This window comes from Allobosea sp. Root670, assembly GCF_001429415.1.
Classification (GTDB): domain Bacteria; phylum Pseudomonadota; class Alphaproteobacteria; order Rhizobiales; family Beijerinckiaceae; genus Allobosea; species Allobosea robiniae.
The window spans coordinates 57,672-172,243 of the sequence record NZ_LMJU01000020.1 but is presented as its reverse complement, the minus strand read 5'-3'; the positions used below and the strand labels follow the sequence as shown (position 1 = coordinate 172,243).

At 67.6% G+C, this 114,572-nt stretch carries 98 protein-coding genes and 2 tRNA genes (2 of these 100 cut by a window edge); 52 read left to right on the top strand and 48 right to left on the bottom strand.

The features are described 5' to 3' along the window. Positions 1-172, bottom strand: partial view of an acetyl-CoA acetyltransferase gene (locus tag ASE61_RS24485; protein ID WP_061971415.1) — the beginning only. It extends 998 nt beyond the left edge of the window; 172 of the gene's 1,170 nt are visible here — the first part of the coding sequence; its start codon is at positions 170-172; its stop codon lies beyond the left edge, outside the window. A gap of 138 nt (positions 173-310) precedes the next feature. After that, positions 311-1,216 (bottom strand): EamA family transporter, encoded by a 906-nt coding sequence (locus ASE61_RS24480; RefSeq protein WP_061971413.1) that lies wholly within the window; start codon positions 1,214-1,216, stop codon positions 311-313. A 215-nt stretch (positions 1,217-1,431) separates the two neighbouring features. Here ASE61_RS24480 and ASE61_RS24475 point away from each other — a divergent pair, with 215 nt between their 5' ends. From ASE61_RS24475 to ASE61_RS24460, 4 genes are all read left to right on the top strand, one after another. After that, complete coding sequence (locus tag ASE61_RS24475) at positions 1,432-2,994, top strand: D-alanyl-D-alanine carboxypeptidase family protein (protein ID WP_061971412.1); 1,563 nt, start codon at positions 1,432-1,434, stop codon at positions 2,992-2,994. Between the two features lie 7 nt (positions 2,995-3,001). Next, a complete protein-coding gene (locus ASE61_RS24470; protein ID WP_274532902.1) occupies positions 3,002-3,913 on the top strand; it encodes a DMT family transporter in 912 nt (303 codons plus the stop codon). Between the two features lie 14 nt (positions 3,914-3,927). Then, positions 3,928-5,025, top strand: a complete 1,098-nt coding sequence (locus tag ASE61_RS24465) for a CobW family GTP-binding protein (RefSeq protein WP_061971409.1) — start codon at positions 3,928-3,930, stop codon at positions 5,023-5,025. A gap of 110 nt (positions 5,026-5,135) precedes the next feature. Next, the gene (locus tag ASE61_RS24460; RefSeq protein ID WP_061971407.1) at positions 5,136-6,287 is read left to right on the top strand and encodes a GNAT family N-acetyltransferase; all 1,152 of its coding nucleotides are present in this window, start codon (positions 5,136-5,138) and stop codon (positions 6,285-6,287) included. On the opposite strand, the gene ASE61_RS24455 is transcribed toward ASE61_RS24460, so the two are convergent. The 3 genes from ASE61_RS24455 to ASE61_RS24445 all read right to left on the bottom strand — a co-directional run bounded on the left by ASE61_RS24455 (position 6,256) and on the right by ASE61_RS24445 (position 10,387). Further along, positions 6,256-7,872: an AMP-binding protein gene (locus ASE61_RS24455; RefSeq protein ID WP_061971577.1), complete on the bottom strand. Its 1,617-nt coding sequence runs from the start codon at positions 7,870-7,872 to the stop codon at positions 6,256-6,258. The two genes, ASE61_RS24460 and ASE61_RS24455, sit on opposite strands and share 32 nt — an antisense overlap. 96 nt (positions 7,873-7,968) lie before the next feature. Beyond that, positions 7,969-9,030, bottom strand: coding sequence for an ABC transporter substrate-binding protein (locus ASE61_RS24450; protein ID WP_082617711.1), 1,062 nt, complete (start codon positions 9,028-9,030; stop codon positions 7,969-7,971). A gap of 256 nt (positions 9,031-9,286) precedes the next feature. After that, on the bottom strand, positions 9,287-10,387 hold the full coding sequence (locus tag ASE61_RS24445) for an NADH:flavin oxidoreductase/NADH oxidase (RefSeq protein WP_061971405.1): 1,101 nt from the start codon (positions 10,385-10,387) through the stop codon (positions 9,287-9,289). A 93-nt stretch (positions 10,388-10,480) separates the two neighbouring features. On the opposite strand from ASE61_RS24445, the gene ASE61_RS24440 reads away from it, so the two are divergent. Both ASE61_RS24440 and ASE61_RS24435 read left to right on the top strand, forming a co-directional pair. Continuing rightward, the gene (locus tag ASE61_RS24440; protein ID WP_061971404.1) at positions 10,481-10,786 is read left to right on the top strand and encodes an ArsR/SmtB family transcription factor; all 306 of its coding nucleotides are present in this window, start codon (positions 10,481-10,483) and stop codon (positions 10,784-10,786) included. Positions 10,787-10,832: 46 nt separating this feature from the next. Continuing rightward, positions 10,833-11,333 (top strand): RNA pyrophosphohydrolase, encoded by a 501-nt coding sequence (locus ASE61_RS24435; RefSeq protein WP_061971402.1) that lies wholly within the window; start codon positions 10,833-10,835, stop codon positions 11,331-11,333. Between the two features lie 142 nt (positions 11,334-11,475). On the opposite strand, the gene ASE61_RS24430 is transcribed toward ASE61_RS24435, so the two are convergent. From ASE61_RS24430 to ASE61_RS24405, 6 genes are all read right to left on the bottom strand, one after another. Further along, positions 11,476-11,889 carry a F0F1 ATP synthase subunit epsilon gene (locus ASE61_RS24430; RefSeq protein WP_061971400.1) on the bottom strand — a complete coding sequence of 138 codons (414 nt, stop codon included), beginning with the start codon at positions 11,887-11,889 and terminating at the stop codon, positions 11,476-11,478. Positions 11,890-12,007: 118 nt separating this feature from the next. Continuing rightward, positions 12,008-13,495 carry a F0F1 ATP synthase subunit beta gene (atpD, locus tag ASE61_RS24425; RefSeq protein ID WP_061971399.1) on the bottom strand — a complete coding sequence of 496 codons (1,488 nt, stop codon included), beginning with the start codon at positions 13,493-13,495 and terminating at the stop codon, positions 12,008-12,010. A gap of 75 nt (positions 13,496-13,570) precedes the next feature. Further along, entirely contained in the window at positions 13,571-14,440 is an 870-nt protein-coding gene (locus ASE61_RS24420) for a F0F1 ATP synthase subunit gamma (protein WP_061971397.1), read from the bottom strand. A gap of 164 nt (positions 14,441-14,604) precedes the next feature. After that, entirely contained in the window at positions 14,605-16,137 is a 1,533-nt protein-coding gene (gene atpA / locus ASE61_RS24415; protein ID WP_061971395.1) for a F0F1 ATP synthase subunit alpha, read from the bottom strand. Continuing rightward, entirely contained in the window at positions 16,137-16,706 is a 570-nt protein-coding gene (locus ASE61_RS24410) for a F0F1 ATP synthase subunit delta (protein WP_061971394.1), read from the bottom strand. Before ASE61_RS24410 ends, atpA begins: the two co-directional genes overlap by 1 nt. Positions 16,707-16,914: 208 nt before the next feature. Continuing rightward, a complete protein-coding gene (locus tag ASE61_RS24405) occupies positions 16,915-19,098 on the bottom strand; it encodes a primosomal protein N' (RefSeq protein WP_244493005.1) in 2,184 nt (727 codons plus the stop codon). A 59-nt stretch (positions 19,099-19,157) separates the two neighbouring features. On the opposite strand from ASE61_RS24405, the gene ASE61_RS24400 reads away from it, so the two are divergent. Next, positions 19,158-20,084: a tyrosine recombinase XerC gene (locus ASE61_RS24400; protein ID WP_061971392.1), complete on the top strand. Its 927-nt coding sequence runs from the start codon at positions 19,158-19,160 to the stop codon at positions 20,082-20,084. A 64-nt stretch (positions 20,085-20,148) separates the two neighbouring features. Further along, a complete protein-coding gene (locus tag ASE61_RS24395) occupies positions 20,149-20,709 on the top strand; it encodes a DUF4337 domain-containing protein (RefSeq protein WP_061971391.1) in 561 nt (186 codons plus the stop codon). A 5-nt stretch (positions 20,710-20,714) separates the two neighbouring features. Here ASE61_RS24395 and ASE61_RS24390 read toward each other — a convergent pair whose 3' ends face one another. From ASE61_RS24390 to ASE61_RS24380, 3 genes are read right to left on the bottom strand one after another with little or no spacing between them, the layout of a single operon-like run. Continuing rightward, the gene (locus ASE61_RS24390; protein WP_061971389.1) at positions 20,715-21,575 is read right to left on the bottom strand and encodes an ABC transporter permease; all 861 of its coding nucleotides are present in this window, start codon (positions 21,573-21,575) and stop codon (positions 20,715-20,717) included. After that, positions 21,572-22,516: an ABC transporter permease gene (locus ASE61_RS24385; RefSeq protein ID WP_061971387.1), complete on the bottom strand. Its 945-nt coding sequence runs from the start codon at positions 22,514-22,516 to the stop codon at positions 21,572-21,574. The genes ASE61_RS24390 and ASE61_RS24385 overlap by 4 nt, the downstream gene beginning before the upstream one ends. 25 nt (positions 22,517-22,541) lie before the next feature. After that, complete coding sequence (locus ASE61_RS24380; RefSeq protein ID WP_082617735.1) at positions 22,542-24,032, bottom strand: ABC transporter substrate-binding protein; 1,491 nt, start codon at positions 24,030-24,032, stop codon at positions 22,542-22,544. 177 nt (positions 24,033-24,209) lie between these two features. Here ASE61_RS24380 and uxaC point away from each other — a divergent pair, with 177 nt between their 5' ends. From uxaC to ASE61_RS24365, 3 genes are all read left to right on the top strand, one after another. Continuing rightward, positions 24,210-25,613 carry a glucuronate isomerase gene (gene uxaC, locus ASE61_RS24375; RefSeq protein ID WP_061971384.1) on the top strand — a complete coding sequence of 468 codons (1,404 nt, stop codon included), beginning with the start codon at positions 24,210-24,212 and terminating at the stop codon, positions 25,611-25,613. After that, positions 25,610-27,079 (top strand): mannitol dehydrogenase family protein, encoded by a 1,470-nt coding sequence (locus ASE61_RS24370; RefSeq protein ID WP_061971382.1) that lies wholly within the window; start codon positions 25,610-25,612, stop codon positions 27,077-27,079. The genes uxaC and ASE61_RS24370 overlap by 4 nt, the downstream gene beginning before the upstream one ends. 162 nt (positions 27,080-27,241) lie before the next feature. Then, a complete protein-coding gene (locus tag ASE61_RS24365; RefSeq protein WP_244493004.1) occupies positions 27,242-28,069 on the top strand; it encodes a transporter substrate-binding domain-containing protein in 828 nt (275 codons plus the stop codon). Between the two features lie 3 nt (positions 28,070-28,072). Here the strand turns inward: ASE61_RS24365 and ASE61_RS24360 are convergent, their stop codons facing one another. Beyond that, positions 28,073-29,224 (bottom strand): amidohydrolase, encoded by a 1,152-nt coding sequence (locus ASE61_RS24360; protein ID WP_061971381.1) that lies wholly within the window; start codon positions 29,222-29,224, stop codon positions 28,073-28,075. Positions 29,225-29,566: 342 nt separating this feature from the next. Here ASE61_RS24360 and ASE61_RS24355 point away from each other — a divergent pair, with 342 nt between their 5' ends. Both ASE61_RS24355 and ASE61_RS24350 read left to right on the top strand, forming a co-directional pair. After that, the gene (locus tag ASE61_RS24355; protein ID WP_061971379.1) at positions 29,567-31,273 is read left to right on the top strand and encodes a lysine--tRNA ligase; all 1,707 of its coding nucleotides are present in this window, start codon (positions 29,567-29,569) and stop codon (positions 31,271-31,273) included. Positions 31,274-31,279: 6 nt separating this feature from the next. After that, positions 31,280-31,960: a nitroreductase gene (locus ASE61_RS24350; RefSeq protein WP_061971377.1), complete on the top strand. Its 681-nt coding sequence runs from the start codon at positions 31,280-31,282 to the stop codon at positions 31,958-31,960. Between the two features lie 6 nt (positions 31,961-31,966). On the opposite strand, the gene ASE61_RS24345 is transcribed toward ASE61_RS24350, so the two are convergent. Continuing rightward, entirely contained in the window at positions 31,967-33,022 is a 1,056-nt protein-coding gene (locus ASE61_RS24345; RefSeq protein WP_061971376.1) for a DUF808 domain-containing protein, read from the bottom strand. A gap of 76 nt (positions 33,023-33,098) precedes the next feature. Further along, positions 33,099-35,171 carry a 3-hydroxyacyl-CoA dehydrogenase NAD-binding domain-containing protein gene (locus ASE61_RS24340; protein WP_061971374.1) on the bottom strand — a complete coding sequence of 691 codons (2,073 nt, stop codon included), beginning with the start codon at positions 35,169-35,171 and terminating at the stop codon, positions 33,099-33,101. A 186-nt stretch (positions 35,172-35,357) separates the two neighbouring features. Here ASE61_RS24340 and ASE61_RS24335 point away from each other — a divergent pair, with 186 nt between their 5' ends. Further along, complete coding sequence (locus ASE61_RS24335; RefSeq protein WP_156407216.1) at positions 35,358-36,104, top strand: enoyl-CoA hydratase-related protein; 747 nt, start codon at positions 35,358-35,360, stop codon at positions 36,102-36,104. 13 nt (positions 36,105-36,117) lie between these two features. Here the strand turns inward: ASE61_RS24335 and ASE61_RS24330 are convergent, their stop codons facing one another. The 4 genes from ASE61_RS24330 to ASE61_RS24315 form a co-directional block, all read right to left on the bottom strand. Beyond that, positions 36,118-37,623, bottom strand: a complete 1,506-nt coding sequence (locus ASE61_RS24330; protein WP_061971373.1) for a tripartite tricarboxylate transporter permease — start codon at positions 37,621-37,623, stop codon at positions 36,118-36,120. 13 nt (positions 37,624-37,636) lie between these two features. After that, positions 37,637-38,128 carry a tripartite tricarboxylate transporter TctB family protein gene (locus ASE61_RS24325; RefSeq protein WP_061971371.1) on the bottom strand — a complete coding sequence of 164 codons (492 nt, stop codon included), beginning with the start codon at positions 38,126-38,128 and terminating at the stop codon, positions 37,637-37,639. An 83-nt stretch (positions 38,129-38,211) separates the two neighbouring features. Further along, entirely contained in the window at positions 38,212-39,207 is a 996-nt protein-coding gene (locus ASE61_RS24320) for a tripartite tricarboxylate transporter substrate binding protein (protein ID WP_061971369.1), read from the bottom strand. A 129-nt stretch (positions 39,208-39,336) separates the two neighbouring features. After that, positions 39,337-40,770 carry a serine protease gene (locus ASE61_RS24315; protein WP_156407215.1) on the bottom strand — a complete coding sequence of 478 codons (1,434 nt, stop codon included), beginning with the start codon at positions 40,768-40,770 and terminating at the stop codon, positions 39,337-39,339. Between the two features lie 232 nt (positions 40,771-41,002). Here ASE61_RS24315 and ASE61_RS24310 point away from each other — a divergent pair, with 232 nt between their 5' ends. After that, entirely contained in the window at positions 41,003-46,261 is a 5,259-nt protein-coding gene (locus tag ASE61_RS24310; protein ID WP_061971366.1) for an alpha-2-macroglobulin family protein, read from the top strand. Between the two features lie 97 nt (positions 46,262-46,358). After that, a complete protein-coding gene (pbpC, locus tag ASE61_RS24305) occupies positions 46,359-48,452 on the top strand; it encodes a penicillin-binding protein 1C (protein ID WP_061971566.1) in 2,094 nt (697 codons plus the stop codon). A 147-nt stretch (positions 48,453-48,599) separates the two neighbouring features. Here the strand turns inward: pbpC and ASE61_RS24300 are convergent, their stop codons facing one another. Together ASE61_RS24300 and ASE61_RS24295 are read right to left on the bottom strand one after the other, a co-directional pair. Then, positions 48,600-51,686: an efflux RND transporter permease subunit gene (locus ASE61_RS24300; protein ID WP_061971364.1), complete on the bottom strand. Its 3,087-nt coding sequence runs from the start codon at positions 51,684-51,686 to the stop codon at positions 48,600-48,602. A 125-nt stretch (positions 51,687-51,811) separates the two neighbouring features. Then, positions 51,812-52,891, bottom strand: a complete 1,080-nt coding sequence (locus tag ASE61_RS24295) for an efflux RND transporter periplasmic adaptor subunit (protein WP_162260147.1) — start codon at positions 52,889-52,891, stop codon at positions 51,812-51,814. Between the two features lie 424 nt (positions 52,892-53,315). On the opposite strand from ASE61_RS24295, the gene phnC reads away from it, so the two are divergent. The 4 genes from phnC (at position 53,316) to phnE (ASE61_RS24275) (ending at position 57,017) form a co-directional block, all read left to right on the top strand. Continuing rightward, positions 53,316-54,134 (top strand): phosphonate ABC transporter ATP-binding protein, encoded by an 819-nt coding sequence (gene phnC / locus ASE61_RS24290; RefSeq protein WP_061971361.1) that lies wholly within the window; start codon positions 53,316-53,318, stop codon positions 54,132-54,134. A 77-nt stretch (positions 54,135-54,211) separates the two neighbouring features. Beyond that, the gene (gene phnD, locus ASE61_RS24285; RefSeq protein ID WP_061971360.1) at positions 54,212-55,126 is read left to right on the top strand and encodes a phosphonate ABC transporter substrate-binding protein; all 915 of its coding nucleotides are present in this window, start codon (positions 54,212-54,214) and stop codon (positions 55,124-55,126) included. A gap of 158 nt (positions 55,127-55,284) precedes the next feature. Further along, entirely contained in the window at positions 55,285-56,166 is an 882-nt protein-coding gene (gene phnE, locus ASE61_RS24280) for a phosphonate ABC transporter, permease protein PhnE (protein WP_061971358.1), read from the top strand. Next, positions 56,163-57,017, top strand: coding sequence for a phosphonate ABC transporter, permease protein PhnE (gene phnE, locus ASE61_RS24275; RefSeq protein ID WP_061971356.1), 855 nt, complete (start codon positions 56,163-56,165; stop codon positions 57,015-57,017). Before phnE (ASE61_RS24280) ends, phnE (ASE61_RS24275) begins: the two co-directional genes overlap by 4 nt. Positions 57,018-57,135: 118 nt before the next feature. Here phnE (ASE61_RS24275) and phnF read toward each other — a convergent pair whose 3' ends face one another. After that, positions 57,136-57,879, bottom strand: a complete 744-nt coding sequence (gene phnF / locus ASE61_RS24270; RefSeq protein ID WP_061971354.1) for a phosphonate metabolism transcriptional regulator PhnF — start codon at positions 57,877-57,879, stop codon at positions 57,136-57,138. An 88-nt stretch (positions 57,880-57,967) separates the two neighbouring features. Between phnF and phnG the strand changes: the two genes are divergently transcribed. Genes phnG through ASE61_RS24230 form a run of 8 tightly spaced genes read left to right on the top strand, consistent with a single transcriptional unit; the run spans position 57,968 to position 64,411 of the window. After that, positions 57,968-58,399, top strand: coding sequence for a phosphonate C-P lyase system protein PhnG (gene phnG, locus ASE61_RS24265; RefSeq protein WP_061971353.1), 432 nt, complete (start codon positions 57,968-57,970; stop codon positions 58,397-58,399). Further along, the gene (phnH, locus tag ASE61_RS24260; RefSeq protein ID WP_061971351.1) at positions 58,399-59,001 is read left to right on the top strand and encodes a phosphonate C-P lyase system protein PhnH; all 603 of its coding nucleotides are present in this window, start codon (positions 58,399-58,401) and stop codon (positions 58,999-59,001) included. The genes phnG and phnH overlap by 1 nt, the downstream gene beginning before the upstream one ends. Then, positions 59,001-60,113: a carbon-phosphorus lyase complex subunit PhnI gene (locus ASE61_RS24255; protein ID WP_061971350.1), complete on the top strand. Its 1,113-nt coding sequence runs from the start codon at positions 59,001-59,003 to the stop codon at positions 60,111-60,113. Before phnH ends, ASE61_RS24255 begins: the two co-directional genes overlap by 1 nt. Further along, a complete protein-coding gene (locus ASE61_RS24250) occupies positions 60,110-61,033 on the top strand; it encodes an alpha-D-ribose 1-methylphosphonate 5-phosphate C-P-lyase PhnJ (RefSeq protein WP_082617710.1) in 924 nt (307 codons plus the stop codon). The genes ASE61_RS24255 and ASE61_RS24250 overlap by 4 nt, the downstream gene beginning before the upstream one ends. Then, positions 61,030-61,836 carry a phosphonate C-P lyase system protein PhnK gene (gene phnK, locus ASE61_RS24245; protein ID WP_061971348.1) on the top strand — a complete coding sequence of 269 codons (807 nt, stop codon included), beginning with the start codon at positions 61,030-61,032 and terminating at the stop codon, positions 61,834-61,836. The genes ASE61_RS24250 and phnK overlap by 4 nt, the downstream gene beginning before the upstream one ends. A gap of 45 nt (positions 61,837-61,881) precedes the next feature. Beyond that, complete coding sequence (phnL, locus tag ASE61_RS24240; RefSeq protein WP_061971347.1) at positions 61,882-62,577, top strand: phosphonate C-P lyase system protein PhnL; 696 nt, start codon at positions 61,882-61,884, stop codon at positions 62,575-62,577. A 2-nt stretch (positions 62,578-62,579) separates the two neighbouring features. Then, a complete protein-coding gene (locus tag ASE61_RS24235; RefSeq protein ID WP_061971345.1) occupies positions 62,580-63,719 on the top strand; it encodes an alpha-D-ribose 1-methylphosphonate 5-triphosphate diphosphatase in 1,140 nt (379 codons plus the stop codon). Beyond that, positions 63,716-64,411 (top strand): DUF1045 domain-containing protein, encoded by a 696-nt coding sequence (locus ASE61_RS24230; protein WP_244493002.1) that lies wholly within the window; start codon positions 63,716-63,718, stop codon positions 64,409-64,411. The genes ASE61_RS24235 and ASE61_RS24230 overlap by 4 nt, the downstream gene beginning before the upstream one ends. Here the strand turns inward: ASE61_RS24230 and phnN are convergent. Further along, positions 64,408-65,007, bottom strand: coding sequence for a phosphonate metabolism protein/1,5-bisphosphokinase (PRPP-forming) PhnN (phnN, locus tag ASE61_RS24225; RefSeq protein WP_061971342.1), 600 nt, complete (start codon positions 65,005-65,007; stop codon positions 64,408-64,410). The genes ASE61_RS24230 and phnN overlap by 4 nt on opposite strands. On the opposite strand from phnN, the gene ASE61_RS24220 reads away from it, so the two are divergent. Beyond that, on the top strand, positions 65,006-65,629 hold the full coding sequence (locus ASE61_RS24220) for a chloramphenicol acetyltransferase (protein WP_061971340.1): 624 nt from the start codon (positions 65,006-65,008) through the stop codon (positions 65,627-65,629). The two genes, phnN and ASE61_RS24220, sit on opposite strands and share 2 nt — an antisense overlap. Positions 65,630-65,824: 195 nt before the next feature. Further along, a complete protein-coding gene (locus tag ASE61_RS24215; protein WP_162260146.1) occupies positions 65,825-67,342 on the top strand; it encodes a globin-coupled sensor protein in 1,518 nt (505 codons plus the stop codon). 21 nt (positions 67,343-67,363) lie between these two features. On the opposite strand, the gene ASE61_RS24210 is transcribed toward ASE61_RS24215, so the two are convergent. The 6 genes from ASE61_RS24210 to ASE61_RS24185 all read right to left on the bottom strand — a co-directional run bounded on the left by ASE61_RS24210 (position 67,364) and on the right by ASE61_RS24185 (position 72,793). After that, complete coding sequence (locus ASE61_RS24210) at positions 67,364-68,023, bottom strand: class I SAM-dependent methyltransferase (RefSeq protein WP_061971337.1); 660 nt, start codon at positions 68,021-68,023, stop codon at positions 67,364-67,366. Continuing rightward, positions 68,020-69,174 carry a glycosyltransferase gene (locus ASE61_RS24205; protein ID WP_061971335.1) on the bottom strand — a complete coding sequence of 385 codons (1,155 nt, stop codon included), beginning with the start codon at positions 69,172-69,174 and terminating at the stop codon, positions 68,020-68,022. The genes ASE61_RS24210 and ASE61_RS24205 overlap by 4 nt, the downstream gene beginning before the upstream one ends. A 47-nt stretch (positions 69,175-69,221) precedes the next feature. Beyond that, positions 69,222-70,709 (bottom strand): S8 family serine peptidase, encoded by a 1,488-nt coding sequence (locus ASE61_RS24200; RefSeq protein WP_162260145.1) that lies wholly within the window; start codon positions 70,707-70,709, stop codon positions 69,222-69,224. Positions 70,710-70,770: 61 nt separating this feature from the next. Beyond that, positions 70,771-71,463: a hypothetical protein gene (locus tag ASE61_RS24195; protein ID WP_061971332.1), complete on the bottom strand. Its 693-nt coding sequence runs from the start codon at positions 71,461-71,463 to the stop codon at positions 70,771-70,773. Positions 71,464-71,574: 111 nt separating this feature from the next. After that, positions 71,575-72,135, bottom strand: a complete 561-nt coding sequence (locus ASE61_RS24190) for a sigma-70 family RNA polymerase sigma factor (protein WP_061971331.1) — start codon at positions 72,133-72,135, stop codon at positions 71,575-71,577. A gap of 283 nt (positions 72,136-72,418) precedes the next feature. Next, positions 72,419-72,793 carry a DUF6481 family protein gene (locus tag ASE61_RS24185; protein ID WP_061971329.1) on the bottom strand — a complete coding sequence of 125 codons (375 nt, stop codon included), beginning with the start codon at positions 72,791-72,793 and terminating at the stop codon, positions 72,419-72,421. 280 nt (positions 72,794-73,073) lie between these two features. On the opposite strand from ASE61_RS24185, the gene proB reads away from it, so the two are divergent. The 9 genes from proB to ASE61_RS24140 all read left to right on the top strand — a co-directional run bounded on the left by proB (position 73,074) and on the right by ASE61_RS24140 (position 81,783). Continuing rightward, positions 73,074-74,264: a glutamate 5-kinase gene (gene proB / locus ASE61_RS24180; RefSeq protein ID WP_082617707.1), complete on the top strand. Its 1,191-nt coding sequence runs from the start codon at positions 73,074-73,076 to the stop codon at positions 74,262-74,264. Between the two features lie 48 nt (positions 74,265-74,312). Continuing rightward, positions 74,313-75,617 carry a glutamate-5-semialdehyde dehydrogenase gene (locus tag ASE61_RS24175; RefSeq protein ID WP_061971327.1) on the top strand — a complete coding sequence of 435 codons (1,305 nt, stop codon included), beginning with the start codon at positions 74,313-74,315 and terminating at the stop codon, positions 75,615-75,617. Positions 75,618-75,632: 15 nt separating this feature from the next. Beyond that, the gene (locus ASE61_RS24170) at positions 75,633-76,256 is read left to right on the top strand and encodes a nicotinate-nucleotide adenylyltransferase (protein ID WP_061971326.1); all 624 of its coding nucleotides are present in this window, start codon (positions 75,633-75,635) and stop codon (positions 76,254-76,256) included. Between the two features lie 70 nt (positions 76,257-76,326). Next, on the top strand, positions 76,327-76,737 hold the full coding sequence (gene rsfS / locus ASE61_RS24165; RefSeq protein ID WP_413813553.1) for a ribosome silencing factor: 411 nt from the start codon (positions 76,327-76,329) through the stop codon (positions 76,735-76,737). A 12-nt stretch (positions 76,738-76,749) separates the two neighbouring features. Then, positions 76,750-77,244, top strand: coding sequence for a 23S rRNA (pseudouridine(1915)-N(3))-methyltransferase RlmH (rlmH, locus tag ASE61_RS24160; protein WP_061971323.1), 495 nt, complete (start codon positions 76,750-76,752; stop codon positions 77,242-77,244). Beyond that, complete coding sequence (locus ASE61_RS24155; protein WP_061971321.1) at positions 77,241-78,596, top strand: murein hydrolase activator EnvC family protein; 1,356 nt, start codon at positions 77,241-77,243, stop codon at positions 78,594-78,596. The genes rlmH and ASE61_RS24155 overlap by 4 nt, the downstream gene beginning before the upstream one ends. Beyond that, positions 78,596-79,957, top strand: a complete 1,362-nt coding sequence (locus ASE61_RS24150) for a S41 family peptidase (RefSeq protein WP_061971560.1) — start codon at positions 78,596-78,598, stop codon at positions 79,955-79,957. Before ASE61_RS24155 ends, ASE61_RS24150 begins: the two co-directional genes overlap by 1 nt. A gap of 183 nt (positions 79,958-80,140) precedes the next feature. Continuing rightward, entirely contained in the window at positions 80,141-81,271 is a 1,131-nt protein-coding gene (locus ASE61_RS24145; protein ID WP_082617705.1) for a divergent polysaccharide deacetylase family protein, read from the top strand. Then, a complete protein-coding gene (locus ASE61_RS24140; RefSeq protein WP_061971320.1) occupies positions 81,268-81,783 on the top strand; it encodes an RNA pyrophosphohydrolase in 516 nt (171 codons plus the stop codon). The genes ASE61_RS24145 and ASE61_RS24140 overlap by 4 nt, the downstream gene beginning before the upstream one ends. A 117-nt stretch (positions 81,784-81,900) precedes the next feature. Here ASE61_RS24140 and ASE61_RS24135 read toward each other — a convergent pair whose 3' ends face one another. Beyond that, entirely contained in the window at positions 81,901-82,488 is a 588-nt protein-coding gene (locus ASE61_RS24135) for a hypothetical protein (protein ID WP_061971318.1), read from the bottom strand. A gap of 124 nt (positions 82,489-82,612) precedes the next feature. Continuing rightward, a tRNA-Arg gene (locus ASE61_RS24130) sits at positions 82,613-82,689 on the bottom strand. Positions 82,690-82,950: 261 nt separating this feature from the next. On the opposite strand from ASE61_RS24130, the gene ASE61_RS24125 reads away from it, so the two are divergent. From ASE61_RS24125 to ASE61_RS24115, 3 genes are all read left to right on the top strand, one after another. After that, positions 82,951-83,628, top strand: a complete 678-nt coding sequence (locus tag ASE61_RS24125; protein ID WP_156407214.1) for a hypothetical protein — start codon at positions 82,951-82,953, stop codon at positions 83,626-83,628. Between the two features lie 4 nt (positions 83,629-83,632). Continuing rightward, positions 83,633-85,117: a M48 family metalloprotease gene (locus tag ASE61_RS24120; protein ID WP_082617704.1), complete on the top strand. Its 1,485-nt coding sequence runs from the start codon at positions 83,633-83,635 to the stop codon at positions 85,115-85,117. Between the two features lie 100 nt (positions 85,118-85,217). Further along, complete coding sequence (locus tag ASE61_RS24115) at positions 85,218-86,087, top strand: dienelactone hydrolase family protein (protein WP_061971315.1); 870 nt, start codon at positions 85,218-85,220, stop codon at positions 86,085-86,087. 76 nt (positions 86,088-86,163) lie between these two features. Here the strand turns inward: ASE61_RS24115 and ASE61_RS24110 are convergent, their stop codons facing one another. From ASE61_RS24110 to ASE61_RS24085, 6 genes are all read right to left on the bottom strand, one after another. After that, positions 86,164-86,760 carry a CarD family transcriptional regulator gene (locus ASE61_RS24110; RefSeq protein WP_061971313.1) on the bottom strand — a complete coding sequence of 199 codons (597 nt, stop codon included), beginning with the start codon at positions 86,758-86,760 and terminating at the stop codon, positions 86,164-86,166. A 377-nt stretch (positions 86,761-87,137) separates the two neighbouring features. Beyond that, positions 87,138-87,473, bottom strand: coding sequence for a ferredoxin FdxA (gene fdxA / locus ASE61_RS24105; RefSeq protein ID WP_061971311.1), 336 nt, complete (start codon positions 87,471-87,473; stop codon positions 87,138-87,140). 170 nt (positions 87,474-87,643) lie between these two features. Then, the gene (locus ASE61_RS24100; protein WP_061971310.1) at positions 87,644-87,952 is read right to left on the bottom strand and encodes an RNA-binding S4 domain-containing protein; all 309 of its coding nucleotides are present in this window, start codon (positions 87,950-87,952) and stop codon (positions 87,644-87,646) included. Positions 87,953-87,973: 21 nt separating this feature from the next. Further along, the gene (locus ASE61_RS24095) at positions 87,974-91,315 is read right to left on the bottom strand and encodes a helicase-related protein (protein ID WP_061971557.1); all 3,342 of its coding nucleotides are present in this window, start codon (positions 91,313-91,315) and stop codon (positions 87,974-87,976) included. A gap of 306 nt (positions 91,316-91,621) precedes the next feature. Further along, positions 91,622-92,041 carry a MerR family transcriptional regulator gene (locus tag ASE61_RS24090; protein ID WP_091860771.1) on the bottom strand — a complete coding sequence of 140 codons (420 nt, stop codon included), beginning with the start codon at positions 92,039-92,041 and terminating at the stop codon, positions 91,622-91,624. 96 nt (positions 92,042-92,137) lie between these two features. After that, positions 92,138-93,112, bottom strand: coding sequence for a KpsF/GutQ family sugar-phosphate isomerase (locus ASE61_RS24085; RefSeq protein WP_061971309.1), 975 nt, complete (start codon positions 93,110-93,112; stop codon positions 92,138-92,140). 150 nt (positions 93,113-93,262) lie between these two features. On the opposite strand from ASE61_RS24085, the gene ASE61_RS24080 reads away from it, so the two are divergent. Next, positions 93,263-94,798: an outer membrane beta-barrel protein gene (locus tag ASE61_RS24080; protein WP_061971307.1), complete on the top strand. Its 1,536-nt coding sequence runs from the start codon at positions 93,263-93,265 to the stop codon at positions 94,796-94,798. A gap of 99 nt (positions 94,799-94,897) precedes the next feature. On the opposite strand, the gene ASE61_RS24075 is transcribed toward ASE61_RS24080, so the two are convergent. Then, positions 94,898-96,739, bottom strand: a complete 1,842-nt coding sequence (locus ASE61_RS24075) for a M3 family oligoendopeptidase (RefSeq protein WP_061971306.1) — start codon at positions 96,737-96,739, stop codon at positions 94,898-94,900. Positions 96,740-96,944: 205 nt separating this feature from the next. On the opposite strand from ASE61_RS24075, the gene ASE61_RS24070 reads away from it, so the two are divergent. The 3 genes from ASE61_RS24070 (at position 96,945) to ASE61_RS24060 (ending at position 102,416) form a co-directional block, all read left to right on the top strand. Further along, positions 96,945-98,438 (top strand): sigma-54-dependent transcriptional regulator, encoded by a 1,494-nt coding sequence (locus ASE61_RS24070; RefSeq protein ID WP_061971304.1) that lies wholly within the window; start codon positions 96,945-96,947, stop codon positions 98,436-98,438. A gap of 105 nt (positions 98,439-98,543) precedes the next feature. Then, positions 98,544-100,451: a L,D-transpeptidase family protein gene (locus ASE61_RS24065; protein ID WP_061971303.1), complete on the top strand. Its 1,908-nt coding sequence runs from the start codon at positions 98,544-98,546 to the stop codon at positions 100,449-100,451. 258 nt (positions 100,452-100,709) lie between these two features. Next, complete coding sequence (locus tag ASE61_RS24060; RefSeq protein WP_061971301.1) at positions 100,710-102,416, top strand: DUF882 domain-containing protein; 1,707 nt, start codon at positions 100,710-100,712, stop codon at positions 102,414-102,416. 3 nt (positions 102,417-102,419) lie between these two features. Here the strand turns inward: ASE61_RS24060 and ASE61_RS24055 are convergent, their stop codons facing one another. After that, entirely contained in the window at positions 102,420-103,028 is a 609-nt protein-coding gene (locus tag ASE61_RS24055; RefSeq protein WP_061971300.1) for a glutathione S-transferase family protein, read from the bottom strand. 78 nt (positions 103,029-103,106) lie between these two features. After that, entirely contained in the window at positions 103,107-104,099 is a 993-nt protein-coding gene (locus ASE61_RS24050) for a LysR family transcriptional regulator (RefSeq protein WP_082617701.1), read from the bottom strand. A 185-nt stretch (positions 104,100-104,284) separates the two neighbouring features. Here ASE61_RS24050 and ASE61_RS24045 point away from each other — a divergent pair, with 185 nt between their 5' ends. Continuing rightward, entirely contained in the window at positions 104,285-104,872 is a 588-nt protein-coding gene (locus ASE61_RS24045) for a nitroreductase family protein (protein WP_061971298.1), read from the top strand. A gap of 263 nt (positions 104,873-105,135) precedes the next feature. On the opposite strand, the gene ASE61_RS24040 is transcribed toward ASE61_RS24045, so the two are convergent. After that, a complete protein-coding gene (locus ASE61_RS24040; RefSeq protein WP_061971296.1) occupies positions 105,136-105,378 on the bottom strand; it encodes a DUF2312 domain-containing protein in 243 nt (80 codons plus the stop codon). Between the two features lie 293 nt (positions 105,379-105,671). Here ASE61_RS24040 and ASE61_RS24035 point away from each other — a divergent pair, with 293 nt between their 5' ends. The 3 genes from ASE61_RS24035 (at position 105,672) to pyk (ending at position 109,002) form a co-directional block, all read left to right on the top strand. Then, positions 105,672-106,946, top strand: a complete 1,275-nt coding sequence (locus tag ASE61_RS24035) for a glycerate kinase (RefSeq protein WP_061971553.1) — start codon at positions 105,672-105,674, stop codon at positions 106,944-106,946. A 2-nt stretch (positions 106,947-106,948) separates the two neighbouring features. Beyond that, positions 106,949-107,389, top strand: coding sequence for a DUF1036 domain-containing protein (locus ASE61_RS24030; RefSeq protein ID WP_061971295.1), 441 nt, complete (start codon positions 106,949-106,951; stop codon positions 107,387-107,389). 173 nt (positions 107,390-107,562) lie between these two features. Beyond that, complete coding sequence (gene pyk / locus ASE61_RS24025; protein WP_061971293.1) at positions 107,563-109,002, top strand: pyruvate kinase; 1,440 nt, start codon at positions 107,563-107,565, stop codon at positions 109,000-109,002. A 138-nt stretch (positions 109,003-109,140) separates the two neighbouring features. Here pyk and ASE61_RS24020 read toward each other — a convergent pair whose 3' ends face one another. Further along, the gene (locus tag ASE61_RS24020) at positions 109,141-109,794 is read right to left on the bottom strand and encodes a tetratricopeptide repeat protein (RefSeq protein ID WP_061971292.1); all 654 of its coding nucleotides are present in this window, start codon (positions 109,792-109,794) and stop codon (positions 109,141-109,143) included. Between the two features lie 140 nt (positions 109,795-109,934). Then, a complete protein-coding gene (ykgO, locus tag ASE61_RS24015) occupies positions 109,935-110,060 on the bottom strand; it encodes a type B 50S ribosomal protein L36 (protein WP_038363015.1) in 126 nt (41 codons plus the stop codon). Positions 110,061-110,304: 244 nt separating this feature from the next. Here ykgO and ASE61_RS24010 point away from each other — a divergent pair, with 244 nt between their 5' ends. Next, positions 110,305-110,514: a hypothetical protein gene (locus ASE61_RS24010; protein ID WP_061971290.1), complete on the top strand. Its 210-nt coding sequence runs from the start codon at positions 110,305-110,307 to the stop codon at positions 110,512-110,514. A 260-nt stretch (positions 110,515-110,774) separates the two neighbouring features. Continuing rightward, positions 110,775-110,851, top strand: a tRNA-Arg gene (locus tag ASE61_RS24005). Here the strand turns inward: ASE61_RS24005 and ASE61_RS26180 are convergent. The 3 genes in view from ASE61_RS26180 to mobF are tightly spaced (at most 37 nt apart) and all read right to left on the bottom strand, a layout consistent with a single transcriptional unit that may run on beyond the window. Further along, entirely contained in the window at positions 110,822-112,495 is a 1,674-nt protein-coding gene (locus ASE61_RS26180; protein WP_082617700.1) for a recombinase family protein, read from the bottom strand. The genes ASE61_RS24005 and ASE61_RS26180 overlap by 30 nt on opposite strands. Positions 112,496-112,532: 37 nt before the next feature. Continuing rightward, positions 112,533-112,778, bottom strand: coding sequence for a hypothetical protein (locus tag ASE61_RS23990; RefSeq protein WP_061971285.1), 246 nt, complete (start codon positions 112,776-112,778; stop codon positions 112,533-112,535). Continuing rightward, positions 112,775-114,572: the 3' portion of a MobF family relaxase gene (gene mobF, locus ASE61_RS23985; protein ID WP_061971284.1), read on the bottom strand. 854 nt of this gene lie beyond the right edge of the window; 1,798 of the gene's 2,652 nt are visible here — the last part of the coding sequence; its start codon lies beyond the right edge, outside the window; its stop codon occupies positions 112,775-112,777. The genes ASE61_RS23990 and mobF overlap by 4 nt, the downstream gene beginning before the upstream one ends.

The following is a 114,572-nucleotide window of genomic DNA, read 5'->3' as shown; positions in this document are numbered from 1 at the left end:
GGGCCGAGAAGCCGGCGTTGTAATGGCCGAGCACGATCTCGTCGACCTCGTCGGCCGTGATGCCGGCATCGACCAAAGCCTCGGTCGCCACCCGCACGATCAGGCTCTCGACGGTCTCGGCATCCTGCTTGCCGAACGGTGTATGGGCCCAGCCGACGATTGCAGCGCTCATGGCGAAATCTCCCTTACTGTGCAGCTACACGTTATCTTGGCAGCCCTGTGCCATCGGGCAAGCCGGTATCCGCGCATGGTGGCCGTGCACGGATCGGCTGGCAGGGCATCTGCCTCCAGCACTAGCGGCCCCGTCCGTTCATCGCAACGCCAGAGACAGCAGCAGCCCGACCCCGCCGACAATCATCGCCATGCCCAGGATTTCGCGCCGGCTCGTCCCCTCCGCGAACAGTTTGCGCGAGGCGATCTGCGCCAGCGGCACCTCGATCAAAGCCAGTGTCCGGACATTGGCCGCCGTCGTCAGCGAAAAGCCGATGAACCAGAACTGTGAGGCGGCCGCGCCGAGGAAGCCGGCCGAAAGCGAGCGGCGCCAGCTCTTCAGGCTGAGGATCAACGCCTGCCGGTCGGCGACCAGCATATAGGCGACCAGCAGCAGGGTCTGGAGCCCGAGGCCGAGCACGAGGATGGTCGAGGCCCGAATCAGGAACTCGCCCTCGGGCAGCGCCTGGATGCCGCCGCGGAAGCCGATCGCCGAGAGCGCGAAGAAGGCCCCGGAGACGATGCCGAGCACCGCCGGCCGCAGGCCTGCGCGCGTCAGTTTCTCGCCGGGCTTCCACGACACCACGATCACGCCGGCCGTCGCGATCGCGATCGCCAGGAACTTCATCGGTGTCAGCGCATCGCCGAGCAGCGCCGCACCGAACAGCGCGACCTGCACCGGCTCGGTCTTGGTATAGGCCGTCGTCACCGCGAAGGAGCGCTCGCGCATCGCTGCCAGCATCAGCGCGGTGGCGGCGATCTGCGTCAGCGCCCCCCAGAGCGTATAGCCGAACGAGGCCATGCCGATCTCCGGGGGCAATCGCTGCAGACCGAGGCAGGCGAGCGCCAGGAACAGCATCGCGAAGGGCAGGCCGAACAGGAAGCGGACCTGCGTCGCCCCGACGACGCCGATGGTTTCGGTGAGCGAGCGCTGCGCCAGGTTGCGCGCGGTCTGCAAGAGCGAGGCGATGATGGTCGCCGGTATCCAGAGAAGGCCGAAAGCCACGCGACAAGCCCTAGAAAAGCGAAGGAGGCGTCGCTTGTGGACCGCCCGCCGCAGCTAGGCAAATCGCTGCGCAAGGGGTAGGTATGCATTCACGGGCGGGCGATTGTGGCGGCTGTCTCGAAATTGCCGCATGCATCGCGTTGAACCGTGCGCCGTCGTCACTGGCCAAGCTATCCGCAAGACCGCTCCGAGCAAGACAGGTTCAGACCCGCCCGATGATCGCTTCCCGCCTCGCAGCCGCCCTCGCCCTCGGAGCCGTCCTGACGGGGCCGGCCTATGCCGGAACCAGCATCGTCATCGACGCCTCAAGCGGTGCTGTGCTGTCGAGCGAGAATGCGAACCAGGCCTGGCGTCCGGCCTCCACGACCAAGATGATGACGATCTATCTCGCGCTGAAGGCGGTGCGGGAAGGGCGTTTGAGCCTGGAGACCGCTATCCCGGTCTCGAAGCTCGCCGCCAGCCAGCCGCGCGTGAAGGTCTATGCAAAACCGGGGTCGGAGATCACGCTCGACAACGCTTTGCGCATCATGATGGTGAAATCGGCCAACGACATCGCCTATGTCGTGGCCGAGGGCGTCGGCGGCGACGTTCCGAGCTTCGTCGCCATGATGAACGCGGAAGCGCAGCGCCTCGGCATGCGCGATACCCGCTTCGTCAACCCCAATGGCTGGGACAATCCGGACCAGCAGACCAGCGCCCGCGACCTCGCCGTGCTCGCCATGGCGCTGATGCATGATTTCTCTGATTATTCCGATTACTGGGGCACCTCGGCCGTGCAGCTCGGCAAGCAGGTGATGCACAACACCAACGGGCTGGTCGGGCGCTATTCCGGCATCAGCGGCATGAAGACCGGCTTCACCTGCGCCTCCGGCTTCAACGTGGTCGCAACGGCGAGCCGCGGCGGACGCACCTTGATCGCCATCGTCCTGGGCTCGCTTTCCGGCGCCGAGCGGACGGTGCAGGCAGCCCAGCTTCTCGATGCGGGCTTCGCCTCCTGGGGCGGCACCGGCTACAGCGTCGCCTCGATGCCGCCGAGCGGCACCCGCGCGCCCAATATCTGCGACGATGTGCGCCATCGCGGCGGCGGGGCCGCGCTCGCCGACGATGCCGATCTCTCCGGCCCGATCTCGGCCATGGCCACCGCCAATAGCGGCAACGAAGCCGATGGCGGGCGCTTTGCGACGGCGCTCTCCGCCCAGTCGGCCGCACCGGTCGCGAGCCGTTCCTCGCGCGGACGCATCACGCTGGGCCCGCGCGCCCAGGTCTCCCCGATCCAGGTCTCCTTCGGCCGCTCGCCGGGCTCCGCTTCCGCCCCGCTCGCCGCCAATGCCACGGCGCAGCCGAGCTCGCGCGTCGCCCGCGGTACCCCGACGATCGAGCCGGATGCTCCGGTCGCCGCCGGCCTCGCCATTCCCCCGACCCGTCGCACCGCTTCGAGCAACGGCGCGATCCCGCGCGGCACAACCGCCTTCGCGCCCGCAAGCGCGCCGGTCCAGCCCTCGACCGATGCCTTCGAAGGCGGCCCGCTGCGCCTCCAGGGCGCCGTCCGGCCCGGCGCCGCCAATGCCGCGAGCCTGCGCCCCGGCGCGGCCGCCGGCATCAAGCCCGCCCCGCGCAAGGCGCAGGCCGCCAAGACCCAGCCGGCAAAGGCCCAGCCGCTCAAGACCCCGCCGGCCCGCACCTTGCCGGCCAAGCCCAAGCCTTCCCAGGCTGCCGCAAAGCCGCCGGCGGCCAAGCCCGCAGCCGGAGCCAAGGCCAAGCCCGGCAACGACGCCTGAGGCCTGATTGAACCCAGGCAGCCCTGACCGGGACCAAACCAGCGAACGCCGGGGATTCGTCCTGGCGATGGCTTCGGCCGCTGCCTTCGGCACGAATATCGTCAGTGCCCAGATCGCCGGCCAAGCGGGCCTGAGCGGCCCGCTCCTCGTCTTCTACCGCGTTTTCCTGATGCTCGTCCTCGTCGGCGGAGCCGCCTTCTTCTGGCGCGGATCGCTGGCCCTGCGGCGCGGCGAGCGGCAGCCCGTGCTGCTTTTCGGCCTGGCGACGGCGCTGGTCGGCATCGCCTATCTCTCATCGGTCGCCTTCGTGCCCGTCTCGGTCGCGGCGGTGGTGTTCTACACCTTTCCGATCCTGATCGTCCTGGCCGAGCCGGTTCTGACCCCTGCCCCCTTCCGCGCCGACAGGCTAGCGGTCGCCCTCGCAGCCTTTCTCGGCATCGCCCTCGTCGTCGGACCTGACCTGCATGGGCTCGATCCGCGCGGCCTGGCGCTCGCGATGCTGGCGAGCCTCAGTGCGGCCGCGCAGTTCTTCGCCGCTGCCCGCTGCGCGGAAACGCCGACCCTGCCCAAACTGTTCTGGTCGCATGTCGTCATCCTGCCGGTCGCGGCGCTTGTGCTGCTGGCGACCGGCCGCTTCCTGCCGCCACAGACCTTCCTGCTCGCGCCGATCGCCGTCGCCATCACCTATGGCGGCTATGTCGTCGGCTTCCTGTTCCAGATCCTGGCGCTCGCCCGCATCGCGCCGGGCCCGGCCGGGCTGGCCTTCTGCGCCGAGCCGGTCTTCGCCGTCATCATCGCCGCCTTCGTCCTCACTGAGCGGCTGGGCCCGCTGCAATATGCCGGCTGCGCCCTTGTCATCGCCGCCATCGCCACTAATGTAATATTAGAACAAACGAGGCGGAGCACCGTGCCTGCCTAAAGGCTCAGCGATTCATGACCGGCGACCCTGCCCGCCCCCTCCCCGTTCCGCTCACCCTGCTGACCGGCTTCCTCGGCGCCGGCAAGACCACGCTGCTGAACCGCCTGCTGAAGGACCCGGCGCTCGCCGGCACGCTCGTGCTCGTCAACGAATTCGGCGAGATCGGCCTCGATCACCTGATGATCGAGGGCATCGAGGAGAACATGATCCTCCTCGAATCCGGCTGCCTCTGCTGCACCATCCGCGACGATCTCATCGTCACGCTGGAGGACCTGCTGCGCGGGCGCGACAACGGCCGCATCGCGCCCTTCTCGCGCCTCGTCATCGAGACGACCGGCCTCGCCGACCCCGCGCCGATCCTGAATGTCCTGATCAACCACCCCTATCTCGCGATGCGCTTCCGGCTCGACGGCGTCGTCACGCTGGTCGATGCGGTCAACGGCATCGCGACGCTGGACACCCATGAGGAGGCGCGGCGCCAGGTCGTCGCCGCCGACCGGCTCGTCCTGACCAAGACCGAGCTCGCCGCATCGGGGAGCCTGGTCGTCCTGCGCGAGCGTCTCGACGGGCTCAATCCAGGCATCGCCATCCTGCGGCCGGACGCCCCCGCCACCGACCTGATCCGCGCCGGCCTCTACGATCTCGCGCAACAGCCCCATGCCCTGCGCCACTGGCTGGCCGAAGACGCATTGCCCGGCCACCACCATCATCACGACCACGATCACCACCATCATGGGCACGACCATGGCGATCGTCAGGCCCCGCATGACGTCAACCGCCACGACGCCTCGATCCGCGCCTTCGTCCTGACCGCGGAGCAACCCGTCGCCCGCACGACCTTCGACCTGTTCTGGACTCTGCTGCGCTCGATCCACGGCCCGCGCCTGCTGCGCTTGAAGGGGCTGGTGGACATCGCCGGCGAGCCCGGCCGCCCCCTGCTCGTCCATGCCGTCCAGCAGATCCTGCATCCGCCGATCCAGCTCGATGCCTGGCCGGATGCGGATCACCGCTCCCGCCTCGTCCTGATCGTCAAGGACGTCGAGGAGGACACCGTGCGCAAGCTCTGGTCCGCCTTCCTTGGTCAGGCATCCGCGCAGCCGCAGCCCGCCTGACCTGTCGGCCCGTTTCTTGAACCCAAACCCCTGACGGATGAGGCGCGCCCGCGTGCCTTGCCATTCCGGCACAGCAACGCGCCGGAACGATCCAGCGAGGGTACGGGCAGATGAGCACGATCACGGCTCTGGCAGCGACCGACGGCACCGCAGCCGCAGCCCGGCCATACCCGCCGCTTCCCCATCCGGATGCGGCGGTCTACAGCGAGCTGCGCGCGCTCGCCGCCTGCGAGAGCATCCGCCACGAATGGGCCGACCTCGCAAGCCGCGCCCTTGAAGCCAATCCCTGCCTCGAACCGGGCTTCGCGCTTGCAGCCGCCCAGCATCTCATCTCCTTCCGCAACGTCGAGCTGATGCTGCTCTGGCAGGGCGGCCCGGGCTCGGCGCAGCGCCGTCTCGTTGGGCTCATTCCCTGCCGGACGCAGCGCCATGTCTTCGCGTCCGATACGCTGGAAGGCTTCGCCGATCCGCGCCTGCTGAACGGCACGCCGCTGCTCGACCGCAGCTTCGCCGCGCCTGCTCTGGCCGCTTTCCTGCGTGACTGGCGCGGCCGCAGCCATGCCACAGGGGCGTTCTCCCTCTCAGGCATCGATCCCGCGGGCGCCTTCGCCACCGCGCTCGCGCGCGTCGCTGGCGGCCACGGTGTGACGGTCGGTTGGCAGCCGCTCATCGGCCGCAGGCTCGAGCTACCACCCACCGCCCGCATCGCCGCCTCCGACGAGATCTTGCGGGACAAGGGCCGCCTGATCCTTGCCGAAGCCACGAACCAGGTGGACCGGCGTGACGCTGTCGAGATTCTGCTGGCGATCGAGGCCTCGGGCTCGCGCGGCCGGGCCGGCAAAGCGACGCTGCAGGACACCCGCGAGGTCGGTTTCCTCCGCAGCATGAGCCGCGATCTCGGCCGGCAGAGGCTCTGCCGGATCGCCGTTCTGGTGCTGGACGACAGGCCGATCGCCGCGGCGCTCACGCTTGGAAAGGGCGCCTCCTGCTGGCTCTATCACGGCGTCGGCGACGAAGCCTTCGCAGCGCTGGAGCCTCTGCCGATGCTGCTCGCCATGATGCGCAAGGCGCAGCCCTCGCGGCAGATCCTGCTGCCCGGCGGCCTGCCGCTCTTCGGCGCCCGCAACGAGGCCTTTGGCACGATCAGCCTCACCTGGCGCCGCCAGCAGCCCGCGCGCCGGCCGGCCGACCTCGCTGCCCGCATGCGCGAAAAGATCGGACGCGCTCTGTTCAGGCCTCGGCCCGCAGCAGTCGACGGATGATCTTGCCCGTCGTCGTCAGCGGCAGCTCGTCGCGGAAGGCGATCTCCCGCGGGTATTCATGCGCCGAAAGCCGCGCCCGCACGAAATTCTGCAACTCCGAGACCAGGGCTTTCGAGCCGCGATAATCGGGCTTCAACACGACGAAGGCCTTGACGATCTCGGTCCGCAGCGGATCGGGCTTGCCGACCGCCGCCGCCAGCGCCACCGCCGGATGCCGCAGCAGGCAATCCTCGATCTCGCCCGGCCCGATGCGATAGCCCGAGGAGGTGATGACGTCGTCGTCGCGGCCGATGAAGCGGACATAGCCATCCTCGTCCTGCACGCCCTCGTCGCCGGTCGTCATCCAGTCGCCGACGAACTTCGCCGCCGTCGGCTCGGAGTTGCGCCAATATTCCAAGAACATCACCGGGTCCGGCCGGCGCACCGCGATCTGGCCTTCCTCGCCAGGCGCGCAGACCGTCCCGTCCGGCCGGATGATCGCGACCTCATGGCCGGGCACTGCCTTGCCGATCGCGCCCGGGCGGCTGACGCCGAGCGCGGCGCTGGAGGCGAGCACGAGATTGCACTCGGTCTGGCCATAGGCCTCGTTGATGGTGAGGCCGAGCGCCTCGCGTCCCCATTCCAGCGTCTCGGCGCCGAGCGCCTCGCCAGCCGCGGCGACCGTGCGCAGGTTCAGGCGCCAGCGCCCCTGCGGGCTGCCCGTGCCGCGCATCATCCGGAGCGCGGTCGGCGGTACGAAGGCGTTGCGGATGCCGAGATCCTGGATCAGCCGATAGGCCTCCTCCGGCTCGAAGCGCGTCACCGGCCGCGCCACGACCGCGACGCCGAAATGCAGTGCCGGCAGCAGCATGTTGAGCAGGCCGCCGGCCCAGGCCCAGTCGGCCGGCGTCCAGGCGAGATCGCCCGGCTGCGGCATGAATTCATGGGGCATCTGCACGCCCGGCAGATGGCCGGGCAGGACGCGGTGGCCATGCAGCGCGCCTTTCGGATTGCCTGTCGTACCCGAGGTGTAGATCATCAGCGCCGGGTCGTCCGGCGTCGTCTCGACGGCCGTGAAATCCGGGCTGCCTTCCGCCAGCAGCGCGTCCCAGCCTTCGACCGCGCCATCGGCACCGTCGGTGGAAATGCGTAAGCCGAGCTCCGGCAGCGGCTGAGCGATCTGGCCGAGCTTCGCCAGCCCGGCGGCATTGGTTACCACGACCTTCGCAGCCGAGTCGGTCAGGCGATAGGCGAGCGCATCGACGCCGAACAGCGCCGCCAGGGGCACAGCGATGGCGCCGAGCTTGTAGGCGGCGAGATGCGCCGTCAGCACCGCTCGCCCCTGCGGCAGCAGGATGGCGATACGGTCGCCACGACCGACGCCGCGCACCCGCAGCGCATTGGCCAACCGGTTGGAATGCTCGCGCAGCCAGCCGAAGCTGACCGGACTCACCTGCCAGTCCTGCGACACCTCGATGATGGCCGGACGGTCAGGCTCTGCGGCGGCCCAGCGGTCGCAGACGTCGACGGCGATGTTGTAGCGTTCCGGAATGCGCCAGTGGAAGCGCTCGCGCAACGCAGCGTAATCGGTCAGGTCTGGCAGGATCAAAATAAACGTCCGGTGGGAGGCGCGGCACGATAGGCAGGCCGCTCCCGGCTGTCACCCGCGTCTTGCGTACCATCTCCCAGCGTAATGATGCGCTCAGAACATGCGTTCGCCGGCAGGAGGCAGATAGGCGTCGGTAAACGCATCGCCTGCCCGCGCCTTGTCACGGAAGCTCCCCGCCAGGACGAGCTGGTCCAGCGCCTGTGCCCAGCGCTCGCGGTCGATCCCACCCAGACCATGCGCGCGGACATACGGGGTCAGGATGTTGCGCTCGATCACGGCGGCGAGCTTGTCGCGCTCCACGTCGGCCTGGGCGCTCTCGTTGCGGCGCAGGACGGATTGCGCGCCAGCACCGGGATTGACCACGGTATCGCGGACGCCGCGCATGACGGCACGCACGAGCCCGCGCACGGCATCCGGCTTGGCCGCGGCGAACTTGCCGGAAACGATCACCGCACTGCCGTAGAGCAGCAGGCCGTGATCGGCCATGTCCATCAGCACGATATCCTCGCCGGGCACGCCGCGCGCCTTCAACGAGACGGCGGTCGAGGGACCGAAGGCGAAGAGGGCATCGATCTCACCGGAAGCCAGCATCGGCTCACGCACCGGCAGGCCGATGGTCTCGACCCGGATCTTGCTGTCGTCGATTTTGTTGAGGCTCTTGAAGATCGGCCATTGCGCGAAGCTGGCATCGATGCTGGCCGTGCCGAGCTTGCGGCCTTCGAGGCTCGTCGGGGCGGTCGTGATCCCCCGGCTCTTGCGGCCGATCACGGCGTAGCCCGGCCGATCATGGATGATCATCACCGCCTTGAGATCGGCGCTCGGGTTCTCGTCGCGGAAGCGGATCAGCGCGTTGATATCGCCGAAGCCTGCATCCTGCGTGCCGGCGGCCAGGCGCTGCAGCATGGCGCGTGCGCCATTGCCCGACTCGATCACGACATCGAGCCCTTCGGTGCCGAAATAGCCCTTGTCCTGTGCCGCCAGGAACGGCGCCGTCAGCGCATCGAACCGGCGGTCCAGCGCGAAGCGGATAGCGGTGTTACCCTGCGCATGGGCCAGTCGGCCTCCGGCGAAGCAGGCCGCCACGGCCCCGACCGCCAGCTGCCCGAAACCGCGCCGGCACAGGACAGGGGAGCGAGAGGGCGAAGCGATCGGCATGTCTGGCCTCCGGGCGCCATGCTGGTTGGGGCACGGCCTATCCGTGCGTCCAGTCTTGTTGACATCATAAGATGTTGAAATGGCGTCAACACCGAAGAAGTTCCCTGGCAAAAACGCATTATCGGTAGTCCCAGGCCGCATTTATCACCGCAGAGGCGAGCATCTCCCGCGCGTCGAGCGAGCAACGCCGCACCACACATGAAAAGAGGAGCCGCAAGGCCCCTCTCTCATCACATCTCGTTTCGAATGGAACGCCTCAGGCGGCGCGATAGCGCGCCAGCCAATGCGCATAGGGTGCCGGCAGGGTCGCCCAAGCCGGGTTCTCGACACCGAGCGCCTGCGCCGCCGCATAAGGCCAATGCGGATCGGCCAGCAGCGGCCGGCCCAGCGTCACCAGGTCGACCTTGCCCTCGCGCACCAGCGCGTCGGCCTGCTCGGGCTTGCTGATGTACCAGCTCGTCGAGGCGGGCAGGCCGGTCTCGCGCCGCACCCGCTCGGCGACCGGCGCCAGGAAGGCCGGTCCCCACGGAATCTTCGCTTCATTGGTCGAGAAACCGACGCTGACATCGATGAAATCGAGCCCTTCGCCCTTCAGGCGTTTCACCAGCTCGATCGCCTCGGCGAGCGTCTCCTCGTCGCGCCCATCATATTCGATCACGCCGAGCCGGACGGAGAGCGGCCGGTTCTCCGGCCAGACCTTGCGCACGGCGGCCAGCGTCTCGATCAGGAAACGGCTGCGATTCTCGAAGCTGCCGCCATAGGCGTCCTCGCGCTTGTTGGCATGGGTCGAGAGGAAGCTCTGCGCGAGATAGCCATGGGCGAAATGCAGCTTCAGCCACTGGATGCCGATGTCGCGGGCCCGCTCGGCCGCGGCGACGAAATCGCTGCGTACGCGCTCGATATCGGCCGTGGTCATCGCGCGGGGTACACGTGGCAGCCCGCCGCCCTGTGCGACCGCCGAGGGCGCGATCGTCTCCCAGCCGCGCGCGTCATTGGCCGGGATATGGTCGTCGCCTTCCCAGGGCAGGTTGGCGCTGGCCTTGCGCCCGGCATGGCCGATCTGGATGCCGGCGACCGCGCCGGCCTTGCGCATCTCCGCGACGATCGGCGCCAGCGCCTCCGCCTGCCCGTCATTCCACAGGCCGAGGCAGCCAGGCGTGATCCGGCCTTCCGGCGAGACGCCGGTCGCTTCGATCACCACGAGGCCGGCGCCACCACGCGCGAGCCCGGCGAGATGCGCCCGGTGCCATTCGTTGGCGACGCCGTCCTGTGCCATGTACTGGCACATCGGCGAGGCGATGATGCGGTTGCGGAGGGTGACGTCCTTCAGGCTGAAGGGATCGAACAGGCCAGGCATGATGCGGCTCCACGCAGGTGGGTTTCTATGTTTCGATAGTTCGATATTTTTCGAATTTTGGCAAGTTCAAAACCCTGTGATAGGCTGCCGGCCATGCGACACGCCCGCCTGCCCGCCTCCGAAGAGATCGCGCTCGAAGACGTCTTCCATGCCTTGAGCGACCCGTTTCGGCTCGAAGTCGTGCGCCGGCTGGCAGTGGAAGGTGAGCAGAGCTGCCAAGCTCTGGAGGGCGACCGGCCGAAATCGAGCGTCTCGCATCATTTCCGCGTCCTGCGCGAGGCCGGCCTGATCCGCACCCGCAACAAGGGCGTGAGCCGGATGAACGCCCTGCGTCGCGACGATATCGAGCAGCGCTTCCCCGGCCTGCTCGCCTGCGTCGTTCCCAAGACCGACAATTGACCTGCCGCCGGTTCCGCTTCGCCCGGCACCGCCCTATGCTCGCCCGATGAGCCTCCCCTATCGCCCCAATGTTGGCATCGCCCTGTTCAATGCGCAGGGTCTGGTCTTCGTCGGCCGCTCGCACAGCGCCGGACCCGAGATCGTCCTGCCCGGCTTCGACTGGCAGATGCCGCAAGGCGGCATCGATCCCGACGAGGACATCGTCGCCGCTGCGCGTCGCGAGCTGGAGGAGGAGACCGGCGTCACGCAGGCCGAGCTGCTCGCGGTGACCGAGGAGTGGTGGAGCTACGACTTCCCGCCCTATGGCGGCCCCTGGCACAAGCTCGTGGCCTTCCGCGGCCAGCGCCAGCGCTGGGTCGCCTTCCGCTTCACCGGCAGCGAAAGCACGATGGATATCGGCAAGCCCAATGGCGACGAGCCGCCGGAATTCAGTGAATGGCGCTGGCGCCGGCTCGCCGAGATGCCCGGACTGGTCGTGCCGTTCAAGCGGCCGGTCTACGAGAAGGTGGCGCAGGCGTTTGCGGGCTTCGCAGCGGCTGGAGCCTAGGACGCGTCCGCGTAGAATGCGCGTCCATTCTCGGGCGGAGCGAAGCGCAGACCCGGGAATCTCAGGCAGAATAGAGCGCCTCTTCGCCAACGAGAAAGGGCCGCTTGCGCGGCCCTTCCGAATTTCAAAGCTGAAGGGCGGATCACGCCGCCTTGCGCTGCTCGAAGACATGCTTGAATTCGCGCAACTGCACGAGCGCCTCCCGCAGGCGCTTCTTCTCATCGTCGTTATGCGAACCGGCAAGGCGGGTCTCGGCGGTCAGGATCTCGGCGTCGAGCACGGCGCTATCGACATCCTCGAGGAACTTGCCCTGCTCGGCCAGGATGGTCATCGTTTCCTGATTGACCTCGGCGAGGCCGCCATTGACGAAGAATTCCTTGCCGTTCTGGTCCGTCGTCTGGACGAAGACGATGCCGGCCTTGAGCGTTGCCACCAGCGGCGCATGCCCGGCAAGCACGGTCATCTCGCCCTCGGTCGACGGGACGATGACACTGACGACCTCACCCGAGAACAGGATGCGCTCCGGCGAGACGAGTTCGAACTTGAAGGTGGCCATCGCCTGTCTTTTCCTCCGACCTCATCCCGGCCGCGGGACTTGCCAGATCTGTCAACAACCTATGCCCGGCATGGTTCCGGGCAGCAGCAGCCGCCCGGAAACGCCGGTCGCGAGAGGCTTACGCGGCCTCGGCGGCCAGGCGCTGCGCCTTTTCGACGGCTTCCTCGATCGAGCCGACCATATAGAAGGCCGCTTCCGGCAGGTGGTCATACTTGCCCTCGATCAGGCCCTTGAAGCCCTTGATGGTGTCCTCGAGCGGGACGAGCTTGCCGGGCGAGCCGGTGAAGACCTCCGCGACGAAGAAGGGCTGCGACATGAAGCGCTCGATCTTGCGGGCGCGCGCCACCGTCATCTTGTCGTCTTCGGAGAGCTCGTCCATGCCCAGGATCGCGATGATGTCCTGCAGCGACTTGTAGCGCTGCAGCGTCTGCTGGACAGCGGTCGCGACAGCGTAGTGCTCCTCGCCGACGATGTCGGCCGAGAGCATGCGCGAGGTCGAGTCGAGCGGGTCGACCGCCGGGTAGATGCCCTTTTCCGCGATCGAACGCGACAGCACGGTACGGGCGTCAAGGTGGGCGAACGAGGTCGCGGGCGCCGGGTCGGTCAAGTCGTCGGCCGGGACGTAGATCGCCTGCACCGAGGTGATCGAGCCCTTGTTGGTGGTGGTGATGCGCTCCTGCAGGTTGCCCATGTCGGTGGCGAGCGTCGGCTGATAGCCCACCGCCGAGGGAATGCGGCCGAGCAGCGCGGACACTTCCGAACCGGCCTGCGTGAAGCGGAAGATGTTGTCGACGAAGAACAGCACGTCCTGGCCCTTGTCGCGGAAATCTTCCGCGATGGTCAGGCCGGCGAGGGCGACGCGCATGCGGGCGCCCGGGGGCTCGTTCATCTGGCCGTAAACGAGAGCGCACTTGGAGCCAGCGGTCGAACCGTTGTTCTCCTTGGGGTTCTTGTTGACGTTGGACTCGATCATCTCGTGATAGAGATCGTTGCCTTCGCGGGTGCGCTCGCCGACGCCGGCGAACACGGAGTAGCCGCCATGCGCCTTCGCGACGTTGTTGATCAGCTCCATGATCAGCACGGTCTTGCCGACGCCGGCGCCGCCGAACAGGCCGACCTTGCCGCCCTTGGCGTAGGGCGCCAGCAGGTCGACGACCTTGATGCCGGTGACGAGGATCTGGGCGTCCGTCGCCTGCTCGGCATAGCTCGGGGCCGGCTGGTGGATGCCGCGGCGGGCCGTGGTCAGGATCGGGCCGGCCTCGTCGACCGGCTCGCCGATGACATTCATGATGCGGCCGAGCGTCTCATCGCCGACCGGAACCGCGATCGGCGCGCCGGTGTCGGTGACGGACTGGCCGCGAACCAGACCTTCGGTGGCGTCCATCGCGATGGTACGGACGGTGTTCTCGCCGAGATGCTGGGCGACCTCGAGGACCAGGCGGTTGCCGAGGTTGTCGGTCTCGAGCGCGTTCAGGATCTCCGGCAGGGCGCCGTCGAACTGCACGTCGACGACCGCGCCGATGACCTGGGTAACGCGGCCGGTGCCGGTGTTGGCGGGCTTCTCGGCGGTCTTCGTCTTGGTGGTCTTGGTAGCGGCTTTGGCCATGGTGGAACCTCGGGACTAGCGCATTCGGATGTTGCGGCTGCCGGCGGATCACTCCGCCGACGAAAGATTAGGCGGTTATAGCGCTTCCGCGCCGGAGATGATCTCGATCAGTTCCTTGGTGATCATCGCCTGGCGCGAGCGGTTGTAGATCTGCGTCTGCTTCTTGATCATCTCGCCGGCGTTGCGCGTGGCGGAATCCATCGCCGACATGCGCGCGCCCTGTTCGGACGCGGCGTTCTCGAGCAGCCCGCGCAGGATCTGGACGGTGAGGTTGCGCGGCAGCAGCGCCTCGAGGATCTCGCCCTCGTCCGGCTCGTAATCGTAGACCGCGTCGGTCTGCTTCGTCCCTTCCGGGATCTCGGCCGGGATGATGCGCTGCGCCGTCGGAATCTGGGCGATCACCGAGCGGAAGCGCGAGAAGAACAGCGTCGCGACGTCGAACTCGCCATTGCCGAAGCGGGCCAGCACGTTCTGGGCGATCGTCTCCGCATTGGCGAAGCCGACCTGCTTGAACTCGCGCAGGTCGATGAACTCGATGATCTCGGCCGCGAACTGGCGGCGCAGGATGTCGTAGCCCTTCTTGCCGACGCAGATGATCTTGACCGTCTTGCCTTCGGCCTTCAGCGCCAGCGCCTTGTCGCGGGCAAGACGCGCGATCGAGGAGTTGAAGGCGCCGCACAGGCCGCGCTCGGCGGTCAGAACCAGCAGCAGATGCACCTTGTCGGAGCCCGTGCCGGCGATCAGGCGCGGGGCGCTCGAACCGGAGACGCCCGACGCGAGATTCGACAGCACCGTCTCCATGCGCTCGGCATAGGGGCGCGCAGCCTCGGCAGCCGACTGCGCGCGGCGCAGCTTGGCAGCCGCGACCATCTGCATGGCCTTGGTGATCTTCTGCGTCGACTTCACCGAAGCGATGCGGTTTCTAAGGTCCTTCAAAGAAGGCATGTGGCGCTCTCACCCCGTCATGGTCGAAACTGACCATCTACGTCTCATTCCGTCATGCCCGGGCTTGTCCCGAGCACCCATGTCCTCACTCCCGCCCGCCTTGCTCGATCGGCCGCAAGGCGTGAATGGCCGGCATGAGGCCGACCATGACGGGAAGCCCGTCCTCAGGCGAAGGACTTCGCGAAACCCGTCACGATGTCCTTGAGCTTGGCGGCATTGGCGTCCGACAGGTCCTTCGACGTGCCGATCTCGTTCAGCATGTCGGCATGCTTGCCGCGGACCAGCGAGAGCAGGCCGTCCTCGAAGGCGCGGACCTTGTTGACCGGAAGCGCGTCGAGATAGCCGTTCACGCCGGCATAGATCACGACGACCTGCTCTTCCATCTTCAGCGGCGAGAACTGCGGCTGCTTCAGGAGCTCGGTCAGGCGGGCGCCGCGGTCGAGCAGGCGCTGCGTGACCGCGTCGAGGTCCGAGCCGAACTGGGCGAAGGCGGCCATCTCGCGATACTGGGCGAGCTCGCCCTTGATCTTGCCGGCAACCTTCTTGGTGGCCTTGGTCTGCGCCGACGAACCGACGCGCGACACCGAGAGACCAACGTTCACGGCCGGGCGGATGCCCTGGTAGAACAGGTCCGTCTCCAGGAAGATCTGGCCGTCGGTGATCGAGATCACGTTGGTCGGGATATAGGCCGAAACGTCGTTCGCCTGGGTCTCGATGACGGGCAGCGCCGTCAGCGAGCCGAGGCCGGCGGCCTCACCCATCTTCGCCGCGCGCTCGAGCAGGCGGGAGTGGAGATAGAACACGTCGCCCGGATAAGCCTCGCGGCCCGGCGGGCGGCGCAGCAGCAGCGACATCTGGCGGTAGGCGACGGCCTGCTTGGAGAGGTCGTCATAGATGATGACGGCATGCATGCCGTTGTCGCGGAAGAACTCGCCCATGGCGCAGCCGGCGAAGGGCGCCAGGAACTGCATCGGGGCGGCGTCCGAGGCGGTGGCCGCCACGACGATGGAATACTCCATCGCGCCGCGCTCCTCGAGCACCTTCACGAGCTGGGCGACGGTCGAGCGCTTCTGGCCGACGGCGACGTAGACGCAGTAGAGCTTCTGGCTCTCCGGAGCGCCTTCGACGTTGAGGGGCTTCTGGTTCAGGATCGTGTCGAGCGCCAGGGCGGTCTTGCCGGTCTGGCGGTCGCCGATGATCAGCTCGCGCTGGCCACGGCCGATCGGGATCAGGGCGTCGACCGCCTTGAGGCCGGTCGCCATCGGCTCATGCACCGACTTGCGCGGGATGATGCCGGGCGCCTTGACGTCGACGCGGGCGCGGGTCTTGGACTTGATCGGGCCCTTGCCGTCGATCGGGTTGCCGAGCGCGTCGACGACGCGGCCGAGCAGCTCCTTGCCGACGGGAACGTCGACGATGGCGCCGGTGCGCTTGACGGTCTGACCTTCCTTGATCTCGCGGTCGGAACCGAAGATCACGACGCCGACATTGTCGCTCTCGAGGTTGAGCGCCATGCCGCGCACGCCGGACTCGAATTCGACCATCTCACCGGCCTGGACCTTGTCGAGGCCGTAGACGCGGGCGATGCCGTCGCCGACGGAGAGAACCTGGCCGACTTCGGTGACCGAAGCTTCCGAGCCGAAATTCGAGATCTGAGCCTTCAGGATGGCGGAGATTTCAGCGGGGCGGATGTCCATCAGCCGACCTCTTTCATGGCAAGACGAATTGAATTGAGCTTGGTTTTCAGCGAGGCATCGACCATGCGGGAGCCCATCTTGACGATGAGCCCGCCGATCAGGGCCGGGTCGATCTTGATCGAGACGTCGACATCCTTGCCGGCGACGCCCTTCAGCGCCGCGCGGATCTCGTCGACGCGCTTGGCCGTGGGCTGCTCGGCGACCGTCACCTCGGCGGAGACGATGCCCTTGGCCTCGGCGACCAGACGCTTGTAGCCGGCGATCATGCCCGGCAGCGCGAAGAGGCGGCGCTTGCTGGCGACGAGGCCGATGAAATTGGCGGCAATGCCGGTGATGCCGGCCTTCTCGAGCACGGCCTTGATCGCCGCGACCTGCTCCTCGGCGGTGAAGGCCGGGCTCTCGATCAGGCGACGGAGGTCCTCGCTCTCGGCGAGCAGACCGTTGAAGCTATCCAGAGCGGCCGCGACGGCGTCGATCGCGCCTGCCTCCTGAGCCAACTCGAACAGAGCGGTGGCATAGCGTTGAGCTACGCCCGACACCAATGTCCCCTGCGATCCGCCTTCAGCCACGCTTCCCGTCTCTCGTTTCAAGGGACCACACCGGCGACCTTCCTGACGAAGGTGGAGTGTATGCTCCCGACACTGCGAGTATCATAGGCCCGAAGTCGGCAAGACGACTTCGCGACCGAAATGTGGCGGTGCACTAGCATGCGGTTCCGGGCCGCGCAATCGCTGATTGCCCTTCATTAGCGGCGATTTTGCCGCGCCTTTCACCTCTTCAAAGGAAGCTTTGCGGATCGACGTCCACCGCGACCCGGACCGAGCCCTTGGGCCGGGGCGCCCGTTTCAGCCAGCCGCGCAGATAGTCCTGCAGGTTGATCTCGCGCGCCGTCTTGACGATCAGGCGCATGCGATGGCGCCCGCGCAGCACTGCCAAAGGCGCTTCCGCCGGCCCCAGCACCATGATTCCGTCATTGGCCTCGGCGCAGCGCGCCAGCGCCCGCGCATGGCTTTCGGCCTCGGCCTGGTTGTTGGCGGAGACGATCAGCGCCGCCAATCGCCCGAAGGGCGGCAGGCCCGCGGCCTCCCGCGATGCCTCCTCTGCGGCATAAAACCGCTCCGGATCGCCCGAGATCAGCGCCTTGAGCACAGGATGCTCCGGGTCATGCGTCTGAAGCAGGGCGCGGCCCGGCTTCTCGCCCCGCCCTGCGCGCCCGGTGACCTGTCGCAAGGCCTGGAAGGTTCGCTCCGCCGCGCGCGGATCGCCGGATGTGAGGCCGAGATCGGCGTCGATCACGCCGACCAGCGTCATTCCCGGGAAATTATGGCCTTTGGCCACGAGCTGCGTGCCGATGACGATATCGAATTCGCCTTCGGCCACCGCCATCAGCTCGGTCTTCAGGCGCTCCGTCCCACCGGGAAAATCGCTGGACAGCACGATCGAACGCGCCTGTGGAAAAAGCGTCGCGACCTCCTCGGCCAGCCGCTCGACGCCCGGCCCGCAGGCGACCAGGCTCTCGGGCTTGTGGCAGGCCGGGCATTCATGCGGCCGACGCTCGACATGGCCGCAATGATGGCAGACCAGCGCCCGCCGAAAACGATGGTCGACCAGCCAGGCCGAGCAGTTCGGGCACTGGAAGCGGTGGCCGCAATCCCTGCACAGCGTCAGCGGCGCATAGCCGCGCCGGTTGAGGAAGAGCAGGGATTGCTCCTTGGCCTCCAGATTGGCCTCGACCGCCTTGACCAGCGCGCCCGAGAGCCAGCGCCCCCGCTCCGGCTTGTCGCGGCGCAGGTCGACGAGGCCGAGAACAGGCAATTCGCGCCCGCCGAAACGCTCGGGCAGCTTGAGATGGGCATAGCGCCCGCGCTCGGCATTGACGCGGGTCTCCAGCGAAGGCGTTGCGGAAGCCAGCACCACCGGCGCATTCTCGATCCGCCCGCGCACCACCGCCATGTCGCGCGCATGATAGGAGACGCCGTCCTCCTGCTTGTAGGCGCTCTCATGCTCCTCATCGACGACGATGAGGCCGAGATCGCTATAGGGCAGGAAAAGCGCCGAGCGCGCGCCGGCCACGACCTTGGCCTCGCCGGATGCGATCGCCGCCTGCAGGCGCTCGCGCTTGCGGCCGGTCACCGCCGAATGCCACAGGCCGGGCCTGACACCGAAGCGGGCCTCGAACCGGTCGATGAACTGCGCGGTCAGCGCGATCTCGGGCATCAGGATCAGGCTCTGCCGGCCAAGCCTGACTGCCTCCGCCACCGCCTCGAAATAGACCTCGGTCTTGCCCGAACCGGTGACGCCTTCCAGCAGCGAGACGCCGAAAACCTTCGCTTGCACCGACCTGACCAGCGCCTGCGCCACCTCGTCTTGCCCTTCCGAAAGCTCCGGCACGGCATGATCCGGATCGGGCAAGGCCGCAATCGCCTCGCGCGGCAAGGGCTCGACGATGAAGGTGCCGGCATCGACGAGAGAATCGATCACCGCCGCACTGACGGACGCCGCCTCGGCGAGTGCCGATTTCGCGATCAGCAACCCGCCCTCAGCAGCGGCGATGGCCCGCGCCCGTGCCGGGGTCATGCGGCCGGGCGGCGGGCCTGCGAGCCTCACCCCGAGCTTCGGTCGCTCGGGCGTGTCGTCCGGTTGCCGGCGTAGCGCCAGCGCCAGCACCGAACCTTTCGGCGCCAGCGTGTACCAGGCGACCCAGTCGACGAGCTTGCGCAGCGCCGGGTCGAGCGGCGGCATATCGTATTTGCCGGTGACCTTCTTGAGGTTGCCGCCGCGCCCGGAACCGACATCCCAGACGACGCCGACCGTCTCGCGCGGCCCGAGCGGCACCTGCACGACATCGCCGGGCTTGAGCACTAGCCCGGCCGGCACGGCATAGCTATAAGCCTGATCGAGCCCGAGCGGGATCAGCACATCGACCGTGCCGCCTTCGATCATGTCCGCCGTCTCATCCATCGCGCCAGTGTCTAGCACCGATTCGGCTGCTGTTAAGGCAGGAGCGTCATGCTTCCCCGATGACCGATTTCGATCCCTTCCGGCGCGACTGGCTCTCCCACCTCTCGGCCGAGCGACGCCTCTCGCCGAAGACGCTGGAGGCCTATGCCCGCGACCTCGGCCAGTTCCATGCTTTCCTCACCGAGCATCTCGGCGGCGCGCCCTCCCTTTCCGACATCGCCGCGCTCAAGCCCGTCGACCTGCGCGCCTTCCTCGGCCAGCGCCGGCGCGACGGCATCGGCAACCGCACCCTGATGCGCCAACTCGCGGCGCTCCGCTCTTTCGCCCGCTTCGGCGAGCGGAACGGCAAGCTCACCGCCGCTGCCTTCGCCGCGACCCGCGGCCCACGCCTCGGCAAGTCGCTGCCGCGCCCGCTCGAGCCCTCGGCCGCCCGCGCCGTCACCCAGGCCGATACCCGCGCCGGCGAAGAGCGCGAACAGTGGATCCTCGCCCGCGACGCCGCCGTCCTCGGCCTGCTCTATGGCAGCGGGTTGCGCATCTCGGAGGCGCTCTCGCTCGCCCGCACCCAGGCCCCGCAGCAGGCCGGCGATACGCTGACCGTCATCGGCAAGGGCAGCAAGACGCGGATGGTGCCGGTGCTGCCCGTCGTGATCGCGGCCATCGCCGAATATCTGAAGCTCTGCCCCTGGCGCCTGCCGCCGGAAGGGCCGCTGTTCGTCGGTGCCAAGGGCGGACCTCTGTCGCCGCGCATCATCCAGCTCGCGGTCGAAGGTTTGCGCGGCGCGCTCGGCCTGCCCTCCTCGGCCACGCCGCATTCCCTGCGCCATTCCTTCGCGACGCATCTGCTCGGGCGCGGCGGCGACCTGCGCGCCATCCAGGAACTGCTCGGCCACGCCTCGCTCTCGACGACGCAGATCTACACCCGCATCGATTCGGCCCGCCTGATGGCCGCCTATGACGCCGCCCATCCACGGGCCAGCCGCTGACATCTTGCTGCCCAAACGGAAAGCCTTAAACACCGCCCGCCAGTGGTGGCCTGCGAGGTGATTCGTGTCCGGTTCCATCGAAACGCCCGAGGGCGGCAACAAGCGCATCGCCCTGCTGATCGCGCTGCTGGCGCTGACGCTCGCCTTCTCTGAGATCGGCGGCAAGAATGCCGAGCAGGAGGCCGTCGCCAAGAATATCGAGGCCTCCAATCTCTGGGCCTTTTTCCAGGCCAAGACGATCCGCGGCACCACCGTGCGCACCGCGGCGGAAGCGCTGGAAGTCGAACTCGCCGGGGTCACCGACGAAGCCGCCCGGCAGCGCCTGACCAAGCGCATCGAGAGCTGGAAGCAGACCGTCGCGCGCTACGATTCCGAGCCCGAGACCAACGAGGGCCGCAAGGAACTCGCCGCCCGTGCCAAGGCGGCCGAAGCCCAGCGCGACATTGCCGCAGCCCGCGACGACAAGTTCGACATCGCGTCAGGCCTGATCCAGATCGCGATCGTCATCTCGTCCGCCGCGATCATCACCGGCGTCGGCCTCCTCGCCGCGACCGGTGGCCTGCTCGGCCTCACCGGCATCGCGCTGATGGCGCTGGCCCAGTTCGCTCCGACCGCGCTGTTCTGAGAACGTTACCGGCTGCGCCGCAGGCGTGGATCGACCGCGTCGCGCAGGCCATCGCCGAGCAGGTTGAAGCCCAGCACGGTCAGCGCGATCGCGGCACCCGGGAAGATCGCAAGCCAGGGCTGCGCCGCCATGAAGGTCTGCGCCTCGTTAAGCATCCGTCCCCAGGACGGGTTCGGCGGCTGCGTGCCGAGCCCGAGATAGGACAGGCCGGCCTCGGCCAGCACCGCGAGCGCAAACTGGATCGTCGCCTGCACCACCAGGATGCCGGCGATATTGGGCAGGACATGGCGTAGCGTGATCTGCCGGTTATTGAGCCCAGCCGCCCGCGCCGCCTGGATGAAGTCCTGCGCCCAGACCTGCAGGGCCGCGCCGCGCGCGAGCCGGGCAAAATAGGGCAGGTTCAGCACGGCGATGGCGACGACGGCGTTGAGCATGCCGGGCCCGACGATCGCGGTCATCATGATCGCCGTCAGCACGGCCGGGAAGGCATGGGTGAAATCGGCCGTGCGCATGATCGCATGGTCGAGAATGCCGTCGCGCCGGACCGAGGCTGCGAGCCCCAGCGCCGTCCCGACGACCATGCCGATGCCGACAGCACCCAGGCCCACCGCCAGCGAATTGCGCGCACCGACCATGATCATCGAGAAGACGTCGCGCCCGAACTGGTCGGTGCCGAACCAGTTCACTGCCGACGGCCCCTTGAGCCGGTTCAGGATCATCATCTGCGTCGGCTGATAGGGCGTCCAGACATAGGAAACGAGAGCCGCGGCGACGACGAGCATGGCCAGCACCACGCCGATCACGAAGGAGGGCGCCAGCCACCAGTGCCGCTTGCCGCCGAGCGCCTTGTCCTCGGCCGCGCTCATGACTGCCTCAGGCGAGGATCGATCAGCCCGTAGAGCAGTTCGACCGCGAAATTGATCAGGATCGCCAGCCCCGCGAAGAGCATGACGAGGTCCTTGACCACGATGAGATCGTGCTGGGCGATGGCCTGGAAGACGAGCCGGCCCAGTCCCGGCAGGGCGAAGACGTTCTCGATGATGATCGCCCCGGCGATCAGCACGGAGAACTGAAGGCCGAGGATGGTGACGACCGGGATCAGCGCGTTGCGCAGCGCATGCCGGCGCATCGTCGTGCCCTCGCTCAACCCCTTGGCGCGGGCGGTGCGAACGAAATCCTCATGCAGCGTATCGAGCATCGAGGACCGCGTCACCCGCGCGATGATCGCCGCCTGCGGCAGGGCCAGCGCCAGCGCCGGCATCAAGAGCGCCTTCAGCGAGACGCCTATCCCCGCTTGCCAGCCCGGAAAGCCGCCGGCCGGCAGCCAGCCGAGCCCGACCGCGAAGACGAGCACGAGCAGCAGGCCGAACCAGAAATTCGGGATGGCGAGCCCGGCCTGCGCGAAGGCCATGACGCCGGCATCAGCCAGCCGGCCATGGCGCGAGGCCGCGAGCATGCCGAGCGGAATGCCGATCGCCGTCGCCAGTGCGATCGCCATCAGCGCAAGCGGTAAGGTCACCGCCATCCGCTCGGCGATGAGCTGGAGCACCGGCACGCGATAGGTGTAGCTCTGGCCGAGATCGCCCGTGACGAGCCCGCCCAGCCAGATGAAGAAGCGCAGCACCGCCGGCTTGTCGAGCCCCATCTCGGCCCGGAGCGCAGCCAGCGCCTCCGGCGCAGCATTCAGGCCAAGCGTCACCGCCGCCGGGTCGCCCGGCAGGATTTCGAGCGCGACGAAGATGACCAGTGCCGCCGCGAGCAGCGTCAGCACCAGCGCGACGAGCCGGCGCAGGATATACCCGATCATGACGCTCTGCCGCCTGCCGGCAGACTCACCGCCAGCGCAATTCCGCCAGCGGCGTCACCGGCAGCGGCCAATCGGTCCACATCCCCTCCAGCGCTGTGTTCGCCACGGTGATCTTCGGCAGGATGAACAGGAAACCGTTGACCGCATCCTGAGCCAGCTTGCGCTGCGCCTGCTTGTAGAGCTCGTTGCGCTCGGCCTCCGGCAGGGTCACGGCGATCTTGGCGATCAGCGCCTTGAAGTCCGGGTCCTTGTACTGGAAGTAGTAGCCGTCACGCGCGTAGATATCGATGTCGAGCGGCTCGGTATGGGCGATGATGCTGAGATCGTAATCCTTGTTGCGGAAGACACGCTCCAGCCATTGCGGGAATTCCAGCGGCTCGATCGCTGCGTTGATGCCGACCTGCGCGAGCAGCGCCGCGACGATCTCGCCGGAGCGGCGGGCATAGGATGGCGGCGGCAGCTTCAGCGTGCAGCTGAAGCCATTCGGGAAGCCGGCCTCCTTGAGCAGAGCCTTGGCCTTGGCGGGGTCGTAAGGGTATGTGCCGGTCAGGTCGACATAGGCCGGGTGCAGCGGCGAGAAATGGCTGCCGATCAGGTTGACGTCGAAGCCGTAGACGCCGAGCGCGATGGTCTTGCGGTCGAGCGCATGAGCGATCGCCTGTCTCACCTTGAGATTGTCGAAAGGCGGCTTGGCGTTATTGGTGGCGAGCACCGTCTCGCCCTCGGTGCCGCCGATCGTGACCTTGAGCTTCGGATCGGCCTTGAGCTGCGGCACGGCCTCCGGCGCCGAGAGATTGGTGTGGGCGTCGACATCGCCGGCCCGCAGCGCCGCGACCTGCGCCTGCGGGTCCGACATGAAGCGGAAAATCGCCTTGGCCAGCGCCGGCTTCTCGCCCCAATAGCCGTCGTTGCGGGCGAGTTCGAGCCGGTCGCCGCGGTTCCAGCGCACGAATTTGAACGGGCCGGTGCCGACCGGATTGGTCTTGTTGTTGGCGGCCGTGGCCGGCGCCACGATCACCGCATCGCCCCAGGCGAGGCCGAAGAGGAAATTCGCAGTCGGCTGCTTCAGCTTGATCACCACGGTCGCCGGGTCCGGCGTGGCGATCTCGGCGATGGGCGTGAAGAGCTGGCGCTGGGCGTTGGTGGAATCCGGTGCCACCGCGCGCTCGAACGAGAACTTCACCTGCTCGGCGGTGAACGGCGTATCGTCGTGGAACTTCGCGCCCTGCCGCAGCTTGAAGCGATAGGTGACGTTGTCGTCGGCGATCTGCCAGCTCTCGGCGAGGCAGGGCTGGAGCTTGCCGGTCCGGTCGATCTTGACCAGCCCTTCGAAGATGTTCTGCAGCGTCACCTCGCGGATCGCCTGCGCGGCGCCGGATGTCGGATCCAGTGTCGGCGGCTCCAGCGTCTGGGCGATGGTCACGCTGTCCTTTGCCTGCGCCAGCGCGACGACGGGAAGCTGCGCCGCCAGCGCTGCCAGTCCCGCCCCTGCCAGGAGTTCACGCCGCGTCGTCATATCCATCGCTCCGGTACCGTTGCGGCGCGAGGATGGCGCGGGAGATACGACAAGCGCAAGTCCGGTTCCGAAGCAATCCCCGACAGGTAGGGGCCGTCCTCTGGCGCACTAGTATACCAGGCGATTGACCCCCGCTGCCGCCGGTTCTAGAGATCGGGGCGACCGATGGAGATGCCCATGCTGCTGCACGACGATCGCCTCTTTCCCGCCGATCCGGTAACCCGCGGCATCGCGCGCCGGCTCTTCGCCACGGTCCGCGACCTGCCGATAATCTCGCCGCATGGCCATACCGATCCGCGCTGGTATGCCGAGGACAATGCCTTTCCCGATCCGGCGACCCTCTTCGTCAAGCCGGATCATTATATCTTCCGCATGCTCTACTCGCAGGGCGTGCGCCTCGAACAGCTTGGCATCAACAGAAAGGACGGTGGCGAGGTCGAGACCGATCCGCGCAAGATCTGGCAGCTCTTCGCCGATCACTGGCACCTGTTCCGGGGCACGCCGACGCGGCTCTGGTTCGAGCACGCAGCCTCGACCGTCTTCGGCATCAACGAGCGCCTGACGCCGGAGAATGCCGACAAGATCTACGACAGGATCGCCGCCAGGCTGGAAGAGCCGGAGCTGCGCCCCCGCGCCCTGTTCGAGCGCTTCAACATCGAGGCGATCAGCACGACCGAGGGCGCGCTCGATGATCTCCGCTGGCACGACATGGTCCGCGAGTCCGGCTGGGGCGGCAAGGTCGTCACCGCCTACCGGCCGGACAGCGTCGTCGATCCGGAGTTCGAGGGTTTTTCGGATAATCTCGAGAAACTGGGCGAACTGACCGGGGAGGATATCGGCAGCTGGACCGGCTATCTCGCCGCTCATCGCAAGCGGCGCGCCTATTTCAAGGGGCGTGGCGCCACTTCCTCGGATCACGGCCACGCCACTGCCCGCACCGCCAATCTCTCGGATGCGGATGCCGAGAAGCTCTACGCCAAGATCCTCAAGGGCAAGGTCTCGGCCAAGGACGCCGACCTCTTCCGCGGCCAGATGCTGACCGAGATGGCGAAGATGAGCCTCGACGACGGGCTCGTCCTGCAGATTCATCCGGGCTCCCATCGCAACCACAACGCGGCTCTGTTCGAGCATTTCGGCCGCGACATGGGCTCCGACATTCCGACGCAGACCAACTATGTCGAGGCACTGAAGCCGCTGCTCGACGCCGTCGGCAACGAGCCCAATCTCACGGTCATCGCCTTCACGCTGGACGAGACCGCCTACTCGCGCGAACTCGCCCCGCTCGCCGGGCATTATCCGGCGCTGCGGCTCGGACCGGGCTGGTGGTTCCTCGATGCGCCCGAGGCGATGCTGCGCTTCCGCGAGCTAACGACCGAGACGGCCGGCTTCTACAACACCGTCGGCTTCAACGACGACACCCGCGCCTATCTCTCGATCCCCGCCCGGCACGACGTCGCGCGCCGCGTCGACTGCGCCTATCTCGCCAAGCTCGTCGCCGAGCACCGGCTCGAAGAGGACGAGGCGGCCGAGGTCGCCCATGACCTCGCCTATCGCCTCGCCAAGGAGGCCTACAAGCTGTGACCCGCCTCTCCGCTTCCGCTCTCGCCGGCCTGCCGGCTTCGGTCCGCCGCCCGGCCTATGACCGCTCGGCCCTCAAGCCCGGCATCGTCCATCTCGGCCTCGGCGCCTTCGCCCGCGGCCACCTCGCCGAATATACCGAGGACGCGCTGGAGCACTGCTTCGGCGCCTGGGGCATCACCGGCGCCAGCCTCCAGCGCCCCGACCAGCGCGACCGGCTGAAGCCGCAGGACGGGCTCTACACCCTGCTCAAGCTCGCCCCGACCGGGCCGGAATTGCGCATCATCGGCTCGGTGCTCGATGTCCTCGTCGCACCCGAAAACCCCTCCGCTCTCATCGCAAAGCTCGCTGCGCCCGAGACCCGCATCGTCTCGCTCACCGTCACCGAGAAGGGCTATTGCCACGACCCGGCGACCGGCAAGCTCAAGGCCGATCATCCCGACATCGTCCACGACCTCGCCAATCCCCATGCGCCGCGCTCGGCCGTCGGCATCCTCGTCGCCGGGCTGAAGGCGCGCCGCGATGCGGGGCTTGGCCCGTTCACCGCGCTCTGCTGCGACAATCTTCCCTCCAACGGCCATGTGCTGCGCGGCCTCGTCCGCGACTTCGCAGCGCTCACCGACGACAAGCTCGCCACCTGGATCGAGGCCAACGGCGCCTTCCCCGCGACGATGGTCGACCGCATCGTGCCGGCGACGACCGAGGCCGACCTCGCCGAAGTCGCCAGGCTGATCGGCGCCGAGGACGCCGCCCCCGTCATCGGCGAGCCCTTCCGGCAATGGGCGATCCAGGACGTCTTCGCCGCTGGCCGCCCGGACTGGCATGAGGTGGGCGCGCAGATGGTCTCCGAGGTCGCGCCCTTCGAGTTCATGAAGCTCAGGATGCTCAACGGGGCGCATTCCTCGCTCGCCTATCTCGGCTATCTCGCCGGGCATGAGACGGTGGCCGAGGCCAGCAGTGATCCCGTCCTCGCCCGCTTCCTCGAAGGCCTCTGGGCCGAGATCATCCCGACCGTGCCGGCGCCGCAGGGCGTCGTGCTCGCGGACTACGCCAAGGCCCTGCTCGTCCGCTTCCAGAACCCGGCGATCCGCCACCGCACCTGGCAGATCGCCATGGACGGCTCGCAGAAGCTGCCGCAGCGCCTGCTCGGCACGATCCGCGAGCGGCTGAAGGCCGGCGCCGGAATCGAGCATCTCGCGCTCGGCGTCGCCGCCTGGATGCGCTACGTCACCGGCACCGACGAAAAGGGCGGCGCCATCGACGTGCGCGATCCGCTTGTTGCGGAGCTCAAGCGCCACACGGAGACTGCCGGGCGTGATCCGAAAGCGCTGGTCGAGGCGCTCACCGGCATCGAGGCGATCTTCGGAACCGACCTGCCGGGCGACCTTCGGTTTACAAAACCGGTGACCGCTCACCTCGCCTCGCTCCTCGACAAGGGCGCGAAGGCGACGGCGGCGCGCTTGGGCTAAGCCCTCAGCGTCATTCTCGGGCGAAGCCCAGCTTCGACCCGAGAATCTCGTGACAAGGAGGTTCCGGGAGCCTCATCCGGGACGAGATGCTCGGGTCAAGCCCGAGCATGACGGCCTCCCGCCCCCTTGATCCGCGCCGGCATCCAGCGCCAGATGCGCACGATGCTTCGCGCGCTCACCCTTGCGATCTCGCTCCTCACCGTCGCCACGGCCCAGGCGCAGGAGCCGCCGCGCATCGCCATCCCCAATCTCTGGGACCCGCGCATCCGGCTCGACCGGCCCGAGCCCGGCCCGCCGCGCGTCGTGCGCTTCCTCGCCGATGACGACTATCCGCCCTTCCATTTCGTCGGGCCGGACGGGGCGCTGACCGGCTTCTCGGTCGAACTCGCCCGTGCCGTCTGCGAGAAACTGGGCTGGACTTGCACGATCCAGCCGCGCCGCTTCGATACCCTCACGGACTCGCTCGCCGAGGGCCGGGGTGACGTACTCGCCGCCGCGATGAACCTGACGCCGGCCCTGCGCGAGCGCTTCGCTGCGAGCCACCTCTATTTCCGCGCGCCCGCCCGCTTCGTCACCACGCGCGGCAGCGCCCGGGCAGCACTCGACGGTGCGGCCCTGCAGGGGCGGCGCGTCGCGGTCGTCTCCGGCACGGCCCATCAAGCCTTTCTCGAGCGGCTGATGCCCTTCATGCAGCGCCGCGAAAGCACCGACCTCAACGCCGCGGTGGCAGCGCTCCGCAGCGGCGAGGCGGAATATGTCTTCGGCGACGGCGTGGCCTTGTCGCTGGCGCTCGCCGGCAGCGGCGGCGAGTTCGCCTTCTCGGGCGGGCCCTATCTGGAAAGCCGCTATTTCGGCGAGGGCGTCGCCTTCCTGCTGCGCAAGGACGATCCCGCCCTGAAGCGCGCCATCGACTACGCGCTGCAGGGGCTCTGGGACGACGGGACCTATGCCCGCCTCTATCTGCGCTTCTTCCCGGTCAGTCCTTACTGACCATCAGGGCGCGTTGCTGGCCAGTGCCTGCTTGGCAACCGCCGCGAGCCATCCCGAGGTCGCAGGCAGGATCGCATCGTTGAAGTCGTAGCGGTCGTTATGCAAGGCGCCGCCGTTCACCGCCGGGCCATTGCCCATCCAGATATAGCAACCCGGGCGCTTCTCCAGGAAATAGGCGAAATCCTCGCCGGTCGTGCTGGCCTTCATGTCGCGCCGGACGATCAGCCCTGCGGCCTCTCCGGCAGCGGCGGCCATGTCCTCTTCCGGCGGCGTGTTGATCGTGGCGACGCCATAGGTGAACTCGACCTCGGCCGTCATCTCGAAGGTCGCGGCGATGTTCTGCGCGATGCCGTTGAGCCGCGCCAGCAGGCGGTCCCGCACGGCCGGCACGAAGGTGCGGAAGGTGCCCTCGATGAAGACATTGGTCGGGATCTGGTTGGAGGCGAGCCCGCCATGCACCTGGCCGATCGAGACCACCGCCGATTCCATCGGATCGACATTGCGCGAGACGATCGTCTGCAACGCGACGATCAGATGGCCCATCGCCACGATCGGGTCATGGCTCTGCTCGGGCAGGGCAGCGTGTCCCGCCTTGCCGGTCAGCGTGATCTTGAAGCGCCCGGGCTCGGACATCACCGGCCCGCGATGCACCGCGACCGTACCGGCTTCGAGGCCCGGCCAGTTATGCAGCGCGAAGACGCGCTCCATCGGGAAGCGCTCCAGCACGCCGTCATCCAGCATCGCGAGCGCGCCGCCCGTCCCCTCTTCGGCCGGCTGGAAGACGAACTGCACCGTGCCGCTCCAGCCCTCATCCGCCTTGAGCAGCGCCGCAGCACCGAGGAGAGAGGTGGTGTGGCCGTCATGCCCGCAGGCATGCATCACATTGGGTGTCTTCGACTTGTAGGGGACATCGTTGACCTCCTGGATCGGCAATGCGTCCATGTCGGCACGCAGACCCACCGTGCGCTCGGACGAGCCCTTCGTCAGCGTCGCCACCACGCCGTAGCCGCCGACATTGGCGGTGAAGGGCACGCCGAGCTCGGTCAGCTTCTCCTGCACGAAGGCGCTGGTCATCTTCTCGTGGCGCCCGAGTTCCGGATGGGCGTGGAGATGTCGTCGCCATGCGGTCAGCTTGTCGAGCAGGTCGCGGTCCAAGGCGGCATCCTTTCAAAGGCGTGGTCAGATACGAAGGAGCCCAGACTATCCCCCACGGCCGGCACGGCAACCACGGAAAAGAGAAGCCCCTCATTCCCGGCAAGCGGCTTTGCCAGCGTCATTCTCGGGCGAAGCGAAGCGCAGACCCGAGAATCTCTCTCAGGATGGGCCTCCATGCATGAGCCCCTTCCGGGTCGAGATGCTCGGGGCGAGCCCGAGCATGACGAGCCCGCCCAAACGCGCGCATTGACTGTGCCCTTCGCAATCTGCGAAAGCCCGCAATCAATAGTTTGCAGATTGCGAACTCACAGGTCACCAGACGCGGAGAGGATACCCGCCCAAATGCCCGCCTTCGACGCAGCCCTCGTTGACGCCGCCCAGCGTTCGGCCGCCTGGCCGTTCGAGGAGGCGCGCAAGCTCGTGGCCCGCATCGAGAAATCCGGGAAGAAATCGGTGATCTTCGAAACCGGCTACGGCCCCTCGGGCCTGCCGCATATCGGCACCTTCGGCGAGGTCGCGCGCACCTCGATGGTCCGCCACGCCTTCCAGGTGCTGACCGGCAACACGATTCCCACGCGCCTCGTCGCCTTCTCCGACGACATGGACGGCCTGCGCAAGGTGCCGGACAACGTGCCGAACAAGGAGCTGCTCGCCGCCAATCTCGGCAAGCCGCTGACCGAGGTGCCGGACCCGTTCGGCACGCATGACTCGTTCGGCCGCCACAACAATGCGCGGCTCTGCGCCTTCCTCGACAGCTTCGGCTTCGACTACGAGTTCAAATCATCGACCGACGCCTACCGTGCCGGCGAGTTCGACGCGACATTGCTGAAGATGCTCGCCCGCTACGATGCGGTGATGAAGATCATGCTGCCGACGCTGCGCGAGGAGCGGGCCGCGACCTATTCGCCCTTCCTGCCGATCCATCCGAAGACGCGCATCGTCATGCAGGTGCCGATCGACGAGGTCGATGTCGAGGCCGGCACCATCGCCTGGACCGACCCGCAGACGAAGGAGCACTTCGTCTCGCCGGTCACCGGCGGCCATGTGAAGCTGCAATGGAAGCCCGATTGGGCAATGCGCTGGGTCGCACTCGGCGTCGATTACGAGATGGCCGGCAAGGATCTGATCGACTCGGTCAAGGTCTCCTCGCAGATCGCGCTTGCGCTCGACGGCACCCCGCCGGAAGGCTTCAACTACGAGCTCTTCCTCGACGAGCAGGGCCAGAAGATCTCGAAGTCGAAGGGCAACGGCCTGACGATCGAGGACTGGCTGACCTATGGCCCGCCGGAGAGCCTGGCGCTCTACATGTTCCAGCGCCCGCGCGAGGCCAAGAAACTCCATTTCGACGTCATCCCGCGCGCCGTCGACGAATATCTCCAGTTCCTCGGCGGCTATGAGCGGCAGGACTGGAAGAACCGCTTGGGCAACCCGGCCTGGCACATCCATGCCGGCAATCCCCCGGCGCCCGAGGTCATCGCTTCCGGCGAAGGGGACAACACGGTCCGGACGCAGGTGACCTTCGGCCTGCTGATGAACCTCGTCGCCGTCGCCAATTCCGAGGACAAGGCCGTGCTCTGGGGCTTCCTCCAGCGCTATGCGCCGGGCATGTCGGCCGAGACGTATCCGCGCCTCGATGCGCTGGTCGGTTACGCGATCGCCTATTTCCGCGACTTCGTGAAGCCGGCGAAGAGCTACCGCCCGGCCGACGAGGTCGAGCGCGACGCCTTCACCAAGCTCGACGCTGCCTTGGCCGCGCTGCCGGCCGATCCGACGCCCGAGATGGTGCAGGACACGGCGCTCGACGTCGCCCGCGCCATCCCGCGCTACCAGAACCTCACCGCCAAGAACGCGACGCCGGAACGGCCGGGCGTCTCCGGCGACTGGTGGAAAGCGATCTACCAGGTGATGTTCGGCGAGGATCAGGGCCCGCGCTTCGGCTCCTTCGCGGCGATCTACGGCCTCCCCAACACCCGCGCCCTGATCGCCAAGGCGCTGGCCGGCGATCTGGTGAAGGAGCACGCCGCCTTCCTGGCAGCGCGAAAGGGCTAGCGAGCGATGACCGGGATCGACGCCGTCGAACGCGCGATCCGCGCCCGCCGCGCGGTTCGCGCCTTCCTGCCCGACCCGGTCGAGCCCGCTCTCGTGCGCCGCCTGATTGATCTGGCGGCGCAGGCACCCTCCGGCACCAACATGCAGCCCTGGAAGCTCCGGGTGATCGGCCCGCAATCCCGGGCGCGTCTCGAAACGGCACTGCTCGCCGCGCTCGATGCCGGCGGGCGCCCCGGCGTCGAGGAATACCGCTACTATCCCGCGCAGTTCCGCGAACCCTATCTCGCCCGCCGCCGCAAGGTCGGCTGGGACCTCTATGGCCTGCTCGGCGTCTTGAAGGGCGATACCGAGGGCATGAAGCGGCAGACCGCGGCGAACCTGCGCTTCTTTGATGCGCCGGTCGCACTGATGCTGACGATCGACCGCGATCTCGAGATCGGCTCCTGGCTCGATCTCGGCATGTTCATCCAGACCCTGCTGGTCGCCGCGCAGGGCCATGGCCTCGATTCCTGCCCGCAGGCGATCTTCGCGCAGTTCCACCCGATCGTCCGGCGCGAACTCGCCATTCCCGAGAACGAGGTCGTGGTCTGCGGCATCGCCATCGGCAAGGCCGATCCCGGTGCGCCGGCCAACCGCCTCGTGCCCGAGCGCGAGCCGGTCGAGAGCTTCACCACCTGGCTGGATTGAGCGGCATCAGGCGCCGGACTGCGCCGCCGCATCCTTCCGGAACAGCCTGACGAGCGGCCCAACCAGCCAGTGCATGGCGGCGATGGTGAGGCCGCCGACGATCACACCGAATACGGCCGCGAGTGCAGCCCCGGCGAGCCACTCCCCGGCCCCAGCCAGTGCTGCCGGCAAGGTTCGCCCCGCAGCGACCGCGAGATCATGGACGCCATGGCCGAGGCCGCTGAGGCCATATTCCTCCAGCCCGTGGATGATGATGCCGCCGCCGACCCAGAGCATCGCAGCGGTGCCGACCACGCCGAGCAGGTTCAGGAAATGCGGCATGGCGACGACGAGCCCGCGCCCCAGCGGCCGCGTCAGCCAGGACAGCGCGCGATCGAGCCCGCCCGCCTCGCCCGGCCCCGGCCGGCGCAGGCCCAGCAGGCTCGTCGCCGGCCGCTGGTTGGCAGCGAGCGCCATGCCGACATCGTCGGCCTTCACGATCAGCGCGACCACGCCATAGACCGCAACCGTGATGCCGATGCCGACGATGGCGAGCACCGCGGCCTTCATCCAGAAGGATTGATCCGAGACACCGGCGAGCGTGATCGCCATGATCTCCGCGGAGAGGATGAAATCCGTCTTCACAGCGCCGGCGATCTTCTGCTGTTCGAGTGCCGCCGGATCGCCAACCGCCTCGCCCGCCTTACCCTCGCCATGGGCGCCATGCGGCACGACCAGTTCCAGGAGCTTCTCGGCACCCTCGAAGCAGAGGAAGACGCCACCCGCCATCAGGAGCGGCGTGATCGCCCAGGGCGCGATCAGCGCAAGGATGAGCGCGCCCGGCAGCAGGATGATAAGCTTGTTGCGCAGCGAGCCCAGCGCGATCCGCCAGATGATCGGCAACTCGCGCGCCGCCGCGAAACCGACGGCATAGCGCGGCGTCACCGCTGCATCGTCGATGACGACACCCGCGGCCTTGGCTCCGGCCTTGCCGGCCTGCGCCACGACATCGTCGACCGAGGACGCCGCGATCTTGGCGATGCCGGCAACGTCGTCCAGCAGCGCAAACAGCCCCGAAGCCAAGCGGCTCTCCTCGGAAGGTTATCGGATCAGGCGAGGATAGAGCGGTTTTCGCTCATCGCAATGACGGCGCGCCGCGTCACCCCTTCAGGCTGGCAAACCCCTTGCCCTCGGCCGCAAGCCGCCGGAGCAGCGGCGCCGGCTCCAGCGCCTTGTCGCCGATCTCTGCGGCTTGCGCCTCCAGCCGCTTGACGATGAGGTCGAGCCCGACACTGTCGGCCCAGAACATCGGCCCGCCCCGCCAAGCCGGCCAGTTATAGCCGTTGATCCAGACGATATCGATGTCACCCGGCCGCGCCGCGATGCCCTCTTCCAGGATGCGCGCGCCCTCGTTCACCATCGGATCGAGCAGGCGCGCCAGGATCTCCTCTTGCGTGAAAGAACGCCGCGTCACGCCCTGCTCGGCCGAGATGCGGGCGATCAGCGCCTCGACCTCGGGGCAGCGCTGCCCGGCACGCGCGCCCTGCGGATAGATGTAATAGCCGCGCCCGGTCTTCTGGCCGAACCAGCCGGCCTCACAGATCGCATCCGCCACGGCGGCCTTCAGCCCGCGCGCCTTGCGCGAGCGCCAGCCGATATCGTTGCCGGCGAGATCGGCCATCGCGAAGGGCCCCATCTTGAAGCCGAAGCCGACCAGCGCTGCATCGACCTCATGCGGCAGGGCGCCGGCGATCAGCAGCCGCTCGGCCGCGCGGGTGCGCCGCTCCAGCATGCGGTTGCCGACGAAGCCGAAGCCGTTGCCGACCACGACCGGCACCTTGGCGAGCTTGCGCCCGAGCGCGACCGCCGTCGCGATCGCATCGTCGGCGGCGCCCTGCGGCCGGACGATCTCCAACAGCTTCATGACATTCGCCGGGCTGAAGAAATGCATGCCGATCACGTCCTGCGGGCGCTTCGTCGCCGCCGCGATCGTGGGCACGTCGAGATAGGAGGTGTTGCTGGCGAGGATGGCGCCGGGCTTCGCCATCTTGTCGAGGTCGCCGAAGATCTGCTGCTTGACGCCCATCTCCTCGAAGGCCGCCTCGACCACGATATCCGCCCCCGCCGCAGCCGCGAGCCCCACCGCCGGCTTGATCAAAGCCATGCGCCCGGCCTTCGCCTCCGGCGTCAGCGATCCCCTGGAAACCGAGATGTCGTAGATCGCGCCGATGCGGTTGACGCCATTGTCGAGCGCGGCCTTGGCCGTCTCGATCAGGGTCACCGGGATGCCGGCATTGGCGAAGCACATCGCGATGCCGCCGCCCATCGTGCCGGCACCGATCACGGCGGCGCTGGCGATCTCGCGCGGCTTCACCTCCGGCCCGATGCCCGGCACCTTCGCGACCTCGCGCTCGGCGAAGAAGACATGGCGCAAAGCCTTTGAGCGCTCGTCGGCGACGAGCGACAGGAAGAGCTTGCGCTCGACGGCTGCGCCCTCCGTAAAAGACAGCGCGAAGCTCGCGCGCACGGCCTCGACCAGTGCCGGCACGTTCGGCATGCCATCCGCCTTCTTCAAGGCCTCCCTGGCCAGGGCCTCGAAGGCCTCGCGATCCGCTTCCGTCAATTCGCCGGTTGCCGCGCTCGTCACCGGGCGGCGCCCCTCCGCCGCCAGCGCCTCGGCCAGCCGGATCGCAGCGGCAATAACATCGCTGGAGACAACTTCATCGAGCAGACCGTATTCGAGTGCCTTGCCGGCCGAGACCGGCTCGCCAGAGAGCATCATCGGAAAGGCCTTGGCCGCCCCGATCAGGCGCGGCAGGCGCTGCGTGCCGCCGGCGCCAGGGATGATCCCGAGCTTGATCTCGGGCAGGCCAAGCTTCGCGCCTGGCAGCGCGACGCGACCGTGGCAGGCGAGCGCGACTTCAAGCCCGCCGCCCAGCGCCACGCCCTGGATCGCCGCGACGACCGGCTTCGCCGAGCCCTCTATCGCGTCGAGCACGTCCGGCAGGCTGGGCGGAGCTGGCGGCTTGCCGAACTCGCTGATATCGGCGCCGGCAATGAAAGCCTTGCCGGCGGAGGCAATCACGATCGCGGCGACAGCGGCATCGGCATTGGCCGCCTTGACGGCGTTCGCCAACCCTTCGCGCACGGCCGCACCCAGCGCATTGACCGGCGGATTGTCGATGGTGACGACCGCGACCCGGCCGCGAACCTCAAGCTGAACCTTCGTCATCGACGTCTCCGCACTTCCCGTCCCGCGCCCGACTCGCAAGCCAAGGCAGCGAAGGCATCTGGGCGGGCAAGGGAGAATCCGCACCGCGCGATGTCAAGCGCCAGACGACGACGAAAGGCGCATCCAGCCTCGCTTGACCCCTGGCGAAAGCCCGTGTCATCCGGGCAGGGCAAGAGGAGCGGACCGATGAGCGAAGTGCTGAGCGAAACCGTCGCGGCCGGCGTGCTGCAGGTCACGATGAATCGGCCGGACCGCAAGAACGCGCTCGACCGCGCGAGCTATGCCGGCTTGATCGCAGCGATCGCCGCCGCCGAAGCCGATACCGCAATCCGCGCGGTCCTGCTGACAGGTGCCGGCGGCACCTTCACCAGCGGCAACGACATCAAGGATTTCGCCATAGCGGCGGCGGCCGGTGAAGGTCCGCGCGTCGCGATCGACTTCCTCGAGGCGATCTCGACGGCGAAGAAGCCGATCGTCGCGGCGGTCGAGGGTTTCGCCGTCGGCATCGGCACGACGATGCTGCTGCATTGCGACCTCGCCTTCGCGGCGCGCTCGGCGACCTTCCGGCTACCTTTCGTCACGCTGGGCCTCTGCCCCGAAGGTGGGTCGAGCTACCTGTTGCCGCTGGTCGCCGGCTCGAAGAAAGCGGCCGAACTGCTGATGCTGGGCGAGGCCTTCAATGCCGAGACGGCCGCCGCAGCCGGCCTGATCAACGCCGTCACCGAAGACGGCACGGCGCTGGAAGTCGGCCTCGCCAAGGCCAAGGCGCTGGCGGCGCTGCCACCGGAATCGCTCGCCCTCACCAAGATGCTGCTGAAGCGCGGCTCGGCCCAGGCCGTGGCCGAAACCATCGCGACCGAAGCGCGCCATTTCGGCGAGCGCCTGAAGTCGCCGGAGGCCATGGCCGCCTTCATGGCCTTCCTGAAGAAGTGAGGCGTGGCGGCCCTCAGGCCGCCACCGCCCGGCTCCGGCCTTTCAGCCAGTCGCGCGTCCAGGAGAACACCGGCCAGAGAAGCGCCGCGAAGGTCATCGCCGCCAGCACGGACGAGACCGGTCGATCGAAGAAGGGCAGCACGGAGCCGTCCGACTTGATCAGCGAGGTCACGAAGTTCTGCTCCACCATCGTGCCCATGACGATGCCGAGCACCATCGCCGCGACCGGATAGCCGTTCTTTTCCATCACGAAGCCGAATATGCCGAAGAAGGCGACGCACCAGACCGCGAACAGGTTGTTGCCCGCCGTCGCGAAGGCGCCGACCGCGCAGAAGATCATGATCACCGGCATCACCGCCGAGCGCGGCGCGCCGACGACCTTGCTCGCCAGCCGGATCATGATGATGCCGAAGGGGATCATGATGATGTTGCCGAGGATGAAGATGATGTAGAGCGCGTACATGCTCTCGGCCTGCGTGGTGAACAGCGACGGCCCGGGATTCAGCCCCTTCATGTAGAGCACGCCGATGGCGATCGCGGTGATCGTGTCGCCGGGAATGCCGAAGAGCAGCGCCGGCACCCAGCCCGAGGCAAGCGAGGCGTTGTTGGAGGCGCCGGCCTCGATCAGCCCTTCGGGATGGCCTGTGCCGAACTTTTCCGGCGTCTTCGAGAAGCGCTTGGCCATGGCATAGCTGACCCAGGCCGCCATGTCGGCGCCAGCACCAGGCAGCACGCCGATGATGATGCCGACGATGTTCCCGCGCGTCTGCTGCTTGGGATATTCCTTGGTGAGCTTCCATTGTCCTTTCAGGATCGAGCCGAGCTTGCGGTTCTCGATCTTCGGCGGGTCGCGCTCGGTCAGCGAACGCATCACCTCTGCCAGGGCGAAGACGCCGACCAGCGCCGGGATGACCTCGATGCCCCCCAGCAGATCGGTCGAGCCGAAGGTGAAGCGCGGCACGCCGCCGGGATTGTCGATGCCGATGCAGGTGATCAGCAGGCCGAGCAGCATCGCTGCGATCGCCTTGATCGGCGAGGAGCGGGCGACCAGCGTCGAGCACATCAGGCCGAGCATGGCGAGCCAGAAGTTCTCGTAGGTCGAGAACGACAAGGCCATCTCGGCCAGCAGCGGCGCGATCAGCATCAGCGAGAGCGTGCCGGCGATGCCGCCCAGCGCCGAGAACCACAGGCAGATGCCGAGCGCCGTCTCCGCCTGGCCCTTGCGCGTCATCGCATAGGCCTCGTCGGTATAGGCGGCCGAGGCCGGCGTCCCGGGAATGCGCAGCAGGCAGCCCGGAATGTCGCCGGAGAAGATCGCCATCGCCGACGCCGTGATGATCGTCGCGATCGCCGCGATCGGTGACAGATAGAAGGTGACGGGCACGAGCAGCGCCGTCGCCATCGTCGCCGAGAGGCCGGGCAGCGCGCCGACCGTCAGCCCGTAGAAGGCGGACGCAACGATCGCGATCATCACGTCGAATTGGAAAACCAGCCCGAAGGCCTTGATGACGGTATCCATCGTCAGGCCTCGCTCACCAGGGGAAGGGCAGGATGCCGCCGGGCAGCGGCACGCGCAGCAGCTTCAGGAAGATCAGGTTGATCATGAAGGGCGCGATGATCGCCAGCGGCACCGCGAGCTTCGGCCTGGCGCCGAAGGCGAGGCTGGCGAGGAGCACCATGATCATTGTCGTCGGCAGGAAGCCGAGCGTTTCCGAGACCAGCGCGTAGAAGGCGAGCAGCGCGGGCGGCAGCAATGCCAGCCAGTTGCGCCAGGCCGGCACCGGCGCGAGTTCCTCCGGCGTCGCATGGCTCACGACATCGGCCTCGGCGACCTCCTCGAAATGGCGGCCGATCCCGAAGACGATCAGCCCGCCGCAGAGGGCGAGGCCGGCGCCGACCACCATGGGAAAGGCCGAGGGACCGACCTGCTGGCCGGGCACGGGCGGCAGTTTCGAGCCGTAGAAGAACGCGACGGCCCCCAGCGCAGCGATGGCGGAGCCGGAAATACGGTCGGATAGTTGCAAGGGGCAACCTCCTCGAACGATCGAAAGTGATGAGACGAAAACGCCGGGAGCTTTTGCTCCCGGCGTTACGAGTTCCGTGCCGCTCAGCCCTTGGCGAGGCCTGCCGCCTTCATGGCGGAGGCCATGGAGGCGTCGCTTGCGGCCATGAACGAGGCAAATCCCGGCCCGTCCGCGAACTTCATGCCGAAGCCGCGGGAGTTCATGAAGTCCTTGTAATCCTTCGAATCGAAGGCCTTCTTCAGCGCCGCGGTGAGCTTCGCCGCGATCTCGGGCGGCAGGCCCTTCGGCGCGCCGATGCCGCGCCAGGCACCGATAGAGTAGTTGATGCCGAGCGTCTCGTTCAGCGTCGGCACGTCCTTGAACTGCGGGTTGCGTTCGCTTGCCATGATCGCCAGCGACTTCGCCTTGCCGGCGTCGATCATCGCGCGGGCTTCCGGCACCGAGCAGGTGACGATGTCGATGCCGCCGGCCGCCAGGTCCTGCATGCCGGGCGCAGCGCCGTTCGACGGCACCCAGGCGACATGATCCGGCTTCAGGCCCATGGCGACGAGCCAGCCGATCAGGGCGAGATGCCAGATACCACCCTGTCCGGTGCCCGACGCCTTGAGCTTGCCGGGAGGCGCCGCCTTGATCGCGTCTGCCAGACCCTTGATGTCCTTGTAGGGGCCGGAGGTCGAGACCTGCACGCCCGGCGGGTCCTCGTTCATCAGCCCGAGCGCGGTGTAGCTCGTCGATTTCAGCTCGGTCAGGCCCTGATGGTGCATCATGGCGATCTCGACCGTCAGCATGCCGATATTGTAGCCGTCGGGCGCCGCCGTCGCGATCGCCGAATGGCCGACCACGCCGGAACCGCCCGTGCGGTTGACGACGTTGACCGGCTGGCCGAGGTCCTTTTCGAGAAGCTGCGCCACGATGCGCGCCGTGGCATCCGTGCCGCCGCCGGCGCCCCACGGGCAGACCATGGTGATCGGCCGCGAGGGATAATTCGCCTGCGCGATGGCAGGGGCTGCAATCAGGCTCGCCGCGCCGGCCGCGGCCGCGCCCTTGAGCACAGTTCGTCTGTCGATGAAATCGGTCATTCCCCAGTCTCCTCCGCTAAATCGATTTAGTGCCTGGGCGCTCCTCGTCCACGACGGGGCTCCCTTGATCTGACGGGCGTCATCTGAGCCGATCGCGTGGCCAGTGACAACCTTTCATTTTGGCCGAGGCTACAGTCCGCAGGTGATGGGCTGGACCGCGCCGGAAACCCGCTCGACCACCGCCCCCGTGCTGAGTTCCGCACCGGCCGCCGCCGCTGGCAACGACACGCTGGCCTTGCCGAGCATCGCCTGGATCGCTGCCCCGTCGGCGAACCCGTAGCTGCGCTGCGGCGCGACGCCGGCGATCAGGATCTTGTCGGAGGGATTGTCGGTGACGATCCCGACCAGCCGCCCCTGCCGGTCGAAGGCCGGCGCGCCCGCCTGTCCGGGCTGGAGCGGCGCTTTGAGCATCGGCTTGCCGCCGGCCTGCGCGCTCTGTCCGGGCAGTGCGACGGCGGCGCGCTTGCCGGCATCGTTGCCGAAGGCGACCAGCACCAGTGCCTCGGAGGCGCCCACCGCCTCGCTGCGCAGGCCCGGCGGCTTCGCCGCACCAGCGCCTTCCAGATCGAGCAGCACAAGCCCGCTGGCATCGTCCTTGATCCGCAGCTTCGCGTTGCGCGTGCCGATACGTAAGGTTCGGCAGCCATCGACCGCCGCGGCCGCGCTCAGCGCCATCCGCTCGTTGAGCGCGAGCGCGACGCCATAGCGCTCGTTGCTGCGCGTCGCCGGTGCGAACAACGACGACAATCCCGAGGGCGGGTTGGCAGCCGTGCCGGCGACGGCCGAGGGCTGGGCTGGAACCGCCCCGGTCGGGAAGGGCTCGAAGCTCGCGGCGATCGCGATGACCAGCTTGTCGACGGTCGGCGCCAGCGCCTTGTCATAGCCGATCGAGAAGCCGCGCAGGCCCTGCGGCCCGGCCGAGAGCCGGCGATAGAACCGCCCGCCGGAGGTCTCGCCGGTGACGACGAAGAAATCCGGCCGCAGCAGCTTGTAGGTGATCTTGCGCGGGCTGTTCGGATTGACCGCGATCGCCTTCTCGAACAGCGCCGCGAGATCCTCGCCCGGTGGCGAGGCGGAGGTGTCGAGCGTGACCTTCTCGTCGGTGCTCTGCCAGCGGCTGCCGCCCGAGGGCGTCACGTCCCGCTTCGGCAGCAGCTTCTGGGGTATGCCGATCTGCACGCCGGTCTTGTCGTCGGCGAGCACCTTGAATCCGGCCGCATCGCGCGCCGTCTGCGCCGCCCTGGCGAGCGCCGCCCGCTCCGTCGGCGCCAGCAGCCCGTCGGCCGGGCCGCGCCGCCCCTTGAAGGCATTGATCGCGCGAAAGGTCAGCGGGCCATAGGAGCCGGAGACGGCACCGTTGAACTGGCCGGCCCAGATCAGGTCGTTCTGGATCGCCTTGCGCTCCGCTTCGGGCAGCGCCTCGAAGCCTGCCTGCGCCGCCGCCATCTGCGGCGACGGAGCGGGAGCCTGCGCATGGGCAAGCGGCGCCGACAGCAGCGCCAGCGCCAGGGCGGCGCTGCGGGCCAATCTGATTCGCGGGTGGAGGAAAGGGGCGGGCGGCATGGATCTCGTCCTCGAGGGCGGGCGAAGCGGCTGCATTGAGCGTCAGAACGCGCCGCGCCGCAACCATGGCGAAGCGATTCCCGTAGCGGCAGCTCCCGCCTCCACACGACCTGCATTCGCATGACTTGAACGCGCGCGGCACGGTGGTAGCCTGCCGGCCCCGTCACACCGTCATCGGCCTGAAGCCATGTCCGGCGATCCTGGCCGGGCCGATCGACGAAGAGGACCGACGATGACCCTGCTTTCCCGTCTCGCGCTCGCCCTCTCACTCACCTTGGCTGCGGCCCCCGCCTTCGCCCAGAAGGCCTATGTCCGCAACGACCTGCTCGCCGACGGGCAGCGCCTGGAAGAACGCTTGAAGCGCGAGGTCGCGACCGGCAACCGCTCCGCCGCGGACGCCATCCGCGCCGGCGAGATCGCGCTCGGCCGCGGCGATGCCCGCGCCGCCCTGCCCCAGGCGAATGCCGCGATCGTTGCCGATTCCGCCAATGCCGCCGGCTGGCGCCTGATGGCGCGCGCCGCCAACGCCATCGAGCCGCGCGATTATCGCGAGCGCTGGGAACTGCGTGAGCGCGCCATTGCGTCCGCCTATCTCGCCTATCAGCGCTCGACCACCCGCAATGACGAGGCGGCTTCGCTCGGCGTGCTCGCCGGCACCTTCGAGAAGAACCAGTTGTGGCGCCCGGCGCTGACGGCCTATCGGCTCAGCCTCGACCTGGCCGCCAATGCCGCGCTGCAGAGTTCCTATGAGAGCCTGCGCGAAAAGCGCGGCTTCCGCCTGATCTCCAACAAGACCGATTCCGATGCCGCGAGCCCGCGCGCCTGTTTCGAGTTCTCGGAAGCTCTGGCGCGTGGCCGCGTCGATTTCGCGCCCTATGTCGCGATTTCGGGCGGAAAGGGCGATTTCGCCGTCAGCGCCGAGGGCCGCCAGATCTGCGTCGACGGCCTCAGGCATGGCGAGCGCTATGCCGTCGTCATCCGCCAGGGCGTACCCTCCGCCCTGCCCGACGAGACCCTGCTGAAATCGGCCGATTACGAAATCTATGTCCGCGACCGCACGCCGTCTGTGCGCTTTACCGGCAAGAATTACGTGCTGCCGCGCACCGGCCAGCAGGGCATCCCGGTCGTCTCGGTCAACTCAGGCAAGCTCGACCTCGAGGTCATGCGGATCGGCGACCGCAACCTGATCAATTCGGTCCATTCCGAGGACTTTCTCGGCCAGCTCGGCTCCTATTCCGCCAGGCAGATTTCCAGCGACAAGGGCCAGAGCGTCTGGACCGGCACGATGGATGTGAAGTCCGAGCTCAATCAGGACGTGATCACCGCCTTCCCGGTGACGGAAGCGGTCGGCAGCCTCAAGCCCGGCGTCTATGTGATGTTCGCCAAGCCCTCGGGCGGCCCCTCCCAGACGCAGTCCTCCGGCGATGACGGCGACTACGACGACGGCTCGACGCGGGCGACGCAGTGGTTCGTCGTCTCCGATCTCGGCCTGACCTCCTTCACCGGCCCCGACGGCGTGCATGTGCTCGCCCGCTCGCTGGCCGACGCCAGGCCGATCGCCAATGCGACCTTGAACCTGATCGCCCGCAACAACGAGGTGCTCGGCACAGCGAAGACCGACGGCAACGGCTATGCCCGCTTCGATGCCGGATTAGGCAAGGGCCAGGGCGGCAATGCGCCCGGCCTCGTCACCGCCTCGCTCGCCGAGGATTACGGCTTTCTCGACCTCAAGCAGACCGCCTTCGACCTCTCCGATCGCGGCGTGAAGGGCCGCGTCGCGCCCACCGGGCTCGACGCCTTCCTCTACACCGAACGTGGCGTCTATCGCTCCGGCGAGACGGTCTACCTGACCTCGCTGCTGCGTGACGCCAAGGGCGCCGCGGTCACCGGCCTGCCTCTGACCATCGTCGTCAAGCGCCCGGACGGCGTCGAGTATCGCCGCCGTCAGGTCGAGGACCAGGGCGCGGGCGGGCGGGCCCACTCGATCCAGCTCGTCTCGGGCGCCGCAACCGGCACCTGGCGCGTCCTCGCCTATTCCGATCCGAAGGGCCAGGCGATCGGCGAGACCTCCTTCCTCGTCGAGGATTACGTGCCCGAGCGGCTGGAGCTGACGCTGTCGCCGAAGGCGCCGCTGCTCCAGGCAGGCGAGCCGGCAGAGCTCGATGTCACCGCCCGCTATCTCTACGGCGCGCCGGGCTCCGAGCTCGACGTCACCGGCGCGATGACGATCCGCGCCGCCGAGGCCAGCGCCATCCCCGGCTTCAAGGACTATCAGGTCGGCCTCACCGACGAGGAATTCGAGCCGGTCCAGAGCGAGTTCGAGGAGAGCGCCACGACCGACGCCGCCGGCAAGGCCGTGATCTCCAACCCGGTCCAGCAGCCCGACACCAACCGCCCGCTCGAGGTCGAGATGACCGTGCGCGTCGGCGAGCCCGGCGGGCGCGCCATCGCGCGCTCCGTCACCCTGCCGATCGTGCCCAAGGGCGCGGCCATCGGCGTGAAGAAGCTGTTCAAGGACGGCGATCTCGGCAGCGGCCAGACCGCGACCTTCGAAGTCATCATGGCGACCGGCGACGGCAAGCGCCTCGCCCGGCCCGGCGTGAAATGGGTGCTGTCCAAGGTCCGCCGCAACTACCAGTGGTTCTTCCAGGACGGCCGCTGGAACTATGAGGGCGTGAAGACCACCCGCCGCGTCGCCGACGGCGAGATCGCGGTCGCTGAGGCCACCGGCGCGAAGATCGCGGCTCCCGTCGAATGGGGCAATTACCGGCTCGACGTGACCTCTGACGGCAACGAGGCGGCCGAGACCTCGGTCTCCTTCAGCGTCGGCTATGAGAGCGACAAGACCGCCGACACGCCGGATGTGCTCGATGTCGCCTTGGACAAGGCTTCTTACGCCGATGGCGAGAGCCTGCAGGTCCGCCTCTCGCCGCGCTTCGCCGGCAAGGCGACGCTCGCCGTCGTCACCGACAAGGTCGCGGATATCCGCACCATCGACATCACCGAGGGCGGCACCTCGGCCAGCATTCCGGTGAAGGCCGAATGGGGCGCCAGCGCCTATCTCGTCGTGCTCGCCCATCGCCCGATGGACGCCACCGCCAAGCGCCTGCCCGGCCGCGCCATTGGCCTGTCCTGGTTCCAGATCGGCAAGGAGACGCGCACGCTTGCGCTCGATCTCGGCGCGCCGAAGCTGGTGCGTCCGCTCACGACGCTGTCGCTGCCCGTCAAGGTCACCGGCATGCAGGCCGGCGAGGAGACCTATGTCACGCTCGCCGCCGTCGATATCGGCATCCTCAACCTCACCCGCCACGAGAGCCCGGACCCGAGCCGGTTCTTCTTCGGCCAGCGCCAGCTCGGGCACGAATTGCGCGACCTCTACGGGCTGCTGATCGACGGCATGCAGGGCACCCGCGGCGCGATCCGCACTGGCGGCGACGCCGCGCCCCAGATGGACGGCGAGAAGCCGACGCAGGAGCCGCTCGCCCGCTATTCCGGCGTGGTCAAGGTCGGGCCGGACGGCACGGCGAAGATCGATTTCGACATGCCGGCTTTCAACGGCTCGGTTCGCGTCATGGGCGTCGCCTGGTCGGCCGGGCGCACCGGCCAGGCCAGCGCCGACGTGATCGTGCGCGACCAGATCGTCGCGCAGGCGACGCTGCCGCGCTTCCTCGCCATCGGCGACCAGTCGCGCTTCCACCTTCAGGTCGACAATGTCGAGGGGCCGGCCGGCGCCTATACCGTCGATCTCGACGTCAAGGGCCCCGTACTGGTCGCGGCCGACGCCACCCGCCGCACGATGCAGCTCGGCGCCGGCGCCAAGACGCAGATGACGATTCCGGTCACCGCCGCCGGCCTCGGCCGCGCCGAGTTCGATGTCCGCGTCTCCGGCCCGAACGGGCTCAGTACGGTGCAGAACCTCGCCGTGCGCGTGCAGCCCTCGGCCGCGACGATCGCGCGCCGCATCGTCCGCGCCATCCCGGGCAATGGCGGGGCGATCACCGTCTCCTCCGACCTGCTGGCCGATCTCGTGCCGAATTCCGGGCAGGTCTCGGTGACGGTCTCGCCCTTCGGCTCGCTCGATGTGCCGGCCCTGCTCAAGGCGCTCGACCGCTACCCCTATGGCTGCACCGAGCAGACCGTCTCGCGCGCTTTGCCGCTGCTGGCGGTCAACCAGCTCGCTTCGATGGAACAGCTCGCGCTCGACGACAAGGCTGACGAGCGCGTCGTCAACGCGATCGAGCGCGTGCTGGCCCGGCAGGGCGGCAACGGCTCCTTCGGCCTCTGGGGCGTCGGCGGCGAGGATCTCTGGCTCGACGCCTTCGTCGCGGACTTCCTGACGCGGGCACGCGAGAAGCAGTTCGCGGTGCCGCAGATCGCCTTCAACCTCGCGCTCGACCGCCTGCGCAACCAGGTCGTCAACACCGGCGAGATCAACAAGGAGGAAGCCGCCGGCATCGCCTATGCGCTCTATGTGCTCGCCCGCAACGGCCGGCCGGTGATGGGCGACCTGCGCTATCTCGCCGACAACAAGCTCGGCGATTTCGCGACGCCGCTCGCCCGCGCCCAGATCGGCGCCGCGCTCTCGGCGCTGGGCGATCGTGGCCGTGGCCGCGCCGCCTTCGGCAGCGCGCTGGGCCTGCTCCAACAGGCGAGCGATGACGGCCTCTCACGGCCGGATTACGGCTCGCGCCTGCGTGATGGCGCCGGCGTGCTTGCCCTGATCGCGGAGGCCAATGGCGAACGCGCCGACATCAGCCGCGCCGTCTCGATCCTCGACGCCACCCGCAACAACGCCCGCTACAGCTACACCTCGACGCAGGAGCAGATGTGGATGGTGCTGGCGGCGCAGGCCATGGCCAAGGACGCCGAGGGGATGACGCTGACGGTCGACGGCACGGCTCGCAAAGGCGCCCTCTATCGCACGCTTTCGGCCGAGGCGCTGGAGGCAAAGTCGCTGACCATCGCCAATCCCGGCGCCGGCAACGCCCAGGCGGTCATCACCGTAGCGGGCATCCCGACCGCACCGGAGCCGGCCCTGAACCAGGGCTTCGGCCTGGAGCGCGTGATCTACACGATGAAGGGCGAGAAGGCCGATCCGGCGCGCCTGCGCCAGAACGAGCGCTATGTCGTGGCGCTGACGGTGACGGAGGCCACGCCGCGCTATGGCCGCCTGCTGCTGGTCGATCCGGTCCCCGCCGGCTTGGAGATCGAAAACGCCAACCTGACGGAGGGCGCCTCGGTCGCAGGCCTCGATTGGTTGAAGCAGGAGGTTTCGCCGGTTCATACCGAGTCGCGCGACGACCGCTATGTCGCTGCCTTCGAGCGCTCGGGCTCGAAGAACGACAAGCTCTCCTACACCGTCGCCTATATCGCCCGGGCGGTCTCGCCCGGGCGATACGTCTCGCCTGCCGCCGTGATCGAGGACATGTACCGGCCCGACCGCTTCGGCCGCACCGGCTTCGGCGCGGTGGAGATCACTTCGGCACGGTAAGATGGGCGAAAACGGGCAAACAGGGCCGTCATTCTCGGGCGAAGCGCAGCGCAGACCCGAGAATCTCGATCAGGAGATGCTCGGGTCAAGCCCGAGCATGACGGTGCGCCCTGGCCGTTTTCGCAAGCTGAAGATCGCGGCCGGGGTTCTGGCGATCTCGGCCATCGCCGCAACCGCAGCTCTCATCCTCTACGCCCGCTCCCTCCCCCGGCTCGATCTTTCCGCCGCGGCCGATCGCTCGACCGTGGTGCTCGATCGCGAGGGCAGGCTGCTGCGTCCCTTCCTTACCGCCGACGGCCGCTGGAAACTCCCTGTCACCGGCGACGATGTCGATCCGCGCTATCTCGCCATGCTCAAGGCCTTCGAGGACAAGCGCTTCGACAGCCATCACGGCATCGACCCGTTGAGCATGCTCCGCGCCGCCGGCCAGATGCTGATGAATGGCCGCGTCGTCTCCGGCGGCTCGACGCTGACCATGCAGGTCGCCCGCCTGCTCGAGCCGCGCAAGGAGCGCACGCTCGCCGCCAAGCTCCGGCAGGCCGTGCGCGCGATCGAACTGGAACGGCGCTTCGACAAGGCCCGCATTCTCGATCTCTACCTGACGCTCGCCCCCTTCGGCGGCAATCTCGAAGGCGTGCGCGCCGCGAGCTTCGCCTATTTCGGCAAGGAGCCGAAGCGGCTCTCCACCGCCGAGGCCGCCCTGCTCGTCGCCCTCCCGCAATCCCCCGAGACGCGCCGGCCGGACCGGTACGTCGAGGCCGCCCGCAAGGCGCGCGAGCGCGTGCTGGAACGGGTCGAGCAAGCGGGCCTGGCCACATCAGACGAGGTCGCCGCCGCGCGCAACGAGCCGATCCCGACCGCACGGCGCCCTTTCCCGAACCTGAGCCCTCATGTCGCCGAGCAGGCGGTGGCGGAAGCGCCGGCTGAGCGCGTTCAGAAGCTCTCGCTCGATGCGCGCTTGCAGACCGCGCTCGAAGGGCTCGCTCGCGAGCGCAGCCTGGGCCTCAATCCCCAGGTGTCGATTGCGATCCTCGCCGTCGACAACGAAACCGGCGAGATCCGCGCCTCGGTCGGCGGCGTCGATTATTTCGCGGCTGAGCGCGCCGGCTCGCTCGACCTGACGCGCGCGCTGCGTTCGCCCGGTTCGGCGCTGAAGCCCTTTATCTATGCGCTCGCCTTCGACAGCGGCATCGCTCATCCCGAGACGATGCTGGAGGACCGGCCGGCCCGCTACGGCATCTATATCCCCGAGAATTTCGACATGACCTTCCAGGGCATGGTCAGCGCCCGCAAGGCCCTGCAGTTCTCGCTCAACGTGCCTGCGGTCGAGCTGCTCTCGGCAGTCGGCCCCCAGCGCTTCCTCTCGCGCCTGCGCGATGCCGGCATCAGTATCGCCATGCCCAGGGACAGCGCCGCACCCGGCCTTGCGGTCGGCCTCGGTGGCGTGGGCATAACGCTTCAGGATCTGACCCGCGCCTATGTCGGGCTGGCCCGCGGCGGCGAGATGCTGCCGCTGCGTTTCCGGCAGCAGGCGACGCCGTCAGGCCCGGCCCCGCGCCTCGTCGAACCGGTCGCCGCCTGGTATGTCGCCGATACCTTGCTCGGGGCGCCGCCACCGCTCAATGCCGTGCCCGGCCGCATCGCCTACAAGACCGGCACCTCCTATGGCTATCGCGACGCTTGGGCCGTCGGCTTCGACCGCAAGCATACGATCGGCGTCTGGGTCGGCCGTGCCGATAACGGCGCCGTGCCCGGCCTCGTCGGGCGGGCAGTGGCGGCACCGATCTTGTTCGACGCCTTCGCCCGGCTCGGCATCGACCCGCGCCCCTTCCCGCAGCCGGCTGACGCGATCGTCGCCAGCACGAGCCATCTGCCGCCGCCGCTCCGGCATCTCCGGCAGGACGTGCCCAAGACCGTGACCGCGATGATGACGCCGACGCTGAAGCTCGCCTTCCCGCCGGACGGCGCCCGCATCGATCTCTCCGCCGCCGCGCTCGATGGCAATGGCCGGCTCAACCTCAAGGCTGCCGGCGGCTCGCCGCCCTACACCTGGCTGGTCGACGGCACGCCGGTGACCGAGCCGCAGCGCCGCCGCGAGACGCAATGGCAGCCGCCGGGCAAGGGCTTCATGCGGATTTCGGTGATCGATGCGACGGGAGCAAGCGAGAGCGTTTCGGTGAGGCTGCAGTAGCGCTTCCGCTGTCATCCCGCACGCGCTGCGGCACGTAAGTGCTGCTGCGCAGATGCGGGAGCGTTTGCAGAAAAGGCGCCCTCTCGTCATGCGGTTCCCGTGTCTGCGCAGCAGCGTTGCACGCTGCAGCGCGCACGGGATGACCCCTTACTCCGCCGGAGCCGGATGCGCTCCATGCCCTTCCTCGTGCGGGGCGTGGCGCGAGCCATGCACCTTGCGGGCGAGGTAGCTATAGGCGACCGGCACCACGAAGAGCGTCAGCAACGTGCCGAAGGTCATGCCGCCGACGATGACCCAGCCGATCTGCGAGCGGCTTTCCGCACCGGCGCCATGGGCGATGGCCAGCGGCACGGCGCCGAGCACCATCGCGCCCGTGGTCATCAGGATCGGCCGCAGGCGCAGTTCCGCCGCCTCGACGAGGGCGTCGATCATCTCCTTGCCCTCTTCCCGGAGCTGATTGGTGAATTCCAGGATCAGGATGCCGTGCTTGGTGATCAGGCCGACCAGCGTGATCAGGCCGATCTGGCTGTACACGTTCATCGTCCCGCCCGTGTAGTAGAGCGCCGCGAGCGCGCCGGTGAGCGAGAGCGGCACCGAGACCATGATCACGATCGGGTCGACAAAGCTCTCGAACTGCGCCGCCAGCACCAGATAGATGAAGCCCAGCGCCAGCAGGAAGACGATGAAGATGCTGGCGCCCGACTGCTTGAATTCACGGCTCTGGCCGGAATAGTCGACCTGCACCGAGGACGGCAGAACGCGCGCCGCGCCGTCCTCCAGCACCTTGAGCGCATCGCCGAGCGAATATCCCGGTGCCGGGATCGCGGTGACCGTCGCCGAGCGCAGCTGGTTGAAACGGACGAGTTCCTTCGGCGCGACGTTCTCCTCGATCTTGACCAGGCTCGACAGCTGCACCACTGCGCCGCCGCGGCCCAGCAGGTAGATCGACTGCAACGCCTGCGGCGTGTTGCGCTCGGCGCCCTCGACCTGCAGCACGACATCGTACTGCTTGCTGTTCATGTTGAAGCGCGTCACCTGCCGGCCGCCCAGCAGCGTCTCCATGGTGCGCCCGATGATGTCGACACCGACACCGAGATCGGCGGCGCGCTGCCGGTCGATCGTGACCTTGATCTGCGGCTTGTCGAGGATGAGGTTGGTATCGAGATTGGTCAGAACCGGCGAATCGCCGACCTCGGCCATCAGCTGGTCGACATAGGACTTGATCTGCGTATAGGGCTCCGACGAGCGCAGCACGAACTCGACCGGCTTGCTGTTGGCGTTGCCCTGCCCGAGCGAGGCCGGATTGGTGGCGAACAGGCGGATGCCCGGAATCTGCGACAGCCCCTTGTTGATCTCGGCGACGAGGTCCTGCTGCTTGCGCTCGCGCTGCTCCCAGGGCTTGAGGCGGGCGAAGCCGATCGCGCGCGTCACGTCGGGGAAGCCGACGATGACGAGATAGGTTTCGACCTCCTGGATGTTCTTGAAGTAATCCTCGACCTGCCGGGCGTAGTCTGCGGTGAAGGACAGCGTCGCGCCCTCCGGTGCCACGCCGACGGCGGTGATCGTGCCGCGATCCTCGACCGGCGCCAGTTCCGAGCGCAGATGGGTGAAGAAGAAATAGCCGCCGCCGGCGACGCCGACCGCCAGCAGCACGACGAGCGGGCGCACCGACAGGGCCGCGCGCAGCGAGGCCTTGTAGCCGCGCGACAGCCCCTCGAAGCCGCGTTCCAGCAGGTTGTAGAGCCAGTTGTGGTTCTCGTGGTGGCGCAGCAGCTTGGCGCACATCATCGGCGTCAGCGTCAGCGCGACGAAGCCGGAGACAAGCACCGCGCCGGCCAGCGTCAGCGCGAACTCGATGAAGAGCTTGCCGGTGCGCCCGGTGGAGAAGGCCATCGGCGCATAGACCGCGACCAGCGTCAGCGTCATCGCCACCACGGCGAAGGCGATCTCGTTGATGCCCCGGATCGCCGCCGGGGTCGGCTTCATGCCGTCCTCGATATGGCGGTGCACATTCTCCAGCACCACGATGGCGTCGTCGACGACGAGGCCGATGGCAAGCACCATCGAGAGCAGCGTCAGCGTGTTCACGGTGAAGCCGAGCGCATACATCAGCGCGAAGGAACCGATCAGCGAGACCGGGATCGTCACCAGTGGAATCAGGGTCGCGCGGACCGAGCGCAGGAAGATGAAGATGATCAGAACCACCAGCACGATCGCCTCGACGATCGTCTGGTAGACCGCCTTGATCGAGCGGTCGATGAAGACCGAGGTGTCGTAGGACTTGCCGATCGACATGCCCTGCGGCAGGTCCTCGATGATACCCGGCAGCGCCTCCTCGATGCCGGCCGAGACGTCGAGCGGGTTGGCCGTCGCCTGCTTGACGATACCGATCGTCACCGACGGCGTGCCCTTGAACCAGGCGGCGTTACGCTCCTCGCGCGCGCCCAGCTCGACCTTGGCGACATCCTTCAGCTTGACGGAGAAACCGTTGGCATCCTTGACCACGATCTCGCGGAATTCCGCCGGCGTGGTCATGCTGGTCTGCGAGAGCACCGTGAATTCGCGGTCGCTGCTCTCGATCCGCCCCGAGGGAATCTCGATGTTCTGCGCCCGGACGGCCGCCTCGATCTGCTGGACGGAAATGTCGTAGGCCGACATGCGGGCGCGGTCGAGCCAGATGCGCATCGCATACTGGCGCTGGCCGAGAATGCGGACCTCCGCCACGCCGGTCACGTTCTGGACGCGGTCCGAGATGAAACGGTCGGCGAAATCGGTGAGTTCGAGCGGCCCGTGCCGCGAGCTGGTCAGCGAGAGATAAAGGATCGGCTGCGCATCGGCCTCGACCTTGGCGATGACCGGCTCGTCGATCTCGTCCGGGATGCGGCTGCGCACGCGGCTGACGCGGTCGCGCACGTCGGACGCCGCGACGTCGGGATCGACATCCGGCCGGAAGCGCACCTGGATGAAGCTGCGCTCCTGGCGGCTGGTCGAGGAGATGATCTCGATGCCTTCGATGCCGGCGATCGAATTCTCCAGGATCTGCGTGACCTGCGTCTCGATGATCTCGGCCGAGGCGCCGCGATAATCGGTGCGGACCGAGACGACAGGCTCGTCGATATTCGGGTATTCGCGAATCGTCAGCCGGCCGTAGGACACGATGCCGATCAGGATCACCAACAGGCTCAGCACCGTCGAGAGAACGGGCCGGCGGACGAAGAGTTCGAAGAGGCTCATGCGTCGGTCCTAGAGCATTTCCGGGTGAGGCGGAGGCCAGTTTGCGTGAAGAAACGAAGGTCCGCGTCAACGAATATGCGACAAAACAAAGAGATGGAGCATTTCACGGGAAGCCCGGAAATACTCTAGAGCTGGCTCGTCTGGACGACCTTGTCCTTGATCGCGATGGCGGCACCGTCGCGCAGCCGCATCTGGCCGGCGGTGATGATCTGCATGCCGGGCGTCAGCCCGTTGACGATCTCCACCTTGCCCGGCAGGCGCTTGCCCAATTCTACGGCGACGCGCTTCGCCTTGCCCTTGTCGACGACGTAGACGATCTTGCCGACGGCATCCGGCACGACCGCCATCTCCGGCACGACGATCGCGTTCTGGCGCTGGTCGACGGTGATGGCGAGGCGGGCAAAGAGGCCGGGCTTCAGCGCTAGATCGGCATTCGGGATGCTGGCGCGCAGGCGGATCGCCCGGCCGTTGACGTCGACCACCGGGTCGATCGCGTAGATCTGCCCCTGGAATTTCCGGTCCGGAACCGCGTCGACGCCCATCTGCACGGGCAGGCCCACCTTCAGGCGGCTGAGATAGATCTCGGGCACGCGGAAATCGATCTTGATCGGATCGATGCTGGTCAGCGTGATCAAGGGCTTGCCGACGGAGACGTAATCGCCGACGCCAACCGAGCGCAGACCGACGACGCCGCTGAACGGCGCCACGATGGTCGACTGCGCCAGCTTGGCCTTGGCGAGCTGGATGCGTGCCTCGCTCGAGGCGAGCTTCGCGCCGGCTTCGTCGAGCGCGACCTGCGTGCCCGAGCCGCGCTGCACCAGCGCCCGCAGCCGCTCATGGGTATCCCGGGCCAGACTCAGATCGGCTTGCGCCTGCTTGAGTTCGGCATCGAGGATCGCGGTGTCGAGCTTGACGAGGTCCTGGCCTGTCTTGACGCGCTCCCCTTCCTTGAAGCCGAGCGCGATAACGCGGCCGGCGATCTCGGGCGCGATCACCACGGATTCGTCGGCGGCGAGCGTGCCGAGCGCCTCGACCTCCTCGCTGACGGTCATGATCTCGATATTGGCCACTTCGACCGGCACGGCACGCGGCCCCGAGACCGCACTGGCCTGGGCCTGCTGTGTGCCGGCACGCTGGTTGCGGTAAGCATAGTATCCACCGCCCGCAACGGCAGCGACGAGAACAAGAAGGACGAACCGCTTCATCAGGCTGGAGGCTCCGTTGCCGCCCATTGGTCTTAAATGGAACGAAAGGCGTTGCTAAGATGCCGGCGCGCCACAGCGGCGCAAAAACATAGGCTTTTGCGCCGATGCCGCATCGATCCGGCCTCGCAGCATCAATGCAAGATGCTTGCCGATAAGAGGCCCACCGTCACGGGCATCTCCGCCGCACACAAACATCCGCTTCTATCCTGCCGGTAAGCCGGGAATCGTCCAAGCGCATTCTGGAGACCTCACGAAACGTTGACCGGCTCCTGAAGTGGCAAAATGCTCCTTTCGGGGCCTTCCCAGGCCGTCATGTGCCTGTCATTCGCAGCCGATAGGGCTCGCAGCAATCGAGACGCCTGACCCTCCGGCCCCGGCCGGACGGGAATGCGCTCATGCCCGTATCGTGCCCGAGAACCTTTCCATGCTGCGCATCGAAGGCCTGACCAAGCGCTTTGGCGACAGGAACGCGGTCGACACCGTGACCCTGACCGTCCCGAAGGGGGAGATGGTCGGCGTGATCGGCCCCTCCGGCGCCGGCAAGTCGACATTGCTGCGCATGCTGAACCGCCTGACCGAGCCGACCTCCGGCAAGATCGTCTGCGAAGAGCAGGACGTCACCGGCCTGAAGGGCGCCTCGCTCCGCCGTTGGCGCCGCGACACGGCGATGATCTTCCAGCAGTTCAACCTCGTCGGCCGCCTGGACGTGCTGACCAATGTCCTGCTCGGCCGGCTGAACCACCGCTCCGCGGCGCTGACGCTGGTCAAGAGCTTCTCCGAGGACGACAAGATCCGCGCCATCGCGGCACTCGAGCGTCTCGATATGGGTCATTTGCTGGCGCAGCGCGCCGAGACGCTTTCGGGCGGCCAGCAGCAGCGCGTCGCCATCGCCCGCGCGCTCGTTCAGGAGCCGCGCATCATCCTGGCCGACGAGCCGATCGCCTCGCTCGACCCGCGCAACACTCAGGTCGTCATGGACGCGCTATTCCGCATCAATCGCGAGGACGGCATCACCGTGATGTGCAACCTGCACGACCTCGACATCGCCGCGAAATACTGTGACCGCCTGATCGGCATGTCCGCCGGCAAGGTCGTGTTCGACGACGTGCCGCAGGCGCTGACCCGCGAGGTCGCCGCCGAGCTCTACGGCATCGAGGCCAAGGATGCCGGCGCCGAGGCGCTGGATGCGCTCGATGCCATCGCCGCCTCCGAGGCGAAGCGCGTCCGCCAGAAGATCGCCTGATTTCCAGAGATCGCCGGACCGGCCTGAAGGCCGTCGCCGCGAGAAGACCATCCCACCTACAACGCAGGAGCACATCGATGCTGACCCGTCGTCACACCCTCTCGCTCGCCGTCGCAGGCCTCGCGCTCGCCGCGACACCCGCTTTCGCACAGGACTGGAAGGCGAAGTATCCCGAGCTCGTCTTCGCGATCATCCCCTCCGAGAACGCCTCCGGCGTTACCGAGCGCTACACCCCCTTCGTGCAGTATCTCGCCAAGGAACTCGGCACCAAGGTCACCTTGCGCATCGCCAACGACTACGCCGCGATCATCGAAGGTCAGCGCGCCGGCAATATCCACATCGCCTCCTACGGCCCGGCCTCCTTCGCCCGCGCCCGCATGACCGGCGCCAGGACCGACGCCTTCGCCATCGAGACCAATCTCGACGGCACCAAGGGCTACCACTCGGTCTTCTACGTGAAGAAGGACTCGCCCTATCAGAAGGTCGAGGACCTCAAGGGCAAGAATCTCGGCCTCGTCGACCCGAACTCGACCTCCGGCAACAACGTGCCGCGCTTCGTGCTCAACGGCATGAAGATCGAGCCGGAAACCTTCTTCTCGAAGGTCGTCTATACCGGCAGCCACGAGAACGCGATCATCGCGCTCCAGCAGGGCACCGTCGACATCGCCGCCAACTGGTGGAACGACGAGCAGGAATCCAACCTGCAGCGCATGGCCCGCAAGAACATGGCCAAGGCCGACGATTTCCGGATCATCTACAAGTCCGAGCAGATCGTGAACTCGCCGATGGCCTATCTCACCGACCTGCCGGAAGAGCTCAAGGCCAAGATCCGCGACGCGGTGCTGAACCTCGCCACCAAGGACAAGGCCGCCTTCGACAAGATCTATGAAGGCAAGCAGGGCCCGCTCGTCGCCGTCGGCAACGAGGCCTATGACCCGATCATCGAGCTCAACAAGTTCGTCGACGACCTCCGCAAGAAGAAGTCGTCGTAAGCAGCACGCCTGCTCTCGCCGTCATGGTCGGGCGTGTCCCGACCATCCACGTCTTCCCTGCCTTCCGCAGCGCTCAAGACGTGGATGCTCGCCACAGGGGCGAACATGACGGCAGCGGCGCTGCCTAGCGCCCTCTCCGGCAACGGACGCAAGATTTCATGACCCTCGCGATCGACCGCAACGACCCGGCTATCCGGGCCCATGCCGAGGCCTATCGGCAGGCCGCCTCGGCCAAGCGCCGGCAGGCCCTGATCGGCATCGCCGTCTTCATCGCCTGCGTGCTGCTCTCGGCACGCGGCGCCGAGGTCGATCTCGCCAGGTTCTTCGAGAATATCGGCCGCTTTCCGAAATACATCTACGAGACGCTGCCGACACTTCGGTTGAACAGTCTGAGTGCCGACCTCTCCGAGTGGTATTGGGGCCTCAAGGGCTGGCTGAAGCTGCTCTGGCAGACCGTGCTCATCGCCTATGTCGGCACGATCCTCGGTGTCGCCGGCGCCTTCCTGTTCTGCTTCGCCGCCGCCGCCAATCTCGGCCGCGCCACCTGGCTGCGCTTCGCCGTGCGCCGCTATCTCGAATTCTGCCGCACCGTTCCGGAGATCGTCTTCGCGCTGATCTTCGTCATCGCCTTCGGCCTCGGCCCGCTGCCCGGCGTGCTCGCCATCGCCATCCACACCATGGGTGCACTCGGCAAGCTCTTCTCCGAAGTGGTCGAGAACATCGATCTGAAACCGGTCGACGGCATCACCGCCGCGGGCGGCAGCTGGTGGCAGGTCGTGCGCTTTGCGGTGGTGCCGCAGGTGCTCTCCAATTTCGCGAGCTATGCGCTGCTGCGCTTCGAGATCAATGTCCGCGGCGCCTCGATCATGGGTTTCGTCGGCGCCGGCGGCATCGGCCAGGACCTGATCGAAGCCATCCGCAAGTTCTACTTCACCGATGTCAGCGCCATCCTGCTGCTGATCATCGTCGCGGTGATGCTGATCGACTACGGCACCGAGCGGCTGCGCCATGCCCTCCTCAGCCTGGAGCACGGCCGATGAGCCTCGCCCTCTCGACGGCCGAGCGCACCGACATCCTGCGCCGCCATGAGGCCGCGATCCGCGGCTCGCTCAAGACCAAGCTCGCAACGATCGGCACCATCGCCGTCCTCGCCGGCCTCTTCCTCTACGGGCTGACCACGCTTGAGACTTCGCTCTGGAAGCTCATCGGAGGCCTGGGCAATCTCGGCACCTTCGTCGTGCTGATGCTGCCGCCAGACCCCGGCTCCTGGGCGCGCGCCATCATCTTCGTGAAGGCGCTGTTCGAGACCATCGCCATCGCCTTCCTTGGCACCGTGCTTGCCGCCATGCTGGCGCTGCCGCTCGGCTTCATCGCCGCGCGCAACGTCGTCGCCAACCGGATCGTGCATTTCCTGGCCCGCCGCTCGCTCGACACGGTGCGCGGCGTCGATGCCCTGATCTGGGCGCTGATCTGGGTCAATGTCGTAGGTCTCGGCCCCTTCGCCGGCATGCTCGCGATCATGACCAGCGATCTCGGCGCCTTCGGCAAGCTCTATTCCGAAGCGATCGAGGCGGCCGACCGCCGGGCGGTCGACGGCGTCGCCTCGGTCGGAGGCGGCAAGGCCCACGAAATCCGCTTCGGCCTCTTGCCGCAGGTGCTGCCGGTGATCGCGAGCCAGGTGCTCTACTATATCGAGTCGAACACCCGCTCCTCGACCATCATCGGCATCGTCGGCGCCGGCGGCATCGGCCTCTATCTCGCCGAGACGATCCGCACGCTGGAATGGCAGCAGGTCTCCTTCCTGATCCTGCTGGTCCTTGCCGCGGTCTCCGCCATCGACTTCCTGTCTGGGAAGCTGCGCTTCGCGATCATCGGCAAGCGGGCGAGCTGAAGGCGGGGTCAGCCGTCATTCTCGGGCGCAGCGAAGCGAAGACCCGGGAATCTCGTGCAGGAGGGCGCGCCTTTCCGTCCTGAGATGCTCGGGTCAAGCCCGAGCATGACGGTGCCCCTCAATCCCCGAACGGCTCGATCACCATCTCCACGCGCTCGGCGGCGAAGACGCTGGAGACCAGATGGACCGGCGTCAGGTCCGGCAGCGCATCGACCGCCGTCGAGATCATGACCGCCGCCTCGGGCGCGATCTCCAGCAATTCGGCCTCGCGCTCATCGGCCAGCCGCGCCGTCAATCGCGTCGACAGGCGCACATAATCCGTGATGCCGTAAATCTTGAAGGCAGCCGTGATCGAGCCCGCCGCATCGCGATAGGCCCTATCGAAATCCGGGAAACGCTCGACCGAGAGCCAATGCATGCCCGTCCCCATCGGCACGCCATCCGCCATGCTGACACCCTGCACGCACCAGAGCGGCGTCCCGGTCTTGAGCTTGAGCGCGGTGCAGGCAGCCGCCTCGCCGACGACCACCTCGGCCGAGAGCATGCGGCTCGTACCCGTGATGCCGAGCTTGCCCATATTGCTGCGCATGCTGACGCGCCGCCCGATCGGATAAGGCAGGCGCGGTGCCGTCACCTGCGTGCCGCGCCCGCGCGAAACCGTTACCAGCCCCTGATCGGCGAGATGGCGGAAGGCCTGCCGCACCGTGTGGCGATGTACGCCATAGCGCTCCGCCAGCGCGACCGAGGCCGGCAGCGTGTCGCCGAGCTTGTACTCGCCGCGCCCGATCGCATCCGCCAGTTCGTCGGCGATGCGCCGCCAGGCCGTGCCCCCGTCGCGCTCCGCCAGTGCCGCATCCGTCATCAAAGCTTCATCCGAAAAGTATAGACCTTTGCCATCAACTCCCTTAGCATAGTCTAGACATTCGGAACTGACCAGCGAGCCCGCGCCGATGACGCAGAAAACCCCGAGGCAAAGCTGGATGGCGACGCTGGCGCGCGCCTCCCGCAGCGAGATCGAAACCCTGCTCGGCGATCCGCCGGACCACGACCTGTTGAAGGCGCCGGAGACTGGCACCGTGATGGTCGAGGGTCGCGCCGGCGGCGCCGGCCGCCGCTTCAATCTCGGCGAAGCCACGGTGACGCGCTGCGTCGTGCGCCTGTCCAACGGGCGGATGGGCTTCTCCTATGCGCTCGGCCGCGACAGCCGGAAGGCGCGGCTCGCCGCCCTGCTCGATGCCCGCCTCCAGGACGAGGCCGAAGACAGCGGTTTGCGCCAGGGCGTCGCCACGCTCGCCACCCAGCAGGCGGCCGCTCGCGACCTCGCCTCGCGCAAGGCTGCCGCGACCAAGGTCGATTTCTTCACGCTGGTCAGGGGCTCGTGATGCCGACCGAAACCATGATCGCTCCCGGCTTCTCCGATCCGGTCTTCCAGTCGCAGGCCGCCTTCCGCGCCCTGCTCACCGCCCTCTCCGAACCCGGAACATTACAGCAAGTTGCCGGCGAGATCGCACCGCCGGAAGGCCTGGCGACCGCGACGGCCACCGCCCTGCTGACGCTCGCCGATTACGAAACTCCGGTCTGGCTGCCCGAAGGTCTGCGCAATGGCCCGGCCGGCGCCTGGCTGCGCTTCCATTGCGCCGCTGCGCTCGTCAACGATCCCACTGAGGCTGCTTTCGCTGTCATCGACGGTGCAGCCGACGAGCCCAGGCTCTCGGCCTTCAATCTCGGCACGGATCAGTTCCCGGATCGCTCGACCACAGTGATCGTGCAGGTTGCGGCGCTGGAGGGCGGCTCAGTCTTCACCCTCTCCGGTCCCGGCATTCCCGGCACGCGCAACATTGCGCCACAAGGTCTGCGCCCCGGCTTCACCGATGAACTGCGCGAGAACGGCGCGCTCTACCCGCTCGGCGTCGATGTCCTGTTCGCCCATGGCGAGAGCCTGATCGGCCTGCCGCGCTCGACGCAAATCGAGGAGGCTCGCTGATGTATGTCGCAGTCAAAGGCGGAGAGGCCGCCATCCTCGCCACGCATGATCTCGTTGCTGAAGCACGTCGTGGCGATCCGGCCGTACCGGAAATCTCGGTCGCCCAGATCCGCGAGCAGCAGGCTTTGGCCTGCGCCCGCGTGATGAACGAGGGCTCGCTCTACGATCAGGACCTCGCCGCGCTCGCGCTGAAGCAGTCGCAGGGCGACGTGATCGAAGCCGCCTTCCTGATGCGCGCCTATCGCACGACGCTGCCGCGCTTCGGCTCCTCCGAGCCGCTCGACACCGCCGCGATGGCGATCCGTCGGCGCGTCTCCGCGACCTACAAGGATCTGCCCGGCGGGCAGGTCCTTGGCCCGACCTATGACTACACCCACCGCCTCTTCGACTTCGCGCTGATGGACGAAGGAGGCGAAGCCGCGCCTCGCACGGCCACTGCCCCGCTCGACATCACCATGCCGCGCGTGCCCGACATCCTCGGCGCCGAGGGGCTGATGGAAGCGGAGGAGCCCCCGGAAGGCGATCCGCGCCCCTTCGACCTCACCCGCGATCCCGTCTCCTTCCCGGCTGATCGCGACGTACGCCTGCAATCGATGGCGCGTGGTGACGAGGGCTTCCTGCTCGGCCTCGGCTATTCCGTGCAGCGCGGTTTTGGCGGCACCCATCCCTTCGTCGGCGAGGTCCGCGTCGGCGAGGTTTCAGTCGAATTCGTGCCGGAGGAGCTCGGTTTCGCAGTCGATCTCGGCGACGTCACCCTGACCGAGTGCCAGATGGTCAACCAGTTCCAGGGCTCGAAGGAGGTGCCGCCGCAATTCACCCGCGGCTACGGCCTCGTCTTCGGCCATAGCGAGCGCAAGGCGATGTCGATGTCGCTGGTCGACCGTGCGCTCAAGGCGCGCGATTTCGGCGAGGCGACGAACTATCCGGCGCAGCAGGACGAGTTCGTCCTCTACCACGCCGATAATGTCGAGGCGGCCGGCTTCGTCGAGCATCTCAAGCTGCCGCACTATGTCGATTTCCAGGGCGAGCTCGAGCTGATCCGCCGCATCCGTCGGGAACGCGAGGAGCGGCTGGCACAAGAGCAGAACGTGATGCCGGAGGCTGCGGAATGACCATCCATCAGATGCCGGCGGACGATACGAAGCCGGCTTACAATTACGCCTATCTCGACGAGCAGACCAAGCGAATGATCCGCCGCGCCCTGCTCAAGGCCGTCGCTGTGCCCGGCTATCAGGTGCCCTTCGGCTCGCGCGAGATGCCCTTGGCTCGCGGCTGGGGCACCGGCGGCATCCAGATCACGGCAGCGATCATCGGCCCGGCTGACACTTTGAAAGTGATCGACCAGGGCGCCGACGACACCACCAACGCCGTCTCGATCCGCAGGTTCTTCGAGCGCACGGCCGATGCCCGCACCTGCGAGGCGACGGATGAGGCGACGATCATCCAGACCCGCCACCGCATCCCGGAGGCGCCGCTGAAACCCGGCCAGGTCATGGTTTATCAGGTGCCGACGCCGGAGCCCTTGCGCCGTCTGGAGCCGCGCGAGGCCGAGACCCGCAAGATGCACGCCTGGGCCGAATACGGGCTGATGCAGGTCAAGCTCTACGAGGATATCGCCCGCTATGGCGAGATCACCAAGACCTATGACTATCCCGTCATGGTCAACGACCGCTACGTGATGGCGCCCTCGCCGATCCCGAAATTCGACAATCCGAAGATGCACATGTCGCCCGCTCTCCAACTCTTCGGGGCCGGCCGCGAGAAGCGCATCTACGCGCTGCCGCCCTATACCAGCGTGAAGAGCCTCGATTTCGAGGATCATCCCTTCCGCATCCAGAGCTGGACGCAGCCCTGCGGGCTCTGCGGAGCGAGCGACAGCTATCTCGACGAGGTCGTGATCGACGACCAGGGCGGACGCATGTTCGTCTGTTCCGACAGCCATTATTGCGAGACTCGCCGGGCTGAAGGCCATCGCGGCACGATGCTGGGCGACGCGGCCGCAAGCGGCCTGGTCGAGGAGACCACTCCATGACGCTCCATGTCGCAGCGGCCGAGCTCGCGCTCGAACCCGCCCCCCTGCTTTCCGTCGACGGCGTCAGCCGCTTCTATGGCGAGCGCATCGGCTGTGCCGATGTCTCCTTCGATCTCTGGCCGGGCGAGGTGCTCGGCATCGTCGGCGAATCCGGCTCGGGCAAATCGACCCTGCTGCGCTGCCTCGCCGGCATCGACAAGCCCGACGAAGGCGAGGTGCTGTTCAGGGGCGGCACGGAGCCGCTCGACATCTATTCGGTCTCCGAACAGGAGCGCCGCCGCCTGATGCGCACGGCCTGGGGCATCGTCCACCAGAACCCGCGCGACGGCCTGCGCATGGACGTCACCGCTGGCGGCAATGTCGGCGAGCGGCTGATGGATCGCGGCGACCGGCATTACGGCCAGATCCGCGAGCACGCGCTCGACTGGCTCCAGCGCGTCGAGATCGCCGGCACCCGTATCGACGACCGGCCGCGCCAGTTCTCCGGCGGCATGCAGCAGCGCCTGCAGATCGCCCGCGTGCTGGTCTCGGAACCCCGCCTCGTCTTCATGGACGAGCCGACCGGCGGCCTCGACGTCTCCGTGCAGGCCCGCCTGCTCGACCTCTTGCGCGTGCTGGTGCGCGACCTTGGGCTCGCCGCGATCATCGTCACCCACGACCTCGCCGTCGCGCGTCTCCTGACCGACCGGCTGATGGTCATGAAGGATGGCCGCGTCGTCGAGCAGGGCCTGACCGACCAGGTCCTCGACGATCCCCACCACGCCTATACGCAGCTTCTCACTTCGGCGGTGCTGAGCGTGTGACCTCGTCACACCCTCGTCACCTCGCCGGCACAAGGCACTGACCCCATGACCACGATGATTCAGGTCGAGAACGTCGCCAAGACCTTCACCCTGCACAACCAGGGCGGAGCGCGGCTGCCCGTTTTCAACAACGTCAATTTCCATGTCGAGTCCGGCGAGGCGCTGGTGCTGGCGGGCGCCTCGGGTGCCGGCAAGTCGAGCCTGCTGCGCATCCTCTATGGCAATTACAGGCCGACTTCAGGCGCAATCCGCATCACCCATACCGGCCGGCCCGTCGACATCGTCGCAGCCGTGCCGCGCACCGTGCTCGACATCCGCCGCCGGACGCTCGGCTTCGTCTCGCAGTTCCTGCGCGTCATCCCGCGCGTCTCGACGCTCGACATCGTGCGCGACCCGTTGTTGGCCCGCGGCGCCTCGCCGGAAACCGCGACCGAGCGCGCCAAGGCCATGTTGGCCCGGCTCAACCTGCCCGAGCGGCTCTGGAACCTCGCCCCTGCCACCTTCTCCGGCGGCGAGCAGCAACGCGTCAACATCGCCCGCTCCTTCGTCGATCCTTCCGCGATCATGCTGATCGACGAGCCGACCGCCTCGCTCGATGCCGCCAACCGTGACGTCGTCGTGGACCTCATTGCCGAGGCGCGCGCCGCCGGCTCCGCCATCGTCGGCATTTTCCATGACGAGGCGGTTCGCGAACGCGTCGCGACGCGCTATCTCGATATCACCGCTTTCCGGAAGGCCTGACGATGCAGACCGTTCTCACCAACGCCAAACTCATTCTCGAGAACGAGGTCGTCACCGGCACGATCGCCTTCGACCAGACCGGCATCACCGCCGTCGACCAGGGCAAGTCGTCCCTGCCCGGCGCCATCGATGTCGGCGGCGACTATGTCGCGCCCGGCCTCGTCGAGATGCACACCGACAACATGGAAAAGCACTTCATGCCGCGCCCGAAGGTCTTCTGGCCGAACGGGCTGGCGGCGGCGCTCGTCCATGACGCCCAGATGGCCGCCGCCGGCGTCACCACGGTCTATGACGCGGTCTGCGCCGGCACACCCTTCTCGGCCAAGGACTACCGCAAGGACATCTTCGCCGACGTGATGAAGTCGCTGGCCTATGGCAAGCGCGAGAACGTCTTCCGCATCGACCATCGCATCCATATGCGCTGCGAGCTGACGAGTCCGGGCCTGCTTGAAGACATCGCCCCCTATCAGGACGACGCGCTCGTCCAGCTCGTCTCGCTGATGGACCACACGCCCGGCCAGCGCCAGTGGCGCGATCTCCAGCACCTCAAGACCTATGCCGTCGGCAACGGCAAGACGGTCGCGGAGTTCGAGGAGGATGTCGCGGTGCGCCAGCGCGACGGCGCCGCCAATGTCGCCAGGAACTGGCAGGCCGTGGTCGATATCTTCCGCGCGCGCGGCATCCCGCTCGCCACCCATGACGACACGATTCCCGAGCATGTCGAGGAGGGCGTCGCCTCCGGCGCGGTGATCTCGGAATTCCCGACCACGGTCGAGGCCGCCGCCGCCGCCAAGCAGGCCGGCCTCGCCACGGTTGCCGGCGCGCCGAACGTCGTGCGCGGCGGCTCGCATTCCGGCGGCGTCTCGGTCTCCGAGCTGGCCGAGAAGGGACTTCTGGATGGCCTCTCCTCGGATTACGTGCCGGCGAGCCTGCTCCAGGCCGTGGTCAAGCTCAATGCCGACCATGGCATCGCGCTGCCCGAAGCGATGGGCATGGTGACCTGGAAGGTCGCGGACATCCTCGACCTCAGCGATCGCGGCCATCTCAAGACCGGGCTGCGGGCCGATCTCGTGCGCTTCAAGGTGCTCGGCGCGACGCCGGTGCTGGCTGCGGTCTGGTCGCAGGGCGAGCGCGCATTTTGAGCAAGCCGCGCTACGCCGTCTATTACGCCCCCGCAGCCGACAGCGCCCTCTGGCGCTTCGGCAGCGCGACGCTCGGCTATGATGCGCTGACCGGCGAGGACCTGCCCTTCGCCGTTCCGCCCGGATGCGACCCGGCGACATGGCCAGGCTTCACCGAAGAGCCGCGTCGCTACGGCTTCCACGCCACGCTGAAGGCGCCCTTCGAGCTCGCCGACGGGCGCAGCGAGGAGCAATTGCGCGCCTTCGCCCGCAACCATGCCGCCGGGCTCGATGCCCTGGAGCTGGCCGGCCTGAGCGTGACCGCGCTCGGCTCTTTCGTGGCGCTGACGCCGTCCGAACCGAGCGAGGCTCTGCAGCGCTTCGCCTTCGCGACCGTGCAAGCCTTCGAGCTTTTCCGCGCGCCGCTCTCCGAAGCGGACAAGGCCCGGCGTCTCAAGAGCCCGCTCACCCCGGCACAGCACGCCTATCTCGAAGCCTATGGCTACCCTTATGTCGGCGACGCTTTCCGCTTCCACATGACGCTGACCGGCTCCCTGCCGGGCGATCAGGCAGGGTCGGTGAGGCAGGCCCTCGACACGGCCTACGCGGCGGCACTTCCAGCCGGCCCGGTCAGGATCGACCGCTTCGCGCTGTTCAGGCAGGACGACCGCACCGGCCGCTTCCGCCTGCTCGATTCCTATTCGTTCGGCTAGGCGTCGTGCCGGCCGAGTGCGCGCAGGACAGCCAGCAGTTCCTCCGCAGCCTCGGCGATGCTGCGATCGTTCAGGATCGTGACGATCTCGGCGCGTTCCGCCGTCAGGGGCGCCTCGCGCTTCAGGCGGGTGGCGATATCGGCCTCGCTCTCGCGCCCGCGCGCCGCCAGGCGCTGCGCCAGCACCGCGACCGGCGCGGTGATGTTGAGCACCACGACGCGCTCGGCCAATCGCTCCGCCGCCGCGATGGCGCGCCGCGAGACATTGGCGATAACCACGGCACCCGCGCCGATGCCCGACAATTCCAGCGCCGGAATGCCGTAGCTCAAACCATGCGCCTGCCAGCTCAGCGCGAGGCCACCATTGGCCTCGATCGTGCGGAACCCCGCCTCGTCGCAAGAATCGTGATCCTCGGCGCCGGCCATGGCCGGCCGGGTGATCAAGCGCCGCGCGAAGCGATAGTCGGGATCGCCGGCGAGGCCCGCCCGCGCCGCATCCATCAGCGTGTCCTTCCCAGCCCCGGAGGGACCGACCACGAGAACGAGCACGCCCGTCTGCACGGCGGGGATCGCGATATCAGGAGAGGATGAGGACATGGCCGCGAAAAAGCTGGGACTCGAACCGCTGATCGACCCGACCGCCCAGGTGAGGCAGGCGACGCTCGGCCGCTACACCGCCATCGGCGCGCGCACCATCTTCGCCGAGTCGACGATGGGGGACTACTCCTATGTCGTGAACGACGCGAATGTCATTTACACGACAATCGGCAAATTCTGCTCGATCGCGGCAATGACCCGGATCAATCCCGGCAATCATCCGATGCATCGCGCCAGCCAGTCGCATTTCACCTATCGCGCCGCCGCCTATTTCGACGATGCCGCGGATGACGAAGCCTTCTTCGATTGGCGCCGGTCGCATGCCGTGACGATCGGCCACGATGTCTGGATCGGCCATGGCGCGATCGTGCTCGCCGGCCGCTCGATCGGCACCGGCGCGGTAGTCGCGGGCGGGGCCGTCGTCACCAAGGACGTCGCGCCCTACACCATCGTCGCCGGCAATCCGGCCCGGCCGGTGCGGCGACGCTTCACTGAGGATGTCGCGGATAGATTGCAGAACCTCGCCTGGTGGGACTGGGAACACACCCGGCTGCGTGCCGTCCTCGACGATTTCCGCAATCTCTCGGTGGAGGACTTCCTGGAGCGTCACGAAGCGGGCTGAGCGGCATTTATCCGGTTATTATTGCTGGATTTTCGAGTTCTCAGCGCGCCAGCTTCAACTCCAGGCCGGGATAATACGGCTCGGCCTTGTGGAAATTGACCCAGATCAAGACATGCCCTCATAGGTTGTTAACCCTGATGGCCCATGGTCGGGCTCCGGCGGAAGCGGTTTCCGCCTGAGGCTGGGGACCTCCTGATGTCGGCAATGGATCATCTCGGCAAGCGGCTCGCCTTCATGCAGCTCGGCCCGGACGCGCAGGCGCGCATTCGCGACGTCGGCGACGCTCTGGACACATCGATTCCGGGCGCGCTCGACGCCTTTTATGCGCAATTGCGCGCCTTTCCCGAGACCAAGGCTTTCTTCAGCAACGAACAGCACATCGAAAGCGCCAAGCAACGCCAGGGCAAGCACTGGAGCGGCATCGCGACCGGCACCTTCGACGAGCACTATATCGGCGCCGTCACCCAGGTCGGGAAGATCCATGCCCGCATCGGCCTGGAGCCGCGCTGGTATATCGGCGGCTACGCGCTGATTCTCGAAAAGCTGCTCGCAGGCGTGCTGGAGGCGCGCTGGCCGAAGAACGCACTGGGCAGGCGCATGCCCGGCGTCACCGAACGCTCGGCCGAGATCGGCGCCATCGTCAAGGCAGCCATGCTCGACATGGATTATGCGATCACCGTCTATCTGGAAGCCTCGGAGGAAGCCCGCCTGAAGGCCGAGGCCGAGGCCCGCGCCATCGAGCAGGCCAAGGCGGCCGAGCGCGACCAGGCCATCGCCTGCGTCAGCCAGAGCATGGCAGCCCTCGCCGATGGCGACCTGACCTATCGCATGAGCGCCGAGATCCCGGCCGAATATTCCGAGATCCGCGATCATTTCAACGGCGCCATGGCGCGCCTGCAGGAGATGGTCGGTACGATCAAGGCAACCTCGGCCGCGATCTCCTCCTCCTCGCAGGAGATCAGCGCCGGCGCCCAGGACCTGTCGATGCGCACCGAGCAGCAAGCGTCGGCTCTGGAGGAGAGCGCGGCGACGACCGAGCAGCTCGCGGCTTCCGTCAAGACTTCGACCCAGGCTTCGCGCGAATCCGTTTCGCTGGCGGACGAAGCCGCCAATGTCGCGCGCACCGGCGGCGACATCGTCCGCGACGCGGTCGAGGCGATGGCACGGATCGAGGGCGCTTCGAAGCGCATCTCGGAGATCACCGACGTGATCGACGGCATCGCCTTCCAGACCAACCTGCTCGCCCTGAATGCCGCCGTCGAGGCGGCCCGCGCCGGCGATGCCGGACGGGGTTTCGCCGTGGTCGCAGCCGAAGTCCGGGCCCTGGCCCAGCGCTCGGCCGGCGCCGCCAAGGACATCACCGGGCTGATCTCGTCCTCGGACGCGGAAGTGGCCGAGGGCGTCAAGCTTGTCCGCCAGGCCGGCGAGACGCTCGACCGCATCGTCGCAGCCTCTGCGAAGGTCTCCAGCACGGTCGAGGAGATCGCCTCGGCATCCGGCGAGCAGGCCAACGGCATCGACGAGATGAGCCAGACCGTCAGCCACATGGACGAAATCACCCAGCAGAACGCCGCGCTGGCCGAGGAGAGCGCTGCTTCGGCACGGGTCCTGCTCGACCAGATCGACCAGCTCAACCGGCTGGTCGCGGCCTTCCGCACCGAGCAGGGCAGCGCGGTTAGCGGCGTCGGCGCGGTGAGGCGGCGCGCGGCCTAGGCTCCCGGCTGGCGGCGCGCCTTACCCGGCAAGCCGCCAGACCGAGCTGCGCTTGATCTCGGCATCCTCCAGCGCGCGCGTCACCGGCACTTCATAGGTCGCGACCGCCTCCAGCTTGCCGCGCGGCAGATAGCTGCGACCGGGATCGCCGATCAGCACCGTAGCCCCACGCGCCGACAGCCCCGACAGCCAGTCGATCACGCGTTCGGCCATCGCGCGCTCGTAGCAGACATCCCCGGCGCAGATGACCTCCCAGCCCTCGTCGCGGCCGATCAGGTCCTCGCAGCGCGCTGTCACCGCGACGCCATTGGCAGCCGCGTTGATGCCGATCGCCGCCGCGGCGAAACCGTCGATGTCGCAGGCCTCGACCGGCGCCGCTCCTGCCTTCGCCGCTGCGATCGCCACAAGCCCGGAGCCGGAGGCGAAATCCAGCATCCGACGACCCGTGACGATCTCGCCATGGTCTAGCAGATAGCGTGCGAGAGCCTGCCCGCCCGCCCAGGCAAAAGCCCAGAACGGCGGCGGCAGGCCGATTACGGCGAGCTCGTCCTCCGTCTTCTGCCAGAGTTCCGTCGCTTCCTCGGCGACATGCAATGAAATCTCCGGCGCATGCGGCACCGGAAGCAACCGGGTATGCGCGCGGATGAAGGCTTTGCGATCGAGCGCAGCTTCGCCGCTCATGCAGCGACCTCGGGCGTGGAGCCGCCAAGCAAGCTCAGATAGAGCGTCTTCACGCCGTTCATCACGTCGCGCTCGGTATGACCGTCGAGCAGGCGCGCCCGCGCACTATCTCCCATGCGCTCGACAAGGCCCGGAGCACGGGCGAGGACCACAAGTGCCCTCGCCAGCGCCGCCGCATCGTCGGCCGGCACCACCATCCCGTCCTGCCCGTCGCGGACGAAGCTGCGGCAGCCCGGAACATCCGTTGTCAGGATCGCCCGGCCGCAGGCCGCAGCTTCCAGGATCGTGCGCGGCAGACCCTCGCCGCCTCGCGAGGGCAGGATGCAGAGATGATGCGCCTTCCAGACACCCTCGATATCGCGCGTCGGCCCGCCCCAGGCGATGCCCGGCCGCGCGGCCCACTCCTTCAATGTCGCCTCGGGAATGGCCTTCGGGTTGGACGGGTCGGGCGCGCCATGGATGGTGAGCGCGACCTTCGCCCCTTCGGCCCGTGCGAGCCTCACCGCCTCGACCGCGAGATCGACGCCCTTGGACCAGAGCATGCGCGCGACCAGCGCGACCTTGAGCGGCGGCGCCGGCGGCATCGGCGAAGGCATCAGGATCAGCGGATCGACACCGGCCCCGCCCACAATCGCGACCTTTGCCGCGTCCTGAGGATCGAGACCGAGCGTCACGGGATCATCGGGATTCTCAAACAGGAAGCGGACCTGCGGCCCGTCGATGGCGCCGCGCAGCCAGGTGATCGCCACGAAGCGCGCCATCGCCGCGAGTGCCCCCTGCCTGGCGCCGAGAAAGCCGAGCCCGGTCAGCGCATAGACCCGCCGCTCGACGCCCGCCAGCTTGCCGGCGAGCCCGGCGAGCGCGATCGGTTTGAGCGCGATGCAATGCAGGATATCGGGTCGTTCGGCCGAAATCAGGCGCCTCAGCGCGCCGATCTGCTTGAACAAGGCCCGCGGATCGAGGCTGCGCCGCTCCGCCTCCAGCCCGATCAGCCGCGCGCCCGTCGCCTCGATCACGCGCCGGTGGTTGCGCTCGCGCGCGATCACCGCGACGTCGAAGCCGAGCTCGCGCGCGGCCCGGGCCATCGGCAGGAAATGCGAGGCGAAGAACCAGTCCTCGGTGGCGACGAACAGGAGTTTCGGGCGCGGCATCGCGCCATCAGGCCGATGCGGCGGCGAAGGTCAAGAGTGCATGCCGGTCAGGGCCGCGCCGTCGCGACCGGCAGCACGCGGGCGAGCGCCGTCGGCGGGTCGATCCGCCCGGCGCCGAAGGTCGGGTCGCGCCCGCGCGAGCCGAGATCGGTCGCGCTTTCGGCGAGCACCCGGCGGGCGCTGTCGGTATCGAGCTCCGGCTGCTTTTCGAGCAGGAGCGCGACCAGCGCGGTGACATGGGCGGCGGCGATCGACGTGCCCGAGGTGAAGGCGTAGCGTCCGCCGGGCTCGGCCGTCAGAACATCGACGCCAGGCGCCGCGATCGCGACATAACTACCGCGATTGGCATCGCTGAAGACCTTGTCTTCGGCATCGGTCGCCGTCACCGCGATCACGCTCGGATCGGCGCCCGGATAGAGCGGCGCCGAGCGGGCTCCGCCATTGCCGGCGGCGGCGATAGTGATGACACCGCGCTCCTTCGCGCCGGCCAGCGCCTTGGAGAGCAGGCGGTCCTGCGGGCCGGCGAAGCTGAGATTGATCACCTTGGCGCGTTGCTGGACGACCCATTCGAGCGCGGTCAGAATCTGGAACGACTTGCCGTTGGCTGAGGTCGCCTGCGGCCCGCCGAAGGCGCGAGCGACGATGAGGCGGGCCGCCGGAGCGATACCCTGCAATTCGCCATGCGCGACGATCGCCGTCGCCATCGAGGTGCCGTGCGCATGCGGCGTCGCCAGCCCGTCGATCGCGTCGAGATAACCGAGGACCGAGCCCCTGATTTCGGGATGCTCCATATCGACGCCGGAATCGATCAAGCCGACGCGGATGCCGCGCCCCTGCGCCAGCTTGCGCACCTCGCCGAGGCGCAGCTTCTCGACGATGTATTGCGGCGGCAGGATGCGCCGCACCGCGGCGCTGCCGCGCGCCGCCGTCGCGGGATCGGCCAAGCGCAGGCTCGGCGGCGGCGGTGCGGCGGTCGCTTCCGATGAGGCGGTGGTTGCTCCCGCTGGCGCGCCGGCACGGGACTGGGAGTCCTGCTGCAATTCGAAGAGGAAGTTCGGCTGCGCCCCGGCGATGCTGGTGTCCTCCGCCATCGCGGTGAGCACGGCGCGCAGGTCGCGTCCAGCCTCGATCCTGGCGCGGATGATGGTGACGCCTGCGAGCTCGAAGCGCTGGCTGGCGATCAGCGTCGCGCCATAGCGGCGCAGCACCGCCTCCGCCTCGACATTGGGCGCAAGCTCGAACAGCACCTCGTCGGGGACGAAGCGGGTCTCGTCCATCGCCGGAACGATGCTGCGCTGGGCTCGCGGCTGCAGCCAGGAGCCGGGCGGCACGCGCATCGAGCGGTTGGTTCCGCCGGCGGATGGCTGCTGCGGGCTCGTTGTTGGCGCGACGCGCTTATCCTTGCCGTCACCGGTCCCACCCGCGGGCTGCGCGAAAGCCGGCCCCGGCACGAGCGCGAGCACGCATGCGACAAGGCCGGCGCCGGCGAGACACCGAAGCGATGATTTCCGACGGGCGAACGGGGACGGCTGCATGGCCTCACCCTCCTGCGACGACGACATCATGCCATGGCGCCCAGCAACCGCGCCAGCCGGTTCACGGCGCCGGTGCGACGAAGCTGACGATGGCACTCTCGCCCTTCATCCGCGCCGCGATGGCATCGAGCTGGGCGGAGGAGAGGGAGGCATCGCCGACGCGCACCTTGAAGAAGCCGTTGGCGCGCGGGCCATCGACCACCGAGGCGTCGAAGCGCTTGAAGAAGGAGGCGATCTCGCCGGCCCGCGCCTCGGGCGAGAAGCTCAGCAGCACATAGCTCTCCGACGGCCGCGCACCCGGCGCCGAAGCGGTCTCGAAGCCGGAGCCGCCCTTGTGCAGCGCAAGCCCGGTGATCGCGACGCCCTGTAGCGCGATCAACGCGATTGCGGCGGCGCTGACATAGGCCAGACGACGCGGCGGCTGCCCGGCCAGAAGTCCGCCGAGCCAGCCCAGGAAACCGCGGCTGTTGTCCTTGGCACGTGCCAGCAGCGGCACCGGGCGGGCTTCCGCCTCGATCCCGGCCATCAGCTTTTCGAGCGCGTTATGGGACGGAGCGCCGAGGCCCTCGTTGAGCAGGACCGTCTCGGCCATGTCGTCGCGGATCAGATCGAGCCGGGCGGCAAGCTCGGCATCGACGGCGAGCGCAGTCTCGACGCGGCGCTTGTCGGCGTCGGAGATCCGGCCATTGGCATAGAAGGGCAGCAGCTCCTCGAGCTCGCGGCGCTTCGGATCGCTGGCGATGCTGTCGTTCATCACGCCACTCCTCGGGCGGCCGGGCCGCGCCTCATAAAAACAGAAGCATTTTCAAGCGAAGTGGATACCGGTTCGCGTGAAGAAAATGCGGCAGTAAAAAGCACCAAATTCTTACGGCCAGCCGCGGTCGATGCCGGCAGCTTTGAGCAACTCGCCCAGCTTCTTGCGGGCGTGGAAGAGCCGGGTCTTGACGGTATTCTCGGGGATGCCGACGATCCGTGCGACCTCTTCGACAGAAGTCTCATGGTAATAGACGAGGTCGATGACCTCGCGGTGCTCGGCCGAAAGACGTCCGAGGCAGGCGCGAATGGCGAGACCCTTGTCCTGCTTCTGCAGCACGATCTCGGGGCCGTCGGCCTCGTCCTCGATGCTTTCGGCATAATCCTCGTCCAGCTCGGCATCGCGGCGCTTGCGCAGGAGCGACCAGGCCTTGTTCCGGGCAATGGCGAGCAGCCAGGTCGAGACCGAGGCGCGAGCCTCGAACCGGTCCGCCTGTCGCCACAGGTCCATGAACACGTCACTGATCACATCCTCGGCAAGCGTCTCGTCGCGGACGAGCCGCAGCACGAAACGGTAGACCCGCACCTGATGCCGCGAAAACAGCACCTTCATCGCGAGCCGGTCACCAGAGGCGATCCGTTTGACGAGATCCTCGTCCGATTCCGTATGCATTGCCCCTCGAAGGCCAGGCATTCCGGCTCGCATCCAGTTGTCGCGGCGAGCAGGAAAAAGGTTCAACCCGGCGCGCACATTAATCTGCGCAAGCGGATTTGCCGATAGGTCGATGCGAAACGGATAGGAGTTTTTTGGCCGAAAAGCAGCCATTGCCTGGGGCAGGCGCTTCCATCGCAGTTAAGCGGATATGAAAAGGGGCGCTCGCGGCGCCCCAAATCGCATTCTCTAGAGATGCGTGAATTCCTGTCGCCCGGCCGATGTCGGCCGAGCCGAAAAGACGTCAGCGGCGCTTGCCGGCCGTCCGCATCTGCATGTACTGCACGGCTTCCAGCAGCACCTTGCGCGGACGCTCGGCGTCGCGCTTGGCCTGCTCCGCCTTGCGGGCAACCTCGCGGGCGATCTCTTCCTGGCGCTTCTCTTCTTCGATGCGCGCACGTTCGATCGCTTCCAGGCGCTCGTTCTCGGCCCGGATCTTCGCCTTCTCGGCTTCGCGCTCGGCGCGGGCCTGGGCGATGGCTTCCCGCTCCTCGCGTCGCTGCACCATCACCGGGTCGTCGGCCTTCGGCCGGGCCTTGAAACGCTCGAGCAGCGCCTTCTTGGCATTGGCGGAATTGGACTGGCGGTCGGTGAAGCTGCGGTCGTTCGGGTTCTTCAAGGGTGATCTTCTCTCGGGTTGTTACGGGCGTTTGCTCGGCCCGCGCGGGCGAGATAATCCAGATCCGGCCGGATTGGTATCGAAATCGACGCGCGGCAGCCCCGCTTCCAACGCTTATCGGGCGGCAGGCCCTGCTTACCGCACGCCAAAAACGCATGAGAATGGCAGGATCGGCACCCGATCAGACGGGCGGGCCGGCCCATGCATATGGGCAGCCAGCCCGTGCCTGTCAATGCAGAGAGCCCTTTTGCGCGCCGCATCGCGACTGGAAAACACCTCTATGCTTTACAAGCGAGGCATTTTCGCCAACAGGCAGGGCGACTGCCGCAACAACGCCGTGCTCCCCGTGAAGACGCCCCTGCTCTCCGATTTCCGCCGCATCGTCGTCAAGGTCGGCTCCAGCCTGCTGGTCGACCGCGATCGCGGCCGACTGCGCCATGCCTGGCTCGCCGCGCTGGCGGAGGACCTTGCCGAGTTGCACCAGCGCGGCGCCGACGTGCTCGTCGTCTCCTCCGGCGCGATCGCGCTCGGGCGCACCGTGCTCGGCCTGCCCTCCGGCCCCTTGCGCCTGGAAGAGAGCCAGGCCGCCGCGGCCGTCGGCCAGATCGCGCTCGCCCGCAACTGGGCCGAAGCGCTCGGCGCCCATGGGCTGACCGCCGGGCAGGTGCTGCTGACGCTGGCCGATACCGAGCAGCGCCGCCGCTATCTCAACGCGCGCGCCACGCTCGGCCGCCTGCTCGACCTGCGCGCCATCCCCGTCATCAACGAGAACGACACCGTCGCCACCACCGAGATCCGCTACGGCGACAATGACAGGCTCGCGGCGCGGGTCGCGACCATGGCCGGCGCCGACCTGCTGGTGCTGTTCTCCGATATCGACGGGCTCTATACGGCGCCGCCCGCGAAGGACCCCGGCGCCCAGCATATCCCCGTGGTCGAGCGCATCACGCCCGAGATCGATGCCATGGCCGGCGGCGCGGCGTCCGAGTTGTCGCGCGGCGGCATGCGCACCAAGGTCGAGGCCGGCAAGATCGCGGCCGCCGGCGGCACCCATATGCTGATCGCCGACGGGCGGGCCAAGAACCCGCTTGCGAGCGTCGCCAATGGCGGCCGCTGCACCTGGTTCCTCACGGCCTCGACGCCCGCCACCGCCCGCAAGACCTGGATCGCCGGCTCGCTGGAACCGCGCGGCACGCTGCATCTCGACGCCGGCGCGGCCCGCGCGCTGCGCGGCGGCGCGAGCCTGCTGCCGGTCGGCGTCACCCGCATCGAGGGCGATTTCGCGCGCGGCGACGCCGTGCTGATCCGCGATCCAGAGGGGCAACTGCTCGGACGCGGCCTTGTCTCCTATGATGCCGGCGAAGCGGCTCTGGTCCTCGGCAAGGCCTCGCGCGACATCGAGACCGTGCTCGGCCATCCCGGCCGCGCCGAGATGATCCACCGGGACGACATGGCGCTCGGGCTGGGTTAAACTTTCTTCGGGACTGGCATTTGCCAGCCGGATTTTGGACTGAACGAGATGACCGGCGACAGCGCATTGCGCATCATCGCGACGAACGAGGCCGCTGATGTCGGCCGCGTCATGCAGGATCTCGGCCGGTGCGCCCGCGCCGCCGCGCGCAAGGTCGCGCTGAGCCCGGCCGGACAGCGGAACGCCGCGCTCCTCGCGATGGCGGACGCTTTGCGGGCTCGCACCTCCCGCATCCTCGCCGCCAACGCCCAGGACCTCGCCGACGGCAAGGCCGCCTCCTTGAGCGCCTCCTTCATGGATCGCCTCGCCCTCGACGAGACTCGGCTTGCCGCCATCGCCGATGCCGTCGCCGAAGTTGCCACCCTGCCCGATCCGCTCGGGCGGGTGCTGGCGGAGTGGACGCGGCCGAACGGTTTGCGCTTCGAGCGCGTCGCAACCCCGCTCGGCGTCATCGCCGTGATCTTCGAGAGCCGCCCCAACGTCACGGCCGATGCCGGCGCGCTCTGCCTGAAGAGCGGCAATGCCGCGATCCTGCGCGCCGGCTCCGACTCCTTCCGCTCCTCGACCGAGATCGCCGCCGCGATGCGCGAAGGCCTGGAAGCCGCCGGCCTGCCCGCCGACGCGATCCAGCTCGTGCCGACGCGCGACCGCGCCGCTGTCGGCGAAATCCTCTCAGGCCTCGGCGGCACTATCGACGTCGTCGTCCCCCGCGGCGGCAAGAGCCTCGTCGCCCGCGTCCAGAGCGAGGCGCGCGTGCCGGTCTTCGCCCATCTCGACGGCAACTGTCATCTCTATGTCGACGCGAAGGCAGATCTCGCCATGGCCCGCGAGATCCTGCTCAATGCCAAGCTCCGCCGCACCGGCGTCTGCGGCGCGGCCGAGACGCTGCTGGTCGACGAAGCCTGTGCGGCGACCCACCTCGTCCCGCTCGTCGGCGCTCTGCTCGAAGCCGGCTGTGCCGTACGTGGCGATGAGGCCGCCAGGACGGCCGATGCCCGTGTGACGGCCGCGACCGAAGAAGACTGGGCGACCGAATATCTCGACCGGATCATCGCCGTGAAGACCGTCCACGGCATCGATGCCGCGATCGACCATATCGAGCGCTACGGCTCGCACCATACCGATGCGATCGTCACCGATGACGCGGCCGCCGCCGCCCGCTTTCTCGCCGAGGTCGATTCCGCCATCGTCATCCACAACGCCTCGACCCAGTTCGCCGATGGCGGCGAATTCGGCTTCGGCGCCGAAATCGGCATCGCCACCGGCCGCATGCATGCACGCGGACCGGTCGGCGTCGAACAGCTCTGCTCCTTCAAGTACCGCGTCCACGGCGCGGGCCAGATCCGGCCCTGAGGCGAAGCAGGACGCATGACGAGCGAGCTGACGCGCCTGCCGTCCCGGCTGCCCCCCTTTGCGCCCGGCCTGCGCGTTGGCCTGTTCGGCGGCAGCTTCAACCCGGCCCATGACGGGCATCGGCTCGCAAGCCTGACCGCCTTGCGCCGGCTCCAGCTCGACCGCGTCTGGTGGCTGGTCACGCCCGGCAATCCGCTGAAGGACAATGCGAAGCTGCCCTCGCTCGCCGAACGCATCCGCCAGGCTGAAAGCATCGCCGGCCATGCCCGCATCGACGTCACCGGCGTCGAGGCAATGCTGCGCACCCGCTACACCGCCGACACGCTGCGCGCGCTGAAGCGGCGCTGTCCGGGCGTCAATTTCGTCTGGGTCATGGGCTCGGACAACCTCGCCGGTTTCCACCGCTGGAACGAATGGCGCGCCATCGCCCGGATGATGCCGATCGCGATCATCGACCGTCCGGGCTCGACCCACAGCGCCATGGCCTCGCCTGCCGCGAACTGGCTCTCGCGCTGGCGCCTGCCCGAAAGCCGGGCGGCGGCCCTGCCGCGCATGAAGCCTCCAGCCTGGGTCTTTCTGCACGGGAAGCGCTCGATGTTATCCTCGACCATGCTACGCAGACAGGCTGGTCGCGATTGAATTCCGGGACTTCCCGGCTTATTTTGGCTGCATCGCGCCAAGCGCGCATCTGGATCGAGAGGATACGTCACTGACCCGTCAAACCCTTGGTGAAGCCGAGCCGAAGCCGCTTCCCCAGGCTGCCGTCGCGGACAATCCCTCTGCCGACAGCATCGCCCTCGCCCAGCGTGTCCTCGAGGACATGAAGGCCGAGGACATCACGGTGATCGACCTCGTTGGCAAGACCTCGCTGGCCGACGCGATGATCATCGCCTCGGGCAACGTCAACCGCCACGTCGCGGCCATCTCGGACGCGCTCATCGAAGCCCTCAAGGCCTCCGGATTGCCCACGCCGAACGTCGAGGGCATGCCGGCTTGCGACTGGGTGCTGATCGATACCGGCGACATCATCATCCACGTCTTCCGACCCGAAGTGCGCCAGTTCTACAATCTCGAAAAGATGTGGGGCACCGACCGGCCGAACGAACGCCTCGACAGCTGAAGCTGTTTTCGGATGCGGCTCGCGGTCATCGCCGTCGGCCGGCTCAAGGACGGGCCGGAACGCGAACTCTGCGAGCGCTATCGTGAGCGCGGCCTCGCGCTCGGCCGCAGCATCGGCCTCAGCGGTCCCGACATCGTCGAGATCGCAGAGGGCCGCGGCCGCCGCCCCGACGAGCGCAAGCGCGAGGAGGCGCAGGCCATTCTCGCGCAATTTTCCTCGGCCAAGGCGCAGCCTGGCCTGATCATCGCCCTTGACGAGCGCGGCCGCCAGCTCGGCAGCGAAGCCTTTGCCAGCCGGCTCGCCACCGCCCGCGATTCCGGAACCGGCCATGCCAGCCTGATCATCGGCGGCGCCGACGGCCTGAGCGAGGAGATCCGCGACAGGGCCGATATCACGCTCGCTTTCGGCGCCCTGACGATTCCGCACCAGATCGTCCGCGCACTGGTGCTCGAGCAGCTCTATAGGGCGATGACGATCATCTCCGGCCACCCCTATCATCGCGTATGACCGCGCCGCTGATTCGCTCCGGACTGCGCTGCCTGGGCCTCACCGCCCTGCTGGTAGCCTCGTTCGGTGCTTCCGCCCTTGCCCAGACGCCCCAGCCGGATCCGGAAGCCCTCCAGCGCGAGGCGATGCAGAAGCTCGTCGAGAAGCAGGCGCGCGAGAGCGAGCTCAAGGCGATCGAGCAGCGTCTCGCCGGAAACGCCGACGCCCGCGCCGCCCTCGAGAAGGAAATGGCGGGCATCCGCGCCGATCGTGCCGCTCTCAACAAGGCTCTCCTCGAAACCACCGCCAGGACGCAGGCCGGCGAGGAGCGGCTCGGCGCGCTGGAGACGCGGCTCAGCCTCCTGCAATCCAGCGAGACCGCGATTCGCCGCTCGCTCGACGGCCGGCGCAACCTGATCGCCGAGGTTCTGGCAGCGCTGCAACGCATCGGCCGGCGTCCGCCCCCGGCCGTGCTGGTGCGCCCCGAGGATATTCTCGAAGCCGTACGCGCCTCGATGCTGCTCGGCGCCGTCGTGCCCGATCTCAGGCAGGAGATCGAAATTCTCGGCACCGACCTCGCCGAACTCGTCCGGCTGCGTCAGGGCATCGCCACCGAAAAGGGCCACATCGGCACGGAAATGGAGCAGATCGCGACCGAACGGCAGCGCCTGGCCGCCCTGATCGAGGCAAGGCGCGAGCGCGAGGCCAGCGCCGCCAAGGATGTCGAGCAGCAAGCCGCGCTCGGCAGGGAGCTGGCTGGGCAGGCCCGCTCGATGCGGGATTTTGTCGAGAGGATCGAGAAGGAGATCTCCGTTGCCAACAAGGCGGCCGACGCCGCCCGCCAGGCGATCGAGCAGGAAACGCGCGACCAGCGCGAACGCATGACGGCGCTGGCCTTCAAGGACCCCGCGCGGCTTGCCCCGAAGATCGCCTTCGCCGAGGCCCGGGGCCTGCTTTCCCTGCCGGTGGCGGGATCACGATTGCGTGGTTTCGGCGATGCCGACGGCGCCGGCGGGACGATTCGCGGGATTTCGCTGGAGACCCGGTCGGGCGCCCTAGTTTCGGCGCCTTCTGACGGTTGGGTGGTTTATGCGGGGCCGTTTCGCTCGTTCGGGCAACTCTTGATCCTGAACGCTGGCGGAGGATACTACATCCTGCTAGCCGGCATGCAGCGGATCGATGTCGCGCTCAATCAGTTCGTGCTGGCAGGGGAGCCGGTTGCGGCGATGGGCGAAACGTCGGAAGCTGCCGCGACGACGGTAGGAGTGGGAACCGGGCAGCCGGTTCTGTATATCGAATTCAGGAAAGACGGCGTTTCGATCGACCCGACACCGTGGTGGACGAAATCGCAAGGCGAAAAGGTTCGCGGATGATGCGCAAGGTTTCCCTCGTTCTCGCCGGCGCCATCATGGGCGCAGGTCTGACCGGACTGGCCACACAGACCAGGCTGCTCTCCTCGACCAGCGCGGTCGCGGCCTCGGCCGAGGTCTATCGCAGCCTCAACCTTTTCGGTGACATCTTCGAGAAGATCCGCACCGACTATGTCGACAAGCCCGACGAGCAGAAGCTGATCGAGGCCGCGATCAACGGCATGGTCTCCTCGCTCGACCCGCATTCCTCCTATCTCGACTCCAAGTCCTTCCGCGACATGGATACCGACATGCGCGGCCAGTTCGGTGGCCTGGGCATCGAGGTGACGATGGAGGACGGCGTCCTCAAGGTCGCCAAGCCGATCAAGGACACGCCCGCCTCCAAGGCCGGCATCCTCGCCAACGACATTATCAAGCAGATCGACGGCGCCGAGGTGAAGGGCCTGTCCCTGACCCAGGCCGTCGAGAAGATGCGCGGGCTGATCAACACCCAGGTCACGCTCAAGATCGACCGCCCCGGCAAGACCGAGCCGCTCGAATTCACCCTGACCCGCTCGACCATCGTCGTCCCGGCCGTCGAGGAACGCGTCGAGGGGGATATCGGCTATATCCGCATCGGCACCTTCTCCGAGCAGACCTATGACGGCCTGCGCAAGGCGATCGAGAAGACCACGAGCGAGATCGGCGCCGACAAGCTGAAGGGCTATGTCATCGACCTCCGCAACAATCGCGGCGGACGCCTCGACCAGTCCGTGCTGGTTTCCGACGCCTTCCTCGATCGCGGCAAGATCGTCTCGACCCGCGGCCGCAATGCCGAGGAGACCCAGGTCTTCAACGCCAAGTCGGGCGACCTGACCAAGGGCAAGCCGGTCGTGGTGCTGATCAACGGCTCCTCGGCCTCGGCGGCCGAGATCGTCGCCGGCGCCTTGCAGGACCACAAGCGCGCGACCGTGATGGGCACGCGCTCCTTCGGCAAGGGCTCGGTCCAGACCGTGATCCCGCTCGGCTCCAATGGCGGCCTGCGCCTGACCACAGCGCGCTACTACACGCCGTCGGGCAACTCGATCCAGGCCAAGGGCATCACGCCGGATATCGAGGTCCAGCAGGACATCCCGCAGGAGATCAAGGACAAGCTCGTCGATAACAAGGGCGAAGCTTCGCTGAAGGGCCATCTCAAGGCCGGCGAGGGCGAGGAGCAGTCCGGCTCGAGCTCCTATGTGCCGACCGACGCGACCAAGGACACCCAGCTCATCGCCGCGCTGAACCAGTTGCGCGGCGTCAAGAAGGATGTTGCTGCCCCCGCGGAGAAGCCGGCCGCCCCGGCCGCGCCCGCCACTCCCGAGGCCCCCAAGCAGCCGAACTGAGCCTGCGGGCTCGACGCCGGGCTCCTTAGGCGCCAAGACTAGCGCGCGGACCGGTGATTCGGGTCCGCGTCGCAACCTCGAGGACGGCCTCTCACGGCCGGAACGCCGCTGACGGAGCTCAATCGACCGCTCGGCAGGGATCGCCCGGCGGCCTCTGGCAGGCCCTGGGGACGCTGGCTCGCGATGGCGGCTGCCGGTTGCGTCGGCGTGGCCGTATTGGGGCTCCTGCTGACGGTGGCGCTGCGTCGCGATCCCGATGGCGGCGAGCCGATGGCTGTGGCCTCGATCGAAAAGCGCGTCGCCCCCGTCTCCTCCGTGCCTGCCACCGCCGATGCGTCCACGTCGCATGGACCGGCCAGCGCCACCCAGCTTGAGAACAGCGCGGGTGTGACCGTGACGCGTGCAGGCGAGGATGCGCCGGACGCCATCATCATCACCATTCCCAGCGAGGCCCGCACCATCAAGCTCGCGACGGCCCCCGACAGCCGCCTGGTCGAACGCTCGCGTTACGGCCTGCTGCCGAAGCTCGGCCCCGACGGCGCGACTCCGGCCAGGATCTATGCCCGCCCGCTCGGCCTCGAGCCGGAGCCGAAACCGGCCGGCCGGATCGCCCTCCTCATCGGCGGCCTCGGCATCAGCCAGAGCGGCACCGCCGACGCGATCGCCAAGCTGCCCCCGCCGGTTTCGTTCGCCTTCGCGCCTTATGGCAACGAGCTCGAACGCACCGTCCAGCGCGCCCGCGGCGAAGGCCACGAGGTCTTCCTGCAATTGCCGATGGAGCCCTTCGACTATCCCGACAACGACCCCGGCCCGCATACACTGCTGACCGGCCCGAAGGCGCCCGACAATATCGACAAGCTGCATTGGGCACTCGGTCGCTTCACCGGCTATGTCGGCATCGTCAATTTCCTCGGCGGCCGCTTCACCGCCGATGAGAGCGCTCTCTCCCCGATCCTGCGCGAGCTCGCCGGCCGCGGCCTGATGGTCGTCGATGACGGTTCGTCCCCGCGCAGCCTGCTCGCCGGCTCGGCCGACCGCGCCCGCATCCCCGCCCTGAAGATCGATCGGGTCATCGACGGTGTCCCCCGCGCCGATGCCATCGACAAGGAACTGGCCGCTTTGGAGTCTCTCGCGCGCGAGCAGGGCATCGTTGTCGCCGCCGCAAGTGCCCTGCCGGTCTCGATCGAACGGATCAACCGCTGGGCCCAGTCGCTGGACGCCAAGAAGCTCGTGATCGTTCCCGTCAGCGCCGCCCGCGGCTTCCGTACGGCCAAGCCCCCCGTATCGCCCAGAACCACCGGATCGCTGCGATGACCGACACGGCCCCCGAGGGCTACCGCCCCTGCGTGGGCTTAGCCCTGTTCAACGCCGAGGGCCTCGTCTTCGTCGGCCGCCGCGCCGACAAGACCAAGCGCGAGCATGTCGCGCCGGGCCATGCCTGGCAGATGCCGCAGGGCGGCATCGACGCAGGCGAGACGCCGCTGGAGGCTGCGCGGCGCGAGCTCGCCGAGGAAACCAGCGTCACCTCGGTCGAGCTTCTCGCCGAGGCCCCGGGCTGGCTCGCCTACGACCTGCCCGTCGATATCGGCAAGGAGGCCTGGAAAGGCCGCTGGCGCGGCCAGGCACAGAAGTGGTTCGCCTTCCGCCTTGTCGGCCCCGAGGACGAGATCGACGTCCTCACGCCGGCCGGCGGCCACAAGGCCGAGTTCGATGCCTGGCGCTGGGCGCGGCTCGACGAAACGCCTGAACTGATCATCCCCTTCAAGCGCGAGGTCTACCGGCAGGTCGCGAAACATTTCGCCCCGTTTGCGGGCGAGACCCGCTAGAGCATCGGCCCGAAAAGTGGAACGCGGTTTTCGGAACATGCCGATGCAAAATCAGAAACTTGGAGCATCGGACTGAATACGGCATTCAGTCCGATGCTCTAGAAACCGAGCGCTCTCTCAGCCCGTGAAGTAGACGACGCGCCCGATCCAGTAGCCCTGGTAGAGGATGTGCACGCTGGCGAGCGCGATGTGCACCCCGCGCCGCGCCGAGACATAGGCGATCAGGCATAGCGCCATCCCGATCGGGACCTGCACGAGATAATCGCCGCTCAACTGGCTCCAGTGCTCGGTGCCCTTGATCAGGGTATCGACGACATCGAGCAGGAAGGTCGCTGCCAGCAAGCCGAAGAACCAGTGTCGGCGCCGGATAAAGAAATCCTCGTAGCCGGCATATTCCGCGATGTTGTCCGGGAACAGCAGCGCCGAGATCAGGTAGAGCACGACGGCATACCCGACCAGGAAAAGGTAAACGCCGAAGCTCCAGGCCTGGATCCGCGACAACCCGAACTCCCACCACCAGAACAGCACGAGCTCGAGCAGGATCGAGCCGACCCAGAGCATATGGAGCAGCGAGACGCGATAGCGGCCGGGATGCTGGACGAAGCCGGCAAGGCCGGCCAGCATCCGCGTGATGCCCAGGCCGATGACCATGCCCAGGACGATGCGGATATGGGTGAAGAGTTCGTGCGGCGAGACGGTCTCCATGCTCCGTGCTTAGAGCATGGAGCTTTGGGGCGGAAGCGCCGTCATTCCGGATAAATCACGAGAACGGCGCCGATCCGGAACCATCGCAAAGCGCCGCGCAGTGATCGCCGCGCCAAAGGCGAAATGGCCTCCCGGAAGGGATTCGAACCCCTGACCTACGGTTTAGGAAACCGTTGCTCTATCCTGCTGAGCTACCGGGAGGTGGAAGCCTCGTTTTCGGTGCCTATCCGGTGCTTGCGCGGACCGGGTAGGCCTTAAGCGTATGATCCGAATCGCCTTTCCGCCGCAAGACCCTCGAATTAGGAAACCGTTGCTCTATCCTGCTGAGCTACCGGGACGCACGAAACTCCGTGTAGCATAATCGCGATGCGGGTGAAGTCCCTTCTTGTCATCGTCATATTCGCGACCCTCGCCACCCCGCCGGCGCGGGCTGCTTCCGGCTGCGCGCCCGCCGAAGCCGCCGTGACCGTGCAATTGTCCGGTCTGGATCCCGCCGGGGACCCGCTGCTGGGCGATGGCCGAAGATTGCGGCTCGTCGGCCTCGCGCCGCGCCAGAGTCCCGAGGAAGCATCGCGTTTCGATGCAGGCCTGCGCGGCTTCCTCGGTCGCCCGCTCGGCCTGGCCGTCCTCGGCGAGCCCGATCGCTGGGGGCGGTTGCCTGCGCGGCTGACGATCCCGCCGACGTCACCCGGCGAACCGACGCTGGACCTCGCACAGCATCTGCTGCGGCAAGGTGCCGCCCTCCCTCTACACGAACCCGGTTCGTCCCCCTGCGAGGCATCGCAAAAGGCTTCCGTTCAGGCAACGGTAACATCTGGGCCGCAACCTGCGCCGCTGACGGCGATCGATGGCCATGATCTCGCCGCGGTCAAGGCGCAGGAGGGACGTTACGTCATGCTGGAAGGCCGGATCGCCTCGGTCGGCGAGCGTTCCCAGCGGACCTATCTGAACTTCTCCCGCCGCCCGAAGCAGGCTGCCTCGATCGTCCTGTCGCGCAGTCTCTGGCGCGAACTGAAGCGCGCCGGCTGGACCGCGAGCCATCTCGGCGGTAAACGGCTGCGTGCCTATGGTGTCCTTGCCGGGCGCGACGGCCTCCTGCTCGAGGTCGCATCCCGTTCGGCACTGGAACTGATCGACTGAGGACATGCTGGAGCTCTGGCCCGCATCGCTTTCGCGACATTCGAAGCGGCTGGCAGCCATCGTGCTGCCGGGCTTGCTCCTCGTCGGCTGCCTCGGCGACCAGAGCTCTCTCCTGCCGGCGAGCACCACCTCCGAAGGCGAGATCGCGCCGCGCATCAGTACGGTCCAGCGCGCCTCCGACCAGGAGCACCAGCGCCTGCTCGCGGCCTTCGGCGGCGAATACCGCGCGCCGCGTGCCCGCGCCGCCCTCGACGAAGTCGTCCAGCGTCTGGCAAAGGCCGGCGAGGGCCAGATCGGCCATTACGAGATCACCATCCTGAATTCCCCGGTGGTCAACGCCTTCGCGCTGCCCAATGGCCGGCTCTACGTCACGCGGGGCCTGCTGGCGCTCGCCAACGACACCTCCGAGATCGCCTCCGTGCTGGCGCATGAGATCGCGCATGTCACGGCGCAGCACGCCGTCGAGCGCGCCGAGAAGGAAGCGGAATCGGCGCTGGTCAGTCAGGTCGTCTCGCAGGTCCTGAAGGACCCGGGGCGCGACGCAGCCGTGCGCGCCGGCTCGAAGCTCTCGCTGGCGAAGTTCTCGCGACAGCAGGAACTCACCGCCGACCAGATCAGCGTCCGCAACATCGCCCGCGCCGGCTACGACCCCTATGGCGCCGGGCGCTTCCTCGCCACGCTCGGCCGCAACACCGCCTTCCGCAGCAGCGGCCAGAACCAGAGCGCCGACGACAAGCGGCTCGACATCCTCTCCAGCCACCCGCAGACACCCGAGCGCGTCGCCGCCGTCACCGCCGCGGCCCGCCAGATCGCCGCGCCCGGCATCGGCGAACGCGATGCCAATCGCTGGCTGAACGCCATCGAGGGCCTGGCCTATGGCGACGACCCGCGCGACGGCGTGGTCCGCGGCCGGCGCTATCTCAACAGTGCGCTGCGCATCGCCTTCAGCGCGCCGGATGGTTTCAGCCTGGAGGCGGCCCAGGACATGGTCATCGGCGTCAGCGCCAACGGCGCGCAGGCCCTGCGCTTCGATTCCGTCACGCTGAAGAGCGGCCAGACGCTGGAATCCTATGTCGCCGCCGGCTGGATCGAGGGCGTCGAGACGACCGGCATCGAGAAGACCGAGATCGGCGGGCAATCGGCCATCCTCGCCCACGGCAAGGGCACCGACTGGACCTTCAGGCTCGCCGCCGTGCAGATCGGCGACCGGGTCTATCGCTTCATCCTGGCGGCACGCGGCGGCAGCGATCCGGAACGGCAGATGCGGAGCATCGTCGAGAGCTTCCGGGTGATGACGCCCGCTGAGGCTCAGGCCGTCCGCCCGATGCAGATCCGCCTGGTCGCGGCCGAGGCCGGCGACACCATCGCAGCCATGGCGGAACGCATGCCCGAGCAGGACCGGCCGGGCGAGCTCTTCCAGCTGCTCAACGGGCTCGATCGCAATGCGTCGCTGACGCCCGGCCAGCGCTACAAGGTCGTCGCCGAGTAGCGCGCGCCTTCACAAGGCCGCGAGTCTACGCGAGCTCCTCCCGCATCGCGCGCGTTCGCCGCTATGATCGGCGCAAGGCTATGGTTCAAGGGAGGCAAGGATGGCGCTCGATCGCCGGATCGTCGAACTCTACGACGAGTACACGCACAAGCCGCTCGACCGCCGCATCTTCATGAACCGGCTCCTCGCCATCGCCGGCACCGCGGCGGCGGCGGAAGCAGCGCTCGCCCTGCTGGAGCCCAACTACGCCCAGGCCCAGCAGGTGGCGCCGGACGATGCCCGCATCACCGCGAGCCGCTTCGACCAGACCGTCGATGGCGTCGCGCTGAAGGGCTATCTCGTCACGCCCAAGGCCGAGGCCAAACGCGGCGGCGTCCTCGTCATCCACGAGAACCGCGGCCTCAATCCCCATATCGAGGACATCACCCGCCGCATGGCGCTGGAGGGCTTCACCACGCTCGGACTCGATTTCCTGACCCCGCTCGGCGGCACGCCCAGCGACCCGGACGCCGCGCGCGCGCTCTTCCCGCAGCTTTCGGTCGAAACGGTCGTCGCCCAGGGCCGCGCCGCGCTGAAATACCTGGCCTCGCGGCCGGATGCTACGGCCAAGACCGGCGCTGTCGGCTTCTGCTGGGGCGGCGGTTCGGTCAACGATCTCGCGGTCTCCGCCCCCGAGCTTGCGGCCGGCGTCGTTTTCTACGGCCGCCCGCCCGATCTCGCCAAGGTCCCGCAGATCAAGGCGCGCCTCCTGATCCAGCAGGCCTCGCGCGACACCCGCCTCGTCCAGATGCTGCCGGACTATGAGAAGGCGCTGAAGGCGGCCGGCATCCAGTACGAGGCCATCGTCTATCCCGATGTCGACCACGCCTTCATGAACGACACCAGCGCCGAACGCTACAACGCAGCGACGGCCGGACAGGCCTGGGCGAAGACGGTCGCTTTCCTGAAGGCGGGAACGGGGACGGCTTAGGTCGCGCCCGGTTCGACTCAACAAAAAACCCGGCGGTCGCCCGCCGGGTTTTTCGAAACGATAGGGAACGAGCCGCTCAGGCAGCCTCTTCCGCCAGATCGTCGTTGTCGCCTTCCATCTCGGCCTCGGCTTCCGCCTCGGCCTTGCTGAGGCGGCGCGGCGATTTGGCGAGCTGCCCCTCGATCTTCTTGAGCGCCTCGGTCTCGGTGATGTCGTCGACCACCGCGATCTCGCGGGTCATGCGGTCGAGGGCGGCTTCATAGAGCTGGCGCTCGGAATAGGACTGCTCGGGCTGGGCCTCGGACCGGTAGAGGTCGCGCACCACTTCGGCGATGGCGACGAGATCGCCCGAATTGATCTTCGCTTCGTATTCCTGCGCGCGGCGCGACCACATGGTGCGCTTGACGCGGGCGCGGCCGGTGAGCGTCGTCAGCGCCTTGGTGACGCAGTCGGCATCGGCGAGCTTGCGCAGGCCGACGCTGGCGGCCTTGCCGGTCGGGACGCGCAGCGTCATCTTGTCCTTGGCGAAGCCCACCACGAACAGCTCAAGTTTGAAACCTGCGACTTCCTGCTCCTCGATCGCCGTGATCTGACCGACACCATGGGACGGATAGACGACATACTCGCCCGTCTTGAAACCATGGCGCACAACAGCTTTCTTCGCAGTAGACATGCCGTTACGACTCCTGACCGGCCCGCTCGACGCGAGCGCGTGATGATTTAGCCTCCGGCCGGTTGGCAGGAGGCTTCCGCCTGACGCGACGCTTCAAGAACGCACCGCTTCACGCTCCCTAGTCGATTGTTTCATTGTGCCCTGCCGAGAACGACGATCGAAGCCCCGGCGGCAAAGCCGGCTCTTTCATCGTCTGTGATCTCTGGGGGCGCCCCGATTGCAGGAACCTCGCAGGGGCATGCGGAACGACTTCGACTAAGGCTAGCTTGTAACACAAAAAACACGCCGAATCAAAGGTAAACGCCGGACGGCGTTCCTCTGCGGCAGCATGGCGAGGTCGTGGTTAATGCAGCGCGGCCGGCAAACGCCCGCCCGGATCAGTCGCCTTCGCCCGGTTCCGGCGAGAGCATCTCGAGCTTCCCGGCGACGCCGTCGAATTCCTTGGCGTCGGCCGGCGGGTCCTTCTTCTGGGTGATGTTCGGCCAGCTCGCCGCGAATTTTCCGTTGATCTGCAGCCAGCTTTCGAGGCCCGGCTCGGTGTCCGGCTTGATCGCCTCGGCCGGGCATTCCGGCTCGCAGACGCCGCAATCGATGCATTCGTCGGGGTGGATGACGAGCATGTTCTCGCCCTCATAGAAGCAGTCGACCGGGCAGACCTCGACGCAATCCATGTACTTGCACTTGATGCAGTTCTCGGTGACCACATAGGTCATGGGCCGGCCCTTCCAACGCTTCTAAACAGCCCCATAAACCCTTGCCCGGCGCAGGTTTCAAGGTCGTTTTAATGATCTTAGGCAGAACGATTTGTCATCCGGGACGTGCCGCGGAGAAGATTTCACCCTCCGGCCCGCTTTCGGCACCTGCCGCCCGACAGGGCGCGGATTTAATCCTCGCCTCCGGCCTCCGCAAGCGGCGCATCGCCGCTGCCGCCGTCGAGCCGCTCATAGAGTTCCTGGGCGACCGCGAAGGAGCCGCGCCGCTCGGCAAAGCCGAGGACCCTGACCACCACGGTCGCATGTGGCAGGGCAAGCGTCAGCACCGCTCCGACCTTGATGCCCTGCGCCGGATTATCGCAGCGCCGTCCTTCGATCCGGACATGGCCGTCCTCCACCAGACGCACAGCTGCCGGGCGGTTGCGGGCGAAGCGCGCAAACCAGAGCCATTTGTCGAGGCGCTGACGATCGTCCTGCAAGCCGCCCGCGCCTCCCCCGTGTCAGTTCTTGCTGCCCTCGAGCTGGGCCTTGAGGGCCGCGAGCTTGGCGAAGGGCGAATCCGGGTCCGGCTCGCGATTGGCCGGGCGCGGACGCGGCGCCTGCTGGAAACGCTCGGCACCACCGCCCCGCTCCTCGCGCCGCGGACCGCCAGGGCGGCCGTCGCGCTTGAAATCGGGGCGCGGACCACGATTGCCTTCAGGCCGGCCCTGCCGCTGGTCGTCGCGGCGGGGGCGCTCGCCCTGGCGCTCCTGGCGCTGTGCCGGTGCGCCCTCGCCGCCGGCGGCGGCTGCCGGCCGGTTGTCGGGCCGCCCGTCGCGACGCGGACCGCCGGGGCGGCCTTCGCGCTGCGGCCGGTCGCCACCACGGCGCTCGCCGCCCTCGCGACGCGGCTCGCCATCGCGGCGGCCACGCGGATTGCCCTGCTCGGGCCGGCGCCCGCCCTGGTGACGATGCGGCCGCCAGACCTCGATCAGTTCGGGCTCGGCAGGAGCTGCGTCGGCAACAGGGGTTTCCGTGGCAGAAGCTTCGGCAAGCGCCGGCTCCTCGGCAGCAGCAGCCGGCAGCGCGACCATCGCATCGGCCGGCACCGGCTCGCGCACCGTGTCCAGCTCGGCTTCGGTCAGGATCGGCGTATCCGCCGTCTCGACCGCGGGCGCTTCGACGACAACAGCCTCGCCTTCCGCCGGAGCATCCTCGTTCAGCGCAGCCGCCGGCTCGCTCGAGCCTTCGGCCCCGGCAGCGGGCTCAGCCTCAGTCTGCGCGGTTGCGACTTCACCCTCCGTGGCGGCGCCCTCAGTACCAGCTTCTGCCGCTGGGGCCATGACAGGCTGGGCCGGCTCGGTCGCAGCCGGGGGCGGCGCCAGCGGCACGGTGATCGCAGGCCCCGGACGCTTCACCGAGACATAGCCCAGCGAACGCAGGATCGAGGCGAAATCCTCGCCGGCGCAGCCGACGAGCGAAGTCATCGCGCCCGTGGCGACAAAGCCGTCCTGATCGGCGGCGCCGGTGGGCGGCACCCCTTGCGTGACGCCGGGGCGATAGGCGATCGCCGGACGGATGAGGTCGGCGAGGCGCTCCAGGATATCGACGCGCACCGCCCGCTCGCCGCAGACGCGGTACCCGGCAGCGCGGTAGAGCCCCTTCGGCACGGCCTTGTCGACCGGGAAGGAAGTACGGCCGGACGCCGCCAGATGCGCGATGTCGTCGAGCCCGGCCGTCTCCGGCCCGCCATGCTTCAGCGCCCAGAGCTGGGCGGCGAGCGCACGCGGCGCGGGCTTCAGCAGCGCCGGCATATAGATGTGGAAAGCACCGAAACGAATGCCGAGCTGGCGTAGCGCCGCACGGCCCTCCTGGTCGAGCGCCTTCATCTCGTCACCGACCTTGGCGCGTTCGAGCACGCCCAGCGCCTCGGCCGCCTGATAGGCGATGCCTCGCGCAATGCCGGTGACGTTCTCGGCCGCTTCCAGAATCTGGACCGCGCCGAGCAGGCGGGTGACGTGATTCTTCAGCCAGAGATTGAGCCGGCCCTCGACCTGCTCGCGTGCGGGGCCGGTGAGATGCTCTTCCACCAGCAGGCGCAGCCGTGGCTCGAGCACCTTCTCGCCGGCCGTCAGGCGCGCGACCGGCTCGCCGGTCCAGCGCACCAGCCCGTCATGCGAGAGCAGGAAGGCATCGTCGCCCGCCAGCACGACGCGCGCCGCCCTCGCCTCGATCTCGGAGCCGAGCGCCTTCATCGCCGCCAGGTTCAGGGCCTTGACCTCCGGCCCCCCGGCCTTCGGATCCGCCGTAAAGCGGAAGCCCTGCAGCATCCCCACATGCTGGCCCTCGACGAGCACGTCGCCCGTCGCGGTGACCTCAGCCTCCAACATCGCATTCTCCCGCAAGCGGCGCATCAGGACACTGGTGCGCCGATCGACAAATCGGTGGGCCAGACGCTCGTGCAGAGCATCCGACAGCTTGTCCTCTACAAGACGCGCCATGCCCTGCCAATGCTCTGGATCAGGTAACCAGTCGGGACGATTGGCGACGAAGGTCCAGGTCCGGACCTGCGCGATCCGCGCCGAGAGCGTATCGATCTCGCCATCGGTCCGGTCGAGCGCAGCCAGCTGCGCCGCATACCAGTCGGCATCGAGCCGGCCATGGCGCATCAGCCTGAGATACAGCGTCGTCGCGAGATCGGCATGCTGCATCGGCGAAATCTTGCGGTAATCCGGCAGACCGCAGACCTCCCAGAGCCGCTCGACGCCGGCGCGGCCCTGCGCCAAGCGTACAATATCCGGGTCCTTCGCCAGGATTTCCAGCGTCGACATGTCCTCTGCGATCAGTGCGCGCGTCAGCCCCTGTTCGGATGGCTGGAGGTTGAGCGTCTCGAGCAGGCCGCCGATCGAGCGCAGGTCGAGATCGGAATTGCGCCACTGCATCTGGCGGATCGGCTCGAAGCGGTGATTCTCGATCGCGTCGACCAGTTCCGCGTCGAAAGGCGGGCAGCGCCCGCTGGTGCCGAAGGTGCCGTCGCGCAGATGCCGCCCGGCACGCCCGGCGATCTGGCCGAACTCAGCCGGGTTGAGCTTGCGGTAATGATGCCCGTCGAATTTCTTGTCGGCGGCGAAGGCGATGTGGTTGACGTCGAGATTGAGCCCCATGCCGATCGCATCGGTCGCGACGAGATAATCGACATCGCCGGACTGGTAGATCTCGACCTGGGCGTTGCGGGTCCGCGGCGAGAGAGCGCCCAGCACCACGGCCGCCCCGCCCTTCTGCCGGCGGATCAGTTCTGCGATGGCATAGACCTCCTCGACCGAGAAGGCGACGATGGCCGAGCGCGGCGGCAGGCGCGTGATCTTGCGATCACCGGCGAAGGTCAGGTTCGACAGGCGCGGGCGCGTGACGACGTTCACGCCGGGCATGAGCTGCTCGATCAGCGGACGCATCGTCGCAGCGCCGATCAGCATGGTCTCGGCCCGGCCTCGCCGGTTGAGCAGGCGGTCGGTGAAGACATGGCCGCGGTCGAGATCGGAAGCGAGCTGGATCTCGTCGATCGCCACGAAATCGACGGCAAGGTCACGCGGCATCGCCTCGACCGTGCAGACCCAGAAGCGCGGCCGCTCCGGCTTGATCTTCTCCTCGCCGGTGACGAGCGCGACGGCCTCGGGGCCGACCTTGTCGACGACGCGCTGATAGACCTCGCGCGCGAGCAAGCGGAGCGGCAGCCCGATCATGCCGGTGGGATGGGCGACCATGCGCTCGATGGCGAGATGGGTCTTGCCGGTATTGGTCGGGCCCAGCACGGCCGTGACGCTATTGGCGCGGGCGGCGGGCGGCAGCGAACGGAAAGGAAGCAAGGCGAAGGAGCCGATCAAATCGCCCGCCCATACGGGCGGGAGCGTGGACGGGGTCGATGCAGGTCTTAAGAGCAGGCCTTACAAGAACGAGTCTGGAACGAAGCGGGGCCGAATCGCTGACTCCGGCAGAATCGGGTTTTGTTCCCTTTTCGGAATCCGTGCCCTGGCGGCATGGGCCATGTCGTCATCGCGCCCTCCCGGAATGGCGTGGCAGAGCAGCGCAAAAGCCGCCCGGCAGGAATCCTATTTAAGCCTTTTCAGCCCGGAGACGAGAGGCAAGGCAGATTTCCGATCTGCCCGCGCGCCTCAATGATGAGCGTGGTCGCACTGCCCATGATCGGCCAAGGCCTCGATGATCGCGCAATCGCAAGCCGCGACGCCGCCCGAGCAGGTCGTGGCGATCCGCTCCAGCTCCTTCTCCAGCGAGCGCAATTTCGCGATCTTGTCGCGGACCTCGTCGAGATGGGCGACCGAAATCGCATGCGCCTCGTCGCAAGCCATGCCCGGCGTATCCGAGAGCTTCAGAAGGGTGCGGATGTTCTCGACCGCGAAGCCGAGATCGCGCGCATGCTTGATGAAGGCGAGCCGCTCGGCATGGCGCCGGCCATAGCGGCGCTGATTGCCCTCGGAACGCTCAGGCGGCGGCAGCAGACCGACCTGCTCGTAATAGCGGATGGTCTCGACCTTGACCCCGGTGCGATCGGCCAGCGCGCCGATCGGCATCACGCGCTCGAGCTTACCGGCAGCAGTCATCGCGTCACCTCAAGAAGCTATAGTTCCTATAGCTTCAGATAACCCTGCCCAGCCCGTTTGCAAGCTCGATCAAGCCACGCCCATCGCCAGCAGGTCATGGACATGGACGAGCCCGGCCGGACGATCTTCGGCATCGACCACGATCAGCGCCGTGATCCGGCTGCGGTTGACCAGTTCCAGCGCCTCGACCGCGAGCGTGTCGAGGCCGACGCGGCGCGGATTCACCGTCATGATATCGCGCGCCCTGAGCGAGACCCCACCGCCCATCGCTGCCTTGCGACGCAGATCGCCGTCGGTGACGACACCGGCGAGCTTGCCGTCCAGGTCCATCACCACGGCACAGCCGAAGCCCTTGTCCGAGATCATCGCGATGACGTCGGGCAGCAGCGTGTCCAAACCGATCAGCGGCAAATCGGCACCACGATGCATGATGCTCTCGACGGTCTTAAGCTGTGCACCAAGCTTGCCGCCGGGGTGGTAGACGAAGAAATCCTGCCGCGAGAAGCCGCGCGCCTCCAGCAGCGCCACGGCGAGTGCATCGCCGAGCGCCATCTGCATCGTCGTCGAGGTCGTCGGCGCGAGCCCGTTCGGACAGGCCTCCGTCGCCTTGGGCAGGACGAGCGCGATATCCGCTTCCTTGCCCAATGTGCTCTCGGCATTGGCGGTGATGGCGATCAGCCCGACGCGGAAGCGGCGCGTGTAACCGACGAGCGCGGCGAGTTCGACCGCCTCGCCGGACCAGGACAGCGCGATTACGACATCCTCGGGCTGGACCATGCCGAGATCGCCATGGCTCGCCTCGGCCGGGTGGACGAAATGTGCGGGCGTCCCGGTCGAGGCCAGCGTCGCCGTGAGCTTGCGCCCGACATGGCCGGACTTGCCCATGCCGGAGACGATCACGCGCCCGCTCGAGCCCCGGATCATCGCCACGGCCTCAGTGAAAGGCTGGCCCAGCCCATCCGCTAGGGCGGCATGGAGTGCATCGAGCCCGGCGCGCTCGGTGGCGATGGTGCGGAGGGCGGAATCGCGGATATCGGCTGTCATGCCGCGCGCTGTAGCACGGCGCCATCAGTCATTTCCACCGCCTGTCGACGCAGTCGACCAGTGTTGACGGCTCCTTAACCCTGTTCGTTCTAACTCCATTAACCATGCGCGAAATCCGCGCGCCCCGTCTTCTGGAGCCCTGCGACGCCCGTGTCCGGCCGCGCGACGACCCTGCTTCTGTCCGGAACGGCTTTGGCCGGGCTTGCGCTCGCCCATACGGCGGCGCAGGCACAGCAGATGCCGCGCGGCGATCTCAGGACCGGCACCCCGGCTTACGTCGCGCAGCAGCCGGCAGCTCCCCAGCCCGATCTGACGCCCGCCACCGCCGAGCCGGAAGCCGTCCGCGATCCCGCCGGGCTGGCCCAGCGGCAGGGGTCGGCGGTTTCGGGGCGGCAGCCGCCGCGCGCCAGCCAACCGATCCAGGCGCCGACGCTGCGCGGCGTCACCCAGCGCCAGTTCCGCGCGCCACCGCCCGCTGTCACGGTGCTGCCACCGCCGCCACCTCCCGCTCCCCCACCGCCCCGGCGCCGCCCGGCGAGCGAGGAAGACCCCTATGCCGCGCTCGGCATCCGGATCGGCTCGGTCACCTTGCGTCCCTCGGTCACCAATTCGATCGGCTACGATACCAATCCGCAGCGCACATCGGCTCCGGGCACCAAGGGCTCGGCCTATAGCCGCCACGAGGGCGAACTGGCGATCCAGTCCGACTGGAACGTCCACGAGCTCAAGGGTCAGCTGCGCGGCGGCTACCTCGAATTCTTCCGCGCCAAGGACGCCTCCCGTCCCGATGCCGAGGGCAATCTCGACCTGCGTCTCGATGCGACCCGCGACACCCGCATCCTCCTGGAATCGCGGCTCAAGCTCGACACGCAGCGGCCGGGCTCGCCGGACCTGACCGCCAACGTGACCGGCCGCCCGCAGATCTACCAGTATGGTGCCTCTGCCGGCGTCACGCATGACATCAACCGGCTGCAATTGACGCTGCGCGGTTCGGTCGACCGCAGCGACTACGAGGATGCCCGCCTCTCAAACGGTGCGATGCTGTCGCAGAAGGACCGGAACATGACCCAGTACGGCCTGCGCCTGCGCGCCGCCTACGAGGTCACGCCCGGCTTCAAGCCCTTCGTCCAGGCCGAGATCGACCAGCGCGAGTTCGACGAGAAGAGCGATTCCAGCGGCTATATGCGCTCCTCGAACGGCGTGACCGGGCGCGTCGGCTCGACCTTCGAGATCAGCCGGCAGCTCACCGGCGAGGTCTCGGGCGGCTATCAGGATCGCAAATATGACGATACGCGCCTGAAGAACCTGCGCGGCTTCGTCGGCGATGCCGCGGTGCTGTGGTCGCCGACGCCGTTGACGACCGTGACCCTGCGCGGCGGCGCCGAGCTCGGCGACACCACGATCGCCGGCTCGTCGGGCACGACCGTGCGGCGCGCGACGCTGGAAGTGGCGCATGCCTTGCGCCGCAACCTCACTGTCACCGGCTTCACCAATTTCAGCCGCACCGAATATGACGGCCAGGGCCTGCGCGAGGACTACACCAATGTCGGCGCGCGGCTCGAATACAAGCTGACGCGCACCTTCGCCGTGCGCGCGAGCTTCACCCATGAGCGCCTGAACTCGACAGCGCAGGGCTCGGATTACACCGCGAATGTCTCGCTGGTGGGCTTGAGGGTGCAGTTCTGAAGATGAGCCGTCATGCTCGGGCTTGACCCGAGCATCTCATGACCGGAAGGCGCTGGTTTCCGAGATGGCCGGGTCAGGCCCGGCCATGACGGCCTAGCCTCACTCCATCCCTTCCAGCTCGATGATCATGCCCTCGATCATTCGGAGCCCGATCTGCCAGAAGCCCGGGTCCTTCGCGTCGAGCCCGAAGGGCGCCAGCAGCTCGCCATAAGGCTTGCTGCCGCCGGCCGAGAGCAGCGCGAAATAGCGCTCCTGGAAGCCCTCGGCGGCATTCTGGTAGACGCCGTAGAGCGAGTTCACCAGGCAATCCCCGAAGGCATAGGCATAGACGTAGAAGGGCGAATGGATGAAGTGCGGGATGTAGCACCAATAGGGCTCGTATCCGCTCGACAGCCGGATCGCCGGGCCGAGGCTCTCGGCCTGCACGCTCATCCAGAGCTCGCAGAGCGCCTCCGGCGTCAATTCGCCCTCGCGGCGGGCTTCATGGACCTTGCGCTCGAAGGTATAGAAGGCGATCTGGCGCACGACCGTGTTGATCATGTCCTCGACCTTCGCCGCCAGCATCGCCTTGCGCTGCTTCGGGTCGGAGGTCGTATCGAGCAGCTTGCGGAAGGTCAGCATCTCCCCGAAGACGCTTGCCGTCTCGGCGAGCGTCAGCGGCGTCGGCGCCATCAGGGCTCCGTTCGGCGCCGCCAGCACCTGATGCACGCCGTGCCCCAGCTCATGCGCCAACGTCATCACGTCGCGCGGCTTGCCCTGATAGTTCAGCAGCACATAGGGGTGCGCGGATGGCACGGTCGGGTGAGCAAACGCGCCCGGCGCCTTGCCTGGACGCGGCGGCGCATCGATCCAGCGCTCGTCGAAGAAACGCTTCGCGATCGCCGCCATCTCCGGCGAGAAGGCGCCATAGGCCGAGAGCACGGTCTCGCGCGCTTCGGTCCAGGGAATCGTGCGCTGCTCGACCTGCGGCAGCGGGGCATTGCGGTCCCAGAAATCCAGCTCCTCGCGGCCGAACCACTTCGCCTTCAGGCGATAATAGCGATGCGACAGGCGCGGATAGGCCTCGCGCACGGCAGCGACGAGAGCATCCACCACTTCGCGCTCGACCCGGTTCGCGAGATGGCGGGAATCCGCGACATCCTCGAACTTGCGCCAGCGGTCGGAGATCTCCTTGTCCTTGGCGAGCGTGTTGGTGATCAGCGCGAAGGTGCGAAGCTCCTTGCGGAACACCGTGCTCAGCGCCTCCGCGGCCTTGCGCCTGACCTCGCCATCGCTGTCCTGCAGCTTGTTGAGCGTGAGTTCGAGCGTCAGCTCCTCGCCATCGACGGTGAAGCGCAGCGAGGCGATGGTCTCATCGAAGAGCCGGTTCCAGGCTGCCGCCCCCGTCATCGATTTCTCGTGGAACAGCGCTTCGATCCGGTCGTCCAGCTGGTGTGGCTTGTCCTTGGCAAGGTCTTCGAGCCAGGGCTTCCAGTGCGAAAGCGGCGCCTGGCCTGCGACCTTCGCCAGCAGGTCCGGCTCGATCCGGTTCAGCTCCAGCTCGAAGAACAGGAGTTCGGTGATCGCGGCGTTGAGCTTGTCCTGCGTGTCGCCATAGAACTTGGCGCGCTGCGGATCGGTGGTATCGCCAGAATAGACCAGGCCGGCATAGGCGCCGATCCGGCCGAGCCGGTCGCTCAGGCCCTCATAGCTCTTGACTGCTGCGGCCAGCGTCTCGCTGCCGTCAGGCGCGGCGGCTAGGTCGCCGAGCTTGCCGCGATAGCGGCCGGCCAGCGCCTGCGCCTCGGCAAGCCCGCGCTCCAGATCGCCCTTGAACTCCTGTGATTCGATGCCGGGATAGAGATGGGTCAGGTCCCATTCCGGCAGGTCGCCGGTAGCCTGGACCGATTTCGCCGCCCCCGCCTTTGTGGCGGAACGCCGGACGGTTTCATGAAAACCCATTCGCTCGATACCTCCGCGCACTGAAACAAGCCCATCCATAGGCCGGCACGGGCCCGGGGATCAACGGCGGCTGTTCGTCACCCCGACGACCGGCCCCGGCTTAAACCCCCGCTTAACTCTTCTGGCCGACCATGCCCCAGAACGAAACAGGCGATTCCGCCGACGCCCAAGATTTCTTTCATATTGCCCGGGCCTTCGAGGTGCCATGACCGACACCGTCCTCATCGTCGACGACGATCCCGTCCAGCGCCGCCTGCTCGACGCCATGCTCAAGCGCTTCGGCTATGACGTCGCGACTGCCGAGAACGGCGAAGCGGCACTTACCCTGCTCGGCGCGCCCGAAGGCGAGCGCTTCAATGCCGTCGTCCTCGATCTCAACATGCCCGGCCTCGACGGCATGGGCGTGCTGGCGGCGTTGCGTGAGCGCGGCAGCGAGCTCCCCGTCATCGTCCAGACCGCCAACGGCTCGATCGAGACCGTGGTCACCGCGATGCGGGCCGGCGCCGTCGATTTCGTGGTCAAGCCCGTCGGCGCCGAGCGCCTGCAGGTCTCGCTGCGCAATGCCCTCAAGCTCGGCGCGCTCGAACACGAATTGCGCCATATCAAGCGCCGCGCCTCGAACACGCTGGGCTTCCGCGACCTCGCCACCAAGAGCCCGGACATGGCCCGCGTCGTCCGGCTGGCGGAGCGCGCAGCGAAATCGAACATCCCGATCCTGATCGAGGGCGAATCCGGCGTCGGCAAGGAAGTGCTGGCGCGCGCGATCCAGGGCTCCAGCGACCGCAAGGGCAAGCCTTTCGTCACCGTGAATTGCGGTGCGATCCCGCATAACCTCGTCGAATCCATCCTGTTCGGCCACGAGAAAGGCGCCTTCACCGGCGCGACCGAGCGTCATCTCGGCAAGTTCGTCGAGGCCAATGGCGGCACGCTCTTCCTCGACGAGGTCGGCGAATTGCCGCTCGACGCGCAGGTCAAGCTGCTGCGCGCCATCCAGGAGGGTGAGGTCGATCCCGTCGGCGGCAAGAAATCGGTGCGCGTCGACATCCGGCTGATCTCGGCGACCAACAAGAGCCTGCTCGATCAGGTGAAGCGCGGCGAGTTCCGCGAGGACCTGTATTACCGCCTCAACGTCTTCCCGATCACGCTGCCGCCCCTGCGCCAGCGCCGCGAGGACATCGTCGATCTGGCGCGGGGCTTCCTCGCCCGCTTCGCCGCCGAGGAAGGCCGCAAGCTCACGGGGTTCACAGCCGAGGCGGCCGCCCTGATCACCGGCTATGACTGGCCGGGCAATGTCCGCCAGCTCGAGAACGCCGTGTTCCGCGCCGTCGTCCTGGCCGATGGTCCCGAGCTCGACATCACCGAATTCCCGCAGATCGCTGCGCAGATGGACGGCTACGAGGTCCGGATTCCGCCGGCCCCCGCTCCGCTGGCCCGCATCGACCAAAGCGAGCCACCGCCACGCATCATCCAGATGCCGGTACGCGACCCCAACGCCCTCGACATGGTCGCCGGCTCCGACATGCGCAAGCTCGACGATCTCGAACGGGAGATCATCACCTTCGCGCTCGCGCATTACCGCGGCCATATGTCCGAGGTGTCGCGCAAGCTCGGCATCGGCCGCTCGACGCTCTACCGCAAGCTCAAGGATTACGGGCTGATCGAGAGCGAATCCAACGGCGACGAAACCGACGCGGCCTGAGCTGCAACGAACCGAATGGGGCGGTCTGTTGCACCGCCGCATCTTGTCTCAACCAACCGAGTCACGCAGAACTGGCGTCATTCGGCAGCAATCGGGATAGCGACCATGCGTCCTCGCCATTGGGCGAAACTGACCTCGGCATCCGCCTTGGCCATCATCCTGGGATGCCTCCCGCTCCGCGCCGAGACCCCTGCCGCAACCGATGCAACGCTCGGCATCCCGCTGCCCGAGCAGCCGGAACTCAGGCTGTCCGACGTCGCGCCATCGACCGCCCCGGCGCAGGCCGCGACCGCGCCTTCCGCTGACGCCGAGATCGTCACCGGTACGGTCACAACCGGCAACCGGCCGCTGGATCCGGCCAGACAGGATGCCGCCTCCCCGCTCGATAGCGAGGAGCCGCTCACGCTCGATATCCCCGCGGTCGAGATGCCGGCGGCCGATCCGGCCCTGACCCCCGTCGTCAAATCCCCCGAACCGGTCGAGACCGCCCCGCAGTCTGGCCCCCTGCGCACCGTCGAGCCGCTGGTGCCGCTGCCGGAGATGCCGAAGGTCGTTGTCGAGGTACCGCCGGGTTCCGAGTTTGCGGCAGCCGTCGCAGCCGCCCTGCCGGATGCGCTGACGCTGCGCCGCCTCGGCGAGCGCGAACGCAATGAGATCGTCGCCGCCTATCAGGCCAATGAGAACCGTCCTTTCTGGGTCGGGGGCAAGGGCTGGAACGAGGCCGGCAAGCTTATCGCGACGCAGCTCGGCCGCGCCGCCGAGGACGGCCTGCGCCCGAACGACTACCCCCTCCCCGTCTTCGAGGCGAGCGACAAGGCCAGGCTCGCCGAGGCCGATATCCGCCTCTCCGCGCTGGCCGTGCTCTATGCGCGCGACGCCCGCGGCGGCCGCCTCAACCCGCGCCAGCTCTCCAAGCTGATCACGCCGACGCTCTACCTGCCCTCCGCGACCGAGGTGCTCTCGGAGCTCGCGGGCGCCGCTGACGCCGACGCCGTGCTCGCCGCCTACAATCCGCCCCACGAGCAGTACCGCCGCCTCAAGGCCAAGCTCGCGGAGATGCGCGAGCATCTCGACGACACGCCGCTGGTCCGGATTCCCGCCGGCCCGCCGCTCAAGCTCGGCATGCGCGACGAGCGCGTGGCGCTGGTGCGCGCGCGTCTCGGCCTTGGGCCCAGCGAGGAGCCGGTCTTCGATCGCTCCACCGCGCTGGCCTTGGCCGATTTCCAGAAGAAGGCCGGCCTGCCGGCCAACGGCATCCTCAGCGAGCGCACGCTGGCCGCTCTCGGCAAGCCCGCGAGCGCGCGCGGCGAGGAGGACATCATCGCCCAGATGGAGCGCTGGCGCTGGCTGCCGCCCGATCTCGGCACCGACCACATCATCGCCAACGTGCCGGAGATGCGGGTGCGCGTCATCCGCTCCGGCAAGGTCGTGCACGAGACCCGCGCCATCATCGGCAAGCCGGATTCGGCGACGCCCATCTTCTCGCACAAGATGGACCACGTCATCGTCAACCCGTCGTGGTACGTGCCGCCCTCGATCCTGAAGAAGGAATTCCTGCCCGGTCTCGCAGCCGATCCGAACTATGCCGCCAAGCGCGGCTATATCGTCACCCGCACCAAGAGCGGCGGCATTTCGGTGCGCCAGCCGCCGGGCGAGCGCAACGCGCTCGGCTGGATCAAGTTCATGTTCCCGAACGAGCACGCGGTCTATCTGCACGACACGCCCAACCGCCGCCTGTTCGCTGGGGAAAGACGGGCGCTCAGCCACGGTTGCGTGCGCGTCGAGAACCCGTTCGCGCTGGCCGACCAGGTGCTCGGCCCGGAATGGACGCATGAGCGCCTGAAGCGCCTGATCGGCAAGGGCGAGCGTCGGATCAACCTGCCGCAGCCGCTACCGATCCACCTCGTCTACAACACCATCGTCGTCGGCGATCATGGGCAGATCCACCGCTTCGACGATGTCTACGGTTTCCACAGGCTGGTCAGGCAGGCCCTGGAGCATCAGGGCGGTTGAATGGGGGCCCGCTCGCGGCGGGCTCCATTTCGCCATGATCCCTCTTTAGCCACCTTGCCTGGGAAATTCTTGGCGCGGCGATTGCCGGCTCGCTAACGAGTCGTTAACGCTTCTCCGCAACTGTTCGTTCACGTTTACCACGCCGCTTCGGCGGGGCACCGAGACGGGTCAGACAGATTGGGCAGAACAACCGCCACGCTTGCAGGATGCGCGCCGTCCGGCACGAAGCCAGCCGCGCGACATGCGCTGGCGCTCGGCTTGGCCCTGGCCGCATCGCTCATCGGCGTCCGCGGTACGCAGAACGCCGTCGCCAATGGCGACACCCGCACCATCACCATCCTGCACATGCACACGAAGGAAGAGACGACCGTCACCTTCAAGCGTGACGGTCGCTATGATTCGGCTGCGCTGGAGAAGCTGAACTGGGCCTTGCGCGACTGGCGCACCGACGAGCCGACCCGCATGGACCCGCGGCTCTTCGACGTCATCTGGGAAGTCCAGCGCCAGCTCGGCTCCGAACAGCCCTTCCATGTCGTGTCTTCCTATCGCGCGCCCGGCACCAACGCGATGCTGCGCCGCCGCTCGCGCGCCGTCGCCAAGCACAGCCAGCACATGCTCGGCAAGGCGCTGGATTTCTACCTGCCGGATACGCCGACGGCCCGCATTCGCGAGGTCGGCATGCGGCTCCAGCGCGGCGGCGTCGGCTTCTATCCGAACGCACACACGCCCTTCGTCCATCTCGATGTCGGTTCGGTCAGGTCCTGGCCGCGCATGACCCGCGATCAGCTCGTGCGTCTCTTCCCGGACCAGAAGACCGTGCACCTGCCGGCCGACGGGCAGCCGCTGGCCGGCTACGATCTCGCCAGGGCCGAGATTCTCTCCGGCGGCGGTGCCGTTGCCGGCTATGCCACCGCCGATCTCGACGAAGGCGCCGTCATCGCGTCGGGCCGCAAGAGCCTCTGGGCCTCGCTGTTCGGCGGCGACGACGAAGAGGCCGATGCCCGCCCGGCAGCGCGCGGCCGGCGCGGTGCCCCGCGCCAGCAGCCGACGGTCATGGCCTATGCCAACACGGGCTACAACGACGGCAATTCGGCGGATGGCGGCCGCTTCGCCGTCGCCATGGCACCGGCTGCCGACTCCGTGACGCGCGAGCGCTCGCAACGCCTGGCACCGCGGATCACGACGGCGCCGCCACAACAGCCCCCCGCCCCGGAACCCGCGCCCCAACCGGCCGTGGCCGCTGCCGCACCGCCGCGCGCGCAGGAGAACCGGCCGCAACTGATCGATGCGCCACTGCCGCTGGCGCGGCCGCGCGGCCTGCCCGTGCCCGCCGATGACGGCGCTCCCGTCCAGATTGCCGCCCTGCCTTCGGCCGGCGGCGCGCTCGCCTTCGCCCCGCAGCCCGACCAGAAACTGGTGCTCGCGTCCCTGCCGCCGCGCCGCCCCGGCGAGGTCGCCGGCCCGAGCGAGATCGTCGTGGCCGGCCAGCCCACCAACGCCCCGCTGCCGCCGATGCGACCGACGGCCCTGGCCGATGCAGCCATCGCTTCGCTGCGCGGCACCGGCGCTCCCGAATCACCCCTCGCCCAGGCCTCCGAGGGGCGCCTCGTCACCGCTTCGCTGCCGCCGGTGCGCCCGCGCGAGGGCGGCGTCAGCTTCGCGACCGCGACTCAGCGCTCCGTTCCGGTCCCGGAAGCGGAAGAGCCCGAGGACGCGGCCGACATGGACCGTGGCGGCTTGAATTCCCTGTTCGCCGCGGTCTCCCGCACCGGCAGGGCGCCCGGCAAGCCGGTGAATGTCGCGACAGCCCGCGCCCGCGCAGCCGGACCGTCGGGCGCTCCGATCGCCGGCCCGAGCCCGGCGGCGGCGCTGGGCTTCAGCCATGCCGACCCGCTCGACGCCAAGCCCGGCACCTTCACCGGCCCGGCCGTCCGCCCGCTGCCGACGAATTTCGTCCAGAACTGAATTCTATTCCCGGTCGATCGGCCAGGTCTTGAACACGTCCAGCGCCTCGCAGGCACGCGCCTGCTCGGCCAGGGCCGGCCAGCGCTCCTCGGGAGCGAATTCCGGAATCACGAAGCGGCAGAAGCCCCAGGCGATGGCCGCGGCGATATCGCTCGGCAGCAATTCCGGCCCGGCCGTCAGCTCGCCCTCCTTGGCCGCCGCGTCGAGCAGGTCGAGAGCGACGTGCAACTGGGCGACGATGCGCTCCTGCCACGGCGCATAGCGCTGTGCCTCCGGGCGCTTGCGCTCGTATTCGATCGAGACCGCCTTGTCGGCGGCGACGATCCCGATGCCGGTCAGCGCCAGATCGCGCCGCCGCGCCACGCCTTCGATCGGGCGCAGCGAGCGGCCGGCGACATCCTCGAAATGCTGGATGATCAGCAGGGATTCGCTGATGGCGATGCCGTCATCGGTCACCAGCGTCGGCGCCTTGATCAGCGGATTGATCGCCCGGAATTCCGCCATGTGCCGGAACACCGAGACCGAGCGATGCTCGAACGGCACCTCCAGCAACGTCCCCGTGATCGCCGCGCGGCGGACATAGGGGCTATCCAGCATTCCGACGAGCAGCATCGCGACCTCCGTTTCAGCACGGCGGCAGAGTGCCGAAACCCCGCTACAAAGCCACGCGAATTCGCGTGATGCGCGGGATCACGCCGCTTGATGCTCGCGGGCGGCGGCTGGCGTGAGCTGTTCGCTCAGCGGCTCGTCCAGCCTCAGGCCCCGCTGATGCGCCTCCATCTGGCAGGGGTCCCAATAGGGCGTGCCGCCGAAACGCTCGACCAGCAGGTCGATCAGCACCCGGACCTTTCCGGGGACATAGGCGCCGGGCGGACGCACGACATAGAGCGCCCGCGTCGGCATCGGATAATCCAGCAGGATCGGCTCGACGGCGCCGGAACGGATCGCATCCGAGGCGATGAAGGTCGGCAGCACGGTCAGCCCGAGCCCCGCCACGGCCCAGGACAGCAGCGTGTCGCCGCTATCGGAACGCATGCGCCCGGGCGGGCGCACCGTGATCCAGCGTTTCCCGGTACGGAACCCCCAGTCCTGATCGTTCATGCCGCTATAGAGCAGGCAGTCATGATCATTGAGATCGGCGGGAATCGCCGGACGGCCGCGCCGCGCGAAATAGTCCGGGCTGCCGACGACCGTCGCGTGGACCGGCGCGATCTTCCGGGCGATCAGGCTGGAATCCTTGAGCGAGCCGATCCGGATCGCGGCATCGAAGCGCTCGCCGATCAGGTCGACATAGCGGTCGCTCGCCTGCACATCGATTTCGAGCCGCGGATAGAGCTGCGCGATCTCGCCCAGCAGCGGCGCGACATGCCTGTTGCCGAAGGTCATCGGCATGGCCAGCCGCAACCGCCCGGCGACGCCGCCGGCCCGCTGCGCCACCGCCTCCCGCGCCTCGTCGAGTTCGGCCAGGATGCGCTCGCTGCGCGCCTTGAATTCGAGCCCGGCCTCGGTCGGAGCAACCCCGCGCGTCGTGCGGCTGAGCAATCTTGTGCCGAGCTCCTCCTCCAGCCGGCTCACGCGCCGGCTGACGATCGATTTCGCCACGCCCAGGCTCTGCGCCGCCCGGCCGAAACCGCCGGCATCGACCACGGCGATGAAGCTTCGGATATCGTCGAGCTCCGCCATCGGCGTTCCTCCGTCAGCAACAGTCTGGTGCCCATTATGAGGGTTCTGATGCGGGAAGTGAACCGCTACCTCTCCACCATCAGATATCGAGCCCTGCTTTCGCCGAAAGGCGCACGGGGCCGGGTTCGAAAAGCCGACCCGCCTCCTTGGCTTGCCGGCGACACGCATTCAAGGACGAGGAAGACATGCTCGACAAACTCAAGAAGCGCCGCACGCAATACGCTCTCGGCAAGAAGCTGCCGGTTTCCGAAGCTCAGGTGGATGGCTTGGTCAGAGAGGCGATCCGCCTGTCGCCCTCCAGCTTCAATTCGCAGAGCTCCCGCGCCGTCATCCTCTTCGGCAAGGAGAGCGACAAGTTCTGGAACATCGCCAAGGAGGCGCTTCGCGCCATCGTGCCGGCCGCCGATTTCGAGGGGACGAGCAAGAAGATCGACAGCTTCGCGAGCGGTGCCGGGACGGTGCTGTTCTACGAGGATCAGGAGCCGGTGCAGACGCTCCAGACCAATTTCCCGCTATACGCGCACAACTTCCCGATCTGGTCCGAACATTCGACCGGCATGGCGCAGTTGGCGGTCTGGACCGCGCTTGCCGATGCCGGCATCGGCGCAAGCCTGCAGCACTACCATCCGCTCGTCGACGCGGAGGCCGCCAAGGCATGGAACATCCCGGCATCCTGGAAGCTCACCGCCCAGATGCCTTTCGGCTCCAATGAGGCCGGCTTCGCGGAAAAGACCTTCATCGACGATGAAGTGCGCTTCCGCACCCACGCCTGACCGAGACTGGAAACGCTTGGCGCAGGGCTTCCGAGCCAACGCCGTCGCCCGACGCTCATTCCAACGAAAAGCCCCGCATCGGGAGACCGATGCGGGGCTTTTTCATGCCTGTTCGATAGCCTCTGAGACTGCTTGGCAACTCGCTGCGGTGAGGCGAATGGCGGTGTTTTCGAGAACCGGAGCGGAGCGTACCTTAGTACGTGAGCACCGGAAGCGCAGAAAACGCCGTCAGTCGACCACCGTAGTAGAGGTGCGAAGCGGTCTCAGGCGGTTTCGCCAACGGCCTGCAGGTAGAGGTCGAGGATCGCTTCCTCTTCCTTGCGCTCGTCGAGATCGCGCTTGCGCAGCGCCACGACCTTGCGCAGCACCTTGACGTCGTAGCCGGTGCCCTTGGCCTCGGCATAGACCTCCTTGATGTCGTCGGCGATCGTCTTCTTCTCTTCCTCGAGCCGCTCGATGCGCTCGACGATGCTCTTCAGCTGGTCGCCAGCAACCGGATCGTCCATCTGATAACCTTCTCGGTACGAAATTGGCCGGCAGCGTTCGCCCGGATCGGGCCCGCCCGTCAAGACTGAACTGGCCTTCGCCCCGCCGATCTCAACAGTCCTGATGCCGCATCGCCGCAACCGACCGTTCGGTTGGCAACGAGGTCCGTTCAAAAAGTATGATTACATCGCCAGACGGCTGATGACGCCGCCACGCGCCCGACCTACAAAGGAAGCGAACAGGCTCGCCGCAAAGCGGCACAGAACGCAGGGAGTCGCGGGGCGTGCCGCAGTCCATCACCACGACCGAAACGATGCGCGCGACCGCACGCGCGATCTTCGATGCCGCCGTCGCCCGCGCCCATCCCTCGGGCTGCCTGCCGCAACACCTGCCCTCAGCCCCCGCAACCGGGCGCCTGATCCTGCTCGCCGCCGGCAAGGCCGCCGGCAGCATGACGGCACTGGCCGAAGCGCATTATCTCGACCAGGGCTTCCCGCGCGAGCGCCTGTCCGGCCATGCCGTCGCCCGGCACGGCTACACCGCCCCGACCCGGCATATCCCGATGGTCGCAGCCGGCCACCCTGTCCCCGATCAGGGCAGCATCGACAGCGCCGAACGCGCGCTCGCGCTCGCCGCCTCCGCAACGGAAGGCGACCTCATGCTCGTGCTGCTCTCGGGCGGCGGCTCGGCGAACTGGGTCGCCCCGGCCGGCGGGCTCACGCTCGCCGAGAAGCAGGCGGTCAACAAGGCTTTGCTGCGCTCCGGCGCCCCGATCGGCGAGATGAACATCGTCCGCAAGCGGCTGTCGCGGATCAAGGGCGGCCGGCTCGCGCTCGCCGCCGCCCCGGCGCGCGTCCTCACCCTCGCCATTTCCGACGTGCCCGGCGACGAGCCGGCCGCGATCGCCTCCGGCCCGACCGTCGCCGACCCCAGCACGACCGCCGAGGCCCGCGCCATCGTCGCCCGCTACGGGCTCGACCTGCCGCCGGCCGCCCGCAACCTGCTCGATGATCCCGCAAACGAGACGCCGAAGCCCGGCCACCCCGCTTTCGCCAACAGCGAATTCCGCATCATCGCCCGCCCGGCCGATGGAATGGCGGCAGCGCGCGCGGCGGCAGAGGCCGCCGGCTATGCGGTGCACGATCTCGGCGCCGATCTCGAAGGCGAGGCGCGTGACGTCGCCGCCGCCCATGCCGAACTCGCCCGGCGCCTGAAGCGGGAGGGCAAGCGCAGCGCCATCCTCTCCGGCGGGGAGCTCACCGTGACCCTGCGCGGCTCCGGCCGCGGCGGCCCGAACCAGGAATATGCGCTGGCGCTCGCCATCGCATTGGCCGGCGAACCCGGCATCGTCGCGCTCGCCGGCGACACCGACGGCACCGATGGCGGCGGCGGCGAGGCCACCGACCCGGCCGGCGCCCTGGTCGATCCCCAGACTTTGGCCCGCGCCGCCGAGATCGGCCTTGATCCCGCCCGATCCCTCGCCGACAACGATTCGACCGGCTTCTTCGAAGCGCTCGGCGATTTGCTGCAGCCGGGACCGACACTGACCAATATCAACGATTGCCGCGTGATCCTGATCGAACCGTGAGAATGCCGGGCTCTCCTCGAACGGTCCTTCCCCTCGCCTTCTGCGCGGCCGCGTTCCTCGGGAGCGTGGCGCCGGCGAAAGCCGATCTGCGCATGTGCAACACCACGTCGAGCCGCGTCGGCGTCGCGATCGGCTATCGCGATGCGCAGGGCTGGATCACCGAGGGCTGGTGGAACATCAGCCCGCGCGGCTGCGAGACGCTGCTGCGCGGCACGCTGGCGGCACGCTTCTACTATGTCCACGCCCTCGATTACGACAAGGGTGGGGAATGGACCGGCAAATCGGTCATGTGCGTGCGCAACAAGGAATTCACGATCCGGGGCATCGAGGATTGCCTGGCCCGCGGCTATGACCGCGCCGGCTTCTTCGAGGTCGATACCGGCGAGCAGAAGAGCTGGACGATCCAGCTCACCGATACCGGCAGCGGCGCGCCGCGGCCCTGACCGGCTTACGCGGGGCCATGGTCTCGGCATAAGGTGACGATCGACGCGAGGCCTGGCCGGGCCTGCGGACAAGAACCGGAAGCGAGGCCCCGGCAACGGGCAGACCGCGCTCCATGATGGATGAAAGGGTGCGGCCGGGGGCGTATGGGCTTGCCGGTCGCAGGGGAAGAGCAATGAAGCGCGAACGCCGGATCAAGATCATCGCCACGCTTGGCCCCGCCTCCGCGACCGAGGAGATGTGCGCAAAACTGTTCGAAGCCGGCGTCGACGTGTTCCGGATCAACATGAGCCACACCCAGCGCGAGACGCTTCAGGAGAAGGTCGCGATGCTGCGCGGTCTGGAGGGCAAGTTCCGCCGTCCGGTCGGCATCCTCGCGGACCTGCAGGGCCCGAAGCTGCGCGTCGGCCAGTTCGGCGGCGACGGCGGCGTCATGCTGGCGAAGGGCGCGCGATTTACGCTCGATTCCGACCCCGCCCCCGGCGATGCCAAGCGCGTCCACCTCCCCCACCCCGAGATCCTGAGCGCGCTCGAGCCCGGCCACCACCTGATCCTCGACGACGGCAAGCTGCGCCTCGTCGTGGAGAAGGCCTCGGACAAGGCCGCCGTGACCAAGGTGTTGATCGGCGGGCGGCTGTCGTCGCGCAAGGGCGTGAGCCTGCCCGACACCACCATCGCCGTCTCGGCCATGACCGAGAAGGACCGCGCCGATGCCGAGGTCGCGGCCGAGGTCGGCGTCGACTGGATCGCGCTCTCCTTCGTGCAGCGGCCCGAGGATATGGCGGACCTGCGCAAGATCGTGCGCGGCCGGGCACTGGCGCTGGCCAAGATCGAGAAGCCGCAGGCCGTCGCGCGCATGGAGGAGATCATCGATGCCTCCGATGCGATCATGGTCGCGCGCGGCGATCTCGGCGTCGAGATGCCGCTGGAGCAGGTGCCGGGCACGCAGAAGCGCCTGACCCGCATGGCCCGCCTCAAGGGCAAGCCCGTCGTGGTCGCCACCCAGATGCTGGAAAGCATGATCACGAGCCCGGTGCCGACCCGCGCCGAGGTCTCCGACGTCGCCACCGCCGTTTTCGAGGGCGCGGATGCGGTCATGCTCTCGGCCGAGAGCGCCGCCGGCCAGTATCCGATCGAGGCGGTGACGATGATGAACCGCATCGCCGAGGAGGTCGAGGGCGATGCGATCTACCGCTCGATCCTCGAATCGCAGCGCAACGAGCCCGAGGCCACCGGCGCCGACGCCATCGCCAAGGCCTCCCACGAGATTGCGGAGACCCTGAACCTCAAGGCGATCTGCGCCTGGACCTCATCGGGCTCGACCGCCTTCCGCATCGCCCGCGAGCGCCCGAACTCGACGGTGATCGCGCTCACCCCCAACCGCGCCACGGCGCGGCGCCTGACGCTGGTCTGGGGCGTGCACGCGATCGTCACCAAGGATGCCAGCGACGCCGACGACATGGCCTTCCGCGCCTGCAAATTCGCGGTGCGCGAGCATTACGCCAAGCTCGGCGACCGGATCATCGTGGTAGCGGGCGTGCCCTTCGGAACGCCCGGCGCGACCAACATGGTCCGCATCGCCTTCGTCGCGCAGGAACATGTTGAGAAGGCGTGAGGCGGGAACGTCATTCTCGGGCGAAGCGTAGCGCAGACCCGAGAATGACGTTCAGGAGAGGCTTCGTAAGACGCGATCGCCCCTCCGGCATGAGATGCTCGGGTCAAGCCCGAGCATGACGGATAGGGCTACGGGCGCTCAGGCGTCCCGCCCGTCGACCTCGGTCTTCAGCGCATCGACCGCCTTCTTCACCGCGTCGAACTGCGGGTAGATCTCCAGCGCCTTGCGGAAGGCTGCCATCGCGGCCTTGTCGTCGCCCTGCTGGCGCAGGATCATGCCCAGTCCCATCATGGCACCGTAATGGCGCGGCTCGCGCTTCAGCGTCTCGCCGATATCGAGCATGGACCGGATCGAATCGCCGAGGAGATAAAGCGCATTGGCGCGCTGGTTCCAGGCCTCGGCCCAGTCCGGCTGCAGGCTGATGACGCGGTCGAGCAATTCGATCGCGAGCTCGTTCTGCTTGTCCTTCAGCGCCTGCTGGGCCCGGATCATCAGCAGATCCGCGGTGTCGGAGCCGGAACGCGCCCAGCGCCGCTGGATCAGCCTGGCGACGCCCTCGGCCTCCTCCTGCGTCTCGGCATCGTGCAGGCGCTGGAACAGCCGCTCCAGCGTCGCCGCCGGGCTGCGCTGCGGCGCAGTCGGCGTCACCGGGTTATCCGCCTTGTCGTCGGGCGCGACGATGCCAGGCCGCGACGGTGGCGTGGGCTGGGCCTGGGTCGCGCCGATCGCGAACGGGCTGGCTGAGGCCAGCAGCAGCGCGAAGACGGCAGGCGCGATGCGAAAACGGATCATGGTTGCAACTCTAGCCGCCACCGCCGCCTCGTCAAATCACAGCCGGGCGAGCGCGCAACGCAAAGAGCGGGCACGCCATCGGCGTCCCGCTCTTTTAAAATCCCAACCGAGACAGTTGCGCGACCGCAGTCGCGCAGGTCTCAGCCCTGACGCGCCTTGAAGCGCTTCTGGACCTTGTTGATGATGTAGACGCGGCCCTTGCGGCGCACGAGCTGGTTGTCGCGATGACGCGCACGCAGCGACTTCAGCGAATTACGGATCTTCATCGTCTCAACTCCATCGGCCTGCCCTTGCGAGACGGGCCGGTCAAAAACCTTCAGTCTGCGACGCGGACCGTAACGATCCTCACCGCCCATGCAATGGTGCGACTGATGCGATGCCGGCTGTATACGGATTTTTCCGTGGATCGCAAGTGTGATCGCAGCCCGGCAAGCAGGAAATCCGCTTTTCCTCCTCCGGAACCTGGACGACAAGATTGCGTTTCGATCCTCGCTCACACGGAGAACCGCCATGCGCCTGCCTCTTCTCGCCGCGATCCTCACCACGACCTTGGTGCTCGGCGCCTGCGGCAACACTGTCGAACAACGCATCGGCGGCGCGGCCGTCGGTGCCGGCACCGGCGCAGTCGTGGCCGGGCCCGTCGGCGCCGTCGTGGGCGGCGCGGCCGGCGCCGTCTCCGGCCCCTCCGTCGTGCGCGCCACGCGCCGCGCGACACGCTGATCCGGCCCAGACTCTCGCCCGCAGGCCGGCGCTCACGCGCAGCCTGCGGACACGTCTCAGCGCCCGGCCCGGCTCCTGGCCGACTGCGCCGCTCTGGCGTCATCGCCAGCCAGAACCGCCCTGTGCGTCGACCCGAACCCGTTCGGAGGCCGATCACAACAATTCGATGACTTCTCGATTTTGAGGGTTGCCAAGACGAAATGGACCGGCTATCTCCCCCGTCATCAGGCCGGACGCAACGCGTCATGACGCTCTGAGACGCGCCCGTAGCTCAGCTGGATAGAGCATCAGACTACGAATCTGAGGGTCAGAGGTTCGAATCCTTTCGGGCGCGCCATTTCGGTTCAAAACAGCGAACCGCATTTCCTGCCAGGGCGCCATGCGCCACCGCCTGTTCGAGTGTGGCCTTGTCGCCGACAATGCGAACGACATGGTCATCGACCTCGATGCGATCGACCAACGAGCGGATATAGGCTTTTCGGAACGGGACCTCGCCGGTCATGATGTTGTCGCGCATGACGCGGCTGAAGGCATCGATCAGCGCCGGGTCTAGTGTCCGCGGACCAGAGCGTGTCCGCGTGATACGGTCGAGCGCCGCTTTAGCCTTGTCGCGGTTAAGCTTCAGATCGGCGATTCGTTCTTTCAGGATATCGTCGAGCTCGGTCAGCCCATCCTCGACCATCCGGTAGAGGCGCTTAAGCTTCTCCTCGGCTTCCGATACATCGCTCTGAAGAGCTGCAACGCGTTGATCGACCTCTGCTGCCTGCCGAACGCGCCGTTCCAGGATCGAGGACAGGAGCGCGGTCAAGCGGTCGGGCTGCAGCAGGCGCTCGGCGAGTTGATCGGTGACGAGGGTGTCGAGCTTGTCCATGGCGATCGAGCGGCCCTTGCAGGCGCTCTTGCCCATGCGCGCGCAGGTCGAGCAGGTATAATAGCGATGGACTTTTCCCGAGCGTGAGGTGCCGGTGCGCAGAGTCATGGCGCCGCTGCAGCTGGCGCAGGCCGCCAACCCCGTCAGCAAAATCGGGCCGGTTACCACGCGCGGCGCGGTGACCTTTGGATTGCGTGCCCGCAGATTGGCCTGCACCCGATCGAACAGCATCCGATCGACGATCGCCGGCACTTCGATCTGGACCTGCTCGCTTTCCGGCTTCTGGCGCAATGTCTTGGAGCTGCGCCGATTGAACACGGCCTCGCCGATATAAGTTCGATTGGTCAGGATTGTGTGGATCGCGCTGACACCGAAGCGGCCCCCACGCTTGGTCCGGTAGCCTCGCTCATTCAGCCAGACCGCCAGCTGCTTGACGCCGAGCGGACCAATTCGGCCATCGCCCGCGGTATAGAGCTTGAACACGAGTCGAACCGTCTCCGCCTCGACAGCATCGACCACTAGCTTCTTCTTCAGGCGCGCGCCACGCTTCTCGATCTCCAGCGTGGTGTAGCCCAGCGGCACAGGCGAGCCGTTGTAAAACCCCTGGCGAGCGTTCTCTTTCATCGCCCGCAACACATGCTTGCCATTCTCGCGCGACTGGTACTCGTCGAAGAGCGCAATCACCTGCCGCATCATCACCTGCGCCGGGTCCTCGCCCAGTTCCTGCGTGATCGAGATGAGCCTGACGCCAGCCTTTGCCAGCTTGCGGATATACATCTCCAGTCCGAACGCATCGCGGAAGAAGCGCGAGTAGGAGTGCACGACGATGACGTCGAACGGGCGGTCATCATCGCAGGCCCGCTCGATCATCCGTTGGAACTCGGGACGATTGTCATCAGTGGCGGACGCACCGGCTTCGACATAACCCGCGGCCAGTTCCCAGCCTCGGGCGAGGCAGAAGGCTTCGATCTGCCGGGTCTGGTCAGGGATCGACAAATCTCCTTCCGCCTGGCGGCCTGTGCTTACGCGGTAGTACCCACAACAGCGCAAACCGGCGCCTTCTGAGCCGAAGTCGGACGAGATGGCAGAGGGGCGGAATATCGAGGTCATGATCAATCTCGGAACAGGCCGGCGTTGAGTCTGCCAGCTAGAGCTTTGTTGCGGTAGAGTCCTGATGGACGACAGCGCGCGGATCCCCTGAGGAACGAACGACATGGTGAATGCCATGCGCTCGCAGCAATTCGTCGAGAACGCGCCCAAGATAGATTTCGACCGTGTCGATCTCTCGCATGGTGATCGGAATCGTCGCGCGCCAGTTATCTGTCACGGTCATGGCGGCATCTTCGAGAGCCATCTCGGTGCGATGCTGCCGCTTGCGAGCAGCGGTCGTCATCGCGAGAGGTCCGGCGTCCGGCGCCGCTCTGGCGCATGCCCTTCCAACGGGCGGCTGATCGCCGGCAATCCCAGGCCTTGCTCCAGCGTCGGCGGGCTCGCCCGGTAGTCGAGCGTCGAGCGCTTCAGACCAGAACGCGCCAGGGCTGTCGCCAGAACGCCAAGCCGGTCCTCGCGCGTCACCGGGCGTTTGCGATCGTTCAAGAGACGCGCGGCTTTCGCACGCACATCGAGATTGCTGCGATCGGCAAAAAGCTGCGTGCGGCCCCGGGCGCGGCTGGCCGCAACGAAGATGTCATGGCGATCCATCGCTGGATCGATGAGAACGAAGGCTTCTTCTGTGGTCAGCCCCTGCGAGCCATAGCAGGTCGTTGCGTAGGCATGAGCTATCTGCACGCGCCCCTTATCATCCTGCAGATCGCTGAGAGGGAAGCGGACAAGGCGGCTATCGACGCGAGCCGTGAGCGAGATCGCGCCATCCTGCGCAAGACCAACTTGCGTCAGCACCGCACTCGTGCCGTTGATCACCCCAAGTCCGTCGTGCCGGGTGAGGAAGCGGATCTGATCGCCGCGGGCCAAGGACAGTTCGTAGCTCTCGCCTGAAGGCGTGACAGCCCGCACGATCGCTGTGTCAACAGCGGCGATCTGTCCAGCCTGCCGCAAGCACTCGCGCGCCGCCTGGTTGAGCATTGCGACCTGCCGATTAGTCTTGGCAATGAGCAGCCTGTCGTGATTGGGGGTCTTGCGGCGGGCTTTATCCCAGGCATCGACGACAGCTTCGATCGTCGCCTTGGCGTTGGCGCTCTCCGCAAACGCTCCATGCTCATCGAGCAGCGCCAAGGCCTGATCAGCTTCGCCCTTGCCGAAGGCCATAACGGTCTCACGGGCCCAGGCCTCGTGCTGCCGGACAATGGTATCGACACGCTGCGCGCCGATTGCATCCGCGACGATCTTCAGGCCTGGTCCACCGATGGGCTGGAGCTGCCTGCGATCACCGACCATGCGCACGGCGACCTGCATGCCGGACTGACGAGCGGCCGCGACCACCGACAACAGCCTATGGAACTGGCGGCTGCTGAGCAGCCCAGATTCATCGACCAGCAGGACGGTCCTGTCCGCGAGGAAGCCATGGCCGTGTTCTGCGCGGGCAAGCCAGCTATCCAAGGCGCGGGCCTCGATCTGAAGCTCGTCGCGCAACTGATGGGCTATCTTCCAGGCATTCGCCGCGCCGATCACGGTCCAGCCGGCCTGCGTCCAGGCTTCAGCGACCGGACGCAGCAGTGTCGTCTTTCCAACTCCGGGGCCGCCTTCGATCAGGCCGAGCAGGTTTGGGCCGCAAGCTGTCCTGGCCGCCGCGGCCTGTTCAGTATTGAGCGAGGCAGCCGCGATCAGCCTGTCGGCGACATCGATCTGCGGCGAAGCAATTTTGTCCGCACCCAGGTCAACTGCAATCTGATGCAGTTCCTGTTCAAGAGCGACGATCTCAGGCGTGGAGTAGATCGCATGACCCCAGAGATCGCGAGAGAGCGCCAGCACATTCTTGTTCTGCTCCAGACCTTCCAGCACTGCCGCTAGGTCGTGTTCGCCCTCGACCTCCATCAAGACCGACGCCACTGCGGCCACCAGCTGGCGGCGCTCAAACGTGCTGCTGCGTTCCGTCAGTCCAGCTAGCGCCCGTGCAAGCTGCTCCTGACAAGTCTGAACCCGCGAGCCGCCCATCGGCGATGCGGCGAGGGCCTGTTCGGCAACATACTCCGGAGCGAGTCCGAGTGCGGCGGCACGCTCCCGCCACAAC

Excerpts from the sequence above, each read along its gene's own strand:
- ASE61_RS24475 (WP_061971412.1), top strand. The coding sequence starts at position 1,432 with ATGATCGCTTCCCGCCTCGCAGCCGCCCTCGCCCTCGGAGCCGTCCTG.
- ASE61_RS24465 (WP_061971409.1), top strand. The coding sequence starts at position 3,928 with ATGACCGGCGACCCTGCCCGCCCCCTCCCCGTTCCGCTCACCCTGCTG.
- ASE61_RS24460 (WP_061971407.1), top strand. The coding sequence starts at position 5,136 with ATGAGCACGATCACGGCTCTGGCAGCGACCGACGGCACCGCAGCCGCA.
- ASE61_RS24450 (WP_082617711.1), bottom strand. The coding sequence starts at position 9,030 with ATGCCGATCGCTTCGCCCTCTCGCTCCCCTGTCCTGTGCCGGCGCGGT.
- ASE61_RS24445 (WP_061971405.1), bottom strand. The coding sequence starts at position 10,387 with ATGCCTGGCCTGTTCGATCCCTTCAGCCTGAAGGACGTCACCCTCCGC.
- ASE61_RS24440 (WP_061971404.1), top strand. The coding sequence starts at position 10,481 with ATGCGACACGCCCGCCTGCCCGCCTCCGAAGAGATCGCGCTCGAAGAC.
- ASE61_RS24435 (WP_061971402.1), top strand. The coding sequence starts at position 10,833 with ATGAGCCTCCCCTATCGCCCCAATGTTGGCATCGCCCTGTTCAATGCG.
- ASE61_RS24430 (WP_061971400.1), bottom strand. The coding sequence starts at position 11,889 with ATGGCCACCTTCAAGTTCGAACTCGTCTCGCCGGAGCGCATCCTGTTC.
- atpD (WP_061971399.1), bottom strand. The coding sequence starts at position 13,495 with ATGGCCAAAGCCGCTACCAAGACCACCAAGACGAAGACCGCCGAGAAG.
- ASE61_RS24420 (WP_061971397.1), bottom strand. The coding sequence starts at position 14,440 with ATGCCTTCTTTGAAGGACCTTAGAAACCGCATCGCTTCGGTGAAGTCG.
- atpA (WP_061971395.1), bottom strand. The coding sequence starts at position 16,137 with ATGGACATCCGCCCCGCTGAAATCTCCGCCATCCTGAAGGCTCAGATC.
- ASE61_RS24405 (WP_244493005.1), bottom strand. The coding sequence starts at position 19,098 with ATGGATGAGACGGCGGACATGATCGAAGGCGGCACGGTCGATGTGCTG.
- ASE61_RS24400 (WP_061971392.1), top strand. The coding sequence starts at position 19,158 with ATGACCGATTTCGATCCCTTCCGGCGCGACTGGCTCTCCCACCTCTCG.
- ASE61_RS24390 (WP_061971389.1), bottom strand. The coding sequence starts at position 21,575 with ATGAGCGCGGCCGAGGACAAGGCGCTCGGCGGCAAGCGGCACTGGTGG.
- ASE61_RS24385 (WP_061971387.1), bottom strand. The coding sequence starts at position 22,516 with ATGATCGGGTATATCCTGCGCCGGCTCGTCGCGCTGGTGCTGACGCTG.
- ASE61_RS24380 (WP_082617735.1), bottom strand. The coding sequence starts at position 24,032 with ATGACGACGCGGCGTGAACTCCTGGCAGGGGCGGGACTGGCAGCGCTG.
- uxaC (WP_061971384.1), top strand. The coding sequence starts at position 24,210 with ATGCTGCTGCACGACGATCGCCTCTTTCCCGCCGATCCGGTAACCCGC.
- ASE61_RS24365 (WP_244493004.1), top strand. The coding sequence starts at position 27,242 with ATGCTTCGCGCGCTCACCCTTGCGATCTCGCTCCTCACCGTCGCCACG.
- ASE61_RS24355 (WP_061971379.1), top strand. The coding sequence starts at position 29,567 with ATGCCCGCCTTCGACGCAGCCCTCGTTGACGCCGCCCAGCGTTCGGCC.
- ASE61_RS24350 (WP_061971377.1), top strand. The coding sequence starts at position 31,280 with ATGACCGGGATCGACGCCGTCGAACGCGCGATCCGCGCCCGCCGCGCG.
- ASE61_RS24340 (WP_061971374.1), bottom strand. The coding sequence starts at position 35,171 with ATGACGAAGGTTCAGCTTGAGGTTCGCGGCCGGGTCGCGGTCGTCACC.
- ASE61_RS24335 (WP_156407216.1), top strand. The coding sequence starts at position 35,358 with ATGAGCGAAGTGCTGAGCGAAACCGTCGCGGCCGGCGTGCTGCAGGTC.
- ASE61_RS24330 (WP_061971373.1), bottom strand. The coding sequence starts at position 37,623 with ATGGATACCGTCATCAAGGCCTTCGGGCTGGTTTTCCAATTCGACGTG.
- ASE61_RS24320 (WP_061971369.1), bottom strand. The coding sequence starts at position 39,207 with ATGACCGATTTCATCGACAGACGAACTGTGCTCAAGGGCGCGGCCGCG.
- ASE61_RS24315 (WP_156407215.1), bottom strand. The coding sequence starts at position 40,770 with ATGCCGCCCGCCCCTTTCCTCCACCCGCGAATCAGATTGGCCCGCAGC.
- ASE61_RS24310 (WP_061971366.1), top strand. The coding sequence starts at position 41,003 with ATGACCCTGCTTTCCCGTCTCGCGCTCGCCCTCTCACTCACCTTGGCT.
- pbpC (WP_061971566.1), top strand. The coding sequence starts at position 46,359 with ATGACGGTGCGCCCTGGCCGTTTTCGCAAGCTGAAGATCGCGGCCGGG.
- ASE61_RS24300 (WP_061971364.1), bottom strand. The coding sequence starts at position 51,686 with ATGAGCCTCTTCGAACTCTTCGTCCGCCGGCCCGTTCTCTCGACGGTG.
- ASE61_RS24295 (WP_162260147.1), bottom strand. The coding sequence starts at position 52,891 with ATGAAGCGGTTCGTCCTTCTTGTTCTCGTCGCTGCCGTTGCGGGCGGT.
- phnC (WP_061971361.1), top strand. The coding sequence starts at position 53,316 with ATGCTGCGCATCGAAGGCCTGACCAAGCGCTTTGGCGACAGGAACGCG.
- phnD (WP_061971360.1), top strand. The coding sequence starts at position 54,212 with ATGCTGACCCGTCGTCACACCCTCTCGCTCGCCGTCGCAGGCCTCGCG.
- phnE (WP_061971358.1), top strand. The coding sequence starts at position 55,285 with ATGACCCTCGCGATCGACCGCAACGACCCGGCTATCCGGGCCCATGCC.
- phnE (WP_061971356.1), top strand. The coding sequence starts at position 56,163 with ATGAGCCTCGCCCTCTCGACGGCCGAGCGCACCGACATCCTGCGCCGC.
- phnF (WP_061971354.1), bottom strand. The coding sequence starts at position 57,879 with ATGACGGATGCGGCACTGGCGGAGCGCGACGGGGGCACGGCCTGGCGG.
- phnG (WP_061971353.1), top strand. The coding sequence starts at position 57,968 with ATGACGCAGAAAACCCCGAGGCAAAGCTGGATGGCGACGCTGGCGCGC.
- phnH (WP_061971351.1), top strand. The coding sequence starts at position 58,399 with ATGCCGACCGAAACCATGATCGCTCCCGGCTTCTCCGATCCGGTCTTC.
- ASE61_RS24255 (WP_061971350.1), top strand. The coding sequence starts at position 59,001 with ATGTATGTCGCAGTCAAAGGCGGAGAGGCCGCCATCCTCGCCACGCAT.
- ASE61_RS24250 (WP_082617710.1), top strand. The coding sequence starts at position 60,110 with ATGACCATCCATCAGATGCCGGCGGACGATACGAAGCCGGCTTACAAT.
- phnK (WP_061971348.1), top strand. The coding sequence starts at position 61,030 with ATGACGCTCCATGTCGCAGCGGCCGAGCTCGCGCTCGAACCCGCCCCC.
- phnL (WP_061971347.1), top strand. The coding sequence starts at position 61,882 with ATGACCACGATGATTCAGGTCGAGAACGTCGCCAAGACCTTCACCCTG.
- ASE61_RS24235 (WP_061971345.1), top strand. The coding sequence starts at position 62,580 with ATGCAGACCGTTCTCACCAACGCCAAACTCATTCTCGAGAACGAGGTC.
- ASE61_RS24220 (WP_061971340.1), top strand. The coding sequence starts at position 65,006 with ATGGCCGCGAAAAAGCTGGGACTCGAACCGCTGATCGACCCGACCGCC.
- phnN (WP_061971342.1), bottom strand. The coding sequence starts at position 65,007 with ATGTCCTCATCCTCTCCTGATATCGCGATCCCCGCCGTGCAGACGGGC.
- ASE61_RS24215 (WP_162260146.1), top strand. The coding sequence starts at position 65,825 with ATGTCGGCAATGGATCATCTCGGCAAGCGGCTCGCCTTCATGCAGCTC.
- ASE61_RS24210 (WP_061971337.1), bottom strand. The coding sequence starts at position 68,023 with ATGAGCGGCGAAGCTGCGCTCGATCGCAAAGCCTTCATCCGCGCGCAT.
- ASE61_RS24205 (WP_061971335.1), bottom strand. The coding sequence starts at position 69,174 with ATGCCGCGCCCGAAACTCCTGTTCGTCGCCACCGAGGACTGGTTCTTC.
- ASE61_RS24200 (WP_162260145.1), bottom strand. The coding sequence starts at position 70,709 with ATGCAGCCGTCCCCGTTCGCCCGTCGGAAATCATCGCTTCGGTGTCTC.
- ASE61_RS24195 (WP_061971332.1), bottom strand. The coding sequence starts at position 71,463 with ATGAACGACAGCATCGCCAGCGATCCGAAGCGCCGCGAGCTCGAGGAG.
- ASE61_RS24190 (WP_061971331.1), bottom strand. The coding sequence starts at position 72,135 with ATGCATACGGAATCGGACGAGGATCTCGTCAAACGGATCGCCTCTGGT.
- proB (WP_082617707.1), top strand. The coding sequence starts at position 73,074 with ATGCTTTACAAGCGAGGCATTTTCGCCAACAGGCAGGGCGACTGCCGC.
- ASE61_RS24175 (WP_061971327.1), top strand. The coding sequence starts at position 74,313 with ATGACCGGCGACAGCGCATTGCGCATCATCGCGACGAACGAGGCCGCT.
- ASE61_RS24170 (WP_061971326.1), top strand. The coding sequence starts at position 75,633 with ATGACGAGCGAGCTGACGCGCCTGCCGTCCCGGCTGCCCCCCTTTGCG.
- rlmH (WP_061971323.1), top strand. The coding sequence starts at position 76,750 with ATGCGGCTCGCGGTCATCGCCGTCGGCCGGCTCAAGGACGGGCCGGAA.
- ASE61_RS24155 (WP_061971321.1), top strand. The coding sequence starts at position 77,241 with ATGACCGCGCCGCTGATTCGCTCCGGACTGCGCTGCCTGGGCCTCACC.
- ASE61_RS24150 (WP_061971560.1), top strand. The coding sequence starts at position 78,596 with ATGCGCAAGGTTTCCCTCGTTCTCGCCGGCGCCATCATGGGCGCAGGT.
- ASE61_RS24145 (WP_082617705.1), top strand. The coding sequence starts at position 80,141 with ATGGCGGCTGCCGGTTGCGTCGGCGTGGCCGTATTGGGGCTCCTGCTG.
- ASE61_RS24140 (WP_061971320.1), top strand. The coding sequence starts at position 81,268 with ATGACCGACACGGCCCCCGAGGGCTACCGCCCCTGCGTGGGCTTAGCC.
- ASE61_RS24135 (WP_061971318.1), bottom strand. The coding sequence starts at position 82,488 with ATGGAGACCGTCTCGCCGCACGAACTCTTCACCCATATCCGCATCGTC.
- ASE61_RS24120 (WP_082617704.1), top strand. The coding sequence starts at position 83,633 with ATGCTGGAGCTCTGGCCCGCATCGCTTTCGCGACATTCGAAGCGGCTG.
- ASE61_RS24115 (WP_061971315.1), top strand. The coding sequence starts at position 85,218 with ATGGCGCTCGATCGCCGGATCGTCGAACTCTACGACGAGTACACGCAC.
- ASE61_RS24110 (WP_061971313.1), bottom strand. The coding sequence starts at position 86,760 with ATGTCTACTGCGAAGAAAGCTGTTGTGCGCCATGGTTTCAAGACGGGC.
- fdxA (WP_061971311.1), bottom strand. The coding sequence starts at position 87,473 with ATGACCTATGTGGTCACCGAGAACTGCATCAAGTGCAAGTACATGGAT.
- ASE61_RS24085 (WP_061971309.1), bottom strand. The coding sequence starts at position 93,112 with ATGACAGCCGATATCCGCGATTCCGCCCTCCGCACCATCGCCACCGAG.
- ASE61_RS24075 (WP_061971306.1), bottom strand. The coding sequence starts at position 96,739 with ATGGGTTTTCATGAAACCGTCCGGCGTTCCGCCACAAAGGCGGGGGCG.
- ASE61_RS24070 (WP_061971304.1), top strand. The coding sequence starts at position 96,945 with ATGACCGACACCGTCCTCATCGTCGACGACGATCCCGTCCAGCGCCGC.
- ASE61_RS24065 (WP_061971303.1), top strand. The coding sequence starts at position 98,544 with ATGCGTCCTCGCCATTGGGCGAAACTGACCTCGGCATCCGCCTTGGCC.
- ASE61_RS24055 (WP_061971300.1), bottom strand. The coding sequence starts at position 103,028 with ATGCTGCTCGTCGGAATGCTGGATAGCCCCTATGTCCGCCGCGCGGCG.
- ASE61_RS24050 (WP_082617701.1), bottom strand. The coding sequence starts at position 104,099 with ATGGCGGAGCTCGACGATATCCGAAGCTTCATCGCCGTGGTCGATGCC.
- ASE61_RS24045 (WP_061971298.1), top strand. The coding sequence starts at position 104,285 with ATGCTCGACAAACTCAAGAAGCGCCGCACGCAATACGCTCTCGGCAAG.
- ASE61_RS24040 (WP_061971296.1), bottom strand. The coding sequence starts at position 105,378 with ATGGACGATCCGGTTGCTGGCGACCAGCTGAAGAGCATCGTCGAGCGC.
- ASE61_RS24035 (WP_061971553.1), top strand. The coding sequence starts at position 105,672 with ATGCGCGCGACCGCACGCGCGATCTTCGATGCCGCCGTCGCCCGCGCC.
- ASE61_RS24030 (WP_061971295.1), top strand. The coding sequence starts at position 106,949 with ATGCCGGGCTCTCCTCGAACGGTCCTTCCCCTCGCCTTCTGCGCGGCC.
- pyk (WP_061971293.1), top strand. The coding sequence starts at position 107,563 with ATGAAGCGCGAACGCCGGATCAAGATCATCGCCACGCTTGGCCCCGCC.
- ASE61_RS24020 (WP_061971292.1), bottom strand. The coding sequence starts at position 109,794 with ATGATCCGTTTTCGCATCGCGCCTGCCGTCTTCGCGCTGCTGCTGGCC.
- ykgO (WP_038363015.1), bottom strand. The coding sequence starts at position 110,060 with ATGAAGATCCGTAATTCGCTGAAGTCGCTGCGTGCGCGTCATCGCGAC.
- ASE61_RS24010 (WP_061971290.1), top strand. The coding sequence starts at position 110,305 with ATGCGCCTGCCTCTTCTCGCCGCGATCCTCACCACGACCTTGGTGCTC.
- ASE61_RS26180 (WP_082617700.1), bottom strand. The coding sequence starts at position 112,495 with ATGACCTCGATATTCCGCCCCTCTGCCATCTCGTCCGACTTCGGCTCA.
- ASE61_RS23990 (WP_061971285.1), bottom strand. The coding sequence starts at position 112,778 with ATGACGACCGCTGCTCGCAAGCGGCAGCATCGCACCGAGATGGCTCTC.